We start from the raw sequence: 115,343 nt of genomic DNA, 5'->3' as shown, positions 1-115,343 counted from the left end.
GGCTACCGGCTGCTGGTCAACCCGACCGGGCGTTTCGAGGTCGGCGGCCCGATGGGCGACGCCGGACTCACCGGCCGCAAGATCATCGTCGACACGTACGGCGGCTGGGCCCGGCACGGCGGCGGCGCGTTCTCCGGCAAGGACCCGTCCAAGGTGGACCGGTCCGCGGCGTACGCGATGCGCTGGGTCGCCAAGAACGTGGTGGCCGCCGGGCTGGCGGCCAGCTGCGAGGTGCAGGTGGCGTACGCGATCGGCGCGGCCCGCCCGGTGAGCCTGTCGGTGGAGACGTTCGGCACCGAGAACGTGCCGCCGGAACGGATCGAGAAGGCCGTCGGCGAGGTGTTCGACCTGCGCCCGGCCGCGATCTGCCGGGATCTCGGCCTGCGCCGCCCGATCTACGTCGGCACCGCCGCCTACGGCCACTTCGGGCGGGAGCTGCCCGAGTTCACCTGGGAGCGCACCGACCGGGCCGCGGATCTGAAGGCGGCCGCGGCCTGAGCCGGTAGCGTGCGAATCCGGATTCACTTATCGTCGGTTCATGACGACGCACGCGGATCTGCGGGTGCCCACCCGGTTCGGCGCCGACCGTGAGTGGTCCGAGCGGGCGGCCCGCCCGCTGCGGCTGGTCGCCGGCCCGGGAGCGAACCCCACGGGGGAGGAACTGGCCGCGCTCGGCGCCGGGCTGATACGCCGCGACGAGCTCGCCGCCGAGCTGGTCCGGGCGGTGCGGCCGAACGAGCTGCACCGGGCGCTCGCCGCCGGCCCGGGCGGTGACGTGCCGGAGCCGCTGCGGGCCTTCTACGACGCGGTCGGGCGGCGGCCGTCCTGGGTGGACGACACGTTGCTGGCCCGCGGCGCCGAGGCCTGCCGGACCTTCGGCATGGACGCCGGCCTGGTCCTGGCGTACGGGTCGCTGCTCGGCGGCTACCGCACCGCGGCCGCGCTGGAGCCGCTGGTGCGGACCGGGCGGCTGGCCGGTGGCGAGACGCTGCGCCGGATCCAGGAGACCTCGATCTGGTGGCGCGCGGTCACCGCGCCGGGCGGCCTCGAGCCGGGCGCCGCGGGCTACCGGCTCAGCCTGCACGTCCGGGTCATGCACGCGCTGGTCAACGCCCGCCTGGAGGCCGATCCGGCCTGGGACTGGGAGCTGCGCGGCGTGCCCGTCAACCAGTACGACCAGGCCAGCACACTCGGCGTCTTCAGCACCAGCTTCCTGCTGCACCTGCGGCTCCTGGGAGTCCGGGTGCCCCGCGCCGACGCCCACGCGGTGATGCACCTGTGGAGCTACATCGGCTGGCTGATGGGTGTCGACGAGGACTGGCTGCCGCACACCGAGCGGCGCGGCCGGCGGCTGCTCTACCACTTCCTGTCCCACGATCCGCCGCCGGACGGCAACAGCGTCGCCCTGGCCCGCGCGCTCATCGACATGACCGACGACGTGACGACCGGCTGGCGGCGCCGCTACGAGCGGGAGCGGGCCCTGTCGGTGAGCTGCTGGCTGCTCGGCCGGGCCGCCCTGCGCGACCTCGGCCTGCCCTACCGCCCGCCGTGGTACGGCCTCGCCCGGATAGGCGCGAACCTGCTGGTCAGCCAGGGCCTCGGGCGGCTGCCCGGAGGCCGCGCACGGCTGCTGGCCCGGTCCGAACGGCAGGCGCGGGCCCAGTTCCGCCGCTGGGGCGCCACCCTCCCGCCGGACCTCCCGCCCGGCCTCCCGCCGGGCTGACAGAAACGTGCCAGAAAACCGGCAGACGCCCGTGACAGCCTGACCACGTCGCCGGGACGAGACACGGCTTCGGATGGGGTGTGACCGCGGGTGTGGCCGATCGACGAGTCTGCTCGTGACGGGGGCGACCGAATCGCCCGCCTGCTCAGCGCGTACCCGCTGATCGACGGGCACAACGATCTGCCGGACGCGCTGCGCACCCTGGCCGGAGGCCCGGTCTCCCCGGCCGAGCTGGAGAAGTTCGCCCTGGACCAACCGCATCCACGGACCCGCACCGATCTGCCGCGGCTCACCGCGGGACGGGTCGGCGCCCAGTTCTGGTCGGTCTACGTGCCCGGCGACCTGCCACCGGCCGCCGCCGTGGTGCGCACCCTCCAGCAGATCGACCTCGTCCACGAGATGACCCGGCTGCACTCCGGCCGGCTGGCGCCGGCGCGGACCGCGGACCAGGTGGAGGCGGCCTTCCGGGCCGGGCGCATCGCCGGGCTGATCGGGGCCGAGGGCGGCCACAGCATCTGCGACTCGCTCGCCGTCCTGCGCATGCTGGCCCAACTGGGCGTACGGTATCTGACCCTCACCCACAACCAGAACGTCGCCTGGGCGGACAGTGCCACCGACGTACCCCGGCTCGGTGGCCTGAGCGACTTCGGCCGTGAGGTGATCGCCGAGATGAACCGGATCGGCATGCTGGTCGATCTGTCGCACGTCGCCGACACCACGATGCACGACGCCCTGGACGTCAGCTCCGCGCCGGTGATCTTCAGCCACTCGTCGGCGCGGGCGCTCTGCGGCCATCCCCGCAACGTGCCCGACGACGTGCTGACCCGGCTGCCCGGCAACGGCGGCGTGTGCATGGTGACGTTCGTCCCGGCGTTCCTGACCGCCGACCGGTGGGCCTGGGAGCGGCAGCCGGACGGCCCGCCCCCGCCGGTGACGGTGGAGCAGGTGGCCGACCACGTCGAGCACGTCCGTGCGGTCGCCGGGATCGAGCACGTCGGCATCGGCGGCGACTTCGACGGCTGCGGCGACATGCCGGCCGGGCTCGACGACGTGTCCGGCTATCCCCGGTTGTTCGGGGAACTGGCGGCCCGCCGCTGGTCCGACGCGGACCTGGCGGCACTGGCCGGCGGCAACGTGCTGCGGGTGATGCGGGCCGCCGAGACGGTCTCCGGCGGGCAGTGACAGCCGAACCGGGCACGCCACCCGGTCAGCTCGGTGCGTTCCCGGACGCCCAGCTCCTGAAAGACCTCCCCGGCCGCCGCCCAGTCCCGGTGCGCGGCATCGTGATCACCGGCCGCGCGGCGGGCGGCGCCCAGATCCCGCAGCGTCCGCGCCCGCCCCAGCTCCATCCCGATGGCCCGCCACTGCTCGGCGGCCGACTCCAGCAGCCCGATCGCCTCGGCCGGCCGCCCGGCCGCCAGATGCAGCTCACCGAGGGTACGGGTGACCAGCGCCGTCCCGTACCCGTCGCGCCGCCCGGTGGTGGTGGCCAGCGCGGTCCGCAGCGGATCCCGGCCCCGCTCCGGATCGCCCTGCCGGATCCACACCTTGGCCAGCGCCTGCGCCGTGTAGGCGGCCAGGTGCGGATCGCCGATCCCGGTGGCGATGGCATGCGCCGAGGCACAGTGCTCGGCGGCCTCGGCCAGCTCGCCCCGGGCCCGGTGCACCAGGCCGATGCCGCGGATCGAGATCAGCTCGCCGCGCCGGTGGCCGATCCGCCGGTACCGCTCCAGTGCGGACGCGAAGTGGCCCAGCGCGACCCCGTCGTGGCCCAGCTCCCGGTGCGCGAAACCGAGGCTGTAGTGGGCGTGCGCCACCCCTGCGTCGTCACCCAGCCGGTCCAGCATCTCCCGGGCCCGGTTGATCTGCGGCAGCGCGACGGTGTGCTCGCCCAGCTCCCGGCCCACGGTGCCGAGGCCGTTCAGCGCCACCGCCTGGCCGTGGTCGTGCCCGGCCGCCTCGAACAGCCCGGCCGCCCGGGAGAAGTGCTCCCGCGACTCCGGAAACCGGTCCTGGGCGTAGCGCAGCTGGCCGATGCCGCACTCCATGGCCGCCTCGGCGAGACGGTTCCCGGCCCGGCGGGCGGCCACGCTGACGGCGGTGTGCGTGCGCTCCCAGCCGTCGAAGTTGTTCCGGGCCGCGAACGACGCGAACACCAGCGCGTCGGCCAGCCCGCACGCCGGCTCGACCAGATCCAGCGCGGCGGCCCGCTCCACCGCGGCGATCAGGGCCGGCTCCTCATGGGTGAACCAGCAGTGCAGGTCGACCCGGTCGATGGTGGTGGCCCAGTGCGCGGGCGGCTCCGGCAGGCCCGCCGGATGGTAGAGCCGCGGGGTGGCCACCGGAAGCTGCTCGGCCAAGCGCTCCACCAGGCGCAGCAGCGCGGCGAGCGCCCCGGTCACGGTCGCCCGGGCGGCCTCCGGTTCGGCCCGGCTCAGCTCGCCGGCGTACAGGCGGACCAGATCGTGCATGCGGTAGCGGATGCACGACCCGTCCGTGCCGATGACGTCCAGCAGCCGCGCGTCGGTGATCTCCTCGACCAGGTCGCCCGCCTCGTCCAGACCGGTGCCGAGCAGCGCCGCCACGGTGAGCGCGGTCAGCGACGGCGGATCCAGGCTGCCCAGCGCACGGAAGGCGACCTGGGCCCGCGGGCTCAGCCCGCGGTAGCCGACGGCCAGCCCGGCCCGCACCTCCATGTCGTCGACGGCCAGCTCGTCCAGCCGGCGGCGCTCGTCGTCGAGCCGGTCGGCGAGCTGGGCGACCGCCCAGTGCGGCCGGGCCACCAGCCGGGCGCCGGCCACCCGGACGGCCAGCGGCAGCCGCGCGCACAACCCGATGAGGCGGGCGGTCTGCTCCGGATCGGCGTCCGTCCGGGCCGCGCCGATCACCCGGGTGAGCAGCGCCCACGCCTCGCCCAGCGACATCATGCCCAGCTCGACCCGGCCGGTGGCGGGCACCGTGGCGAGCCGGAACCGGCTGGTCACCAGCAGCGCCGAACCGGCGTCCCCGGGCAGGAACGGATGAACCTGCCGGGCCCGGACCGCGTCGTCGACGACCACCAGCACCCGGCGGCCGGCCAGCTCGGCCCGGTAGCGCGCCTCACGCTCGCGGAGATCCGGATTTCCCTGCGCGTCCGCGTCGGTGACGCCGAGCATGCGCAGCAGCCGGCTCAGCGCCTCGGCCGGCTCCAGCGGGTCGGCGCCGCCGACGTCCAGGAATAGCAACCCGTCCGGGTAGTGGTCCCGGACCGCGTGCGCCACATGCACCGCGAACGCCGTCTTCCCGGCGCCGCCCGGCCCGGAGACCACCACCACCGGGCTGGCCCGGTGCGCCCGCAACGCCGCCACGGTCTCGGCCACCCGCTCCCCGAAACCGGTGTAGTCGGGCAGGTCCGGGGGGAGCAGGAACGGCTTCCCGGCCGCCTTCGGGAGCGCGGGCCCGGCACGCTCCGGCACGGACGCGGCGGGTGTGCGCAGGATGGCGGTGTGCGCTTCGCGCAACAGCCGCCCGGGCTCCGTCCCCAGCTCATCGACGATCCGGTTGCGCGACCGGGCAAACAGATCAAGAGCCTCGACGGTACGCCCGGAGGCGTGCAACGCACGCATCATGGCCGCGATCAGCGGCTCACACAGTGGATCCCGGGTCAGCGCCGCGGCCAGCCGGTCGACCGCCTCGACGGGCCGGCCCCCCTCCACGGCGGCCGCCGCCCAGTCGGCCAGCGTCGCGAGCCGCTGCTGCTCCAGGCTCTCCCGGGTCAGCCGGGCCCACTCGCCGGGCAGCCCGGCCAGCGCCTCGCCACGCCACAGCCCGAGCGCCTCGTCCAGTGCGGCGAGCCGGTCGCCGGGCCGGGCGGACCGGGCCGACTCGAGCAGCTCACGGAACCGGAACAGGTCCACCGCGCCCTCCGGGACCTGCAACGTGTAGCCGCCGGACCAGCGGACCAGGGTGACCCCGGTGCTGTCCTTGACCACCCGGCGCAGCCGGGCCACATAGCCGTAGAGAGCGCCGCGGGCGTCGGCCGGCGGCCCGTCGCCCCAGAGCCGGTCGATCAGCGTCTCGAAGGTGACCGGATGCCCGCCGTCGAACAGCAGCGCGGCCAGCAGGTGACGCTGTTTGAGCGCGCCGAGCGCGACGATGCGTGCCCCCTCGGATGCATCCACCGGACCCAGCAGCCGGAAACGCACCACACCTCCTCGGACACGGACCTCGCGCCGGCCAAGCCTAGGGCTGGGAATCGTCAGCGTCTATGTCGTTTCCGATCCCGCGCCACCGGGGTGTGCCAGGATCGGGTGATGGCTGACCTCTTCCAGGTACGCGTCGCGGTCCGTGGCTACGAGCTGGATCTCCAGGGCCACGTCAATCAGGCGGTCTATCTCCAGTACGGCGAGCACGCCCGCTGGCAGTGCTTCCTCGCCGCCGGGGTCGGGCCCGACGTGCTGGTCCGTGCCGGTGTCGGGCCGGTGGTGCTGGAGACCACGATCCGCTACCTGAAAGAGCTGCGGGCCGGCGACGAGGTGGACGTGACCTGCCGCTTCGTCTGGGGCGACGGCAAGACGTTCCGGGTCGAGCAGGACTACACCCGGGCCGACGGGGTGCCGGTGGCCAGGGTGACCGGGGTGGCCGGGCTGATGGACCGGACGACCCGGCGGCTGGTCGCCGACCCGGCTGGGCGGCTGCGGGAGCTGGCCACCGACCCGTCCTGGCTCGGCGTCTGACAGGGCGGCGGGGCTCGCCCACCGCCGCACCGTCGATCGGGTCCCGGTTCCTGCCCGGAGCCCTGCTGGCCGCCGCCCGTCTCGCCGGAGCCCTGGCGGGGTGCCTTGGGTGCCGCCCGTCCCGCCGGCCGACGGCGCGACGTGCTCGACCGGCTGGACCTCGACCGCCTGGGTCTCTACCGGTTGAGCCTCGACCGCCTGGGTCTCTACCGGCTTGGCCTCGATCGATGGGGCCTTACCGGCTGGGCCCCGACCGGCTTGATGTCCACCGCGGTGGGTGGCTCGTCCGGGGTGGCCTGCGGCGCGGCGGGCGGGGCCCACGGGCCGACGGCCTCGGTGGCCGGCTCGGCATCCGGGTTGATCTGGTCTTTCGATGTCATCTTGTGCTTCTCGGCTGGCCGCTCCCGGAGGCCATCGTGCGAAGCCCGTTCGTGCGGAGTCTGTGCCGCGATTGAGGGGATGACTGTCGGACCGCTACGTGACCCGGGTCGGCGCCGATCCGGCGGGATGACTCATGGCCCTCCGGGACGGCCGTCCGCTCACCGGCATCCGGCTGAGGTGCCACTGCCGATCGGTCCGGCCCGCTCCGACGAGTGACCGGTATTGCGGTGAACCCGGACGTGCGAGATTGTCGCGCGTGTTCGAGGAGGCCCCCATGGAAGAAGCGTTCGAGGCGTACACCGCCGGTCACGCCGACGGCTCGGCCGGATTGCGCGACCGGCAGCGCGCCGTCCATCCGGATACCGGCGACGACTACCGGATCGGCGTCGTCGATGGCAGCGTCGCGGCGTTCCAGGCGGAGCTGGTCGCCGAGGTCCGGCGGCTGCTCGGCGAGAACCGCTGACCGGCGCCACGCAGAGAAAACCGGGGGCCGCTTTGGCATCTCCCCGGTGGCTCGGCTAAGGTTCATCCGTCGCCAGGGAAACCGGCGCGGCACGCGGAAGTGGCGCAGTGGTAGCGCATCACCTTGCCAAGGTGAGGGTCGCGGGTTCGAATCCCGTCTTCCGCTCGGAGAAGGCTGTTGCTGATCGTGTGCATCGGCCGCCACGGTGGAGTGGCCGAGAGGCGAGGCAACGGCCTGCAAAGCCGTGTACACGGGTTCAAATCCCGTCTCCACCTCGCATCACCAGGGCGATTGGCGCAGCGGGAGCGCGCTTCCTTGACACGGAAGAGGTCACTGGTTCGATCCCAGTATCGCCCACCAGTAGTGCTATTGAACCGGACACCCGTTATGGGTGTCCGGTTCTTGCTGTTCCAGGTCCTTCGGACCCGCGGCGAACTGGATACCGTCACACTCTCGACCCGGCGCGCCCACGTCTCCGTCATCCCGGAATCGAAATTGACAACGATCATTGTCGACTGTGATGATCTGGGGCCTAAGCAGGACAATTCACCCGGGGGAATCGGTGCGCAAGCATGTTCGTTGGTCTGCATCCCGCTGGCTCACCAGCGCGATCATGGTCCTGGTCACCACCGCGGCCGGCCTGGTCCTGACTTCTTCGCCGGCCTCCGCCTCCGTCTACCACTCGACGTTGCAGCTCTGCACGCCTGGTGACGACAGGGTCGTCATCCCGATGGGCAAGATCTGGAGCTTCAGCCCGGTGCACGCCACGAGCGATTTCACGGTCGACGCCAACGACTACTCGTTCCGGACCTGTAGTTGGACCGGCACCAACCACACCTACGAGTACAAGTGCGGCCGTGAAGACGCCAACGGCTGGACGATCAACCTTGTTGCGCGCTGGAGCGGCTCGGAACATGACCGGGTCGTTCACCAGGTCGTCTGCGACCGCCAGGTTCACCGGATCAGCTGGAACAGGACGCACCGGAGCAGCGCTGCCGTGCACTTCCATCTGTGGGCGCCCAGCGGCAGCGGCTGTGATTCCAGCTGCAACAGCTACCTGTACGAGTGGTGGGCGAAGGTCAGCTGACGAACTCGGTGACCGACAGCGCGTGACCGGAGCGGGAGATCCTGCTTCGGTCACGCGCGTTCGAGCGGACATTCTGGGAAGAGGGCCGCCCGCGGCGTAACCAGCAGGGAAAACGCTTCACGCGCCGCCGTGTCGTGGGAGCCTGGCGACATGTCCACGCCCGCGCCGGCGCTGCGCAAACGAATCGCCGCTGAATTCCTCGGCACCTTCTGGCTGGTCTTCGCCGGCTGTGGGTCGGCTGTTCTCGCCGCCGCGTTCCTCAGCCCCGCCGACGTGCAGCTCGGTATCGGTTTTCTCGGAGTGGCGCTGGCGTTCGGATTGTCCGTGATGACGATGGCGTACGCCGTCGGGCACATCTCGGGCGGTCATTTCAACCCGGCGGTGACCGTCGGTCTCGCCGCGGCCGGCCAGTTCCGCTGGCGGGACACACCGGCCTACATCGTGACCCAGGTCGTCGCGGCGATCGCCGGCGCCGGTGTGCTGTACGTCATCGCGTCCGGCAGGCCGGGGTTCGACGCCGTCGAATCGGGCTTCGCGACGAACGGGTACGGCGACCGCTCACCCGGTGGCTACTCGCTGCTCGCCGCACTGGTCACGGAGGTCCTGCTGACCGCCGTGTTCCTGTTCGTCATCCTGGGCGCGACGGACACCCGGGCGCCGCGCGGCTTCGCTCCGATCGCGATCGGTCTCGGCCTCACGTTGATCCACCTGGTCAGCATCCCGGTGACGAACACCTCCGTGAACCCGGCACGATCGATCGGCCCGGCGCTGTTCGCGGGCGGTGACGCCCTCGGCCAACTGTGGCTGTTCATCGTCGCGCCGCTCGCCGGCGGCCTCATCTCGGGGGCCGTCTACGGGCTGCTGCTCGGGCAGAACGAGCCGTCCGCCTCTCTCGAAAGCGCCACCCTCGCCTGACCGGCGGGCTCTCGGAGCCTCACGAGTGTCGCGTCATGCCGGCCAGGGCGTGCGCGCCTTCCTCAAGTGCAGCCGTCCCCGCTTCCGGTCGCTCGCGTCCTGCTTTCGGTTGCCCTTGGTGGGTGGTCGCGGTTCCGCGAGGGTGAGTGGGTGCACACGGTGGCGGTGTCGTGGTCGCCTACGTGGCAGATAGCCGTGGTGGCCGCGCACGTGGCGCCTTCCGCGTGCGGCCACCACGGGCGCCCGGGGTTCAGCCGAGCAGGGCCTCGGCGGCCTCGATGTCGGCGGACTCGACCGCGGCGGTCGAGCCGAAGATGACCACGGCCTCGTAGTAGGTCCAGGCCAGGCTGTTGCAGGCGGGGCGGACGGCGGCGGAGTAGGTGCCGCACTTGCGCTTGAGGTCGGCGTAGAAGGCGTCGTCGAGGCGGGACTTGTTGGCGGAGAAGGCGCCCACCGCCTCGTAGTTGCCGTACCCGAAGTCGTGCCGCTGGCAGGCGAGGGTGAAGTCGAAGCCGAGCGGCTTGTCGGGGCTGGCCGTGCAGTAGTTGGTCTCCCAGTCGAACCCGTAGGCGGCCCAGGCGGCCTGGTTCTGCCGGGCGGCGTTCCAGCTGTTGTAGGAGTCCGCGCTGTTCTGGGTGAAGGAGGCGAGGACCTGGAGCTTCTCGGCGGGGGTGACGGCGTACGCCGGGGTCGTCACGCCGAGCAGGACGGTCACGGAGGCGACGGTGGCGAGCAGCGCGCGGAGGGGGTGTACGCGGGTCATCGAATGCTCCTTCGGGTGGGCAGGGCTACCGATCGGTAACGCCAGATCAGTAAGGCTCGATGCGGCGCCTGCCGGGAACCCCAGAAGCCGATGACCGGGGGCTCAGGGGGGGCGTCTAACGGGTGAACAGGGAGACCCGTTACACAGAAGTGGATGTTTTACCAGGTCAGAGCCCTGCATGAGGGTACCCTAAGTCCGCTTTGCCTGGTTTGTCGAGGGAGGCGGCATTGATCTCAACCTAGGTTGAGGTTTTACAGTCGCTTCGGCCAGCCGTCGATCTTGGCTGACGGAATCGAAGCGCGAGTTAGGAAGCGACCATGAACCGCCCCCTGCGAGTTGCCGTCATCGGAGCCGGCCCGGCCGGTATCTACGCCGCCGACCATCTGATCAAGGCATCGGAGACGGTCACCGTCGACATCTTCGACAAGCTGCCGACCCCCTACGGTCTCATCCGGTACGGCGTGGCCCCGGACCACCCACGGATCAAGGAGATCGTCAACGCGCTCTTCCGGGTCCTGGACAACCCCCGGATCCGGTTCGTCGGCAACGTCTCGTACGGCGTCGACGTCAAGCCGGAGGAGCTGAACCGCTTCTACGACGCCACGATCATCTCCACCGGCGCGGAGAAGGACCGGTCCCTCGACATCCCGGGCATCGACCTCCAGGGCAGCTTCGGCGGCGCGGACTTCGCCTCCTGGTTCAACGGGCACCCGGACGTGCCGCGCGACTGGCCCCTGGAGGCCCGGGAGGTCGCCGTCATCGGCGCCGGCAACGTGGCCATCGACGTCGCCCGGATCCTCGCCAAGACCGCCGACGAGCTGCTGGTCACCGAGATCCCGGACAACGTCTACCAGGCGCTCAGGTCCAGCCCGGTCACCGACGTGCACCTGTTCTCCCGCCGTGGCCCGGGCCAGGTCAAGTTCACCCCGCAGGAGCTGCGCGAGCTGGACCACTCGCCGAACGTCGAGGTGATCGTCCACCCCGAGGGCATCGAGTTCGACGAGGCCAGCCTCGAGGCGATGCGCCAGACCCGGCACATCAAGATGTGCGTGGACATCCTCCAGAACTGGGCCGTCCGCGACCCGCGGGACCGTCCGCGCCGCCTGCACCTGTACTTCCTCCAGGCCCCGGTCGAGGTGCTCGGTGAGGACGGCAAGGTCGTCGGCCTGCGTACCGAGACCCAGGAGCTGACCGGCGACGGCTGGGTGCGCGGCACCGGCGAGTTCACCGACTGGGACGTGCAGGCCGTCTACCGTGCGGTCGGCTACCTCAGCTCCGCGCTGCCGGACCTGCCGTTCGACACCCGCACCGGCACCATCCCGCACGCCGCCGGCCGGGTCATCGACCTCGACGGCGAGCACGTCCCCGGCACCTACGTGGCCGGCTGGATCAAGCGCGGGCCGGTCGGCCTGATCGGCCACACCAAGGGCTGCTCCGGCGAGACGGTCGCCAGCCTCCTGGAGGACCAGGAGCAGGGCCGGCTGCCGCTCGCCCCGGAGGGCGACCCGGACGCCCCGGTCGCCTACCTGGAGCAGCGTGGCCTGCCGATCACGACCTGGGCCGGCTGGCAGCTCCTGGACGCCTACGAGATCGCGCTCGGCGAGCCGCACGGCCGCAAGCGGATCAAGGTCGTCGACCGCGACGAGATGACCGCCATCTCGCGCGGCTGAGCCGCTAGCCGGACGGGGGCGGGACCCGGCGGCGGACGTCCTCGGCGGTGCTGGCGCCGGGTTCCCACGCCGCCACCCAGGGCTTGTCCGCCGGCGGGTGGATCACCCCCTCCTCCAGGAACGCGTACCGGCCGCCGAGCACCCGCTCGGCGGCCTTCGCGTCGAGGGCGTCGGTGTTGTCCCACAGGGCGGCCAGGTGCGCCTCGGCCCGCAGTCGCGCCTGCCGGCAGAACAGGTCGGCCAGCTCCCGGCCGGCGGGACGGTCGCCGCGCTCGGCGTGTGCCCGGGAGACCACCGCGGCCATCGCGAACAGCTCGGCGCCGATGTCCACGATCCGGCCCAGGAACGCCTGTTTGCGCTCCATCCGGCCCTGCCAGCGGGACATCGCGTAGAAGGTGGACCGGGCCAGCCGCCGCGAGGTGCGTTCCACCCACCGCAGATGGCGCGCCAGGGGACCGAATTCCCCGTACGCCGAAGGGTTCTGACCTGAACCGACCGTGAGCGTGGGCAGCCAGCGTGCGTAGAACGCCCCGGCTCGCGCCCCGGCGCGGGCCTTGCGGGCGAGATCGGCGTCCGGATCGATGATGTCGCCGGCCACCGACAGGTGTGCGTCGACCGCCTCCCGGGCGATGAGCAGATGCATGATCTCGGTCGAGCCCTCGAAGATCCGGTTGATCCGCAGGTCGCGCAGGATCTGCTCGGCCTCGGCGGCCCGCTCGCCGCGGGCGTCCAGCGACTCGGCCGTCTCGTAGCCGCGGCCGCCGCGGATCTGGATCAGCTCGTCGGCCACCAGCCACGCCATCTCGCTGGCGAACAGCTTGACCAGGGCGGCCTCGATCCGGATGTCGTTGCGGTGGTCGTCGGCGATCCGGCAGCAGAGGTCCAGCATGGACTCCATGGCGTACGTCGTGGCGGCGATGAAGGCGATCTTCTTGGCCACCGCCTCGTGGTCACCGACCGGGCGGCCCCACTGGACGCGGTCGGCCGACCACTCCCGGGCGATCGCCAGCGCCCGCTTGCCGGCGCCGACGCACATCGCCGGCAGCGACAGCCGGCCGGTGTTCAGCGTGGTCAGCGCGATCCGCAGACCCTTGCCGAGGCCGCCGATCACGTTCTCCGCCGGCACGAACACGTCGTGGAAGCGGGTCACGCTGTTCTCCAGGCCGCGCAGCCCGAGGAACGCGTTGCGCCGCTCGACCGTGATGCCCGGCGCGTCGCCCTCCACCACGAACGCGGTGATCCCCTTCTCCGGGACCCGGGCCATCACCACGAGCAGGGTGGCGACCGTGCCGTTGGTGGCCCACAGCTTCACCCCGTTGAGCCGGAAGCCGCCCTCCACCGGCTCGGCCACCGTGCCCAGCCGGGCCGGATCGGAGCCGACGTCCGGTTCGGTGAGCAGGAACGCGGACACCTCGCCGGCCGCCAGCCGGGGCAGGAACGCCCGCTTCTGCGCCTCGGTGCCGAACAGCTTGAGCGGCTGCGGCACACCGATCGACTGGTGCGCGGAGAGCAGCGCGGCCACCGAGGCGCTCACCGAGCCGGTCATGGTCAGCGCCTTGCAGTAGTGCAGATTGGACAGACCGAGGCCGCCGAACTCCTCGTCGATCTTCATGCCGAAGGCGCCCAGCCGGGCGAGGCCCTGGAAGACCTCGTCGGGGATCCGCGCCTCCCGCTCGATCAGGGCGCCGTCCACTCCGGACCGCAGGAACTCCTCCAGCCGGTCCAGGAACTCGGGCCGGGGCGGCGCCGCCGGCGGTGGGTCGATCAGGTCGAGCCGGAACCGGCCGAGGAACAGCTCCTTGCCGAAGCTGGGGCGGGCCCACTCGGACTCGCGGGCGGCCTCCGCGGTCTGGCGGGCCTGCTTCTCGGAGACGTCGGTGGTTTTGCGCTGAGTCGTGCTCATGGCATTCCCCCTCGGCGGAACACGTTACTCGCGGGTCACCCTGATAGGGAACTCCCGGCAACGTCCGCTTCGTCAGCTTATGGGTGATGTCGCGTACCGGAAACCATGAGCACTCTCTTGGCAAATTCTTAGGAATGGCTTCTAGGGTCAAATAATGCTGAGTGTGGCGGTCGTGCCGTGATGACGGTGCTCCGCCCGGAGGGCGCCGAGACACCGGAACCCCCTCCGGAGGAGCGGAAGAGCCGATGGAACACCGCTGCTCTGCGTCGCCGGGTGCTCATCGGGGCGATCGTGGTGTGGGCGGTGGCGATCACGGTGCTCGTGGCCGTACGCGATGGGGGTGATGACGGCACGCCCACCGGGACCGCCCCGTCGGCCGCGCCGTCCGCCTCGGACGCGCCCCTCACCGTGGCACAGATCCACCAGGCACTCACCCCGTCGGTGGTGGTCATCGAGACCACCGGGCACGACTCGCGGGCCCGTGCCGAGGCGGGCAGCGGCACCGGCGTGATCGCCAACGCCGACGGCACCGTCCTGACCGCACTGCACGTGGTCGACGGCGCCGAGACGATCGAGCTCACGTACGCCGACGGCACCAGGGCCGCGGCCAAGCTACGGAGCGAGGACCCGTCACGGGACATCGCCATGCTCACCCCGGAGAAGCTGCCGGAGACGCTGGTCCCGGCGGTGCTCGGCGGCGGCGCCGCGGTCGGCGACGACGTGGTGGCGATCGGCAACCCGCTGGGGCTGGTCTTCAGCGCCACCAGCGGCGTCGTCTCCGGGCTGAACCGCAGGCTGAACGGCGACGATGGAGGGCAGGGCATCGAGGGCCTCATCCAGTTCGACGCGGCGGTCAACCCCGGCAACTCGGGCGGACCGTTGATCAACGACCGCGGGCAGGTGATCGGGATCGTGATCGCGCTGGCCAACCCGAGCGGCGCCGGCACCTTCATCGGCATCGGGTTCGCGGTGCCGATCGGGGCGGCTCTCGGCGGCACCGGCGAGGGCGACGGACAGTCGCCTCCCCTCTGAGTATGGAAAGCGATGGACGCATGAGCTGGACCGACGCCCCGCCCGCCTCCGCCGGCCCGATCGAGAGGGTGCTGTACGAGGTCAAGAAGACCATCGTCGGCCAGGACAACCTGCTGGAACGGCTGATCGTGGCGCTGCTGGCCCGGGGGCACATCCTGGTCGAGGGCGTGCCCGGCCTGGCCAAGACGCTCGCCGTGAAGTCCCTGGCCGAGGCGATCGGCGGCGACTTCCACCGGGTGCAGTTCACCCCCGACCTGGTGCCCGCCGACATCATCGGCACCCGGATCTACAACCAGCGGACCGGCGAGTTCCAGGTCCAGCTCGGTCCGGTCTTCACCAACCTGCTGCTGGCCGACGAGATCAACCGGGCGCCCGCCAAGGTGCAGAGCGCGCTGCTGGAGACCATGCAGGAACGGCAGGTCACCATCGGCCGGGAGACCCACAAGCTGCCCAGCCCGTTCCTGGTGATGGCCACCCAGAACCCGATCGAGAACGAGGGCGTCTATCCGCTGCCCGAGGCCCAGGTCGACCGGTTCATGATGAAGGTGGTCGTCGGCTACCCGAGCGTGACCGAGGAGTTCGTGGTGGTCGAGCGGGCCCTGGCCCGGGCCGCCGCGATCCAGGCGATCATCGATCCGGAGATCCTCACCGGGCTCCAGGAGGAGGTCGACCGGGTCTACGTCGACCCGTCGCTGATCGAGTTCGCGGTCAACCTGTCGCACGCCACCCGTGACCCGGCCCGGGTGGGGCTCACCGACCTGGCCCGGTACGTCACCTTCGGCGCCAGCCCGCGGTCCTCGATCAGCCTGGTGCTGGCCTCCCGGGCGCTGGCCTACATCCGCGGCCGCGAGTACGTGGTGCCCGAGGACCTCAGCGACCTGGCCCTGGACGTGCTGCGGCACCGGCTGGTGCTCTCCTACGAGGCGCTCTCCGACGAGGTCACCGCGGATCTGGTCATCGCCAAGATCCTGGCGAACATGACGTTCCCGGAGCCGGCGGGCCGGACTCGATGACGACGGCCCCCGATCGGTTGCTGCGGCGCCTGGAGTGGAAGCTCGGGCGCCGCCTCGACGGGCGCCTGCAGGGTTCCTACCGGACCGTGTGGCACGGGGCCGGGCTCGACTTCACCGATCTGCGGGCCTACACCCCCGAGGACGACGTCCGGCACATCGACTGGAACGTGACGGCGCGGGTGGACGAGCCGTTCGTGCGGTTGTACACCGAGGACCGCGAGATGACGGCCTGGCTGGTGATCGACCGGTCGGCGTCGATGCGCTTCGGTGGGGGTGGGGGCAAGGACTCGACCGCGGCCGATCTTGCGATCAGTATCGGGCGGTTGATCTCCCAGGGTGGCAACCGGGTCGGGGCGATCCTCTTCGACAATCAGAGTCACAAGATCATTCCGCCGCGTACGGGGCGGGATCAAGTGTTGCGGCTCGCGCGCGATCTGACCACAAATGTCGCGAAAAAGTCGGATAAAACGACGGACCTGGCGGCCATGCTCAACCTGGCCGCCGCGACGACATCGAAAAGGCGCAGCCTCGTCCTCGTGATGTCCGACTTCATCGGCGACCCCGGCTGGGACCGCCCGCTCGCCCGGCTCGCCCACCGCCACGAGGTCGTCGTCATCCGCGTCGTCGACCCCGCCGAGCTGGAGCTGCCCGACCTCGGCCTGATCCTCGTCGAGGACGCCGAGACCGGCGAACAGTTGCTCGTCGACACCAGCGACCCGCTGCTGCGCGCCCGCCTCACCGAACAGGTCGGCACCCGCGAGCGGGAGGTCGCCGAGGCCATGCGCCGGGCCGGCGTCGACCCCCACCGGATCACCACCGACCAGGACATGCTCGCCACCCTGGTCGACATGGTCCGCCGTTCCGGACGGAGGCCCCGGTGACCTTCCTCTACCCGGCTGTCATCGCCGTCGCCGTCCTCCTGAGCGTCGCGGCGGTGGCCGGATATGTCGCGCTCGCCAAGAGGCGTTCGGCGGCCCTCGAAGCGGCCGGCTTCAAAGGTCTGGGGAAGCGGCGGCACCTGCCGTACGCGCTGATCCTCGCCGCCCTCCCGGTCATGCTGATCGGCCTGGCCCGCCCGCAGGCCGAGGTCGCCGTGCCCCGGGTCGCCGGCACCGTCCTGCTCGCCTTCGACATCTCCAACAGCATGTCGGCCGGCGACGTCGCCCCGAGCCGCCTGGCCGCCGCCCAGCAGGCCGCGAAAGGCTTCGTCGAGGACCAGCCGGACACCGTCGACGTCGGCGTACTGGTCTTCGGCAGCGAGGCCCTGCTCACCCAGGCGCCCACCGACGACCACGCGGCCGCCGTCGCCGCCATCGAACGGGTCTCGCCCAGCGGCGGCACCTCCCTCGGCAAGGCCATCCTGGTCGCGCTCGGCGCCATCACCGGCAAACCGGTCAGTCTGCCCGAGCAGAACAGTGCCGCGCCCGACCTCGGCTACTGGCCGTCGGCCACCATCGTGGTCTTCTCCGACGGTGAGGAGACCGGCGGTCCCGACGTACAGGCCGCCGCCGAACTCGCCGCGGCCGCCGGCGTGCGGATCCAGACCGTCGGCGTCGGCACCGCCAAGGGCGGCACCGTCGAGGTGGACGGCTTCCAGCTGGCCACCGCCCTCGACGAAACCCTCCTGACCGCGGTCGCCCAGGTCACCGGCGGCACCTACCACGCGGCCGGCGACGCGGGCGCGCTCGCCGCCAGCACCGGCTCGATCGACCTGCGGCTCACCACCGAGAAGGAGCCGATCGAGCTGACCGCGCCGTTCGCCGCGGCGGCCCTGCTGCTCCTCACCCTCGGCGGGCTGCTGGGCGTCCGCCGGCACGGAAGGATCATCTGATGTCGCTGAGCTGGCCGTGGGCGCTGCTGGCGGTGCTGGCCGTGCCGCTCCTGCTGACCGCCCGCTGGTGGCTGAACCGGCGCCGCAAGCGGACCGCGGTCACCGTCTCCAGCATCGCGCTGATCCGCGCCGCACTGCCCGGCCGCACCGCCTGGCGCCGCCGGATCCCCGTCTACCTGTTCCTGGCCGGACTGTTCGCCCTGGCCGGCGGCGTGGCCCGGCCGCAGGCGTCGGTCACGGTGCCGTCCAACGACACCACCATCCTGCTCGCCATCGACGTCTCCGGCTCGATGTGCAACACCGACATCGCCCCGAACCGGCTGGCCGTCGCCGTCGACGCGGCCCGCGAATTCGTCGAGGCCCAGGAGGGCGACACCCGGATCGGCCTGGTCGCCTTCTCCGGCATCGCCGGCCTGCTGGTCGCGCCGACCGCCGACAAGGCCCCGCTGCTGGAGGCCATCGAGAACCTCAAGACCGGCCGCGGCACCGCCATCGGCCAGGCCATCCTCACCTCGATCGACGCGATCGCCGAGATCAACCCCGAGGTGGCCGGCACCGGTGTCGAACTGCCCGAGACCCCGGACGGCACGCCGATCGACTACCAGCCGGACACCATCGTCGTCCTCACCGACGGCTCCAACACCACCGGCGTCGACCCGGTCACCGCCGCCCAGCAGGCCGCCGCCCGCCGGCTGCGCGTCTACACGATCGGCTTCGGCACCACCGACCCGCAGCAGATGGTCTGCACCCCCGACCAGATCAGCGGCGACTCGGCCTTCGCCGGCGGAAGCTTCGGCGGAGGCGGCTTCGGCGGCGGCGGCCGGGGCGGCGGCAACCGCGAGATCGACGAGGAAGCCCTCACCCGGGTGGCCGACCTGAGCGGCGGCCGCTACTTCAAGGCCGAGGACGCCGAACAGCTCACCGACGTCCTCGCCGACCTGCCCCGCGAGTTCGGCCTCACCAAGCGGGACGTCGAGATCAGCGCCTGGTTCCTCCTCCTGGGCACCCTCCTGGTCACCGCGGGCGTCACCCTCTCCCTCTGGTGGAACCGCGGCCCAGCGATCCGTCGCCCTTGACCCCTTCCATGTAGCCCAGGGACGTACCTCCGCCCCGCGCGTCGCGCGTCGCGTGCCGCGTGCCGCGTGCCGCCGGCTTCCTGCGCGGATCTTGGACGTTTTCCCACCGGATTCGGTGGTCGACCGTCCAAGGTCGCTGGATGTGGGTGCCTGGGCAACCACATCGGCAGGATCTTGGACGTCTTGCTACCGAATCCGGTGAGAAAACGTCCAAGATCGTCGGCTGCGGGCGGGGCGGGGCGGGGCGCGGGCGCGGGGCGGGTGATGGGCCGCGCCCGGGTGGCGAGATCTTGGACGTTTTGCCACCGCATCCGGTGGGAGAACGTCCAAGATCGCTGGCTGCGGGGCGCCAGGCTGGCGCGGTGGCGCGGTGCGGGGTGGCGCGGTGGCGCGGTGGCGCGGTGGCGCGGTGCGGGGTGGTGCGGTGCGGGGTGGCGCGGTGCGGGGTGGTGCGGTGCGGGGTGGTGCGGGGTGGTGGGTGGAGGGCTAAGGGGTGGTGGTTAGGCGGCGGTGGCGCTGGGCGGCCATGCGTACCGGGGCGTTGGGTTCGCCGAAGCGGTCGTAGCCGGCGCGGCGTTCGGTGATCTCGAAGAAGACGCGGCCGCCGAAGACCGGGGTGTAGAGGTGGAGCAGTTCGCCGCCGGAGAGGTCGCGGTCGTAGAGGATGCCGTGTTCGCGGAGGGTGGCCACGAAGTCGTCGGTGAGGCCGAAGCGGGCGGCCAGGTCGGCGTAGTAGTTGGCCGGGACCGGTAGCGGCGGCAGGCTCAGGGCGCGGGCGGTGGCGATCAGGTCGGCGGTCGTGAAGGCCACGTGCTGCGGGTCGGAGACGGCGGGCGCCCATTCGCCGCGGCGGAGCAGGGCCACGGTAAGGGCGACGCGGACCGTCCTCTGCGGATCGGCTACGGCGCGGGAGCGCATCAGGCCGTACGGTGCCGCGTACTCCTCGGTGGGAAGGTGATCGAGGCCGAGCACCGAGTGGTAGAAGAGCCCGGCCTCGTCGAAGTGGTCGAACGGCTGGGTGAGGCCGAGATGGTCGACGGTGAGCAGCCCGGCGCCGGGGCCGGCCGCCGTGCCGGTGGGCAGGAAGTCGGAGCGCCAGTCGTCGCCGGGGTGGGTGACGAAGACGCTGGTGCCGTCCGGGGCGGTGATCGCGGCGAGTTCGGCCTCGCCGGGCTCGCGCACGTTGGGGTGGGCGGGGGCGGACAGCGCTTCGGCCCGGGCCAGGGAGAGCGGCGGGTTCTCCGAGGTGACGGCGAAGGCGCTGATCGCGGCGGGGCCGGGGTGGGTGACCGCGCTGTTCAGGACGATCCGGCAGGCGCCCTGTTCCCAGAGTTCGACCGGTTTGGTGCGGTGCTGGCCGGTGTGTGCGAAGCCGAGACCGCGCAGCGCGGATCGTAGTTCAGGTCCCGAGTGCCCGTCGATGGCGAACTCGGTGAAGGCGTGCCCGGTCAGCCGTGGAGCGGGAGGAAGACGTCGAACGCCGGACCGGTCCGCGAGCGGAACGGCGGGGGAGACGAGGGGTGCGGCGAGGGCGGGGGAGACGAGGGGTGCGGCGAGGGCGGGGGAGACGAGGGGCGCGGTGGGGGCGGGGGAGGGGAGGGGTGCGGTGGGGAGGGCGGCGAGGCGGTCCTCGAGGAGGGTGAGGGAGCGCATCGCGTCGACGGCGGTGCGGGCCGGATCCGACTGGCGGAAGACGTCGTTGAAGACCTCCAGCGACAGTGGTCCGTCGTAGCCGGCGGACAGCACCAGGCCGAGGAAGCGGGGCAGGTCGAAGGCGCCCTGGCCGGGGAAGAGGCGGTGGTGTCGGCTCCACTGGAGCACGTCCATCCGCAGGTGCGGGGCGTCGGCCAACTGCAGGAAGAAGATCTTGCCGGGGGTGATGCCGGCGATGCCGTCCGGGGGGACCTCGCGGGACAGTACGTGGAACGAGTCGAGGCAGAGCCCGAGCGCGGGATGGCCGGCCCGCTGGACGATCCGCCACGAGTGGTCCCACGTGGACACGTGACGGCCCCAGGCCAGGGCCTCGTAGGCGATCCGGATCCCGTGTGCCGCCGCCCGGTCGGCCAGCAGTGACAGGTGCGCGGCCGCCAGGTCGTCGTCGTCGACCGCGGCCGGGGACACCGACGAGCACACCAGGACGGTGTCGGTCCCGAGTTCGGCCATCACCCCGAATTTGCGCTCGGCCCGCGCGAGGTTGGCCTTGAGCAGCTCGTCCGGCACCGCCTCGAAGTCGCGGAACGGCTGGTACAGGTCGATGGTGAGGCCCAGGTCGGCGCAGCGCCGCCGGATCTCAGCCGGTGACCACGGGGACACCACGAGGTCGTTCTCGAACAGCTCGATGCCGTCGAAACCGGCCGCGGCCGCCGCCGTCAGCTTGTCGTCAAGGGTGCCGGAAACACAAACCGTAGCGATCGACCGGCGCATCGGATCTCACTTTCTCAGATAGCCGGTCACCAGGTCGCCGAGCATGGTGCGGTAGTGCCCGCGGCGGGACTCGTCGAGCAGGTCCCGGTCGAAGAGCGCGCCCCAGGTGTGGCGGTTGGCGACGCGGAAGAAACAGAACGAACTGATCATCATGTGTACGTCGAGGGCGTCGACGTCGTCACGGAACGTGCCCTCCGCGCGGCCCCGGTCGAGGACGCCGCGGAGCAGGTCGACGGCCGAGCTGTTCAGGTCGACCAGCCGGGCCACGTGGTTCATGTGCTTGGCGTGCTGCGCGTTCTCGACGCCGACCAGTTTGATGAAGGCCGGGTGTGCCTCGTGGTGGTCGAAGGTGACCTCGGCGAGGCGGCGGACCGCGGCGACCGGGTCCAGGTGGTCGACGTCGACGGTGCGTTCGGCGGCTCTGATCTCGGCGTACGCCCGCTCGAGAACCGCCAGGTAGAGCTGCTCCTTGCCGCCGAAGTAGTAGTAGATCATCCGTTTGGTGGTGCGGGTGCGGGCGGCGATCTCGTCGACCCGGGCGCCGCTGTAGCCGTTCTCGGCGAACTCCTCGGTGGCCACGTCGAGGAGTTCGGTGCGGGTCCGTCCCGCGTCGCGCTGTCTCTCCACCACGGCCTTCTCCTGTGTCATGAAAAGTAAGTCTGCCGTGAGCCTTGACAGTGTCCGCCGTCACACCCGATAACTAACGTACCAGTTCGTACATTAGAAGCGGAGATCAATATGGCGGCAAGCCGGTGCGGGTTGATCGGAGCCGGAATCGGCACGTCGCTGTCACCGGCGCTGCACGAGGCCGAGGGGCGCCACCACCACCTCGGGCTCACCTACACGCTGTTCGACACCGGGGAGACCGCGGATCTCGAACGGCTGCTCGACGAGGCCGACCGCGCCGGTTTCGCCGGGCTCAACATCACCCACCCGTTCAAGCAGCAGGTCATCAAGCACCTCGACGACCTCTCGCCGCAGGCCCGCGACATCGGTGCGGTCAACACCGTGGTCTTCCGGGACGGCCGGCGGCAGGGACACAACACCGACGCGTACGGCTTCGCCCAGTCCTTCCGTTCCCAACTGCCCGGCGTGACGACCCGTCACGTCGTGCAACTGGGCGCGGGCGGCGCCGGGGCGGCCTGTGCCCATGCGTTGCGTGAACTGGGCGCCGAGCGACTGACGATCGTGGACCCGGACGGGGCCCGCGGTGCGGAGCTTGCCGGCCGGATCGGCGCACGCCACGAGAAGACGGCCACGCCGGAGCTGCTCGCCGACGCCGACGGGCTGGTCAACGCCAGCCCGATCGGCATGCACCACCACCCGGGAACCCCGCTGCCCGCAGAGTCGCTCCACCGTGGCCTGTGGGTCGCCGACATCGTCTACATGCCGTTGGAGACGGAGCTGCTGCGTGCCGCCCGTGCCCGCGGTCTGCGGACGATCGGCGGCACGGCGATGTGCGCCTACCAGGCCGCCGCGGCGTTCGAGCTGTTCACCGGGCGTACCCCCGATATCGCGCGGATGTTGCTTCACCTCTCCCAGATCCTGGAGCGGCAATGCTGACCGAGACCACCACTCGTGAACTCCCCGAACCCCTCTCGCTACGCCGGATGGTCGGCCCCGGCATCGTCGCCGTCGGCATCGGCATGGCGGCCGGCGAGATCATCCTCTGGCCGTACCTGACCGCGATCGGCGGCCTGGGCCTGCTCTGGCTGGCGTTCACCACGCTGGCCGTGCAGTTCGTCATCAACATGGAGATCGAGCGTTACACCCTGGCCACCGGGCAGACCGTGGTCGCCGGCTTCTCCCGCTGGTGGAAGGGCTGGGGCGTCATCATCTGCCTGGCCGGCGCCTTCCAGTACGTCTGGCCCGGCTGGGCGACCAGCGGCTCGACCGTCTTCACGTACCTGATCGGGGGTGGCGACCCGGTCTGGATCACGGTGGCCACCCTGGTGATCATCGGCGTGCTGCTGTCACTGTCCAAGGTGGTCTACAAGACCGTCGAACGGGTCGAGGTCGTCAAGGTCGCCCTGACGCTGTTCTTCCTGGCCGTTGTGGTCGTCTTCGTGATCTCGCTGACCACCTGGGGCGACGGCGCGAAGGCCACGGTCACCGAGTTCGGGCAGATCCCGGACGGCATCACCTTCACCATGCTGCTCAGCGCGATCGGCGCGGCCGGCGCCGGTGGCGTGCACAACCTGGTGCTGAGCAACTGGATCCGGGACAAGCGGTACGGCATGGGCGCCCACGTCCCCCGGCTGATCTCCCCGATCACCGGGCAGGAGGAGGCGGCCGGCGGCGACCGGTACACGTTCCCGCTCGACGAGACGTCGATGGGCCGCTGGAAGGTGTGGTGGAAGCGGGCCAACATCGAGCACCTGGTCACGTTCGTGGCGGTCTGCTTCGTGACCATCGGCGTGATGAGCCTGCTCGCGTACGAGACGCTGTTCGGCCGGGGCGACCTCAAGTCGGACCCGTCGTTCCTGCGGATCCAGGGCGAGATCTTCGCGGACGAGGTCGGCCCGTGGCTGAAGCTGCTGTTCCTGGCGGTGGCCGCGGTCTCGCTGTGGGCCGCCGCGATGGGCCTGCTCGACATCATCGGCCGGGTGGCGTCGGACTTCCTGCGCCGCAACTACCTCGCCGATTCCGCGCGCTGGACCGAGCCGCGGATCTACCTGACCGTGGTGTGGGCGGAGATCGTGCTCGGCTCGGCCATCCTGCTGGCCGGCTTCACCCAGCCGCTCGGCCTGCTGATCGTCTCCACCTGCGCGGCCTCGGTGGTGACGCTGCTCTACTCGATCCTGCTGGTGAAGCTGAACACCCGGGACCTGCCGGCGCCGGTGCGGATGCGTGGCTGGCGGCTCGGCGGCATGATCGTGGCGATCGGCTTCTACGGCTTCTTCGCCATCGCGATGGTCGTCACCCAGCTCGACAAGCTGTAACGGGAAAGGGGGGCCGAGCGGCCCCCCTTTCATCGGATCAGGCCCGGCGGCGCCGGGTCCAGGAGAACCCGATCAGGCCGGTGATCGCGGCGATCACGCCACCGGCGGCCGTCCACACCCAGCGGGACGAGAAGTCCGGCAGCCAGTCCAGCGAGATGTCGTCATCGTCAGCCTCGGCCGTCGGCGACGGAGCGGCGGTCAGCACCTCGCCCGGGCGATTGTCCGGAACCAGGGGCGCCGCAAGCGATCCCTGGTCCGCGCTGGTGTCACCACTTACCGAAGTGAGGTTCAGGGCCACGTCGATCGGCAGGCCCAGGTCCTTCTCCGGCAGGTCGGTGCTGGAGAGCCGTACGTAGTAGGTGCCCGGCAGCGGGTCACCGTCCCACGGCTCGGCCCACGACCGGACCTGCCGCAGCCGGCAGCCGAGGGCCAGCTCGGTGTCGGAGACCGCGGCGACCGGGCTCTGCTCGCCGCCCACGCACGCCTGCCTCCGCCGCAGCCCGTCGAACACCTCGACGGTCCAGGACTGGGCGCCGGAACGGTCGGCGGCCTTCGACAGGTCCACGGTGACCGCGAGCTCCGGGCGCTGCCCGGCCTCGGCGGGGAACGACCAGTAGAGGTAGTCACCGGTGACCGCGGCGACCTTAACCGGCTGACCGGCGCCGATCGTCACCGCGGTCAGGAAGGAGGTGCCCGCCGAGCTGATCCCGGCGGCCGGCTTCGGCCCCTCCGAGGGGTCGGCGAGCGCGGGAGAGGGCAGCATGACGAAACCGAGGGCGATCAAAGCCGGCAGACTGCGCATCAGTTCACTCCCCACTTGGCGACCCACCAGCGGGTCAGCCATCCGGCCAGCACGCCGGCCACCAGTCCGGCGATCGCCAGCACGAACAGCAGCAGCAGGCCACGGCCCAGACCCGGCGCGTCCGGCGCCTCGGAGGCCGGGGCCAGGCCGATGCTCAGCTCGACCGGCATGCCGGGGGCGCCGGCCGCGGTGGCCGAGGCGAACGAGTTGCTGACCTCCAGGCAGATGTCCGAGGTCGCGGAGAGATCCGGTTCCTCGTCGCCGGACCAGCGCAGGCCCGCCGAGATCACGTCGGCGCGGCCGCTGCTCGCGTCCACCCCGCGGACCAGCTCCCGGCCGTCCATCGTGGCCGCCTTGATCAGTACGCCGTAGTCGCGGTTCAGCGGCCGGTCCAGCGCCACGCTCACCGAGGCGCGCAGCTCGTCACCGGAGTCGACGGCGACCCGGTAGTAGCGGTGCTCGCCGATCAGCTCCCGGTCGGTGTAGACGCCGGCAGCCAGGAGCGGCGCCTTGGCACAGTCCTTCGCGCCGGTCACCGCGGCCGGGGTCACCGGCGGCGGCAGCGCGGCCCGGTCGACCAGCTGCTTGATCCGGTCGGTCAGCTCGTCCTCGCTCTGCGCCGCGGCGTACGTGCCACCGGTCGCCTGCGAGATGCAGACCAGCTGCTTGCGGGTCTTCTCGTCGGGCGCCAGGCCGAGCGTGTCGATGACCAGCTCGGTGCCCTGCGCGGCCAGTTCCCGGGCGACGTCGCACGGGTCGGGCGGCGTGCAGGTGTCCTCGCCGTCGGTGATCAGCACGATCCGGCGTACCGATCCGGTGTCGCCCAGGTCCGCCGCCGCCTCGCGCAGGGCCAGGCCGATCGGGGTGAAGCCGGTCGGTTTCAGGGTGGCGATGGCGTTCTTGGCGGCGACCGGGTTGACCGTGCCGACCTTGACGATCTGCTGGGTGTCCTGGCAGCCGAGCCGCTTGTTCTTGCCGGCGTAGGTGGCGCCCAGCACCCGGATCCCGAGTTGGGTGGTCTCCGGCAGCGAGTCGACGACCTCGTTGAAGGCCTGCTTGGCGACGGCCATCCGGGTCGTACCGCCCTCGACGTCGGCGGCCTTCATCGATCCGCTCACGTCGAGCACCAGCTCGACCACGGGCGGTTCGGTCTCGGTCTCGTCGGCGAGCGCGGGGGTGGCGCCCAGGAACGCGGAGGCCGCGATCAATCCTATTGCTGCCACTAAGGACAGTTTCCTATGGATCACGCGGCAAGATCATAAACATGCGGCACGGGTACGGCGTACGCCGCCCCCGGACCACCGATCTACGCCCGGCGGCGCCTCGCGGGCGGGACCCGGCAGTGAGATCGGTCGGCGCCGCGGAGCGGGCGGAACGCGGTTGGGGACGGCGCACGCCGTACCGGAGAAAGGGTTTTATCGGTAGGCGGCGTGGCCGGTGAGCGTCTGGCCGATGACCAGCGTGTGGATCTCCGAGGTGCCCTCGTAGGTGACCACCGACTCGAGGTTGTTGGCGTGGCGCAGCGGGGAGTACTCCAGGGTGATGCCGCTGCCGCCCAGGATGCCGCGGCACTCGCGGGCGATGGCCAGCGCCCGGCGCACGTTGTTGAGCTTGCCGACGCTGATCTGGTGCGGCTTGAGCCGGCCGGCGTCCTTGAGCCGGCCCAGATGCATCGCGAGCAGGGCGGACGTGCCGAGGTCGACCGCCATGTCCGCCAGCTTGGCCTGGGTGAGCTGGAAGGCGGCGATCGGCCTGCCGAACTGGACGCGGTTGTTCGCGTAGCCGATCGTGGTGCGCAGCGAGTCGAGGGCCGCGCCGACCGAGCCGAACACGATGCCGAACCGGGCCTCGCTCAGGCAGCTCAGCGGGGCGCCCAGGCCGGCCGCCCCGGGCAGCATGGCCGAGGCGGGCAACCGGACGTCGTCGAAGGCCAGCTCACCGGTGATCGAGGCGCGCAGCGACAGCTTCCGCTTGATGGTCCGCGAGGTGAAGCCGGGGGTGTCCTTCGGTACGAGGAAGCCGCGGATGCCGTCCTCGGTCTGCGCCCAGACGGTGGCAACGTCGGCGATGCTGCCGTTGGTGATCCACATCTTGGAGCCGTTCAGGATCCAGTCGCCGCCGTCACGGACCGCGCGGGTACGCATGTTGGCCGGGTCGCTGCCGAAGTCCGGCTCGGTCAGGCCGAAGCAGCCGATCGCCTCGCCGGCCGCCATCCGGGGCAGCCACTCCTGGCGCTGTTCCTCGGAGCCGTACTTCCAGATCGAGAACATCGCGAGCGAGCCCTGCACCGAGACGAAACTGCGCAGCCCGGAGTCGCCGGCCTCCAGCTCCAGGCAGGCCAGGCCGTACGCCACGGCGCTGGTGCCGGCGCAGCCGTACCCCTCCAGGTGCATCCCGAGCACGCCCAGTTTGCCCAGCTCGGGGGCGAGTTCGCGGGGGAAGGTGCCGGCCTCGAACCAGTCCGCCACATGCGGGCGGACGTGGTCGGTCACGAACCGGGCCACCGTCTCCCGGATCTGCCGCTCCTCGTCGCTGAGCAGGCTGTCGATGTCGAGCAGGTCGAACGGATCAGTGACGGTCATCCGTCGATTCTGCACCGAGGGCCTGATCAGCGTGCTCTCAGCCGGGTGATCTAGCCTCTTGATCATGGCGGCCGCGATACCGGGACTCAGTGACCTCGTCGATCCGTCCGTCCGGGACGCCGTCTCGGGCTTCCTGGCGGATGTGGAGACCGGGCTGTACGCCGCCGTGGCCAGCCCCGACCCGCTGATCGCCGAGGTCGCGGCGCATCTGGTGCGGGCCGGCGGCAAGCGGTTCCGCCCGATGGTGGTGGCGCTGTGCGCCCGGTTCGGCGAGCCGAACCGCCCCGAACTGCTGCCGTCGGCGGTGCTCATGGAGCTGACCCACCTGGCCACCCTCTACCACGACGACGTGATGGACGAGGCGTCCCTGCGGCGCGGCGCGGCCAGCGCGAACTCGCGGTGGAGCAACCGGCTGGCCGTGTACGTCGGTGACTTCCTGCTGGCCCGGGCCGCGTCGATGGCCGCCGGCCTGGGCGACGAGGCGGTCCGCCTCCAGGCCGCCACCCTGTCGCAGCTGGTCCGCGGCCAGCTCGCCGAGACCGTCGGCCCGCGCGGCGGCGACCCGATCCGGCACCACCTGCGCGCCGTCGAGGACAAGACGGCCTCGCTGATCGCCACCTCGGCCCGGTTCGGTGGCCTGTACTCCGGGCTGTCCCCGGCGCACGTGGAGACGCTCGCCGCGTTCGGCACCGCCATCGGGATCGCCTTCCAGCTCTCCGACGACCTGCTCGACATCGCCTCCGAGTCGGCCCAGTCCGGCAAGACGCCCGGCACCGACCTGCGCGAGGGCGTGCCCACCCTGCCGGTGCTCTACGCCCTGTCCGACCCCTCCGCCGGCAGCCCCCGTCTGCGGGAACTGCTCAGCAAGGGCCCGCTCACCGACGATGGTGAGCATGCCGAGGCGCTGGCCCTGCTGCGTGAGTCGGCCGCGCTGAAGCAGGCCCGGGAGACCGTGCACGGCTACGCCGAGGCGGCTCGCCGCAGTGTCGGCACGCTGCCCGCCGGGGCCGCCCGGCAGACGCTGGAGCAGTTCTGCCACTACATCGCGGATCGCACCGGCTGAGTTTCCTCCACTCCGCCGTCGGGCTGCCGATGAGGCCCTGTGAATTCTCCGGAATGACACGGCAGGGAGTGCGATGCGCGGCGAACCGGTCCGATCCTCGGACGAGGGCTCCAGCCTTCTCGAGGTGCTCGTGTCGTTGGCTGTGATCAGCATCGCGATGGCCGGACTGGGCTCCTTCTTCATCACCGGCAACCTCGCCGTCGCGCACTCGCGTGACGTGCGCCAGGCGGTTCAGGTGGCCGCCGGTGGGCTCGAGGAGGTACGCGCGCTGGAGGGCAGCTCACTGCTGTCCGGGCGCGGGCCGGTCAAGGTCAAGGATCAGTGGGACGCCGCGCTGACCGGCCCGAGCCGCAAGAAGCTGAAGCCGTACCTGAGCAGCATGAAGATGGCCTCCGACCCGGAGATCAAGGACAGCGCCTCGACGGCGGGAGACGAGGCGCCCCTGTCGACCGCGACGCGGACGCTGACGGTGGGCAGCGCCACCTACGAGCGCACGATCTACGTCGGCAAGTGCGAGGTCTATTACCTGCGTAGCGACGACTGCGTCAACCCCGACGACTACACGGCGCCACCGAACAAGGCCGAGATCCTGCGGTACTTCCGGGTGGTCGTGCTGGTCACCTGGCCGGGGAAGAACTGCGCCGACGCCACGTGCAGCCACATCGCCTCGACGCTGGTCTCGGAGGCCGCCGAACCGACGTTCGACTCCAACCCGGGCGTTCCGAAGGTGGTGACCAGCGAGCTGACGTTCTACGTGGGCAGGGAGAAGGGCTACCAGCTCGACGTCGACGCCGGCAAGCCGCTCTACACCTGGACCATCGCATCCCGGCCGTCCTGGCTCACGGCGCCCACGGCGGTGGGCTACGTCACCGGCACACCCACCGCGGTGGGCGTGACGACCACGACGCTGCGGGTGACCGACAGCAACGGCATCTGGGACGAGCGACCGCTCAAGCTGACCGTGGTGCGGCCGCCGAGCCTCGCCGCGCTGCCCCCGTCGAAGAGCCTGGTCGGCGCGGACGTGTCGCTGACCCTCGCGGTGACCGGTGGCGTCCCGAAGTACACGTTCACCTCGACGAACCTGCCCGATGAGCTGAGTCTCGACCCCGCGAGCGGCGTGATCACCGGCCGGATCAGCAAGGCCGGCGCCTACCCGATCACGGTCCGGGTCGTGGACGCCAACGGCATGCCGTCCGACCCGATGACGTTCACGCACACCGTCTACCAACCGGTGACCCTGGCGGCGCTACCCGCGCAGTCGGTGAACCTGGGATCGGCGTTCTCCGCCACCGCGGTGGCGGCGGACGGTGCCGGGGCGTACACCTACACCCTCAGCGGCGCCCCGCTGGGTGTGACGATCGACGCGACCACCGGTGTCGTCTCCGGCACGCCGACGGTCCCCGGGCGGTACCTGCTGAAAGCCACCGTCACCGACGGTCTCGGCGGCACGGACAGCCAGACCTTCGAGCTGGTGGTGGCGACGACGACCAGGTTGACCTTCACCACGCCGAACCCGGTCGGTGCCGACCGGACATCGGTGGCGGGTACGGCGACCAGCCTGGTCCTCGCGACGAACGGGCCGAGCCTGTCGCTGGGGAACATCTCGTACACGGTGACCGGACTGCCGCCGGGGCTCACCTTCAACCATGGGCAGAAAACGATCACCGGTACGCCGACGACCAAGGGCACCTACCTGGTCACGATCACCGCGACCAGTACGCCACCGACGCCGCAGACCGCCGTCCTGAATCTCGTCTGGACCATCACGTGAGAAAGGGGAACCGGATGCGGCAGCACACCGACGACCAGGGTTTCTCCCTCGTCGAACTCATGGTGACGGTGGCGATCATGTCGGTCGTGACGCTGGTGATCGTCGGCGCCACGGTCCAGATCTACTCCGGCACGAAGTCGATCGACAACACCGCCGAGGTTCGCGACCAACTGGACAACAGCTTCCGCCGGCTGGACCGGGAACTGCGCTACGCGAACTGGATCTCCCCGCAGGGAAAGGTCGGCAACCGGTGGTTCATGGAGTACGAGACCAAGACCGGATGCCGGCAGCTGAAGATCGAGAACGGCGTGCTGTCCCTGGCGGAATGGGCGTCGGGCACGACGCCGGGCACGGCCGCGGCGGTGGCCAGCGGAATCACCCTGATCAGCGGCGTCGACCCCTTCAACCTCCTCCTCGCCGGGGCGAAGCCGTATGCCTCGGCCAGTCCTGGAACCGGTATGGGCGCCAATTACGAGACCGAGTTCCAGCAGGTCAGGATGCACTTCATGGTGAAGGCCGGAACGGTCACACTGCCTTTCGAGTCGGTTTTCACCGCGCAGAACCTCAGCCGTAGCGCCGCCGGTAAGACCTCCACCAAAGAATGCGACAAGGGCAGGCCGACCTCATGATGCGTATCCGTGGCACGGACGACCGTGGCTCGCTGCCGATGGCGATGCTGGTCATCACCATCGGGCTGTCCCTGTCGGCGGCGCTGCTCCCGCTGGTCGTCCGGCAGGTCAAGTCGACGACCGGTTTCGCCGACCGCACCGCCGCTCTGAACGGGGCGCAGGTCGGGCTGGACGTCGTGATGGCCCGGGTCCGGGCGGCCTCCGACAGCCTCAAGAACGGCAAGCTGGAGGACATGCCGCAGTGTCACATCACCGGTGACGCCGGGGTGGACGGGACCGGCGAGAAACTGCTCTACGACGTCACCATCGCCTATCTCAAACGGGACGGCAGCCCGATCGCCTGCCCGCTCGCCGAGATCCCGGCCAGGGCCACGGTGACCTCGGTGGGCACCAGCAGCAGCAGCCGGACGCTGACCGCCACCTACACGTTCTCCACCACCAACAACAACATCGACGGCGGCGCGATCCGGATCGACTCGCCGTCCGCCAAGACCCTGTGCATGGACGCCGGATCACGGACGCCGGTGAGCGGCGCCGGACTGACCATGCAATGGTGCAACGGGAGCAGCACCCAGCAGTTCGGTTACACCAAGGAGCTGTACCTCAAGCTGATCAACTCGGAGTCGGCGGCCGCGCCGCGCGGGTCCTGCCTGCACTCGGGCGCGTCCCACAGCAAGAACAACCCCGTCGTCCTGCGGCCGTGCCCGGATCCCGGCTCCCCGGAAGGCCTGTTCCAGTTCAGCCTGGACGGCAACAGCCAGTTCCACTCGGTCACCGCCGGGAACGTCACGGAGAACAGTCTCTGCGTCAACGTGAAGAACGCGAACACCGCCGGAAGCATCGTCGTCCTCGGCGACTGCAACTCCAGCAGCACCCAGACCATCTGGCGGTCCGAGACCACGGTCGGCGCCGGCATGGCCGGTGACAGCACCAACCAGCTCGTCAACTACGCCCAGTTCAGCCGATGCCTGGACCTCACCAACAAGGAACCGAAGTCCACGTACATGATCGCCTGGTTCTGCAAGCAGGATCCGCAGGGCAGGGTCGACTGGAACCAGCAGTTCGTGCACCCGGTGCCGGTGAGCCCGGCGTTCAGCGCCGAGGGCAACATCGTGGTGACGAAGGACGGCGTGGAGTACTGCCTCAAGTCGCCGCTGAGCACCGCGTCGGACGTCTACGCGACGGTGGTCAACTGCGACAACGTCACCGCCGCCAACCCGCGTAAGGACAAGAACCTGTGGTGGAAGGTGGTGCACGACACCGGGGTGTACGCCACCAGCTACCGGATCATCGACAGTGACGGGAACTGCCTGGCGCCCACCGATCTGAAGGCCACGCCCAAGGACACCCACTCCGACGGCACCAGCAAGGTCAAGGTCTACCAGTGCAGCAGTTCGGAGCTCCAGAAATGGAACGCGCCGGCGAACATCAGCCGGACCACGCCGATCTCCGACGTCGTGGAGAAGTAGGAGCGCGGGAGCCGGAAACCGGCCGGCCCGTGGCAGCATGGCGACATCATGACTGAGCCGTCAGCCGCCGCCCGCGCGCTGGTCGCCGGGGCCTACGACACACATGTGCACGTGGCCCCGGACGTGATGGACCGGCGCATCGACGATCTGGATCTGGCCAGGCGCTGCCGTGAGGTGGGCCTGGCTGGTTTCGTCCTGAAATCGCACTATGTCACGACAGCGGAACGCGCCGCCGTCGTCCGTAGAGCCGTCCCCGGCGTCGACGTGCTCGGCGCCATCACCCTGAACGGCTCGATGGGCGGCATGAACCCGGCCGCCGTCGAGATCGCCGGCCGCCTCGGCGCCCGCATCGTCTGGATGCCCACGGTCGACTCGCGCAACCAGCGCACCAGCACCGCCGGCGACCTGCCCGGCGCGAAACCGGCCATGTGGGGCGCGCTCCAGGCCGACCTGCACGCCCAGGGCATCGTCCCGGACATCGTCGAGGTGCTCTCCCCGGACGGCATGGTCCTCGAACCGGTCCGCCGGGTGCTCCGGGTGATCGCCCGGCACGACATGGTGCTGGCCACCGGGCACCTCGCCGCCGCCGAGATCATCGCCGTGGTGCTGGCCGCCCGCGCGGAGGGCGTCCGGCGCATCGTCGTCACCCACCCCGAGTTCACCTCGCAGCGCCTCCCGGTGGCCGACCAGATCCGGCTGGCCGCGCTCGGCGTCCTCCTGGAGCGCTGCTTCACCACCCCGCACACCGGCAAGGTCTCCTGGGACGACCTGATCGCCGCCATCCGCGCCGTCGGGCCCGAGTACTCGCTGCTCTCCAGCGACCTGGGTCAGCCCTTCAACCCGCCGGTCGAGGACGGGCTCGCCCTCTTCGCCGACCGCCTGCTCGGCGCGGGCTTCACCTCGGCCGAGATCCACACCATGGCCGTCGTCAACTCACGCTTCATCGCTCTATGAACCCATTTCCGGTACGGGCTTCGCCGCCCTCGACCGCACCGGGCCCGCTCCGCGGCTCCCCGCGACCCGCTGCCGGGTCGAGCCTCTGCCGCGACCGCCGGGCTGACTCGGTGGTCCAGCCTGACCGGGCGGCTGGCGCCGCGCGGTCCGGCCCGGGCGGCTGCCTGCCGCGCGGGCCATCGGGATCCGGTCACCGTCGGCCGTTCGAGTCATCCGCAAGCATCGATGTAGATCTTGAGTGCTCGTCGTCGAGCGGCGTGATCTTGGGCGATCGTGGCCATCCGGATGCATCCGATCGCCCAAGGTCTTCCAGGGGAAATGGATCATGGGTGATGATCTGCTGCCGGATGGCAACCAGGAATCAAGATCGGCCCGAAAGCTACTGTCGCCCAAGATCGCCGGCGAGTCGGGGTGACGCCGCAGCCATCCGAATGCGCGACCTGACATCGCGGCCGCCCACAACCGAGAAACAGGCTCTCCGGCTACCTCGATCTTCCACAAGGCCGCTGGACCGCGACCACCCGCCCAGCGTGACCGCAAGCGGCGGCGGCCGTCACCGGCGGCAGACGGGGTGGCGGCGAACAGGCCGGCCCGCCCGGGCACCGATCTGCGCCCGGCGGGCGCGGCACAGGCCGGAGTAGGCAGCAAGCACGCGCCGACCGGACGGGACGGCCCTGATGAGGCGGGGCGAGGACACGCGTACCGGAAAAGGGGCTGGAAGCGAAACGAGGACCTACGGAAGATCTCTAGGAGAAGTCGCCGTTGACCTTCAAAGGGCCGGAGGTGGCCTCGTAGGTGTCGCCGCCCGCGTCGCGGCCGCCGGACGGGTGGGCGTATTTCGCCGTGAACGTGTAGGTGCCCGGGGCCAGCGTGTCCGCCGAGGCCAGGGTGAAGCGGTAGAGGAAGGCGCCCGGCTCCTCGGTCACCGTGGTCGTCACCGACGCGCCCGGGGTCGACTTGGTGCCGCCCCGGGAGGTGAGGCCGTCGGTGCGGGCCACCCGGATCACCACCTCGAGCGTCCTCAGCTCCGCGGTGGTTCTTAGGGTGACCACCGACGCTCCCGAGGTGTCGCCGCTGTCCGGATCGACGGAGCCGTCCGACCAGAGCGGGCCCTGTTCGACCCGGGTGCCGCCGGGCTGCGCCTTGGTGGGCGCCGGCGGCGTGGGCGTCGGCTTCCGGGTGGGCGTGGTCCGGCTGGGGGTGGGCTTCGTGGTGGCCGGGGCGATGCTCACCGGCGCGGTCGGCTCCGGCGAGGGCACGGTCGGCGCCGGGGTGGCCTCGTCCCGGTCGATCGAGTTGGCCAGGGCCCACGTGCCGATGCCGCCGCCACCGAAGAGGACCACCACGGCGGCGACCACGGTGGCCATCCGCACCCGGGGGCCGCGGCGTGGCGTGCGGCGGCGGCCGGAGTCCTGCATGGCGGCCGTGCTGATCCGGTCCAGCATCGCCTCGCGGTCGGGCTGGTGGGCGGCCGCCTCGGACCGCAGGGCGGCGCGCAGACCATCGTCGGAGAGCCTCATCGGGCCGCCTCCCAGCCGTCGGTTCGGACATGGTCACCCAGTAGTTCGGCAAGTTGCCGCGCGCCCCGGGAGGTGGCGCTCTTCACCGCGCCGACGGAGATGTCGAGAATCGCGGCCACTTCACGTTCCGGCAGGTCGAAGGCGTACCGCAGGACCACGCAGGCCCGCCGCCGGTGGGGCAGCCGGCGCAGCGCTCCGCGCACGTCGAGGACGGCCGGCACGTCGGTGTCCCGGCCGCGGCGCAGCGACCCGAACGACAGCAGCCGTTCCCGGCCGCGCCGGCGCACCCACTGGCGGGACAGGTTCATCACGATGCCGTGGCCGTACGCCACCGGGTCGTCGGCCGCGTCCACCCGGTCCCAGTGCCGCCACACCTCGGTCAGCGCGTCGGCGGCCAGATCGTCGGCCACCTGGGACTCGCCGGTCATCAGGTACGCCAGACGTGACAGCGAGGCGTGATGCCGCTCGAAATACGCGCGGAACGCGTCGTCGCGCACTGGTGAGCACCCCCTGTTCCGGACCGGCGACATCAGAGATCTTGGCAGGTTACCGGCTCGGCGGCGGGCACGCCGAAGGGGTACGAGGGGTGCTCACCCCTCGTACCCCTTCGGATGTGCCTGCTCAGTCCTCCTTCGGGACCGGGACCGGGGCGACCCGCCAGATGCGGGCCGCGTAGTCGGAGACCGTGCGGTCGGAGCTGAAGAAGCCGCTGTGCGCCGTGTTGAGTACCGACATGCGCGCCCACCGCTGCGGGTCGCGCCAGGCCTGGTCGACCTCGTCCTGACTCTCCACGTAGGAGCGGAAGTCGGCGAGCGTGAGGTACTCGTCGCGGCCCAGGAGGGAGCCGGCGACCCGCTGGCCCGCCTCGCCGAACGTGCCGGCGCGCAGGGTGTCGAGGGCGGCCCGCAGCTCACCGTCGCCCTCGTAGTAGGCCCACGGGCTGTACCCCTGCTGGTGGGCGTTGGCGGCCTGGTACGCGTCCATGCCGAAGAGGAAGAAGTTCTCCGCGCCGACCCGCGCCCGGATCTCGATGTTGGCGCCGTCCAGCGTGCCGATGGTGATCGCGCCGTTGAGGGCCAGTTTCATGTTTCCGGTGCCGGACGCCTCCTTGCCGGCCAGCGAGATCTGCTCGCTCAGGTCGGCGGCCGGGATGATGCGCTCGGCCAGGGTGACGTTGTAGTTCTCCGGGAACACCACCTTGAGGTGGGGGGAGACGACCGGGTCCGCGGCGATCCGGGCCGCGATTTTGGCGATCAGCCGGATGATCTCCTTGGCCGCGTGGTAGGCGGGCGCCGCCTTCCCGGCGAACAGCACGGTACGCGGCACCCAGTCGGCGCTGGGATCGGCGCGGATCCGGTGGTACATGGCGATCACGTGCAGCAGCTTGAGCTGTTGCCGCTTGTACTCGTGGAACCGCTTGATCATCACGTCGGTGAGCGAGTCCGGGTCGCCGGCGGCCAGGTCGACCTTGTTGGCCCGCTTGATCGCCCGCCAGCGCTCCAGGAACGACGCGTCGCCGGCGAGCGCCTCCAGCCCGGCGAGCCGTTCCAGGTCGCCGAGCCAGCCGTCGCCGCCGAGCCCTTCGGTGATCAGGTCGGAGAGCCGCGGGTTGGCGATCTTGACGAACCGGCGGGGTGAGACGCCGTTCGTGACGTTCTGGAACTTGGCCGGCCACAGCTCGGCGAAGTCGTTGAGCACGGTCTCGCGCAGCAGCTTGGAGTGCAGTTCGGCCACGCCGTTGACGGCCTCGGTGCCGACCACCGCGAGGTGTGCCATCCGGACCCGGCGCTCCGGCTCCTCGCCGATGATCGACATGCGGCGCACCCGGTCGTGGTCACCCGGGAACCGGGCCTCGACCTCCTTCAGGAACAGCATGTTGATCAGGTAGATGATCTCCAGGTGCCGGGGGAGCAGCCGCTCGAACATGTGCACCGGCCACGTCTCCAGCGCCTCCGGCAGCAGGGTGTGACAGGTGTACGCGAACGTCCGCCGGGTGATCGACCAGGCCTCTTCCCACTCCACCTCGTACTCGTCGACGAGCAGCCGCATCAGCTCGGCGATGGCAATCGTCGGGTGGGTGTCGTTGAGCTGGATGACGGTCTTGTCGGCGAACTCGGCCCAGCCCTCGTTGCGCAGCCGGAACCGCCGGATGATGTCCCGCAGCGAGCAGGAGACCAGGAAGTACTGCTGCTTGAGGCGCAGCTCCCGGCCCAGCTCGGTGCTGTCGTCGGGATAGAGGACCTTGCTGATGTTCTCGGCGCGCACCGCCTCCTGGACGGCCTCGGCGTACTGGCCGGCGGAGAAGCGGCTCAGGTCGAAGGACGCCTCACTGCCCCGGGCCCGCCACAGCCGGACGATGTTGACCGTCTCGGTGCCGTAGCCGGGGACCAGCATGTGGCTGGGCTCGCCGAGCACGATCTCGCCGGGCACCCAGCGCTTGCGGGTCTGCTCGCCGGGGATCGGCTCGGTGTGCCCGTAGAAGCCGACGGTCTGCCGGTCGTCGGGGGCCGGGAACTCCCACGGGTTGCCGTGGAAGGCCCAGTCGTCGGGGCGCTCGGTCTGCCCCTCCTCGGTGATGATCTGGTGGAAGATGCCGAAGTCGTAGCGGATGCCGTAGCCGACCGCCGGGATGTCCCGGGTGGCCATCGAGTCGACCAGGCAGGCGGCGAGGCGGCCCAGGCCGCCGTTGCCGAGGCCCGGTTCGATGTCCAGATCCTCCAGGTCCTCCAGGCTGAAGCCGAGGGTCTTGACCGCCTCGGCGGCCAGGTCGCCGGTGCCGGAGTAGAGCAGGTTCTGCTCCAGTTGAGCGCCGAGAAGGTACTCCGCGGAGAGGTAGTAGACCCATCTGGGGTTGGTGGCGAAGTGCGCGGCCGCGGTGCGGGACCGCCGCTCGGCGAGCCGGTCCCGCACGGTGAGGGAGAGCGTCTCGTACGCGTCGCGCGCGCTCGCCGACTCGACCGTCGTGCCACGCCGGTAGAAGAGGTTGCTCAACAGGTCCTGCTGGAACTCATCGGCGGTCTTGCCCGGTCGGCGCGGACCGATGCCCTGTCGAAGATCCATGCCGCCATTGTGCCCGCCGAAGGTTTCGGATGGCCGCCCTTCCTGGTAACTCCCGGATGGCCCGATTCGTTGATCTATGCCGGATATAACCGATGAAGCGGATGACGACCCGGGGTGGGACACTCCCGTTCGTGCTCGAGATCCTCCTCCCCTCGCCGGTGGTCACCGCCGTGGCGTACACCGACCGCGAGGACGAGCCGTGCTTCGCGGGTGAGGAGGACATGATCGCCACGGCGGTCGCCGGCCGCCGCCGCGAGTTCGTCACCGCCCGCCGCTGCGCCCGCGAGGCGCTGGCGGGCATCGGCGTGCCGGCCGTCCCGATCCGCAGCGGCCCCCGCCGGGAACCGCTCTGGCCGTCCGATGTGGTCGGCAGTCTCACCCACTGCGCCGGATTCCGTGGCGCGGCCGTGGCCCGGTCCGGCGACCTGGCGGGCATCGGCGTCGACGCCGAACCGCACGCCCCGCTGCCGCCCCGGGTGATCGGCGCGGTCACCGCACCCGGTGATGTCGAGCACCTCGCCGATCTGTCCGGAAAGGACCCGTCGGTGCACTGGGACCGGCTGCTGTTCAGCGCCAAGGAGTCGGTCTACAAGGCGTGGTTCCCGCTGACCGGGCGGTGGCTCGGCTTCGAGGAGGCGGCCCTGACCGTCGACCCGGCCGGGAACGCCTTCACGGCCCGGCTGCTGGTGGACGCCCCGTTCCCGGCCCTGCACGGCCGCTACCTGATCGGGAACGGGCTGGTCGTGACCGCGGTGACCGTCGCGCACCCCTGATCAGTCGTAGTGCTGGAGGCGGGGCCAGACCGTCGACCACGGCTCGTTGCGGCGGCAGAGGTAGACGCGGGCGCCGACCTCCTCGTTCTCCACGCCGAGCGTGTTGCTCAGGGTGGCCTTGGGCACGCAGCCGCCGATCAGCTCGTTCGCCCGCTCCGGCGGGGCCTGCAACACGGCCAGGATGATCGTCTTCGACTCCGGCGGCGGACCGAACTCGTACAGCGCGTTGTGCCCGCTGTAGACCTCGGGCAGGCCGAGCGGTGGCCCGAACCGGTCGAGCGCCCCGGCCTCGCCGTAGTTGCCGGTGAACAGCACCGTCTTGCGCTGCTCCACCGGATCCAGGTCGGCGTGGACGGTGGCGACCTGCCACACGTACTGTCGCCAGCCGATCTGGTCCGGGATGGTCGAGTTGGCGGCGGCCGGGAACGAGCCGGCCACATCCTTCGCGGGGATCACCGGCAGCGACATCGTCACGCCGGCCACCGAGGAGACGATCACCCCGCCGGCGAGCAGCGCCTGCCGCCCGCCCCGCCCGGCCACCCACCGCTCGGTCGGCACGGCGCCCAGCGCGAACAGGCCGAGGAGCAGGCCGAGCGGATAGTACGGCTGCCCGGCGGTGACCAGCACCACCACGAGCATCAGCGGATAGGCGACGGCGATGGACCTCAGGCGCCGCAGCCGGGGGTCGCGGACCAGCGTGACCACCCCGGCGATCCACACCGGAGGCAGGGTGAGCAGGACGATCTGCATCGGCAGCAGCAGGATCCGCGACTCGGTCCCCTTGTTCTCGGCGATCGCGGCCGCCATCTCCGCTTGCGGGAACCCGTTGAGCACCTGGTAGATCAGGTTCGGCAGGCCGATCAGCACGGCCAGCGCGACGCCGCCCCACAGGTGCCGGGAGCGCAGCACCGACCGTGGCCCGGCGATCAGCAGCCCGGCGCCCAGGCAGACCAGCAGCAGGATCACCAGGTGCTTGTTGTAGAGGCCGAGCCCGGCCACCACACCCGCGCCGAGCCAGGCCCGTGGCCGTTCCCAGAGCAGGGCGCGCACCACGAAGAGCAGCACGCCGAGCCAGATCAGCAGGTCGGTGGCCGCGGTCGCGGCGACGTGCGCGGCGGTGAGCGGGAAGGTGCCGAAGATCCCGGTGGCGGCGAGCGACTGGGCGATCGGGCCGCCGCCGGCCTCCCGGGCGATCCCGGCGGCCACGACGGCGGTGAGCCCGAGCAGTACGGCCGGGAGCACCCGGATCGCCCACAGGTCGTCGCCGAACAGCTCGATCCCGAACCGGACCAGCAGCGGCGTGAACGGCGGCTGGTCGGTGTAGCCCCACTGTGGATGCTCGCCGAGCATGCGGAAGTAGAGTTCGTCCCGGTGGTAGCCGTACCCGTCGGCGGTGTAGAGCAGCAGCAGCGCGGCACCCGCCGCGATCAGGCCGACCGGCCACCACGCGATCGGCCTGCGACCGATCTCCATGCGCTTCGTAATCGTGATGTCACTGAGAGCATCGACCACGGTTCCACCGTACGGGGACCATGCCACCTCCCGTCAATGTCACTTGTCCGACCAGTGCGCTCCCAGCAGGCAGGAGCCACATCCACGGCAGGCGCCGTCACCCGTGACGGTGCCGTCGGTCCGCACCAGGTACGGGCACGGCTCCCCGGTCGGCGTCGAGTAGGTCCTGGCGGGCTTCTCAGGTGCCTGGGCGGTGGTGGTCATGCCTCCATTGGGCCACGCCGGGCCGATCCCGTGACCGGCCGAAGGTCCCGCCCGTACGGGCAGGGTTGCCCACTGGCCCGCCGGTGCCATCATGGGACTGCGAAAAGCGTCGATGTCCACGGAGGTTTCCGTGACCGAGCTCGAACCCACCGGGGAACCCGCCGCCGAGCGGGCCCGCGCCGGGGTGCGCGCCTGGGTCCGGGACGCCGGCCGCCGCACCCGGGCCCGGCTGCGCGCCGCCAGCCCGTACGCGATCCTCGCCTTTCTGACCGCCTCGACGGTGGCTCCGGTGGCCGGGGCGCACCTGGGAGCCACCGGGGCGTACGCCGCGGCGCTCGACCAGATCGGTGGGCTGGGCAGCAACTTCCTGGCCGAGGCCATGGCCGGCGCCGCGAAGCGCCTGCGCGACACCGGCCCGGACGCCGGCGGCTGGAGCCAGGAGCAGTGGCGGGACGCCATCGCGGCCGACCTGCTCCCGCTGCTCGCCGCCGCCGACGAGCGCGGCACGGCGCTGCACGAGGAGATCTCCCGGGTGCTGCGTGAGGTGGACGCGGTCGGCGCGGCGATGGCCGAGGCCGCGGTCACCGACGACGAGCTGCGGCACCTGCTGGAGGCCGCGTTCCGGGAGCTCGGGCTCGGGGTCGGCGAGCTGGGCTGGATGATCGCCGAGGTGCGGCAGAGCGTCGACGGTCTGCGGCAGGAGTTCGCGAACCAGACCGTCGTGCTCACCCGGCAGCTCGACGAGGTGCGCCGCCGGCTGATCACGGTCACCCGGGAGCAGTTGCCCGACGGCGACGAGGTGCCGGCCGACGTGCCCGGGGGCGCGGTCCCGCCGTACCCCGGGCTGGTCAGTTTCCAGCCGGAGGACGCGCCCCGCTTCCGCGGCCGGGAGACGACCGTCGCGCAGCTGCTGAGCCGCCTCGCCGAGCAGGCGGTGGGCGGGCCTCCACTGGTCGTCACCGGGGTGTCCGGCGTGGGCAAGTCGTCGCTGCTGCGCGCCGGTCTGCTCCCGGCTCTCGGCGTGGGCGCGCTGGGCGCGGAGGCGGCGGCCTGGCGGTGGGTTCTGACCAACCCGGGGGTACGCCCACTCGACGATCTCGTGGCGCGCCTGCACGGGCTGGCCGTTCCGGACGGGGGCCCGGAGCCGGAGGCGGCCTCGGACGTCGCCGGTGAGCTGCTCCGGCAGGTCCGGGCGGAACCGGCCCGCCTCGGTGAGCTGGCGGCGAAGGCGGCCGCGGCCGGGCACCGCCCGGTGATCGTGGTGGACCAGTTCGAGGAGCTGTTCACCCAGTGCCCCGACCCGGCCGCCCGGCTGGCCTACGTGACCGCCCTGACCAGCGCGGCCCCGGCCCTCGTGGTGATCGCCGTCCGGTCCGACTTCTACCCGGCCTGCGTGGCGCTGCCGCCGCTGGCGAAGGTGCTGGGCGCCGGCCATCTGGTGCTCGGGCCGCTGGACAGTGACGCGGTCCGCCGGGCCGTGGTGGAGCCGGCCGAGCACGCCGGCCTCACCGTCGAGCCGGGCCTGCCCGACCTGCTGCTGCACGATCTGGGCGCGGACGGGCGGGACGGTTACGAGCCGGGCGCGCTGCCGCTGCTGGCGCACGCCCTGCGGGCCACCTGGGACCGGCGGGAGGGGATCCGGCTGACGGTGGCGGCGTACCGGGCCACCGGCGGGATCCGGCACGCGATCGCCGAGACCGCCGAGCGGATCTACCTGGACCTGCCGCCGGACGACCGGGACCGGCTGCGCGACGCCCTGCTCGCCCTGGTCACGGTCACCGGCGACGGGACCGCGGTGCGCCGTCGTGGCGAGCGGGCGGCCAGCGACTCCCGGGTGCTGCGCCGCCTGGTGAAGGCCCGCCTCGTCACGGTCGGCGCGGACACCGTGGAGATCAGCCACGAGGCGCTGCTGACCAGCTGGCCGCGGCTGGCCGGCTGGGTCGGCGAGGCCCGCGAGGACCTGCTGCTGCGCCGGTCGGTCACCGAGGCGGCCCGGGACTGGGACCGGTCCGGCCGCGACCCGGACCTGCTGCCCCGCGGCTCCCGCCTGCTCGCCGCCCGGGAGCGGGTGCCGGCCGGCGACGGTGTGCCCCCGGTGGTGGGGGAGTTCCTCGCGGCCGGTGGCGCCGCCGCCGACCGGGAGCAGGCGGAGCAGCGGAAGGCCACCCGTCGCCTGCGGCGGCTCGCGGCCGGGCTGGCGGCGGCCCTGCTGCTCGCGGTCGGCGGCGGCCTGGTGGTGCTGGACCAGGCGAGGGACGCCGAGGCCCGCTCCCGGGAGTCCCGCTCCCGGCAGTACGCGTCCGAGGCGCTGCGGGCCCTGGAACAGGACGAGACCCAGGCCGTCGGCAAGGCCCTCGACGCCTGGCACGAGGCGCCCACCACGGAGGCCCGGAGCGCGCTGCTGTCCACCCAGATGGTCCGGTTCCGGGGGCGGCTGGGCAGTGAGCCGGGCGGGTCCGTGGTGGCGGTCGGCCCGGACGGTTCCCGGATCGCGGTCGGCGACACCACCGGCGCGGTCCGGCTGTGGGACACCGCCACCCTGTCCCCGGTCGGGGAGCCGCTGCGCTTCCCGAAGGCGGACGCGGTGGCCGGGCTGGCCTTCTCACCGGACGGCCGGTTCCTGGCCGGCGGCTCGTACCAGTGGGACGGTCTGCGGATCTGGGAGGCGGCCACCGGCCGGCTGGTGCACGCGCTCGACGGCTGGGGCGCGGTGGCCTGGCTGCCCGGCACCGGCACCGTGCTGGCCAGCCGGCGGGAGATCGTCGACGGCCGGTTCTCGCTGGGCCGGTGGGACGCGGAGACCGGCACGGCCACCGGCACCCTCCCGGCCGGCGATGTCACCGTCTTCGACCTGTCGGTGAGCCCGGACGGCCGGTACGTGGCGGAGAGCGACACCGACCGGAAGGCCGAGATCCGGCGACTGTCCGACGGCAAGCTGATGGCCACCCTGACCGGCGGCATCGCCTACGTCGCGTTCGCCCCGGACGGCACGCTGGTGACCACCAGCGAGCAGGGCGACGTGATCCAGTGGGCGGTGCCGTCCGGGAAACGGCTGCGCGACCTCACCGCCGAGGCCGGCACGACCCCCGGGCCCGGCCGGGTCACCGTGGCCCCGGACGGCACGGTGATCAGCACCGGCCTACGGCGTACCGCGAGCCTGTACTCGCTGACCGGCGACGGGACCGGCGAGCTGGACACCGGCATCGGCTCCTTCGGCGGGGCCGCGACCTCGGCGAACGGCCAGATCGCGGTGGTCACCGGCCGGGACGCGCCGACCGTCGTGTTCCGCCGCCAGTCGAGCTGGCTGAACACCGACGGCGGAGTCCTCGACCTGGCCTTCTCCCCGGACGGCGCCCGGCTCGCGGCGGGCAGCGACAACGGCGAGGTCCGCGTCTGGGACACCGCCACTCGCGAGCTGATCACCGAGTTCCGGACCGCCGGGGAGCCGCGCGGCGTCGTGTACGGGGCCGGCGGCGTGCTCGCGGTGGCCACCACCACCGGTACGAGCTGGGGCCTGGAACTGTGGGACGGCACCGGGAAACGGGAGCGAACCGTGCCGCTGAGCCGGGAGCCCAAGGACCTGGCCGCCACCGCGGACGGCAACCTGCTGGCGGTCGCGGTGGGCGCCGCCCTCGCCGATCCTGTCGACTCCCAATACGGCGCGGTGCACCTCTACGACCTGGGCCAGCGCCGGGACCGGGGAGTCGTCGATCTGAGCAAGCAGAAGCAGACGGCGTACGCGGTCGCCTTCTCCGCCGACGGCACGGTCCTGCACACCGCCGGGGTGGCCTCCGACATCGGCATGGCCACGGGGCAGCGGTTGTGGTCGGTCCTGCGGTCCTGGCGGATGGACGGGCTGCGCGAGATCGGCGGGCAGCTCCTGGGCGACTATCAGCCGCTGGACCTCGCGGTCGCCCCGGACGGGACCTCGATGGTGGTCACCGGGACCAACCGGGTGCTCGACGTGCGCTCCGGCGACGGCAGCCGGTCACTGTGGACCTCGAAACCGCAGCTGGACCAGATCGACCGGATCCTGTTCGCGCCGGACGGGCGGACCCTCGCGGTCAACGGGGCGAACGGCGACGTCCAGCTGTGGGACACCCGGGACTGGTCGGTGCTGCGGTTGCAGGGACACGGGGCCGGGGTGGTCGGGCTGGCGTACACACCGGACGGACGGGTGCTGGCCAGTGGCGGGGCGGATTCGCTGGTGGGCGTCTGGTCACTGGAGCCGGCGGTGGCCGTACGAAATCTGTGCATGATCGACGGTCCGCTGCGCCGCGCCGAAGGTGCGGAGGTCTCCCCGCTCTGCGCATGAAGAGTGACGTGATCCCCCCTCCTCGCTCTCGAGCGTCAATGCTAGGTTAGCCTTACCTAACCTAAGGAGCGGTGCCGTCATGCCCCTGGACAGGGAAAACGTGCCCGGCCTCGCCGGGAAGACCGCCCTGGTCACCGGCGCAGGTCAGGGGATCGGCCGGGCCGTCGCGGTCGCGCTGGCCGGCGAGGGCGCCCGGGTCGCCGCCGCCGACCGCTCCGAGGCGGGCGTCAAACTCCTCGCCGACGAGTACCCGGGCATCCTGCCGCAGGTCGCCGACGTCACCTCGGCCGAGCAGGTGGAGGCCGTCGTGGACGCCGCCGAGCGCTTCCTCGGCCCGATCGACCTGCTGGTCAACGTGGCCGGCGTGCTGCACATGGGCGACGTCGTCGACCTCACCGACGACGCCTGGGCGCAGACCTTCGCGGTCAACACCACCGGTGTCTTCCACGTCAGCCGGGCCGTCGCCCGGCGGATGGTCCCGCGCCGCTCCGGCGCCATCGTCACGGTCTCCTCGAACGCGGCCGGCGTGCCCCGCACCGGCATGTCCGCCTACGCCGCGTCGAAGGCCGCCAGCACCATGTTCACCAAGTGTCTCGGCCTCGAGCTGGCGCCGTACGGGATCCGCTGCAACGTGGTCGCCCCCGGTTCCACCGACACGCCGATGCAACGGCAGCTCTGGACCGACGGCGTACCCGCACCGGTCCTCGACGGCGACCCGGCCACCTTCCGGGTCGGCATCCCGCTCGGGCGCATCGCCACCCCGGAGGACGTCGCCGACGCCGTGCTGTTCCTCGCCTCCGACCGGGCGCGGCACATCACCATGCACGACCTGTACGTCGACGGCGGCGCCACCCTCCGAGCCTGATCACCGACCGGCCACCCCAGCCGGTGAAGGGAGAATCATCCGTGTCCGCCGCAGTCTCCACCCTCGACGGAGCCGACCTGCTCGACGCCTACCAGGCCGGGCAGTCGTCGGTGTTCGTGTCGCCGCGCGGCACCCTCCTCGCCGAGGGCGTGCACTCGGAGGTGAACACGTCCGGCCTCGCCGATCTGCCGGAGCAGGTCGCGGCCGTCCTCGGCACGCACCCGGTGCGTACCGTGGTCGGGGCCGTCCCGTTCGCGCCCGACGCGCCGGCCCGCCTCGTCGTGCCCCGGCGTCTGCGGCGCGCGCCCGTCCTCGGCGCCGCGCCCGCCGTACCGGCCGCCTCGGCCGCACGGGAGAGCCTGCCGCCGATCCCCGACCCCGGGTACATCGCCGCGGTGGCCCGGGCGGTCGAGGAGATCCAGGCCGGCGCGTACACCAAGGTCGTGCTGGCCCGCGCGCTGCGGCTGGCGGCGCCCGGCTTCGACCCGGCCCCGGTGGTGCGCGCCCTCGCGTACGGCGGCGCCGGCACGTACACCTTCGGCATCGACCTCGGCGGCGGGCGCACCCTCCTGGGCGCCAGCCCCGAACTGCTGGTGGCACGGCGCGGCCGGACCGTCTCGGCGAACCCGCTCGCCGGGTCCATCCCGCGCAGCACCGACCCGGCCGAGGACGCCCGCCGGGCCGCCGGGCTGCTGGAGTCCGCCAAGGACCTGCACGAGCACACGTTCGCCAGCGAGGCGGTGGCCGAGGGGCTGCGGCCGTACTGCCGGAACCTGCGGGTGCCGTCCGAGCCGACGCTGACCGCCACCCCGACCATGTGGCACCTGGGCTCCCGGATCACCGGCGAGATCATCGACCCGGACGTGTCCTCGCTGGCCCTGGCCGCCGCCCTGCACCCGACCCCGGCCGTCTGCGGCACCCCGCCCGCCGCGGCCCGCCGGGCGATCGCCGAGCTGGAGCCGTTCGACCGCGGCTTCTTCGCCGGCATGGTCGGCTGGGCCGACGCCGACGGCGACGGCGAATGGGCGGTCACCATCCGGTGCGCCACCGCCGGGCCGGAGGGCCTCGACGTGTACGCCGGAGCCGGCATCGTGGCCGCCTCCGACCCGCACGCCGAACTCGCCGAGACGACCGCCAAACTCGGCACCATGCTGACCGCCCTGGGAGTGTTCAATGTGGCCTGACGACTTCGCCGAGCGGTACCGCAAACTTGGCCACTGGACCGGCCAGACCCTGTTCGACCTGCTCAGCACAGCCGCCGAAAGGTTCGGCGACCGCGACGCGGTCATCGACGGAGACGTCCGGGTCAGCTACCGGTCGCTCCACGAGCGCGCCTCACGCTTCGCGGCGGGCCTGCACGATTTCGGGGTACGCCGGGGCGATCGGGTCGTGGTGCAACTGCCGAACACGGCCGCCTACTTCGACGTGATCTTCGCGCTGTTCCGCCTCGGGGCGCTGCCCGTCTTCGCACTGCCCGCCCATCGCGGCGCCGAGATCGGCTACTTCTGCTCGCACACGTCCGCGGTCGCGCTGATCACCACCGACGTGTACGACGGCTTCGACCACCGCACGCTCGCCTCGGTGGCCGGCGCCGCCAAGCTCATCGTCGCCGGCGACCCGGGCTCGCACACCGCCCTCGGATCTCTTTATCTGGATGGGGAACTGCCTGACGGCCCGGCTCCCTCCGACCTGGCGTTCCTCCAGCTCTCCGGAGGCAGCACCGGCCTGCCGAAACTGATCCCGCGGACCCACGACGACTACCTCTACAGCGTCCGGGCCAGCGCCGAGATCTGCGAACTCACCCCGGACAGCTCCTACCTCGTGGTGCTGCCGGTGGCACACAACTTCCCGATGTCGTCGCCCGGCGTCCTCGGCGTCTTCCACGCCGGCGGCAAAGTGGTCCTCTCCACCACGCCCGACCCGGCCCGGGTGTTCCCGCTGATCGAACGGGAACGGGTCACCATCGCGGCCCTCGTACCGCCGCTCGCCCTGATCTGGCTCGACGCCGCGGCCAACCTCGGCGCCGGCCTGCCCAGCCTGGAGGTCCTCCAGGTGGGCGGGGCGAAACTGCTCGACTCCGTCGCCGCCCGGGTCGAGCCGGTGCTCGGCTGCAAACTCCAGCAGGTGTTCGGCATGGCCGAGGGCCTGGTCAACTACACCCGCCTCGACGACGGCGACGACATCGTCCTGCACACCCAGGGCCGGCCGATCTCCCCGGACGACGAGGTGCTGGTAGTCGACGACGAGGACGTCCCGGTGCCGGACGGCACGGTCGGGCACCTGCTGACCCGCGGGCCGTACACGATCCGCGGCTACTGGCGGGCCGACGAGCACAACCGGACCGCGTTCACCGACGACGGCTTCTACCGCACCGGCGACCTGGTCCGGCGGCTCGACGGCGGCTACCTGGTCGTCGAGGGCCGGGCCAAGGACCAGATCAACCGCGGCGGCGAGAAGATCGCCGCCGAGGAGGTCGAGGACCACCTGCTCACCCACCCAGCCGTGCACGACGCCGCCGTGGTCTCGGTGCCGGACACCTACCTGGGCGAGCGCAGCTGCGCGTTCGTCGTGGTCAAGGACGGGATGACCGCCCCGAGACTGCGTGACATCCGCGAGCACCTGCGGGACCGCGGCCTGGCCACCTTCAAGATCCCCGACCGGCTCCGGGTGGTGGACGGCTTCCCGGTCACCGGCGTCGGCAAGACCAGCCGCCGCGAGCTGCGCGCCCTCCTCCGCGAACTCGCCGCATCGAAAGGAACAGCCTGATGCTTCCCCGCATCACCCCGTACCGCGTCCCCGGTGGCTTCAACCGGGCCGGCGGCAAAGTCGACTGGCGGGTCGACCCGTCCCGGGCCGCGCTGCTCGTACACGACATGCAGAACTACTTCCTGGCCCCGTTCGGCACCGCCGACAACGCGCTGCTGTCCAAGGTGGTCGGCAACATCGCCACACTGCGGGAGCACGCCGCCCGTACCGGGATCCCGGTGTTCTTCTCCGCCCAGCCCGGCGGCCAGTCCCGCGAGGAACGCGGCCTGCTCCAGGACTTCTGGGGCGACGGCCCGCCCGCCGACCCGCAGGCCCTGGCCATCACCGAGGCGCTGTGCCCGGCGCCCGGCGACGTGGTCCTGACCAAGCGCCGCTACAGCGCCTTCGTCGGCACCGACCTGGCCGACCGGCTCGGCTCCCGCGACCAGTTGATCGTCACCGGCGTGTACGCCCACATCGGCGTCCTGGCCACCGCACTGGACGCGTTCATGCGCGGCATCAAGCCGTTCGTGGTCACCGACGCGGTCGCCGACTTCAGCCCGGCCCACCACGCCGACGCCCTCCGGCACATCCAGACCCGGTGCGGCGTGGTCGCCCCCACCGCCGAACTCACCGCCGACCTGCTAGCCCCCACCGCCTGACTGACCGCCGACCTGCTAGCCCCCACCGCCTGACTGACCGCCGACCTGCTAGCCCCCACCGCCTGACTGACCGCCGACCTGCTAGCCCTCACCGCCTGACTGACCGCCGACCTGCCAGTCCCCACCGCCTGACCTTCCGGGCGGCCTTGCTCAGGCCCGGTGCGCCGGCACTTCCTCGGTCTCGGCGCACCGGGCTGACCACCAGGTGGGTGGCAAAACGTCCAAGATCGCGTAGCGCGTGTCGGCGAGCGCGGGCGGTGGGCGATCTTGGGCGATTGGCTACCGGATGAGGTGGGGAAGCGTCCAAGATCGACCCGGGCGGGAGGGCGGCGGGAGGGGCTAGATCTGGCGGTTTTGGCCGGCGAAATAGCCGGCCGTGAGCTGGGGGATCATCAGGACGATCATCAGGGCCAGGGGGAGCCGCCAGCCGTGGGAGACCTCGTGCAGGAGGCCGACCACGATCGGGCCGGGGATGGCGAAGAGGTAGCCGACGCTCTGGGCGAAGGCGGACAGCCGCACCACGGTGGCGGGCGTGCGGCCGCGCAGGGCGATCATGGTGAGGGCCAGCGGGAAGGCGGCGTTCACGACGCCGAGGAGGGTGGCCCACAGCCACGGGGCGGCGCCCGGCGACAACCACAGGCCGGTCCAGCCGGCGATGCCGAACAGGCCCAGTGCAACCGCGATGCCGCTCTGTGAGCGGAGACGGCCCGCGTACGCCGACAGCAGGAACGACAGTGGCACGCCGAGTAGGGACGTCACCGCGAACAGGACGCCGGCCAGCGAGGCGGACAGGCCGGCGTCGCGGTAGATCTGCGGCAACCAGCCGATGATCACGTACGCCGAGGTGGACTGCATGCCGAAGTACACGGCCAGCGCCCACGCCACCGGGTGCCGGCTCACCCGTACCGGCGACGGATCTTGATCTTGATCTTGTGGGGTCGCGGACCGGGAGCGGGCCAGCAGGAGCCACGGCGGCAGGGCGATCACCGCGGCGAGCGCCCAGCAGGCCAGACCGAGCCGCCAGTCGCCGAACGCGCTGGTGAGCGGCACGGTGGCCGCCGCGGCCGTGGTGGCGCCGATGTTGAGCGCCACCGAGTAGAGGCCGGTGACCGTGCCCACCCGGTCCGGGAAGCGGTCCTTGACGATCGACGGCAGCAGCACGTTGACCAGCGCGATCCCGGCCAGCGCCACGGCGCTGAAGAGCAGGAACGGGGCGGGCGCGCCGGTGTACGGCCGCACCGCCAGGCCCACGGTGAGCAGGACGAGCCCACTGAGGATCACCCGCGCGGCACCGAAACGCCGGGCCAGGCGGGGCGACGCCAGCCCGATCAGGGCGAAACAGACCACCGGTACGGACGTGAGCAGCCCCGCGGTCGTGGCGCTCATGCCCAGCCCGGCCCGGATCTCGGTGAGCACCGGCCCGATGCTGGTGACCGCGAGCCGCAGGTTGACCGCGGCCAGAACGAGCCCGACGAGCGCCCCGATGTGGGTCTTCTGCTTGATCAGCACCAGCACCATGGTATTGAGTGCTGGGCGTCACACTCCTTACACGGTGGCGGTCGCGGGCTCCTGCTCGCGCTCGATCTGCGCATTCCACTCGGCCTTGCTGGACTGCCAGCCGTCCTCGTTCATGCCGCGGCGCCAGTAACCCGAGACGGAGAGCCGGCTCATCGGCAACCCGAGCTCGACCCGCAGCAGCCGGCGCAGGTCACGCACGAAGGTGGCCTCGCCGTGCACGAACGCCTGCACCTGTCCGGCCGGGAACTCCAGCCCGCGCACCGCGGCGACCAGCGGTTCGCCGACCGGCCGCCCGCCCCGGTGCAGCCAGGTGATCTCGGCGTCGCCCGGGCAGTCGAACCTCTGCTCCTCCTCCGGCCCGGCGACCTCGATGAACGCCCGGATCGGCGCACCCTCTGGCATCCGCTCCAGGGTGGCGCCGATGGCCGGGATCGCGCTCTCGTCACCGGCGATCAGGTGCCAGTCGGCCGACGCGTCCGGCGCGTAGCCGCCGCCCGGCCCCATGAACCGGAACGGATCGCCCGGCCGGGCCCGCGCCGCCCACGGCCCGGCGATGCCCTGGTCTCCGTGCACCACGAAGTCGACCCACATCTCGCCGGCCTCGGGCGCCCATCGGCGGACCGTGTAGGTGCGCACCATGGGCCACGTGTCACGCGGCATCGTCTCGCGGATCAGGCCCATGTCGAACGGCGCCGGATAGTCCACGCCGGCCTGGGGGAAGAGCACCTTGATGTAGTGGTCGGTGAACTGCCCGGCCTGGATCCGAGTCAGGGCGTCACCGCCGACCACCACCCGCACCATGTGCGGAGTCAGCTGCTCCACCCGGGTGACCACGGCCTCGTGGCACGGTCGCGCGGGTCTGTTCGCCATGACTGCACCTCACTGCCGGTGGGACTGATCTCGGCAGGTAAGGCTACCCTTATTCGCGGCGATCTACCGCCCGGCCTCCGGTTTCCCGGAACTTTCTCACCCGGAAGCGAACTCGGACACCGATCGGCGGACACTCCCCGTGTCGGTCGCCGCCGCTCAGCGGCTCCCGGTCGCGATCATGAAAGGCCGCGCGGTGATCCTTGTCACTCGCACATGAGGGAGGGGCGGGACCCGGCCGGGTCCCGCCCCTCCCTACGTTGCTCCGCGCCGGTCAGTTCCAGGAACGGGGCCGGGTCCGCATGAAGGCCGCGATGACCAGACCGACCAGGACCAGGACCGCGCCGCCGCCGATCCACGCCAGGTTGTTGCTGACCAGGGCGATCGGGCCGCTCTGCTGGGCCGGCGGTTCGGCCACCGTGTCGGCGGTGCTCTCCGGCTCGTCGGGCGCGCCGTCACCGGGGTCGCCGGCGAGCGCCGGGCCGTCGGTCTCGGTCGCCTCGGGCTCCGGGTCGAACTCCGGCTGGGCCGTCGCCTTCTTGGTCGGCTTCTTGGTCGGCGCCGTCGTCTCGTCGCTGCCGGAGTTCTCGTTCTCGTTGCCGGAGCCGCCGGTCGTACCGGTGGTGGTCTCGTCCTTCGGCTCCGAGGTGGCGGTGCCGCCGTTGTTGCCGGAGGTGCCCGCGGTCTCGTTGCCGCCGCCGGTCGTGGTGGTCGTCGAGTTGGTGCGCGGCGTCGCGGTCACCGTGGTGCGGTTCGGTGTCGCGGTGGCCGTCTTCGTGGTCGACGGCTTGGTCGGCCTGGTGGTCGCCTTGGTGGTCGGCACCGCGCTGGTCGGGGGCGTGGTCGGGGTGACGCCACCGTTGTTGGTGTCGTTCCCGCCGTTGTTGTTGCCGCCGCCGTTGTTCTGACCGCCGCCGCCGTTGTTGCCGCCGCCGCCGTTGTTCTGACCGCCGCCGTTGTTGTTGTTGCCGCCGCCGTTGTTCTGACCGCCGCCGTTGTTGCCGCCGTTGTTGTTGCCGCCGCCGTTCTGGCCACCGTTGTCGGCCCGGACGGTGATCCGGACCGAGTCGAGGGCGGGCGTCTGGTTGGCGCGCTCCATCATCGGGATCCGGTGCGAGCCGTCACCGGCCCAGGACGAGCACTGTGCGATGCCCTCCTGCGGCAGGCCAGGCACCTGGATGGTGACGGTGTCCGGGTCGGCGCCGCCGCGACGGTCCTCGGTGGCGACGAAGAACGCCGGCACCGGCGCGGACTCGGGCGCCTCGTCGGTGCTGGTCAGCATCCGGCAGGCGGTGTGGAAGTGACCGCGGACCAGGCCGTTCTGGAGAACGCTGCTCTCCACGTAGTAGCCGCCCTGGCCGGCCGCGAGGAAGCGGTCCCGGATCAGGTTGCGGGTGCTGACCTGGAGGGTGAACGGGGTGCCGACGGTGACGTCGTCGGGTGCCCGGGTGATGAGCAGGGTGGGGTTGTTGGCGGCCGCGCCGACCTCGCCGAACTCGGTGGACACGCATCGTTCGCCGCGCTGGAAGCCGTCGTGTGCCGGCAAGTCGCTGTCCACACAGGTGTCGGTGAGGATGGTCAGGTTGTTGCCGACCACCTTCCCGGCCCCACTCTCGCCGGCCTTGGTGCTGTTCTCATCGGCCGAGGCGAGCTGGGTGAAACCGATGACGCCGCCGATCGCGGTGAGTACGGCACCGGCGGCCAACAGCCGGGTGCGTCGTTGACCCGAGCTTCGCATGACGAGACCTTCTTTTCCCCAAGTTCCCGGACGCCGCAGACGTTAGGGACGTGTTTCACAGAAAGCAATTCCGCGCCGAGATTTGAGGAATTCTTACGGTGAACTTAAAGAAAAAATATGGGAACCGTCTTGAACTCCCAGCATCATCCGTTCGGATGATGTCGTGGGTTCATGCGATCTTGGACAGATGCCGCTGAACTGGGAGGTTAGCGGAACAGTCTGTGAGCGGCCAACTCCTCAGCCGGACCAGGAACCGCGCGCCGCATAGACGTCGCGAAGTACCTCGATGCGGTCCGTCATGATTCCGTCCACGCCCATATCGAGCAGCCGGTTCATTTCTTCCGGATCGTCGATCGTCCATACGTGCAGGTGCAGCCCGAGCCGGTGCAGGTAGCCCACGAAGCGCGGCGTGACCAGGGTGATCCGGCCGTGCCGGACCGGGATCTGGGCGGCGGCCACCGACTCCGGCGGGCGGAGCCGGACTCCGGCGGTCGCGGCGATCCGGAGCCGCGCCACACCGCGCATGCCCAGCGATGTGGCGATCTTCGGCCCGCCGAGCGCCCGGACCCGGGCCAGCCGGGCGTCGCTGAACGAGGCGAGCAGCACCCGGTCCTCGGCGCCGGCCGCCCGGACCGCGGCGACGGCCGGCTCGACCACCGGGTCGGACTTGACGTCGATGTTGAACCGGATCCGCGGCCAGGCGTGCAGCACATCGTCGAGGCGAGGCACCGCGGCGGCGCCGCCCACCCGTACGGTGGCGAGGTCGGCCCAGGTCAGATCGGCGACCCGGGCGGCCCGGCCGGCGACCCGGTCGAGTTCGGCGTCGTGGATGACGACCGGGATCCCGTCGGCCGTGGCGTGCACGTCGGTCTCCACGTACCGGTAGCCCATGGCGACCGCCCGCTCGAAGGCCTCCGCGGTGTTCTCGTCACCGGCCGCGGCCCCGCCGCGATGGGCGAAGGCGAGCGGGCCGGGGCCGTCGAGGAACGGATGACGCACCCGGGCAGTATGCCGGGCTTGTTGCACAGATGTAAAAGACGGATCGGCCCATTGACCTCGGCCCCGGACGTGAAGATCCTTGTCCCACAGTGTGGCCGCGGCCTCGCATGGGTGGAGGGAAGAACGGTGATTTCGACGATGGCGCTCCATCAACCGGTGCGGCCGCGAGCCCAGAAGATCCGGTTGGTGACCCGCCGGTTCGGTGCCCGGCGGCACGCCCGGCTGCGATCGATTCCCCGTCATCCCCACCTGCGCTGGACGGCGCCGCTGAGCCCGGCGGGCTGACCGTTGCCCGGCCCGGCGGTGGTGATCATCGGCGCGGGCGTCACCGGCTGTGCCATGGCCGACGAGCTGACCGCGCGGGGCTGGACCGATGTCACCGTGCTGGAGCAGGGGCCGCTCTTCGAGACCGGCGGGTCGAGTTCGCACACTCCCGGGCTGGTCTCCCAGATCGCGCCGTCCCGGACCATGACCAGGCTGGCCCGCTACACCGCGGAGAAGTACGCACGGCTCGGCTGCTACTCGCCGGTCGGCGGACTGGAACTGGCCACCACCCCGGAGCGGCTCGCCGATCTGCACCGGCGGCACGGGTTCGGGGAGGCGTGGGGGGTCCACTCCACGGTCGTCGACCCGGCCGGCTGTCTCGCCCTCTTCCCGCTGCTGGAGAAGTCGCTGGTCCTGGGCGGTCTGCACGTCCCGTCGGACGGTCTGGTGGCGGCGGTCCGGGCCGCCGAGACCCAGGCCGCGAACGCCACGGCACGCGGCGCGCGGTTTATCGGAAATAGGCGTGTCACCGATCTGCAAACCGACAAAGGCCGGATCACCGGGGTGCACACGGCCGAGGACGAGGTCTTCCCGGCCGACCTGGTGGTGAGCTGCACCGGATTCTGGGGCGCCACCGCCCGGCCGATCGTCCCGATGGTCCAGCAGTACGTGCGAACCACCGCGGCCGGCGCCGGCGACTCCCTGCCGATCGTCCGGCACCCCGACCGTGGCCTCTACCTGCGTGCCCACGGCGACCGGCTGGGCATCGGCTCGGTCCGGCCCGATCCGCGCCCGGTCCGGCTCGGCGACCTGCCCGGCGACGCGCACCCGGCGCTGCTGCCGTTCACCCCGGACACCTTCCGGCAGTCCTGGACAGCGGCCACCGACCTGATCCCGGCGCTGCGCGGGACCGCCCTCGACGAGGCGTACAACGGGGTGCTCGGGGTGACCGCGGACGGGTTCCCGCTGCTCGGCGAGGCCCGGGAGCCGCGCGGTCTGTGGGTCGCCGAAGCCGTGCCGGTGGCGCACTCGGCCGGCGTGGCGAAGGCTCTCACCGAGTGGATCATCGACGGCCGTCCGGTGATCGACCTGCACGAGTGCGATCTCAACCGGTTCGACCCGGGCCGGCTCGCCCCGGAGTACGTACGGCGCCGCGCGGTCCGCCGGCTCGCCGACGAGCAACGGCCGGCCCATCCGGCCGACCCGCCCGGGGTCCGCGATCTGCGGATCGGGCCGTTCCACTCCCGGCAGGCCGAGCTGGGCGCGGTGTTCGGCGAGGACGGTGGCTGGGAGATCCCGCTGTGGTACGCGTCCAACCCCGCCCCCGACCCGCCGGTCACCCGTGACGAGTGGTCGGGCCGGCACTGGTCACCGATCGCCGAGACCGAGGCCCGGCTGACGCGCCGCCGGGTCGGGCTGTTCGACCTGACGCCGCTCACCCGGATCGAGGTGACCGGCCCGTTCGCCGCCGGCGCCGACATCCCGGTCGGGACGATCCGGCCACGGGGCGGCGTCACCGTGACGCGGCTCGCCGGGTCCCGGTTCCTGATCGGCGCCAACGGCCCGCTCGACCTGGACCGGCTGCTGCGCGCCGTCCCGCCCGGCGTCACGGTGCGCGACGTCTCGGCCGGCACCTGCGCGCTCGCGGTGTGGGGTCCGGCCGCCCGGGAGCTGCTCGCCCCGCTAACCACGGTCGACCTCGCCTCCTTCGGCCACCTCCAGGCGCGGGAGGGGCACCTCGGCATGGCGCCGGTCACCCTGCTGCGCGTCTCCGCCGCCGGCGAGCTGGGCTGGGAGATCTGGGCCGAGGCCGGGTACGGGCCCCGGCTGTGGGACACCCTCTGGGAGACGGGCCGGGAGCTCGGCCTGGTCGCCGCCGGCCGGCTGGCCCGGGACTGCCTGCGGATGGAGAAGGGCCACCGGCTCCGGTGGACCGACACCACCGACGAGGACGAGGCCGACCCGGAGCGGAGCAGTGCCTGTCTGGTGCTGGCGGAGACCGGGGACGTCCCGGTGGGTGGTGAGCCGGTGTACGCGGGCGGGTTCGTGGTGGGCCATGTGACGAGTGCGGCGTACGGATGTTCGGTGGGGGCGCCCATCGCGTACGCCTGGTTGCCCTCCGTCCTGGCGGTCCCCGGCACGCAGGTGGAGATCGGATACTTCGACCGGAGGCTGCTCGCCACGGTGACGGCCGAGCCCCTGTTCGATCCGAAGCGCGAGCGCCTGCTCCGCTAAGGCTGTTACTCGCCGGTACCCAGCCGGAAAACTGCCCATTAATGCCTACTATCGGCGATGGGTCACATACGCACGGTTCCCTCGGCGGTGAAACCATCCGGGGGTAATAACGGAGACTCGCTAACGCGGCTTCGCGGACTGTCCTAGCTTTGGCCAAGTCTAAGTCGGGCAAATCCGCTGAAACGGAGCATGTCGTGCGTTTTTCTCGTTCATCCCGAGTGGCGCGGGGCGCTCTCTGGGCCTCCGTCCTGTTCTCCATGGCCGCCGTGGCGCAATCCGGAGGAGCGTTCGCGGTCGACGGCAAGCCGCGGCCGGACCGGGAGCTGTCGCTCAGCGGGACGGCCGAGCTGGTCAACCGCGAGGGTGACAGCAAGCCCATCATCCGGCTCACGAACGACGGCTTCAAGCAGATGGGATCGGCTTGGCTGGTGAAGCCGGTGGACCTGACCCGCTCGTTCGAGGTCGAGTTCACGGCGCGCCTGCGCGGCGTCGGCCGGACCGGCGCCGACGGCATCGCCTTCGTGGCGCAAAGTATCGGCCCGCGGGTGCTCGGCGGCTGGGGCGGCGGAATCGGCTACCGGGGCATCAGGCGCAGCGTGGCGGTGGAGTTCGACACCTACCAGAACTCGCCCGACCCCAGCAGCAACCACCTCGCGGTGACGCTCGGCGGCAACCCCGACCAGCACGTCGCCGCCGCCGAGCCCTCGATCCCGCTGCTCGGCAAGCCGTTCCAGGCCCGGATCCGCTACGACGCCGACGCCAAACGGATCACCGCCCACGTCCGTGCCCTCGCGGACGGCGCCACCGAAGAGCTCGTGCTCGACGAGAGCGTGGACGTCGCCCAGACCACCGGTGAGAACCAAGGGTGGATCGGGTTCACCGGAGCCACCGGCGACGTGACCTCCCGCCAGGACGTCTACGACTGGGCCGTCACCACTCCGCAGGCCTGACACGCCTTCTCTTCCTGCCGGGGCGCACGCGCCCCGGCCCCTAACCATGCCCCCGGCCCGGACCGGGCCGACTCCCACCATGCCCCGATCGGAGACAGCCATGCCCACGGCCAACCGTGTGCTCCCCGACGAGACCGGCGACGTCATGTCCCTGACCGCCACCGACATCGAGATCAAGATTCCGGCGACCCCGCCCGAGGGCGATGCCGAGCCACGGCCCCGGGTCAGCGTCATCGTCCCCGCGCTGAACGAGGCCCGGAACCTGCCGCACGTCTTCGCGCGGCTTCCGGAGGTGGACGAGATCGTCCTGGTCGACGGTGGATCCACCGACGACACCGTGGCGGTGGCCCGGCGGCTGCGGCCCGACATCCACGTCGTACGGCAGAACCGCAAGGGCAAGGGCAACGCCCTGGCCTGCGGATTCGCCCAGGCCACCGGCGACATCATCGTCATGATCGACGCCGATGGGTCCACCGACCCGTTGGAGATCCCCAGCTTCGTCCAGGCGCTGCGCGACGGCGCCGACTTCGCCAAGGGCTCCCGCTTCCAGGGCGCGGGCGGCAGCGCCGACATCACCCGGCTGCGCCGGGCCGGCAACAAGTGCCTCAGCACGCTGGTCAACGTCCTGTTCGGAACCCGGTACAGCGACCTCTGCTACGGCTACAACGCGTTCTGGGCGCACTGCCTGGACGTCTTCGACCTGGACAGCACCTCCCCGGCCCCGAACAACACGGACGGCCGGCTGTGGGGCGACGGCTTCGAGATCGAGACCCTGCTGAACCTGCGTGCGGCCCGCGCCGACCTGGCCATCGTCGAGGTCGCCAGCTTCGAGCACTCCCGGATCCACGGCGTCAGCAACCTCAACGCCTTCACCGACGGGATGCGGGTGCTGCGCACCATCGCCCGGGAGTGGCGGCCCAAGCGCTCCAAGGCCGGACGCCGGGCCAAGGAACTGGCGCAATGAGCGAGCTTGCGAGCGAATCATCAGGCTCAGTCCAGTTCTCGTCGCGACACCGGAGCGCAGCGGAGGTGTCGCGATGAGGATTGGAGTCGTCTCGAACGCCTACCACCCCGACATCGGCGGGGTGGAGACCCATGTCAAGCGGCTCTGCGCGGGGCTGATCGCCGCCGGCGACGACGTCGAGGTGATCACCCAGCACGCCACCCGCTCGGTGGAGACCGTGGACGGCGTCGTGGTACGCCGTTTCCCGCTCACCGTCCCGGCCGGCAACTACCGGCTCTCCGTCCCGCTGTGGCGCTGGCTGCGTGCCCACGCCGCCGAGTACGACGTCCTGCACGCACACAGCTACCACGCCCTCGCCGCGCTCTGCGCCGCCCTGGGCAACCGCACTCCGCTGGTGTTCACACCGCACTACCACGGCACCGGGCACACCCGCTTCCGGGCCGCTCTGCATCCGCTCTACCGGCCGCTCGGCCGTGCCGTCATGCACCGGGCCTCGGCCGTCGTCTGCGTCACCTCCGCCGAACGCGAGCTGGTGCTGCGGGACTTCCCGGCGGTCGCCACCCGGATCGTGGTCATCCCGAACGGCACCGATCCGCGGCCGGCCCCCAGCGCACGGCCGCCCCGAACCCGGCGCATCGTCTGCGTCGGGCGGCTGGAGCAGTACAAGCGGGTGGACCGGGTGATCCGGGCGATGACCCGGCTCGGCCCGGAGCACCGCCTCGACGTGGTCGGCACCGGCCCGGCCGGCGACCGGCTGCGGCAGCTCGCCGCCGACCTCGGGCTGGCCGGGCGGGTGGTCTTCCACGGGCGGCTCGACGACGCGGCCTTCGACACCTGCCTGTCCCAGGCATCGGCGGCGGTGTCCGCCTCCGCGTACGAGGCGTTCGGCATGGGGGTGGCCGACGCGCTCGCCGCCGGTCTGCCCACCGTCGCCACCCCGATCCCGGCGCACCGGGAGGTCGCGCAGCTGGCCGGGGACAGCGCGTGGCTGCGGTTCGCCGACCCGGACGACGAGACCGCGCTGGCGGCCGCCCTCGCCGCCGCCGCGGCCGCCGGCCGTACCCGTCCCGCGATTCTGCCGACCTGGCCGGACGTGGTGGGTGCGACCCGGGACGTCTACGCCGCGGTGACCCACCGCACGGCACCCGCGGCAGGTGCCGTCACCCCATGAGTGAACTGGCGAGCGCATCGGCCACGGTCGGCCGTACCACCGACCGGCGGGACGACCGGCCGCCCGAGCCGTCCCGGCGCGCCTGGGCCGGGCCGGCCGTCGCCGGGACCAGTCTCACGATCGCCGCGGCGGTCGGGGCCGCTGCGCTCGTCATCGCGTACCGGCGGGCCGAATGGGGACAGGAGGGCGCGTTCACCTGGTTCTGGGGCGGGATGCTGGTCTTCACGCTGCCGGCGGCGTACTGGGGGATCCGCCGCGGCTCGGACCACCGGCTCCGGCTCGCCGTCCTGATCGGCTACGCCTGCTTCACCTACCTGCCGAAGCTGCTGCGCAACCCCACCGGACCGCTGTTCCACGACGAGTACGCCCACTGGGGACAGAGCCGGGACATCCTCCTCGACGGCGTGCTGTTCCAGCAGAACCCGATCGTCCGGGTGATCGGCGACTATCCCGGCCTGCACGCCACCGTCGCCTCGCTGGCCTCGCTCACCGGCCTCACCGTCTGGCACGCCGCCCTGTGCGTGCTGATGCTGGCCCACGTACTGGTGGTGCTCGGTGTCGTGGTCCTGGCCGGACAGCTCTGGCCGGACCCGCGGATCGCCGCCGCGGCCGCGATCATCTACAGCCTCAACAGCTCGTTCCTCTACTTCGACACCCAGTTGGGCTACGAGTCACTGGCGATCGCCGTGATGATCTGGGCCCTGGTGGCCGGGCTGCGCGCCGTCCGCGCCCACGGCCGGGCGGCCCGCGCCCGCTGGTTCGCGCTGACGCTGGTGCTGTCCGTGGCGATCGCCGCCACCCACCATCTCACCGCGATCTGGCTGACCGGCATGTTCGGACTGGTCGCGTTCTGCTGCACGGTCGCCGCCTGGCGCGATCGTGTGCTGTCCGGCCCGGCCCGCACCGGGTGGCTGCTCACGATCGCCACGGGCGCGACCGTGGCGATCTGGATGGGCGTCGTCTCGCCGCGTACCGGCCGCTACCTCCAGCCGTACCTGGGCCGGGCGCTCGACCAGTTCGGCGGCATGGCGGGCGGCGGCTCCGGCGGCCGCACCCTGTTCAGCCAGTCGATCGCACCCTGGTGGGAGCAGCAGGCCGCGTTCGCCGCCCCGGGGTTCGCCCTGCTCGCCGCGGTCGGCGCCGCGCTGCTCTGGTGGCGCCGCCGCGGTCGCGCCGAACCGCTCACCCGGGCTCTCTCGGCCGCCATGCTGCTGCTCGGCGCCCTCTACTTCCCGGCCACCCTGCTGATCCTCACGCCTTCGGGGGCGGAGGGCGCACGGCGGTCCTGGGCGTTCAGCTACCTCGGCATCGCCCTGGCCGTCGCCCCGTTGATCATCGCGCTGCTGGACCGGGCGCGCCGGCCGATCGGCCGTTCGCGCCTGACCGCATCCGGCCCGGTCGGCGCCCTGCTGCTGACCGGGTGCGCCCTGGTGATGATCGGTAACACGGCCTCCGGCATGAACCCCGCCTACCGCATGCCCGGCCCGCCGGTCTTCGGCTCGGACACCCGGGCCGCCACCCCCGAGGTGATGGCCGCCGCCCGCTGGCTGCTGGAGACCCGGGGCCGCGGCGCGCGGCTGGTCGCCGACCGCTACTCCGGGCTGATCTTCGGATCGTACGGCGAGCAGGAGCCGACCACCGGCTCGGAGAGCTTCCGCGCCTACGACCTGTACATCGCCCAGCCCGGTAGGCCGATGCCCGCCGCCATCCTGGAGCAGCTCCGGACCTGGCGCTTCGAATACCTGGTGGTGGACCGCCGGATGGCCGAACAGGTGCCGGACATCAAGATCTACTTCGAGAACAACGAGCCGATCCCGCACAACGGGAAACCCGGCTTCACCCGGTCCCAGCTGACCAAATTCGACACCCTGCCCTGGCTGATCAAGATCTACGACGGGCCGCACGTGGCGATCTACCGCTTCGACTTCGACAGCCTGGGCCAGCGCGTCCGCAGGGGGGCATGATGATTCGGCCGCTGCTGTTCGCGTACGCCGGCCTCGGCGGCGCCCTCACCGCCGCCGGCCGGCCCTGGCTCGCCGTCCCGCTCTGCCTCGTGGCGCTCCACGCCATCGGCGAGCTCTGGATCCGCGCCCTGCCCGGCCGCCCGGCGGAGACCGCGCTGCCGGCCGTCCGGGCCGGTCTGTCCGCCGTCAGCGGCCTGATCACCCTGCCGTTGGTGGCGCTGCTGCTGCACCTCGCCGGGCACCAGGTCAGGCCGGTCCCGCTGACCGTGGGCGCCGCCACCACCGCGACACTCCTCGCGGGGGCCGCTCTGCTGCGGGAACGCCTGACCACCCGCCGTGCGGTCGCTCCGGCCGTCCTGCCGTCCCAGCGCAGCCACGCGGCCCCAGGCACGGGGGAGGAAGCCACAGGTCTCGCCGGTCACCCTTCTGCCGGGGCCGCGGCCCCGGCGGATGGTCAGAACCACGAGCCGGGGTACGCCCGGACGGCCGCGATCGTCGGCGTCCCGGTGCTGCTGGCGGTGGCCGTCGGGGCGGTGGCCGTCCGCGGGTATCTGAAAGCGCCGCGCCCCGCCGAGCCCGGCTACCTGAGCGTCGCGCTGAGTGGCTGGGCGGCCGCCATCAATCGCCCGGTCACCGTTCCGGCCCGTGGCCTGTCCGTCCCGGTCCGGGTGGCCAGCGCCGGCCTGGCCGACACCACCATCCGGCTCAGGCTGCGGGTCGGCGGCCAGGTCGTCGCAAGCGACCCGCTGACGGTGGCCGCCGACACGGTCCGCTCGCTGATCGTCCACATCCCGGCCCTTCCCCCGGACGGCTGCCTCCGCGCGATCGACATCAGCGTCGGCGCGATCAGCACCGGCTTCTACGCCCGCGGTCTGCCCGCCCTCACCCGCTCCACCTCCTGCCGGGGCCGGCACACTTCCACCGCCGCCTCCGGCACCACGCACGGCGACTCCGGTCGTCCCGGCTCGGTCCCGGCCGATGCCGCGGTCGCCGACCGGGTGGGCGCCCAGTCCCGCGACGGCGCTGCTCACACCCGCCCGGACGCCGGCGATACAACGGCTCCCGGCGGTCATCGGCGAGGCACCCGTGACGACGCCGGTCACGCCCGTGCGGATGCCGCTGTTCCCGGTGGCCACCGGCCGGGGGCCCGTGACCGTGCCGCCGACACCCGCCCGGATGCCGGTCGGCACCGGCCCAGGACCCGCGACGGCGCCGGTCAAGCGGGCGCGGGCGCCGACGGCGGAACTCGCCCCGTGCCGGGAGCGACGGCCGCCGTTCCCGGCACCGATCACCCGGGCACCGGAGGTACGGCGGTCATCCCTGATCAGAAACAGCCGGCTGTCAAGGACACCGCCGCCGTTCCCGGGGACGCGACCGCCGGGGACGCCACGGCCGGCGTGAACCGCCCGGGCTTCCGGGGCCGCTTCACCGGCCCGCGTCCCACCGACGACGCGAACCGCGCACCCGCCGGCGAGAGGTCCTTCGGCCCGATCCCCGTCCTGGAGAAGACGGAGTGGACCACGTGCTGATCGCCACTGCCCGGCGGCTGTCCGGGGACTCACTGGCCTGGAACAGCCTGCTGATCATGGCGACCACGGTGGGCAACGGTGGTCTCGGCTATCTCTACTGGATGCTGGCGGCGCGGACCGTCCCGCCGAACCAGGTCGGCCCGGCGACCGCCCTCATCTCGGCCGCCACCGCGGTCAGCATGATCGCCAACCTGGGCGCCGGGCACATGTTCATCCAGCGCCTGCCCGGCATCGACACCGGAACCTGGTCCCGCGTCGTCGGCGCCGGCCTGTTCGCCGGTTCGGTGGCCACCGCGGCCACGGCCGCCGTGACCGCGGTGGTGGTTCCGGCGCTGTCCGGGAACTTCGCGTTCCTGGCCGGGGCGGGCGCGACGGCGGCGCTGATCGCCACCGCCGTCGCCGTCACGCTGACCACCCTGCTGGACAACCTCTACGTCGCCCACCGGGCCGGGCACGGCATGCTGCTGCGCAACCTGGCCGTGGCCGGCGGCAAGATCGCCGCCCTGGCCGGGGTGCTCGCCGCCGGCTTCCACGGCGCGGTGGCGGTGCTGCTCTCCTGGACCCTGCCGGCGCTGGTGATCAGCCTGATCACGATCGTCGCCGCGCTGGGCCGGCTCCGCCCGGGCGCCCGGGCGCGGCTCACCGGCCTGCGCTCCGAACTGCCCCATCTGCGGGCCGCCCTCACCGGCCATCATCTGATCAACCTGACCCAGGCCGGTCCGGCGGCGCTCCTGCCGGTGCTGGTCACGGCCCGGCTGGGCGCCGATGCGAACGCCCACTTCTACCTGGCCTGGATGACCGCCTCGATGCTCTTCATGGTGTCCCCGGCGGTCGCCTCGGCCCTGTACGCGGAACGGACCAACGCCGCCCAGGTCACCGTCACCCGCGCCGCCGTCGTGGTGGCGGCCGTGGTCGGCGGCCCCGCGGTCGCCCTGCTGGCCGGGGGCGATCTGGTGCTCGGCCTGTGCAGCACGGCCTACGCCACCGAGGGCGGAACGCTGTTGCGGATCCTGGTGCTGGCCGCTCTCCCGGACGCGGTGGCCAACCTGGCGGTGGCGCACTGGCGGTCCCGTGGCGAGTTCCGGCTCTGCCGCCGCCTCAACCTGATCCGTGCCGTGACCTGCCTGGTCCTGGCCTGGCTGCTGCTGCCCACCCACGGCGTGACCGGCGCCGGCCTGGCCTGGCTGGCCGGCCAGACCGCGGCCGCCCTCCTGGTCGCGGCCGTGGCCCTCCTCCACCGCCCCACCCTCCGTGAACCGGCCCGCACACCGGCCGCCGGTGAGCCGGCCGGCCCGGAGGCGGTGGTGCGGCGGGCGCCGTCCGGGTGGGCCGAGCGCGACCGGAAAGCGGCGACCACGAGAGCGATGGCGAAGGAATGAGCGCTCACGGCGTACCCCGTGGGTTTGAGAAGCGGCAGCAAGCCGGCGGCGAGCCCCCGACCCGGAGAAGACCGATGAGGATTCTGCACCTGTCCAATCTCTATGCGCCGGTGATCGGCGGCCTGGAGCGCAGCATCGCCACCAGCGGCGAGGAGATGGTGCGCCGCGGGCACGAGATCACCGTCCTCACGCTGGCGACGCCGAAGGCGCCGCACGACGAGATGATCAACGGGGTACGCGTGATCCGCGTCCGCAGCGTCGCCAACACCCTGCTGCCCGGGATGAACCGGGATCCTCGGAAACCGTTCCATCCGACCGTCGCCGACCCGCTGACCACCGCGGAGATCGCGCGGGTGCTGCGTGAGAACGAGTTCGACCTGGTGCACAGTCACGACTGGCTGATGTACAGCTACCTGCCGCTGCGCTCCGGGACGAACGGGCTGCCGCACGTGCACACCGCCCACGACTTCGGGCTGACGTGCGTGCGCAAGACGTTCGCGCGGGAGGGCCGCCGCTGCGACGGGCCGGCCCTGGGCCGATGTGTGCGGTGTGCCGCAGAACAGTACGGCACAGCGAGGTCCGCCCTGCTCACCGCCGGTCTGCGAGCCCAGCGGCACCGGGGCATCGACGTCCTCACCGCGATCTCGTCGTCGGTGGCGTCCGCGCTGAACCTGGCCCGGCTGCCCGGCGAACTGCCGGTACGGGTGATCTCCAGCCTGGTCCCGGACGGCCTGGACGCGCTGGCCCGGGACACCCCGCGGCCGGAGTGGCTGCCGGACCGGCCCTACCTGCTGTTCGTCGGCCAGCTCGGCCCGCACAAGGGCATCGACGTGCTGTTCGACGCGTACCAGAAACTCTGCGCCGACTGGCAGGGCCCGGACGAGCCGCCCGAACTGGTCTGCCTCGGTACTCAGCGTGACGACACCCCGCCCGTCCCGGACGGCGTCCACCTGCGTACCGATGTGCCGCATCCCAGCGTGATGGCCGCCTGGCGGGGCGCCGCCGCCGGAGTGGTGCCGTCGCTGATGGAGGGGATGGGCCAGGTGGCGGTCGAGGCGATGCTGGCCGGCGCCCCGCTCGTCGCGTCCGCCGCGGGCGGCCTGCTCGACGTGGTCGAGGACGGCGTGAGCGGCCTGCTCGTCCCGCCCGGCGACCCGGGCGCCCTGCACACCGCGCTGCGGCGCGTGCTCACCGACCGTGACCTGGCCGCCCGGTTGAGGGCCGCCGGTCAGCAGCGTGGCCTCGAATTCACCGCGGCCCGCGTCGTACCGAAGATCGAGGAGGTCTACCGTGCCTGCATCGCGGCCCACCCCCGTTGACCGTCCGGACCGCATCCTGGTGGTCGGCTCCGGCTGGCGGTTCCTCTCCGGGATCAGCTACTACACCTGCCGGCTCAGCAACGCGCTGGCGGAACGCTACGAGGTCGGCACGATCCTGATGCGCCGGCTGCTGCCGGCCCGGCTCTACCCCGGACGTGAGCGCGTCGGTCACACTCTCGCCGACCTGCGCTACTCCGAGGACGTACGGGTCTTCGACGGCATCGACTGGTACGCCGTCCCGAGCCTGTTCCGGGCACTGGCGTTCCTGCGCCGGTTCCGCCCGGACGTGCTGGTGCTCCAGTGGTGGACCGGTACGGTCCTGCACTCCTACCTGGCCCTCACCCTGGCGGCCCGGGCCCTCGGCATCCGGGTGATCGTGGAGTTCCACGAGGTGCAGGACACCGGGGAGGCCCGGCACCGGTGGGCGGCCCGGTACGTGCGCCGCTGCATCCGCCCGATGCTGAGCCGCACCGACGGGGTGGTCGTCCACTCCCGGTACGACGAGGAGGCGCTCGACGAGGCGTACCGGCTGGACGGAGTGCCGTGCGAGGTGGCGCTGCACGGCCCGTTCGACCACCACGTGCCGGACCGGGCGGCACGCGAACCCGGCGACGACGTCTGCCGCCTGCTGTTCTTCGGGACGATCCGGCCGTACAAGGGTCTCGAGGATCTGATCGAGGCGTTCGCGTCGCTGGGCCCGCGGTACCACCTGACCGTGGTGGGGGAGACGTGGGAGGGCTGGACCCGGCCCGGCGAGATGATCGCCGGCTCGCCGGTGCGGGACCGGATCTCGTTCGTCAACCGGTACGTGGCCGACGCCGAGGTCAACGAGTACTTCGCGAACGCCGACGTGGTGGTGCTGCCGTACCGGCGCAGCTCGGCCAGCGGGCCGCTGCACATCGCGATGAGCCACGGCCTGCCGGTGGTGGTGACCGCGGTCGGCGGGCTGGTCGAGGCGGCGGAGGCGTACAGCGGCGCGGTCCTGGTGCCGGCTGCCGACCCGGACGAGCTACGGCAGGCGATCGTCCGGGCCGCCGGGCTGGCCGGGCAGCGGCACACCGATCCGTCCTCCTGGGGGCGCACTGTCGACGCGTACGCCCGCCTGTTGTCCCGGATCGGCGCCGATCAGGAGATCGAGACGTCGTCGAACCAGACCGTGCCGCGGTTGTCACCCGACTTGAGGTGAAGCTGGACGCTCGTCGCACCGGCCGGGGCGACCGCGTCGACGGTCAGCTTCGTCCAGCCGCTGGTGCCCTTCGCGACCTGCTTCGAACTGGTCTGGCCCAGCCAGCGGTCGTTGATGTCGAACCAGCTCAGCGCGATCTCGTTGGTGCCGGTCACGTCGACGCCGCGGGCCCACGCCTCGGCGTGCCACTTGCCGCCGGCCGTCACCGGGGCGATCGGGGAGACGCGGATCGACGGCATGTTGGTGCCGTTCCGGCCGGTCTGCGCGAACCGGGCCGAGAAGGAACCGGTCCGGCCCTCGCCCTTCGCCCGCACGGCGGTGCCGACCTCGGACAGGTACGGCCGCCACGGCGAGGCGGGCTCGGTCGACTCGAAACCGAGGTCCAGGACCTTGTTGTCCAGCTTCTTCCCGGCCCAGGCGGCGCGCACCACCGCGGCGGCGGGCTTGGCCGTGCCGTCCGCGCGGTACAGGCCGAACTTGTACTGCGCCGGAATCCGGGAGACCTGCGAGTTGGACGGGATCGCGCCCTGGCCGAAGTCGTACAGCGTCCACGGCGCCACCGACTTCACCCCGGCCGTCCGGGCCGCCTCGAACACCCGGGCCAGGTACGCGGCCTGGCCGCCCTCGCTGTTGCCGGCCGTGCTCAGCCCGGTCTCGCCGATCACCAGCGGGGACGGGCTGACCGCGGCCTGGGCGCGCCGGATCTCCGCGTGGGCACGCTCCGAGCTGCCGTAGAAGTGGTAGTCGTAGAAGTCCAGCGGGGCCGACGTCAGCGACCCCTTGATCCGGGCCAGACCGGCCGCGCCCGCGCCACCGTCCACCGACAGGGTCAACGGCATGTTCGGTACGGCGGTGCGAACCGCCGGGATCAGCTTGCGAACCCAGGCCACGGCGGCCGTGTCGGTGGCGTCGAACTCGTTCTTCAGCTCGACGGACAGCACCCGGGGGTCGTTCGCGTACGGCGCCAGCACCGCCTTGGCCCAGGCGGCGCTGCCGGCCGCGTCCTGGTAGCCGGCCCACCAGTCGAACAGGGTGAACTTGACCGTCATGTCGTGGGAGTCGGCCATGCTGACGAACTTGCGGAGCCGGTCGGCGTACACGGCCTTGGGCTGGGGGAAGCCGAAGGACTGCGGGAAGATGATCACGCGGACGTTGTCGGCGCCCAGCTCGGCGGCCTTCGCCAGGTCGGCGTCGACGCGGGCGGCATCGAAGTTGGTCCACATCGCCGACCACCCGGCGTTCGACGGGTAGTAGTTCATGCTCTTGGCGGAGAACACCGCGGCGAGCCGGGACTTCCGGGTGACCGACTGCACCGCGGCCGACTTGGCCGGCGGCTTGGGGGCGACCTTCTTGACGGTGACCTTCTTGGCGGTGACCTTCTTGGCGGTGACCTTCTTGGCCTTCTTGGTGGTGACCTTCTTGGCCTTCTTGGTGCTGGCCTTCTTGGTCGCGGCCTTCTTGGTGGTCGCCTTCTTGGCCTTCTTGGTCGTGGCCTTCTTGGCGGTGGCCTTTGACGACGCGGCGACCTTGGACGAGGGCGGCGCCGCGAAGGCGTGGGAAGCCGGCACGGCGAGGGCGAGCAACAGCGAGGAAAGCAGAATCGCAGCGTGCTTGCGAGCAGTACTCACTGGTGGGTCAGCCCCTAGGCTCGTAGTTTGTTCACCGACCCCCTCTTATTCGGTCTCCCCCATGTCAGGTGGAGAACTGCGCCGCTGCAACGTGGTTGCAGCCCGGTAGCGGACCCTCACCCACCCCTCACCACGGCGGCGCTGGCCGACGGCCGCCGTCCGGGGCGCGTTTCAAAACGGGTGCTGCCGACCGATCCGCAACCGGCCTCAGGCCGGATAGTGCCTCGGCGTGAAGACGGCCGTGGTGCCGTCGCCGCGGGTGACCGCACGGGTCTGCGACGAGCCGATGATCAGCAGGCAGCGCATGTCGACGGTGGCCGGATCGAGCGCGGCCAGGGTGGTGATCCGCACCGACTCGGCCGGCCCGCCCACATCCCGGCCCACCACCACCGGCGTCCCCGGGCGGCGGTGGCCGCGCAACAGCTCCAGCGCCCGGACCAGCTGCGCCCGGCGGCTCTTCGAGGCCGGGTTGTAGACGGCGATCACCAGGTCGGCGGCGGCCGCCGCCTCCAGCCGGGACTCGATCACCGACCACGGCTTGAGCCGGTCCGACAGCGACAGGATGCAGAAATCGTGCCCGAGCGGCGCCCCGGCCCGGCTCGCCACCGCCTGCGCGGCGGTCAGACCCGGGATGATCCGGATCGGCACGTCCTGCCACCGCGGGTCCTCGGCCACCTCCAGGACGGCCGCGGCCATCGCGAAGACCCCCGGGTCACCGGACGACACGACCGCCACCCGGCGCCCACCCTTCGCCAGGTCCAGTGCGAACGCGGCGCGCTCCGCCTCGACCCGGTTGTCGGAGGAGTGCCGGCGCTGCCGCGGGTTCGGCGGCACCCGGTCGACGTAGGGGCCGTAGCCGACCAGGTCGTCGGCGGCGGCCAGCGCCTCCTGCGCCTCCGGGGTCAGCCAGTGCCGGGCGCCAGGCCCCAGCCCGACCACCGTCACCCCACCGGTGCCGCGGTCGTCGCCGCTCGCGAACCGGGTCAGCGCGGCGGCGTTCGCGTCCTCCAGGCTGACCAGGCCGCCGTGCGGCTCGGCCGGCGCCGCGGCCGTGCCGTTGAACGTGGTGTCCACCGGGGCCTCGGCGAACCCGGCCGATGCCGCGGCGCCGGACCCGAACGCGGTCGCGGCCGGGCTCGGCAGCAGGGCCAGCGAGAAGTACGGAACGGTGGCCGGATCGACGTCCCGCAACGGGCCGGAACGCTCCCGGCCGGTGGTGGCGCGCTCCACATACCAGGCGTCGTCGAGCCGGCCCGCCTCGGTGAGCGCCTCCCGGACACCCTCGAAGGTGCGGCCCAGCTTCATCACTGCCGCCGAGTCGGTGGCGGCCAGGCGCTCCGCCAGATCCTTCGGCTCCAGCGTGCCGGGCAGCACGGTGAGCACCTCGTCGCGCTCCATCAGCGGCCGGCCGAGCACCGCCGACGCGGCGCTGACCGACGTGACACCGGGGACGACGGTGGTGTCGTACCGGCCGGCCAGGCGCTTGTGCATGTGCATGTAGGAGCCGTAGAAGAACGGGTCGCCCTCGGCCAGCACCACCACGTCCCGGCCGGCGTCCAGGTGCGCGGCGAGCCGGGCCGCCGACTCGGCGTAGAAGTCGTCGATGGCGCCCTGGTAGCCGCCCGGATGGTCGGTCGTCCCGGTGGTCACCGGGTAGATGAGGGCTTCCTCGATCTGGCCCTCCCTCAGGTAGCCGGCCGCGATGGCGCGCGCGTTGCTGCGCCCGTGCCGGGCCGCGTGATAGGCCACCACGTCCGCGGCGGCGATCAGCCGGGCCGCCTTCACGGTGACCAGCTCCGGGTCGCCGGGGCCCAGCCCGACCCCGTAGAGGCGGCCGGTCTTCCCTACTGGCTGGTTCGTCATAGCACCCTGAGGGCGGAAACCCGGTCCTTCAGGGCCGGGAGGAAGCCCGGTACGGCCCGGAGGTTTCGTGTCAGGCATGGGTTGGTGCTCCTTCGGGTTGGCGGGTGTAGGCCCAGCCGTCGGCGCGTTGCAGGAGCCGGATGTGCCGGTGGTGGATCCCTTGGACCAGGCTGGCTCCGGTACGGATGTTGAATCTGCCGGTGCTGCGTACGGCGACCCGGCCGGTGTGCGTGCCCCGTTCGACACCGGTTGGGACGACTGCGTGGACGAGGTCACCGGTGGCGAAGCCGTGCACCTGTTTCGTCCTCGGTAGGCGCAGGCGGGGGAAGCCGTACCGGTCGCTGCGGGTACGGGCGTGGCTGCCCCGGCCCGTCGACGTCGCGACCAGCGCCGTGTCCGGCCACCGGGTGACGGTGTCGAGTGCGCCGGTGTGCAGCGCGTCCAGGGTGTGGGTTTTCGGTGCGCCGGTACGGTGCCGGTTCCATTTCGTGCGGCCGCCGGTAGCGACCGCCACTGGTAGGCCGGTGCCGGTCAGGGCCCGCCACAACGCCCACCGGGTCGAACTCGCCGCGGCGGCGTCGCGCAGCGGTGTCTTCGCTTGGCGCAGGATCCCGGCGAGCAGCCCGGTCCGGACGTCGGCCTGGGCGATGAACACGCCGACGCCGGTCGCCTTCGACCCCGGGTCCACCCCGACCTCGACCCCCAAAATCTCGGACTCGCCCACGGTGCGGTCCTTGAGCCGGATGACGAATGGGGTGTGCCGGTGTACGACCGCGGGGCTGGCGGCGAGCAGTTTGCGGGCGCGGGCGGGTGTGCACGGTTGTAGTGGCCGGCCGCGTTTGTCGAGGACGAGCACGACCGGATGGGTTGGTGGGGTCTTACGGCCCCGGTCTCCGGACGGTTGCCCGTCCGGGTGACGCCACTGCCCTGGAATCGGGGCAGTGGTCTCCCCTCGCCCATGTCGCACACCAGATACCGCAACAGGGTCGCGGTGTCCGTGTCCCGTTTCGTGCGCTCTCGTCGGCTTGTCTGCTGACACGGATTCCAGAGTCCGGCGCTGAGGAAGCACACCGGAGTGGGTCGACTGTCTTGTATGCAACGTAGTCACCTCCTTCAAGGCGTCTCGGGCTGGTCAGCCGTCCCCTCCACACCGAACTCAGTGACGCAAGCTCGGTCCTTCAGGGCCGAGAAGCTGACCTCTTCCGTTCCCGACCTATTCCGCTTCGGAGGCGAGGGCGTTCACCGCGGCGGCGGTGATGGCGCTGCCACCCCGGCGGCCACGCACGATCAAGTACTCCAGGCCGGACTCGGCGAGAGCCTCCTTGGACTCGGCCGCGCCGATGAAACCGACCGGGATGCCGAGCACCGCGGCCGGCCGTGGCGCGCCCGCCGCGACCATCTCCAGCAGCCGGAACAGTGCGGTCGGCGCGTTGCCGACCGCCACCACGGCGCCACCCAGCCGGTCACCCCACAGGTCGAGTGCGGCCGCGCTACGGGTGTTGCCGATCGCCGCGGCCAGCCCCGGCACCGCCGGGTCCCGCAGCGTGCAGATCACCTCGTTGGCCGCCGGCAGCCGCGACCGGGTCACCCCGGACGCCACCATCTCCGCGTCACAGAGGATCGGCGCGCCGTCGAGCAGCGCCTTCCGCGCCGCGGTGACCACACCCGGACTGAACCGGACATCCTCCACCAGATCCACCATCCCGCAGGCGTGGATCATCCGGACCACCACCCGCGACACGTCCTCCGGCAGTCCTGAGAGGTCCGCCTCGGCCCGGATGGTGGCGAACGAGCGCCGGTAGATCTCCGCGCCGTCACGCACATACTTCATCAGGGCCTCCTAGCCACAGCCACGATCTCCCCCAACCCGGTCACGGCCGTGCCGATCCCGCTGATCCTCGGCGATCCCGCCCCGGCAGTCGATGGGCCGACCAGTCCGGATCCGTCTCCCTTCGCGCCGGAATTCCCCGGTGGGCCGCCGAGTCCGGATCGGTTGCTTTCCGGTGGGTGGGCTGGGCCGGATCGGTCACCGTCCGTGCGGGCGACCAGGTAGCCGTCGGCGGTGGCCTCGACGCGGACGTGCGGGCCGGACGGGCTGCCGCACGCGCGGGCGCAACCCACCCAGTGGACCGGCAGGCCGTCGACGAAACGGGCCGTGACCGTGGCGTCGGCGCGCACGTCGGCCAGCGACTTCGCGCAACCTGGCCGCCCGGCGCAGGCGGTCACCCCGGACCAGGGCGAATCCGCGGCCACCGCGAGCCCGGCCGCGGCCAGACGGCCCGCCCACCCCGGCGCCGCCGACGGCGTCAGATCGGCCACGATCACCCCACGCCAGGGGGTCACCACCAGCTGATCGGCCTCCTCCAGAACCCTGAGGGTTACGCCGGCCAAGCGCCCCAACGGCACCAGTGCCCCCACCGCGGCCAGCCCGTCCGCCTGAGCCACCACGCCGACCAGATCGGTGGCATCGGTGGCCTCGACCGGCACCGCCGCCGCCACGGCGACGGGCGTCAGCCCGAGGACGCCGGCCACCCGGGCCGACACACGGGCCGGGCCGTCGGTCAGCTCCCGCAACCGCCACGCGGCCGGGCCGTCACCCCGCTGCTCCTCCCGCTCGGCGAGGAACGCGTGCGCCGCCGCGATCAGCGCCGGCACCACCCGGTCGGCCTCCACCCGGAGCCCGGTGTCGTGCCCGGCGAAGCGGATCGCGAACAGCCCGGCACCCGTGTGCTCCCGATCCCCCGACCCGGCGAAACCCGCGTGGACGGTGGGCACCGTTGGTGTGGGGTTGGTGGCGGCCGGGTGCGTGGTGGCCGCCATTGGTGTGGGCCTGGTGGTGACGGCCGCGTGGACGGTGGGCGCCGGTGTGGGGTTGGTGAGGGCCGGGACGGCGGCGACGTCGGGGGACAGGGTGACGTGGCCGAGCGCGAACAGGAACTTGCCGGGGAGGCCGGCCAGGGCGGGATCGTCCAGGACGGCGCGGTCCAAGGCCGGTATCAGAGCGCGGATCGTCGATCCCGGCAGCGGCGGCGACGCGATGTTCCGAACATTGTCGTGGGTCTGTGAGGGCAGCAGCCCGGCGGCGCGCAAGCGGGTCGCCAGGGCCGGGGCATCGATGGCCGACAGGCCTCTGAGCTGGAGATTGGCCCGCGAGGTCAGCTCCAGGGCGCCGTCGCCGAACTCCTCGGCCAGCTCGCGCAGCGCGCGCAACCGGGCCCCGGTCAGCAGCCCGCCGGGCAGCCGCACCCGGGCCAGCAACCCGTCGGCGGCGGCGTGCAGCCGCAGCGCGCCGGGGCAGGCGTCGGTGTCGGAAGTCCGGACGGGAGACATGGCCCGGATACTACGGCCGACCCCCGGCAGGAATTCACCTTCGCCTCTCGGTGGGTCGGCAGCGTCACAGCGGCCGTTCCGCCTTGACGCGGGACACCGGGGTTCGGAAAAGTTATGGCTCACGAGCGGCGACGCCGCGGAGGAAGCCGGTGTGACTCCGGCGCGGTCCCGCCACTGTCACCAGGGAGTTCGAGCCCTGGGAGCCAGGAACTCCGGTCGCCGTGACATCCGACTACCCGGGGCGCGGACCCCGAGGGGAGCGCGCGCGTGTTTCTGCTGCTGTCGACGTCCGACACCGACCTGCTCAGCGCCCGGGCCAGTGGATCGGCCTGGCGCCCGGCCAACCCGGCCCGCACCTCGGTCGCCGATCTGCCCGCCCTGCTCGACGGGGCCGACCTCGTCGTGGTGCGCATCCTGGGCGGCCGCCGGGCCTGGGAGGAGGGGTTGGACACACTGCTCGCGGGCGACGTGCCGGTCGTGGTCCTGGGCGGCGAGCAGGCGCCGGACGCCGAGTTGATGAAGCTGTCCACGGTGCCCGCCGGGGTGGCCGCCGAGGCGCACACCTATCTGGCGCACGGTGGCGCGGACAATCTGGTCTCGCTGCACGACTTCCTTTCCGACACGGTGCTGCTGACCGGCAACGGGTTCGCGCCGGCCGTGGAGAGTCCGCAGTGGGGCTTCCTGCCGCGCCCGGAGTCGACCGGCGAGGCGACCGTGGCGGTGCTTTATTACCGGGCGCATCACATGGCCGGCAACACGGCGTTCGTCGAGACGCTCTGCCGGGCGATCGAGGCCAAGGGCGCGCGGGCCATGCCGATCTTCACGGCCTCGCTGCGGACCGCCCCGCCGGAGCTGCTGGCCGAGTTGCGTAGGGCGGACGCGCTGGTGGTGACCGTGCTGGCGGCCGGCGGCACCCGCCCGGCGACCGCGAGCGCGGGTGGTGACGACGAGGCGTGGGATGTCGGGGTGCTCGCCGACCTGGACGTGCCGATCCTCCAGGGGCTGTGCCTGACCAGCTCGCGGGCCGCCTGGGAGGCCAGTGACGACGGCCTGACCCCGCTGGACGCGGCGACGCAGGTGGCGATCCCGGAGTTCGACGGCCGGATCATCACGGTGCCGTTCTCGTTCAAGGAGATCGACGAGGACGGGCTGTCGGTCTACGCGGCCGACGAGGAGCGGGCGTCGCGGGTGGCCGGGATCGCGGTGGCGCACGCCCGGCTGCGGCACGTGCCGCCCGCCGACCGCCGGATCGTGCTGATGCTGTCGGCCTATCCGACCAAGCACTCCCGGATCGGCAACGCGGTCGGTCTGGACACGCCGGCCTCGACGGTCGCCCTGCTGGCGGCTCTCGCCGACCGGGGTTACCGGATCGGTGACTTCGGGTCCTACGACGGCGACGGGCTCATCCACACGTTGATCGCGGCCGGTGGGCAGGACCCGGACTGGCTGACCGACGAGCAGTTGTCCGGCAATCCGGTGCGAATTCCGGCATCTCGGTATCAAACCTGGTTCGACCAGCTCCCGGGGGACTTCCGGGAGCGTGTCGAGCGGCATTGGGGCCAGGCGCCCGGTGAGCTCTATGTGGACGACGGCGACATCGTGCTGGCCGCACTCCGCGACGAGAACATCGTGGTGATGGTCCAGCCTCCGCGCGGGTTCGGGGCCAACCCGGTCGCCATCTACCACGACCCGGACCTGCCTCCGAGCCATCACTACCTGGCCGCCTACCGGTGGGTGGCCGATGAGTTCGGCGCGCACGCGGTGGTGCACGTCGGCAAGCATGGCAACCTGGAGTGGCTGCCCGGCAAGAACGTCGGCATGTCCGCGTCGGACGGCACCGACGCGGCCCTCGGCGACCTGCCGCTGATCTACCCGTTCCTGGTCAACGACCCCGGCGAGGGGACACAGGCCAAGCGCCGGGCGCACGCCACGCTGGTCGACCACCTGATTCCGCCGATGGCCCGCGCCGAGTCCTATGGGGACATCGCCCGACTGGAGCAGCTGCTCGACGAGCACGCGACCATCGCCGCCCTCGACCCGGCCAAGCTCCCGGCGATCCGGGCTCAGATCTGGACCCTGATCCAGGCCGCGAAGATGGACCATGACCTCGGCCAGGGGCGCCGGCCGGAGGACGAGGAGTTCGACGACTTCATCCTGCACATCGACGGATGGCTGTGTGAGGTCAAGGATGTGCAGATCCGCGACGGGCTGCACGTGCTGGGGGCGGCGCCGGCCGGGGAGGCGCGGATCAACCTGGTGCTCGCCATGCTGCGGGCGCGGCAGATGTGGGCCGGTCAGGTGGCGGCGCTGCCGGGTCTGCGGGAGGCGCTGGGCCTCGCGGAGGACGCGTCCACCGCGGAGACCGACGCGATCGAGGTGCTGGCGCGGGCACTGGTCACGGCCATGGAGGAGCGCGGCTGGCCGACGGTGATCCCGGCCGACCTGGTCGCCTCCAGCGTTCCCGAGGCTGCTTCCGCCCCGGGAGCCGCTCCCGCCGGGCTTTCGGCGACGCTCCCCGACGTACCAGATATTTCGGATTTGTCGGTTTTGCCGGATGTGGTGCGGGTGCTGGAGTTCGCGGCCACCGAGGTCGTGCCGCGGCTCGCCCGCACCACCGACGAGCTGACCAACGTGCTGCACGCGCTCGACGGCGGTTACGTCCCGGCCGGCCCCAGCGGCTCCCCGCTGCGCGGCCTGATCAACGTGCTGCCGACCGGCCGCAACTTCTACTCCGTCGACCCGAAGGCCATCCCGAGCCGGCTCGCCTGGGAGACCGGGCAGGCGATGGCCGACTCGCTGCTGACCCGCTACCGGGCCGACCACGGCGAGTGGCCCCGCTCGGTCGGGCTGTCCGCCTGGGGCACCAGCGCCATGCGGACCGCCGGCGACGACATCGCCGAGATCCTCGCGCTGATCGGCGTCCGCCCGGTCTGGGATCCGGCGTCCCGGCGGGTCACCGGCCTGGAGCCGATTCCGGCCGAGGAACTGGGCCGCCCCCGCATCGACGTGACGGTCCGAGTCTCGGGCTTCTTCCGTGACGCGTTCCCGCACGTGGTGGCGCTGCTCGACGACGCGTTCACCCTGATCGCCGGGCTGGACGAGCCGGACAACTTCGTCCGCGAGCACGCCCTGCGTGACCAGGGCGAGCACGGCGACTGGCGGCGGGCCACCATGCGGATCTTCGGGTCGCGGCCGGGAGCGTACGGCGCCGGCATCCTGCCGCTCATCGACAGCCGGAACTGGCGGGACGACGCCGATCTGGCCGAGGTGTACGCGGTGTGGGGCGGCTTCGCGTACGGGCGGGACCTGGACGGGGCGCCGGCTCGTGGGGACATGGAGAACGCGTACCGCCGGATCGACGTGGCCGCCAAGAACATCGACACCCGCGAGCACGACATCGCCGACTCCGACGACTACTTCCAGTACCACGGCGGCATGATCGCCACGGTGCGGGCGCTCACCGGTCGCGCGCCGGCGGCGTACATCGGCGACTCCACCAACCCGGACCAGGCACGGACCCGCAGCCTGACCGAGGAGACCGCGCGGATCTTCCGGGCCCGAGTGGTGAACCCGCGCTGGATCGCCGCGATGCGGCGGCACGGCTACAAGGGCGCCTTCGAGCTGGCGGCGACCGTGGACTACCTTTTCGGGTACGACGCGACCGCCGGCGTGGTGACCGACTGGATGTATGAGCAGCTCGCCGCGTCCTACGCGCTCGACGACGAGAATCAGAAGTTCATGCGGCAGTCGAACCCGTGGGCCCTGCACGGCATCACCGAGCGGCTGCTGGAGGCCGCCGACCGCAAGCTGTGGGAGTCGCCCGAACCGGAGACCCTGGCCGCGCTGCGTGAGCTTTATCTGGAGACCGAGGGTTCCCTGGAGGACCGGTGATCATTCGACGTGAGACCGCCGCCGATGTCGGCGCCATCCGGGCGGTGACGGCCGCGGCGTTCGCCCGGCCGCACTTCCGCGAGCCGCTGCCGGACGGGGTCGAGCCCGACGAGGCGCCGCTGGTGGGCAAGCTGCGCGCCGACGAGGGCTGGTTGCCGGCACTGTCGCTGGTGGCGGTGGTGGACGGCGCTGTCGTGGGGCATGTGGTGTGCACCCGCGGCCGGGTCGGTGCTGCCCCCGCTCTCGGGCTGGGGCCGGTCAGCGTGCACCCGGATCATCAGCGCCGCGGGGTCGGTTCGGCGCTGATGCACGCGGTGCTGGGTGCCGCCGAGGCGCTCGACGAGCCGCTGGTGGTGCTGCTCGGCGACCCGGCCTACTACTCCCGCTTCGGGTTCCGGCCGGCCGCCGACCACGGCATCGAGCCGCCGGTGGCGGAGTGGGCGCCGCACTTCCAGGCCCGCCCGCTGACCGCCCACGATCCGGCGGTGCGTGGCGTCTTCACGTACGCCGCGCCCTTCAACGAGCTGTAGATCGACTTCGGCCGGCTCTTAGTGCGGTCTCAACGCCCGTGAGACAGCTCTGAGAGCCGGCTGGGTTCTACTCCGGGTCCGGGCGGCGGAGCAGATAGGTGTCCATGATCCAGCCGTGGCGCTCGCGGGCCTCGGTGCGGGTCTCGACGATCCGCTCCGCCACCTCGGACACCCGGCCGGCATCGAGCAGCTCGTCCGCGGTGCTGACGTAGGCGCCCCAGTAGATGTCGGCGTCCGGGTGCGCGGTGAACGCCTGCTGGGCGTCGAGCATCACGACCACGTCGTCGACGCCCTCCGGCCAGCCCTCGGCGAGCCGCCTGCCGGTGGTGATCTGCACCGGGCGGCCCACCCGGTTCAGGCCGATCCGGTGCTTGGCGGCCAGGGCCGAGACGCTGCTGATGCCGGGGATCACCTCGTACTCGAACTCGACCGCCCCGCGCTCCAGGATCTCCTCCAGGATGGCGATGGTCGAGTCGTACAGCGAGGGGTCGCCCCAGACCAGGATCGAGCCGATCTCGTCGTCCTTGAGATGCTCGGTGATCAGCTCCTCGAGGACCAGCGAGCGGCGGTGCCGCCAGTCCGCGACCGTGCCGGTGTAGTCGGCCGGGGTGCGATCGCGGTCCGGGTCGCGGCCCTCCACGATCCGCTTGCGCGGGTGCCCGTAGTGCCGGATCAGGCCTTCCCGCAGTTCGATCAGGCTCGCCTTGGCCTCGCCCTTGTCGAGCAGGAAGAACACATGGGTACGGCCGATGGCCTTCGCCGCCTGGAGGGTCAGATGGTCCGGGTCGCCAGCGCCGATTCCGACTACACAGATCTTCCGCACGCCATGCAGTCTGCCTCAGTCGGAAAGCAGGGGGACGGACGGGTGCAGCTCCCGGCCCACCATCGCGGCCCGTTGCAGGGCGGCCGAGCCGAACCGGTCGCGCACCCGGTCCACCGCGGCGTCCAGACCGTCGTCACGCGGCGCCTCGAACGGCAGCTCCAGTTGCACGGCGCCCTCGGAGTCGAGGTTGCTCACCGCGACCCCGACCAGGGTCAGGCCGCGCTCGGCGATCAGCGGCGCCGCCTCGTGCAGCAGCTCCCCGGCCACCCGAAGGATCTCGCCGGTTCGGGTGGTGGCCTTGAGCAGGCTGCGGGACCGGGTGGCCCGGGTGAAGTCGCCGAACCGCAGCCGCAGCGTGATCGTGCGCCCGGCGCGGTGGGCCCGCCGCATCCGGTGGGTGACCCGGTCGACCAGCGCCCCCAGCGTGGCCTCGACCTCGGTGAACGACAGCGACGGGGAGAGCGCGGACTGCGCCCCGATGGAGCCGCGCCGCCGCCCGGTCTCGACCCGGCGCGGATCGCGGTTGTGGGCGAGCGCGTGCAGGTGGCGGCCCGCGCCGCCGCCGAGCATGGCGACGAGGGCGGCCTCGCCGATCCGGGCGACGTGCCCCACCGTGTGGATCTGCCGCTCGCGCAGCCTGGCCGCGGTGACCGGGCCGACGCCCCACAGCTTCTCCACCGGCAGCGGATGCAGGAACGCCAGCTCCCCGCCGGGCGGCACGACCAGCAACCCGTCCGGCTTGCCCACGCCGCTGGCCACCTTGGCCAGGAACTTGGTGCGCGCCACGCCCACGGTGATCGGCAGCCCGGTGCGGGCGCGCACGTCGGCCCGCAACTGCCGGGCGATCTCCTCCGCCGTGCCGCGGATCCGGCGGAGGCCGTCGACGTCGAGGAAGGCCTCGTCGATGGAGATCGGCTCGACGATCGGGGTGGTGTCCCGGAAGACCTCGAACACCGCCCTGCTGGCCGCCGAGTAGGCGCTCATCCTTGGTGGGACGACGACGGCCCACGGGCAGAGCGCCCGGGCCCGGCCGAGACTCATCGGGGTCCGGACGCCGTGGGCCTTCGCCTCGTACGACGCGGCGAGCACCACCCCGCCACCGACCAGGACGGGCCGGCCGCGCAGCGCGGGATCGTCGCGCTGCTCGACCGACGCGTAGAACGAGTCCAGATCGGCGTGCAGGATCACGCCACCAGGTTAGTACAGATGTTCGATCAGTGGTCGAACCGCAGCCAGTTCAGATTCACGAACTCGCCGCCGTCGTCCGAGGTGAACGTCAGGAAGACGGTGTGCGTCCCGGTCACCGGCTTGAGCACGGCGGTGTCGGTACGCCAGCTCTGCCAGCCGCCGGTGTTGCTGACCGACAGCTCACCGACCGGGTCGTTGGCCCGGCTGTCCAGCCGGATCTGCACCCGCCCGGTGATCCCGGATCCGGACGACACCCGGATCCGGGCCGACGTCGCCGGCACCGCGCCGAAGTCGAAGTTGTCGAACCGCAGATAGTCGTCGCGGTTGACCCAGCCGACGTTCTCCCCGCCGCCCTCGTCACCGGTGGACTCGGTCTCCACGCCGGCCAGCTCGGTCGCCGCCTCGGCCTGGAGCACCGGGTAGTTCACCGGGGCCGGCTCGACGGAGGCGGGGGTGGCCGACGGGGGAGCCGGTGGCGGGGCCGACGCGCCGGCGGCGCCCGGGGTGACGGCGGTCTGCCCGGTGATCACCGGGTCGGCCGGCGTGTCCTGCCAGCGCCCGAGCAGATAGCCCACCAGGACCAGAACGGCGCCGCCGAGCGCGAGGAGCGCCCGGCGGCGGTTCTGCCACGACCTGGTGCGATAGACGGTCGGGGATCGATTTTCCACTCGACCAGGGTAGTCAGACCGTCTCGGCCACGATCGACTCGGTCGGCGGCGCGGCGAAGTGGCACGCGGTGTGCAGCTTCTCCGTGTGCTCCAGCAGCGCCGGGTCCTGCGTGGCGCAGATGTCCTCGGCCTTCCAGCAGCGGGTGCGGAAGCGGCAGCCGGACGGCGGGTCGACCGGGCTGGGCACGTCGCCCACCAGACGGATCCGGTTCTTCGGCGGGACGCCGCGGACCACCCCGATGTCCGGCACGGCGGAGAGCAGCGCCTGGGTGTACGGGTGGTTCGGCTTCTCGTACAGCTCGTCGCGCGGACCCTCCTCGACCACCCGGCCCAGGTACATGACCGCGACCCGGTCGCAGAAGTGCCGCACCACGCCGAGGTCGTGCGCGATGAAGACGAAGGCGATGCCCAGCTCTTTGCGCAGGTTCTCCAGCAGGTTCATGACCTGCGCCTGGATGGACACGTCCAGGGCGGAGACCGGCTCGTCGGCCACGATCACCTTGGGCCGGGCCGCCAGCGCACGGGCGATGCCGATGCGCTGCCGCTGGCCGCCGGAGAACTCGTGCGGGTAGCGGTTGTAGTGCTCCGGGTTCAGGCCGACCATCTCCAGGAGCTCCTGGACCCGCTTGAGCTCGCCGCTCTTCGGCACCATGTCGTGGGTGCGCAGCGCGGTGCCGACGATGGTGCCGACGGTGTGCCGCGGGTTCAGCGACGAGTACGGGTCCTGGAAGATCAGCTGGATCTCGCGGCGGTACGGCCGCAGCTGGCGTTCGTTCATGTGGGCGATGTCCACGCCCTGGAACTTGATCTGCCCGCCGGTGGGCTCGAGCAGCCGGGTGATCAGGCGGGCCGTGGTGGATTTGCCACAGCCGGACTCGCCGACCAGGCCCAGCGTCTCGCCGGGCTGCAGGGTCAGGCTGACCCCGTCGACGGCCTGGACCCATTTGTTGCCCAGGGCGAGGATGCCCTCACCCTTGATCCGGAAGTGCATCTTGACGTCGTCGAGTTCGAGCAGCGGTGCGCCCTCGACCTTGCGAACGCCCGATTTGGCAGCGGTGGCAGCGGTCATCGTCGTGTTCCTTACGGCAGCCGGGGCAGGACTTCGGCCTCGAACACCCGGTCGGGGTCGTGGAGGTGGCAACGGGAGGCACGGCCGGTGTCGGCGGTGCGCGCGATCAGATCCGGCCGCAGCGTCCGGCACAGATCGTCCTTCACCCGCTCGCGGAACTCGCACCGCGGGTTGAAGGAGCAGCCGCTCGGCATGTCGAGCAGGCTGGGCGGCGAGCCGGGGATCGGGTGCAGCGGGCCGGGCGTGCCGGAGACCGCCGGGATGCTTTCCAGAAGACCCCAGGTGTACGGGTGCAGCGGCGAACCGAGAATCTTGTCGACCGGGCCGTGCTCGACCGCGTTGCCGGCGTACATCACCAGGATGTCGTCGGCGATCTCGGCCACCACGCCGAGGTCGTGGGTGATGAAGACGACCGCCGAGCCGAAGTCCCGCTGGAGGTCGGCGATCAGGTCCAGGATCTGCGCCTGCACGGTCACGTCGAGGGCCGTGGTCGGCTCGTCGGCGATCAGCAGCTTCGGGTCGTTGACCAGCGCCATGGCGATCATCGCGCGCTGCCGCATGCCGCCGGAGAACTCGTGCGGGTACTGGTCCACGCGGCGCTTCGGGTTCGGGATGCCGACCCGGTCGAGCATCTCGATGGCCCGCTCCTTGGCGGCCTTCTTGGAGGTCCGGTTGTGCGACCGGTACGACTCCATGATCTGGTCGCCGATGGTGAAGTACGGGTGCAGCGAGGACTGCGGGTCCTGGAAGATCATCGCGGCGTCGGCGCCACGGAAGGACATCATCGCCCGCTCCGACATGCCGACGATCTCCTTGCCGCCGACCTTGATCGACCCGGTGATCTTGGTCGACTTGCGGTCGTGCAGGCCCATCACCGCCATGCTCGAGACACTCTTGCCCGAGCCGGATTCGCCGACGATCGCCAGCGTGCGGCCCAGCGGCAGGGAGTAGCTCAGGCCCTGCACGGCCTTCACGATGCCGTCCTGGGTGGGGAAGTGCACGTGGAGGTCGGAGACCTCGAGGTAGGCCTGCTCGTCCGCCGATCGGGTCCGGGGTGTCCGGGTCACCGTGTGCGGGGCCCGGACCGTCTGGTCGCTCATGCCTGTGCCGCCTTTGTGCTGCGAGCCGTGGTGGGGTAGGGGTGGACGGCCGGGATCATCCGAGCCGGACCCGCGGGTCGAGGAAGGTGTAGACGATGTCGACGACGAGGTTCATCAGCACCAGCACGACCGAGCCGAGGAGCACGGTTCCCATCAGCACCGGAAGGTCGTACTGGTAGAAGGCCCGGATGCTGAGCAGGCCCAGACCGGGAAGACCGAAGATGCTCTCGGTGAAGATCGCGTTGGTGAGCTGGAACGCCACGTCCAGACCCAGGATGGTGACCACCGGGGTCAGACCGGCCCGGACGCCGTGCCGGTAGACGACCCGCCGCTCGCTGATGCCCTTGGACCGCGCGGTGCGGATGTAGTCCTGGCCCAGCGTCTCGATCATCGAGGCTCGCGAGTAGCGGGTGTAGGAGGCGGCGTTCGTCAGGCCCAGGGTCACCCAGGCGGCGAGCAGGCCGCTCGCCCACGCCCAGGGATTGGTCAGGAGCGGGGTGTACTGCGCCGGTGGGAACACGGTCGCGTACAGGGCGACGAGCAGGGCGACCACGAAGTACGGCACCGAGTTGACGAGCAGGCTGGTGCCGACGGTCACCTTGTCGAGCGTTGAGCCCCGGCTCTTGGCGGCCAGGGTCCCGGCTGCCACGCCGACGCCGAAGTAGATGATGGCGCCACCGAGCACGATCGACAGGGTCACCGGCAGCGCGTCCGCCAGCATCTTGGTGACCGGCTGGCCGAGCGTGTAGGAGTAGCCGAGGCAGGGCGCCGGGCACTCGGTCACCACACCACCGGCGGTGGTGTAGGTGCGGCCGACGACGATGCCCTTCATGTAGAGGCCGATCTGGGTGATCGCCGGCTCGTCCAGGCCGAGGCTGTCGTTGATCGCCTCGATGCGTTCCGGAGTACAGCGGTTACCACAGATCACGCCCGCCGGGTCGGTCGGCGCCAGGAAGAAGAGCGCGAAACTGGCGATCAGGGTGACGATCACGACCGAGATCGCGCTCGCCAGCCGACGCAGGATGTAGAACAGCACCGCGGGTTCCTCCGGATGACACAGACGCGGGTTCAGGGGCGCCGCGCGGGGTCGCCGGCGGCGGGGAAAAGAACGTTGGTGAGCCGCCACGGTGGCCCGGCCCATGTTGGGGACCGGGCCACCGCGGTTACCTACTAGTGGATCAGCTCTTCAGGAAGATATTGGTGAAGAGCGGCATACCCATGGTGGGGTCGGCCTCGACGCCACCGACGTTGGTGCCGATCACGACACCGAACTTGGTGTAGTAGAACGGGATCGCGGCGTACATCTTCATGACCTCCTCGTCGAGGGCGGCCCACTTGGTGGTGGACTCCTCGACCGGGAGGTTCGCGACCTCGTCGATCTTGGCGTCGAGCGCCGGGTCCTTCAGCTCGCCCATGCTGGTGCCGGCGGCGATGCTCTCGGTCTTGAAGAGGACCGGGAGCCAGCTACCACCGGACGGCCAGTCGGAGCACCAACCACGCGGGCCCTGGGCGATGTTGACCGGGGCGTCGTAGTCGTTGATCTTGCTGCGGAGCTCGGCGGTCGGGACACCGATCGCCTTGACCGCGAACCCGGCCTCCTTCAGCGCGGCCTCGCGGACCGCGGAGACCTGCTGCGGGATCGGCTTGGTGTTGTCGTAGAACCAGCTGACCTCGAAGCCGACCTTGCCGGCCGCCTCCAGCAGCTTCTTCGCGGCGGCCGGGTCACCGGTGCCCTCGCCGTCCAGGTCCTCGACCGGGGTGTACTTCTGGTAGCCGGGGACGCTCGGCGGCATGAAGGTGGTGGCCGGCTGACCGATGTAGTCGTTGATGCCGGCGGCCTTCCAGGTCTGGTCGTACGGCCAGGCCTTGGCGATCGCCTTACGGACCTCGAGCGGCACCTGGGTGGTGTCGATCTGCCAGGTGTAGGTGCAGGGCGACTCACCCTGGACGAACTGCGCCTTCTTGTCGCTGGTCAGCTGCGGGATGAGCGAAGCGTCGACGTCGGTGTAGTTCAGGGCGCTGGCGTCGGGGCCGTTGCTGTTCAGGACCTGCTGCTGGGTCTTGACGTCGTCGCCACCCCACTTGAAGGTCCAGCCGTCGACGTACTGGTGCTTGACCGGGTCGGTCGAGGCGTTCCAGTTGTCGTTCTTGACCAGCTTGAGCTCGCTGCCCGGGGTGTAGGAAGCGATCTTGTACGGGCCGCTGGCGATCGGCTTGTTCTTGTAGTCGGCCTTGGTGTCCTTCGCCTCGGGGATCGGCGAGAACATCGGGAACGACATGTAGAACGGCAGGTCCGGGAACGGCTTCGCCAGGTTGATCTTCAGGGTGTCGGCACCCGAGACCTCGACACCGGAGTAGTCGGTGCCGCTGGTGTACGGGCCCTTGTACTTGTCGCCGTCCTTGAAGTAGGACAGCTGGTACGCCGGGCCGTTGGCGAAGACGTCGTGGGCGAACGAGCGCTTGATCGCGTACGCCAGGTCCTCGATCTTGATCTCGGAGCCGTCCTCGTACTTCTCGCCGGTCTTGAACTTGAAGGTCCAGGACAGCTTGTCAGCGGAGACGGTGCCGACGTCGGTCAGGTCCGGCACGAGGACCGGCTTCCCGTCGCGGATGGCGAACTGGGTGGAGGTACGGAAGAGCAGCTTGCCGATCTCGTTCGAGTCGACGTAGTAGATGTCCGTCGGGTCGATCGTGTTCGGCGTGGACTGCGAGTAGATCGTGATCTCGCCGCCCTTGCGGGCACCGGGAACCTCGGGCGCGGGGCCCTTGGCGTCGGGGTCGATCGCCGCGGTCTGGGTCGAGATCTTGCCGGTGTCGTCCGACTTGTTGTCGTCGTTGTTGGACGACGGGCTGCCACAGCCCGCCAGGCCCAGAGTCAGGGCGGCGGCCGTAGCCGCGGCCATTCTCAAACGCCTCGCCATTTCTCCTCTTTCCATTGCCGGCAACGTGCGCCGGTTCACCGTCGGGTACGGGGGTCGAAGGCATCCCGGATGGCGTCGCCGAGCAGGCTGAGCGCCAGGACCAGGATGGTGATGCCGATCACCGGAACCCACAGGAAGATCGGGTGGGCCCGGTAGAACGTCACCGCGGTGGAGATGGTCAACCCCCAGGAGGGGGTGGGCTCGACCAGTCCGACACCGAGGAACGTGAGACCGGCTTCGGTGACGATGTACGTCGGAAGTGCGATCGAGGACGAGACGATGATCGGCCCGACCAGGTTCGGCAGCAGCTCCTTGAAGAGCACCTTGTGGGTGGGCACGCCGAGCACCCGGGCGGCCTGGATGAACTCCCGTTCCCGCAGGGAGAGCACCTCGCCGCGGATCAGCCGTGCGAGGCTCGCCCACCCGAAGATCGAGAGCACCAGGATCAGGCTGAAGAAGCGGACCTGGGCGACCTGTTGCGCGTCCGCGTTCTCCGCGGTGCCGACGAAGATGGAGAGCAGTACCGCCGGAACGGCGATGGCGAAGAGCAGGTAGGGCAGGCTCAGGACGAAGTCGATGATCCAGGAGAGGACCCGGTCGACCCAGCCGCCGGCGAATCCCGCGATCAGGCCGACGGCCACACCGATGATCGTCGTGATGACGGTGACCAGGCCGGCCACGATGAGTGACGGGCGGGCCCCGTAGACCCAGCGGGCGAAGAGGTCGCGACCGAGACGCGGCTCGATGCCGAACCAGTGATCGCCGGTGATCCCGATGAGCGGGTATCCGTTCCGGTCGATCAGGTCGATGTTCAGCGTGGTCGGGTCCTGGCCCTCGAGTTTGGCCAGCAGGGGCGCGAAGATCGCGATGAACACGAAGAGTAGGAACACGCCCAGGCTGACCATGGCCACCTTGTCGCGGCGTAGCCGGGACAAGGCGATGCGGGTCGGTGACTTGCCCTTCGCGGTGTTCGGGGAAGTCTTCGACGGAGTCGCCGGCTCGGATGAGAGCGGCGTTCCCGTCAGCGCGGGGTCATCGATCAACGGTTCCACGCTTGTAGTTCACCTCCATGGACGGACACACCTCACATGCGCCGTGCGTGAGAGGTATTCGGATGCTGCGGTTGGCAAACGTAGTCGGGAATCGGGCCGTAGGAAATGAGTTGACGCATCGAATGAATAACAGAGAGCGGGCCCGAGCATATGGATTAGGTCATACCATCGACCACGGAAGTACTCCTCAAAACCCCAAATTTACCACCATACCGGCATGTAGTGGGTTGGTTCTGTGGGCGTTTTGTCGGCTATGGAGATTCGGCGGGCAATCGTACGGTTGCGCAGAGTCATCGAAGTGGCGGGCGTGGAATGTCGCATCACCGTTTCTTCATCGTTTCAAGATCATGTCCTCGTCGACTGTTCACTCCGTGGGTCCTGCGGCCGGTCGGGGCCATCGCCGGAAGATTTACGGTCGGTGACCGTCTCTGCCGTATATAGATGGGTCCGCCGGCCGTCCGCCTGGCCCGAACGGGACGCGCTCTCCGGCCGGCCGGGCGACAATTCGGCAACCATTCCGGCCATCGAAAGCCGCCATTGATGGCCGATCGGGCACGACGCGAGCACCGGACCGGCCTAATGGCAGCGGTCCGGAACGGTCAGCCGTTGGGCGCGAGCGCGGCGAGGATCTCGGCTCCGAGATCCGCGGCCGCGCGCGGGTCGGCCTCCGGTCCGCCGATCCGCGGGTCCCAGTTGGGCTCGTAGAACAGCTCCGTGGCGCCGGCCTCAGCGTACCTCTCCGCTCCCGCGCGGATCTGGTCCCAGGTCCCGGACAGCGGAATCGCCTCGTCGCGCCGTCCGGCCTGGACGACGCCACGTACGACGATACGCACCGAATCCGGGTCCCGTCCTGCGGCCTCCGCCGCTTCGCGGACGATCCGCACGCCACGCTCGATCTCCGGCAGGCTGGTCCGGCTGCTGCTCACCCAGCCGGCCGCGATCCGCCCGGCCCGCCGCAGCGCCACGTCGGCGGTCCCGCCGAGCAGCACCGGCGGGCCACCCGCCTGCGCCGGCGCAGGCGCCATCCGGCTCGGAGGCACCCGGTAGAAGCGGCCCGCGTACTCGGCCTCACCCCCGCTGAACAACACCTTCAGCACCTCCAGATACTCCTCGGTGCGTGGCCCGCGCGGTTTCGGATCGGACCCGGTGGCCACGAACTCCGGCTCCGACCACCCGGTTCCCAGTCCCAGGTCGAACCGTCCCCCGGACAGCCGGTCCAGGGAGCCGGCCTGCTTGGCCAGATAGGTGGGCGACACGTACGGCAGGTTGATCACCGAAACCCCTAGCCGGATCCGGGACGTGGCTGCGGCGGCCCAGGTCAGCGCGACCATGGGATCGAGCACACTGTGATAGATCGGCGCGAGATCCTGGTCCCGCCCGACGAGCAGTCGCTGAAACGCCCAGAGCCCGTGATAGCCGAGCTCCTCGGCCCGCTGGGCGATCGTGGTCAGCGTCTCCGGTTGCGCCCAGGCGCCAGAAACCGGACATCCGAAACTGATGAGCATGCACGTCAACCTAAACCTGTGCCGCGTCTCGGCCGCGGGATCTGCCGGGTCCCTCTGAAGGACCTTCTTCGGTACGCCTGGATCAGGCGGGTGTGTGAGCTCCCTCCAGGAAGAGACGGCCGGCCTCGTCGGCCGGGACCGGGCGGGAGAAGTAGTAGCCCTGGGCGAAACCGCAACCCATCTCACGGAGGGCCGCGAGCTGGCCGAACTCCTCGATGCCCTCGGCGACGGTGGCCATGCCGAGGCTGCGGCCCAGGCGGACGATGGTGTCGGTGAGGGCGGTGTCGTCGGCGATGACGCCGAGGCGTTCGACGAACGAGCGGTCGATCTTGAGGGTGTCGACCGGGAAGCGGCGCAGGTAGGCCAGGGACGAGTAGCCGGTGCCGAAGTCGTCGATGGCCAGGGTGAGGCCGAGCGCCTTGAGACGGACCAGCTGTTCCAGGTTGGCCTCGGTGTCCGTCATCAGGACGCTCTCGGTCATCTCCAGGCAGAGGCGGTCGGCGGGCATGCCGGTCTCGGCGAGCACGGCGGCGACGGTCTCGGCCAGGTCGGCCCGGTCGAACTGGCGGACCGAGACGTTGACCGACATCTTGAGCGGGCGGCCGCCGGAGGCTGCCGACCATTCGACGGCCTGACGGCACGCCTCATGCAGGACCCAGCGGCCCAGCGGCACGATCAGACCGGTGGCCTCGGCGATCGGGATGAAGTCCAGCGGGTTGATCATGCCGCGGGCCGGATGCGGCCAGCGGATCAGCGCCTCGAAGCCGACCACCCGGCTGGTCTCCAGGTCGACGGTGGGCTGGTAGTGCAGGCGCAGCTCACCGTTCTCCAGGGCGGCACGCAGGTCGGACTCGAGTTCCAGGCGCTCGACCAGGCCGTCGCGCATCCGTGGGCGGTAGGTCGCGAAGACGCCGCCGCCGACCGCCTTGGCGTGGTGCATGGCCAGGTCGGCGTTGCGCATCAGCTGCTCGGCCCGGTCACCGTGCGTGTCGGCGCACTCCTCCAGCAGTTCGGTGCCGGCCAGGCCGATGCTGGCCCGTACGTGGATCTGCCGCGCACCCAGCATGACCGGCGCGTCCAGGTCGTCGAGGATCCGCCGGGCCACCTCCTCGGCGCCGTCGTCGCCGGTCAGCAGCACCCCGAACTCGTCGGCGCCGAACCGGGCCATCAGGTCGTCCGCACGGAGGCAGCCGCGCAGCCGGTCGGCGATCCGGACCAGCAACTGGTCGCCCGCCAGGTGCCCGAGACTGTCGTTGACCCGCTTGAAGCCGTCCATGTCGAGGTGCAGCACGGTGGCGGTGGCGCCGCTCTCCAGCGTGGCGGCGGTCCGCTCACGGAACAGGGCACGGTTGGCGAGCTGGGTGAGCGAGTCGTGGTACGCCTCGTGCACCAGCTGCTCCTGGAGCTCCATCCGATCGCTGATGTCCCGGGTGTTCAGCACGAAGCCGGCCACGTGCGGGTCGTCCACCAGGTTCGTGATGATCGCCTCGGAGGGCCGCTTGCGCCCGTCCTGGTGGGTGTGCACGACCTCGAGGGTGACGCTGGCGAACGGGCGGGCGGCGACCTGCCGCATCGCCTGGGCCAGCCGCATCGCCACCTCCGCGTCGACCAGGTCGGTGTAGCGGCGGCCGACGAACACCGCCGCCGGGTAGCCGAACACGCGCTGCATCGACTCGGACTGGTAGCGGATCACCCCGGAGCTGTCGATCACCGTGATCACGTCCGAGCTGTGCCGTATGAGGGCGTGGAAGTGCTGCTCACGGGCGTACAGCTCGGCGGTGCGGTCGGCGACCCGGGTCTCCAGGCCGCGGGTCAGCGCCCGGTTCTCCAGCTGGATGAGCAGCTGCCGGATGACCATCAGCAGGATCAGGAAGGACCGGGTGAAGGCCGTGAACTGGTGGAGGTGGCCGGTCAGCAGATGGAACATGACGCTGGAGCCCAAGGCGGCCAGCACCGCGACGTACGGCAGCATGACAGCGGTGGTCCACAAACCCTGCGGCAGGTCCGGCGGGGCGTCGGTGGCCGCCCGGGGCCGCAGCGCGCCCATCGTGATCAGCGCATAGCCCGCCAGCCAGCCCAGGTGCACGACCGGCCCGGCGCCGAAGCCGGGGACCAGGTTCAGGTAGACGTGCCCGGCGTCGGCGACCGCGAAGGCGAGCATGCCGGCGCAGACGAACGCCAGATCGGTGCCGGAGCCGTGCCGGTTGCGCTGCAGCGGCAGCATGTAGGCGACCATGGTGGCGATCACGACGTCGGCCAGCGGGAACAAAAGCGTCAGGTAGAAGCGCCACCCGTGTGTGTTGGCCGCGACGTGGTCGTCCATGACGAAGACCCAGGCGACCAGGATGAGCGACGACGCGATCAGCAGGCCGTCGAGGACGCTGCGGATCCGGTTCACCAGGGGCTGTGCGGCGCTCGGCATGGTCAGCAGCGCGGCCGGGATCAACAGGCCGAGCCCGACCAGGCCGACGTCGTCCGCACCCCGCTGCGCCAGGACCTCTGCCACGCCCGGCACCCACCTGTGGGCGAGCCACGTGAACTGGGCGACACCCCAGGTCAGCAGCCCGACGGCGAGCAGCGCCCAGCCCCAGCGAGCCCGGCCGGTGAAGCCGAGGGACCGCCACACGCAGGCGCCGGCCGCGATCACGGCTCCGGCCAGCAGCGTCCAGGTGCCGAACGCACCGGCCGCGGCCGTGCCGCCGGCCCTGCTCGTCACCAGCACGGCGACGACCAGGAACAGGGCTCCGACCGCGACACAGCGGCGGGTCCAGCGACGCGATGCGCCCGGATCCATGGCCGTACGGTCGACCGCCATCCGCTCACCCCTTCCGGTCCATCCACCATGCGGTGGTGGTAACCGGGTCATCGGGCTGCGGCAGCCGGTCTTGAGAAGATCCCGTGGGTCAGTTCCCGACCAGGCCGTCCTGGAACGCCACGATCACCAGCTGCACCCGGTCGCGGACGCCCAGCTTGGCGATCGCCCGGGTGACGTGGGTCTTCGCGGTCAGCGGGCTGATCACCAGCTCGCGGGCGATGTCGTCGTTGGAGAGGCCGGTGGCGACCAGCCGGACCACCTCCCGCTCCCGCTCGGTGAGCACCGCCAGCCGGTCGCCACCGGGGGACGCGGCCGCCGCGACCGGGCGGTGGGCGAACTCACCGACCACCCGGCGGGTGACGCTGGGGGAGAGCAGGGCGTCCCCGGCGGCCACCACCCGGACCGCGTTGCGCAGCCCGTCCGGGTCGATCTCCTTGGTGAGGAAGCCGCTGGCCCCGGCCGCGAGCGCGGCGAACACGTACTCGTCGGTCTCGAAGGTGGTCAGGATGATGATCTTCGCGGGGTGGAAGCCGAGGATCTGCCTCGTGGCCGTGATGCCGTCCATCCCGGGCATCCGGATGTCCATCAGGATCACGTCGGGGCGCAGGGTACGGGCGGCGCGCACCGCCTCGTCACCGGTGGACGCCTCGCCCACCACCGTGATGTCCCGCCCGCGCCGCAGCAGACTGCGGAAACCGGCGCGGACCAGGTGCTGGTCGTCGGCGAGGAGCACCGAGATGGTCATCTTCACTCCATGATCGGGATGGTCGCCCGTACCGTGAAACCGTCCTTGACCGGACCGGCGGTGAGCGCGCCGCCGAGCGCGGCCACCCGCTCCCGCATGCCGGAGATGCCGTGCCCGTCGGCCGTCGGCCCGGCCGCGGTGCCGTCGTCGTGCACGTCGACCAGGACGCTGCCGGGCGCGTAGCGCAGGGTGACCCGGACGCGGGTGGCGCCCGCGTGCCGGACGGTGTTGGTCAGCGACTCCTGCACCACCCGGTGGACGGCGGTGGCCACCGGCGCCGGCACCTCGACCGGGTCGCCCACCTCGTCGAACGACACGTCCAGCCCGGCGTCGCGGACCCGGCCGATCAGCCGCTCCAGGCCCTCCAAAGCCGGCAGCTCACCCTCGCGCAGCACGCCGACCAGCGCCTTCAGGTCGGTCATGGCCCGGCCGCGGACCTCCTGGGCCAGCCTCAGCGAGGCCTTCGCCTCCTCCGGCTCGTCGTCGAAGGAGTCCAGCGCCACGTTCAGGTGCACGCCGACCACGGCCAGCGTGTGCGAGACCACGTCGTGCAGGTCACGGGCGATCTCCACACGCTCCTCGGCCCGCCTCCGGCCCGCCTCGAGCCGCCGTCGCTGCTCGTCCTGGGTGATCCGGTGCGCCATCTCGGCACGCCAGCGGAGCGTGTTCCGGTACGCGGACGCGCCGGCGAGCGCGGCAGCCACCCACAGCGTCTCCCCGCCGAGGTGGGCGAGCACCCAGTCGGGCGAGTGCGGATGGACGAAGGTGTCCCAGGTGAGACCCCAGAACAGCATGAGCACCGAGGCGATGATCGCGGTCCGCGGCCGCCCGGCCAGGACCAGCGCCACCAGGGCGGCGGTCGCGGGCCACAGCCAGCCGGCCGTGATGAGCTCGGCCACCCGCCAGGCGGCGACGGTGCAGAAGGAGATGAGGAGTACGCCGAGCGGCCACCGGCGGGCGGCCAGGGCCAGTCCGGCCAGGCCCACGGCGAGCGTGCCGACCAGGACGGTCTCGCCGAGCCCGCCGGTCAGGGCGAGCCCGGTCGGCACGCCCACCAGCGTCAGGACGGCGGCGGTGCGGGTGAGGTTCGTCGTCATGCCGGGGACGCTAGGTTCGGCGGGCGGGGCGGCGCGTCCTACCGCCGCTGTCAACCGCATCGACGCCTCCCGCGTACCGGCCTACACCGATCGGTGTAGACCCTAGCCCTCGCCGGCCGCCTCCCGGCGTGCCCGGGCGCGGCGCTTCCCCTCGTGCATGGCCTGCACCCGGGCCACCGGGATGGTGTGCCCCTCGGCGACCAGCCCGGGATCGAGCGTCTGCGGGGCGGGCATGCCGGCCGCCCACGGGTCGCGGTCGCCGAGCAGGCCGGGCACGGTGTGCAGGGTGAAGTCGGCGGGCGTGACCCGGTCCAGGTCGTCCCAGCCGACCGGGAACGAGACCGGCACGCCGGGCCGGGCCCGCGGGCTGTAGGCCGCCGCCACGGTCGCCCCGCCCGCCCGGGTGGCGTCGAGGAACACCCGGCCGTGCCGGTCCTCGCGGATGAACGCGGTGGTGGCCAGCTCCGGGTCGAGACGCTCGGCCCGGGCGGCGACCGCGCGCTGGGCGGCCGCCACGTCCTCCACGGCGGCGCCCTCGGCGAGGGGGACGAAGACGTGCACGCCCTTGGCCCCGCTGGTCTTGACCGCCCCGGACATCCCGATGTCGGCGAGCGCCTGCCGGACCAGCCGGGCGCCGGCCACGGCCAGGCCGAAGCCGCCGTCCTCCGGCGGGTCCAGATCCATGATCAGGTGGGTCGGGTGGGTGGATCCGGCGGTCATCAGCGCCGGGTGGTACTCGACGGCCCGCTGGTTGCCCAGCCAGTAGAGCGTGCGGCGGTCGTTGGCCAGCGGGTAGGTCACCTCGCGGTGCGACGATTCGGCCCAGACCGTGGCCCGGGGCACCCAGTCCGGCGTGTACTTCGGCAGATTCTTCTGCATGAACCGGTCCTGGCCGCGGAGCACGCGGATGACCGAGAGCGGCCGGTCCCGCAGCACCGGCAGGAACCGCCCGGCCATCGCGTCCAGGTAGTCGACCAGATCCCGCTTGGTGGCCCCGGCCCCTCCGAACAGCTCCTGATCCAGGTTGGTCAGCGGTACGCCGTCACGTTCCTCACCCATGCACCCCATCGTGCCCCGTTACGGCTGCCTGATGAACTGTTCGGCGGCCGCGGCGAGGGCGCTCTGCAACGCGGTGGCGTCACCCGAGGTGGAGAAGGCGCCGAGTGCCGCGTTGGCCGCGTTCTGCCAGGGCTGCGAGCAGGCCGAGCCGTGCGCGCAGGACGGGACCGGGGTGCCCGACCGCCAGTCCGCGACCGCCTCGAGCTGGTAGTCGCTGAAGCCGTCGGTCGGCGCGTCGGTCCGGGCCGGGATGGAGCCCTTGCGCACGCTGAACGCCTGCTGTCCCCGCGGCGAGGCGACGGTCTCCAGCCAGCAGCGGGCGCCCTCCGGGTTGGCCGCGTCGGTGGTCAGCACGAACGAGTCGGCCAGCCACTGGAAGGCCTTGCCGTTGCCGGGGAAGGTGAAGCTGTCGTACCCGCTGAAGGTGTTCGCCGCCATCTCGGCGGTGACCCAGTCGCCCATCAGCTGGTAGCCGGCCTTGCCGTCGATGAGCAGGCGGGTGGCCTCCGGCCAGTCGCGCGAGTCGCGGTCGGTGTTGCTGAACTCGACGATCCGGGCGAAGTCGTCGATCGCCAGCCGGACCGCCCCGCTTTCCCACTTGGTCGCGCCGGTGAACAGGCCGCTGAACCGCTCCGGGCCGAGATCGCTGATCAGCACCGACTCCAGCAGCATGAGCTGGGTCCAGTCACGGCCGAGCGCGAGCGGGGACTCGACCCCGGAGCGGCGCAGCCGCTCCAGGTTGCCGATGAGCTCCTTCAGGGTCTTCGGGGCGACCAGGATGCCGGCGTCGGCGAGCACCTGGTCGTTGGTCCAGACCACGTTGGCCCGGTGCACGCCGGCCGGAACCGAGTAGATCCGGTCGTTGACGGTGAGGTCGGCGACCAGGCCGGCCGGCAGCGCGTCGCGCAGACCCCAGGTCCGGTACTCCGCGCTGAGGTCCCGCACCTGGTCCGCGTCGATGTGGTCGAGCAGCTCCGCGCCGGCGTGCACCTGGAACGTGTCCGGGGCGTCGTTGTGCTGGAGGCGGGCGGCGAGCACCCGCTTGGCGTCCACTCCGGCCCCGCCGGGGACCACACCGCTCTCGAACCGCTGCCCGGGGCAGGACTCCGTGAACAGGCCGGCCAGCGCGTCCAGGCCCGCCTTCTCGCCGCCGCCGGCCCACCAGGTGAAGACCTCGACCGTCGAAGCGGCGGTGTCGTCCTCGCCGGGCCCGCAGGCGGACGTCACCAGCAGTGCGGTGGCGCCGACGACGGCCGCCAGGGCACGACGGGTGGTGCGCATGGACTTCCCCCATCATCCAGAGCCGCTTCATTGCACAGTGCGACCATTAACCTAATTCCAACGGGGTACGTCAAACGGGCCATAGCTGACGGTCTATCCGATTCGTCACAATCGCAGAATGAGCGCACCGGGCGACACCCTTCTCCTCGTCGGTTTGGCCGCCGCCGCCATGGCCTGTGCCGGATACGTCGCGGGCCGGATCCACCAGCGCCGGCAGAGCGGGGCGGAACTGCGGGAGGCGTACCGGCACGGCTACGAGACGGCCACCCGCAGCGTGTTCAGCATGGCCGCGCGCGCCGCCGGTCAGCGGCCGGTCGCGCCGCAGGTCGTGCCGCTCGCCCCGGACGTGCCGGAGCAGCGGGAGGGGCGGCACACGGTGCCCGAGGGGCTGGTCCGGTCCGCCACCTACAAGCTGCCGCCGGACCGGGTCGCCCGCGCCAAGGTCACCGGCCGGAGGGTCCCGAGGCCGCGCGGTTGACGCCCCCCGCCGCCTCGACCGCCTCGCGCAGTCCCCGGGCGGCGAGGCGGTCGGCCCGTTCGTTCTCCGGGTGGCCGGCGTGACCCTTCACCCAGTGCCAGGTCACCTCGTGCCGCCGCACCGCCTCGTCCAGCCGTTTCCACAGGTCGACGTTCTTCACCGGCTGCCGGGCCGCGGTCTGCCAGCCGTTGCGCTTCCAGTTGTGCATGTACTGCGTGATGCCGTTGCGCACGTAGACGCTGTCGGTGTAGATCTCCACCGTGAGCGGAGCCCGGTTCAGGGCCTCCAGCGCGCGGATCGGGGCCATCAGCTCCATCCGGTTGTTGGTGGTCGAATCGGCCTCGCCGCCGCACAGATCCTTCTCGGCCGTGCCCCAGCGCAGCACCGCGCCCCAGCCGCCCGGTCCGGGATTGGGGGCACACGCCCCGTCGGTGTAGATCTGTACGACGCTCATACCCGGAGACGATAAGGCCCGACCTGGGTAGGAGGTCTCCACCGCCGCCGTGGGGCAGTGTGGGACAGACCATCGGGGTGCACCGCGGGCCGGAGGCCTCAGCGGCTCACCGTATGGTGGCCGTGGCGGACGAATCCGGATGGGCGGGATCATGGTTGGTGGCGACGCGGCCGCGGTCGAGGTGACGGATGTCGTGGTGCGCTACGGCGACACGACGGCCGTCGACGGGGTGTCCCTGTGCCTGCCGCGCGGGCGGGTGCTGGCCCTGCTCGGGCACAACGGCGCCGGCAAGACCAGCCTGCTCCAGGTCTGTGAGGGCTTCCGCCGGCCGGACGACGGCCGGGCCCGGGTGCTCGGGCTGGACCCGGTCGGCGATCACGACGCGCTGATGCCGCGGCTCGGCATCATGCTCCAGTCCGGCGGGGTCTACCCATGGGCCACGGCCGGCGAGATCCTGCGGCTGTTCGCCTCGTTCGCGGCCAACCCGCTGGACACCGACATGCTGCTGGACCGGCTCGGCCTGCGCCGCTTCGAGCGCACCCGGTTCCGCCGTCTCTCCGGCGGCGAGCAGCAGCGGCTCAGCCTCGCGGTGGCCCTGGTCGGCCGTCCCGAACTGGTCTTCCTCGACGAGCCGACGGCCGGCATGGACACCGAGGCCCGGCACACCACCTGGCAGCTGATCGAGGAGCTGCGCGCCGACGGCGTCTCGGTGCTGCTCACCACCCACCTGCTGGACGAGGCGGAGCGGCTCGCCGACGACGTGGTGATCATGCGGTCCGGCCGGGTCGCGGCCACCGGCACCCCGGCCGAGCTGACCTCGGCCGCGGCCGTCGACGTCCTGGAGGTCCGCGCCGAGCCGGGGCTGGACGTGGCCGGGCTGCGCGGCCGGTGGAGCGTCGCCGAGCCGTCCCCGGGGCAGTACACGATCTCCGGCGCCCTCGACACCGCCGGCCTGGCCGAGGTGCTGACCTGGTTCGCGTCGGCGGGCGCCGACGTGACCGCGGTGAACACCCGCCGTCGCACCCTCGAGGACGTCTACCTCTCCCTGACCACGCAGACCCCGGTGGGAGCCGCCCAGTGAGCACCTTCGCCCCCGCGCCCGGGCGCGCCCCGATGCGGACCATCCTGGCCACCCAGATCCGCATGGAGCTGCTGCTGACCGCCCGCCGCGGCGAGGCCGTGGTGCTCGCCATGGGCGTCCCGCTGCTGGTGCTGCTCGGCGCCGGCCTGTTCGACGTCACCAACCTGCCCACCGAGGACCGGCTCGGCTACGTCGTCCCCGGCGTCCTGGCCCTCACCGTGATGTCCACGGCGTTCACCGGCCAGGCCATCACCACCGGCTACGAGCGCAGTTACGGCGTACTGAAAAGGCTCGGAGCGTCTCCGCTCACCCGGCCCGGACTGCTGCTCGCCAAGACCGCCGCCGTGCTGGTCCAGATCGTGGCGCAGGTGCTGGTGCTGGCCCTGGTCGGCCTGGCCGTCGGCTGGCGGCCGGAGGCCGGCGCCCTGCTCCCCGCGCTCGGGGTGACCGTGCTGGCCGCCGCGGGGTACAGCGGCCTCGCCCTGCTGCTCGCCAGCGTGCTCAAGCCGGAGACCACCACCGGCGCGGCGACCCTGATCTACGTGGTGATGCTCTCCGTCGGCGGCATCATGTTCGGCGCCCCCGACCTGGGCGCGGCCGGCTGGTTCCTGCTGCCGCTCGCGGCGCACGCCGAGGCGCTGCGCGAGACGCTCATGCACGGCGGTTCGGTGCCGGCCGGCATCTGGCTGGCCCTGGTCGCCTGGGCGGTGCTCTGGCCGGCCGTGGCGGCCCGCAAGTTCCGCTGGGAGTGATCGGTGTCCACCGATCGGTGGACAACCGGTGACCGCCGCGCGGTCGTCCCGTCCGGGCCACCCGCGACGGCACGATTCAACCCATGGAAGCCATCGAGGTAACCGGACTTCGCAAGACCTACGGCGACCGGGACGCGGTCGCCGGAATCGACCTGGTCGTGGCCCGCGGCGAGATCTTCTCGCTGCTCGGCCCGAACGGCGCGGGCAAGACCACCACCGTCGAGATCCTCGAAGGACACCGCCGCCGCACCGCCGGTGACGTGCGGGTGCTCGGCGAGGACCCGGGGCGGGCGGGCTCGGCCTGGCGGTCCCGGATCGGGATCGTCCTCCAGGACGCCGACGACGCCGCCGACCTCACCGTGCACGAGATGGTCCGGCACGTGGCCGGCTTCTACCCGGACCCGCGCCGGCCCGACGAGGTGATCGAACTGGTCGGCCTCCAGGACAAGCGGAACAGCCGGATCCGTACGCTCTCCGGCGGTCAGCGCCGGCGCGTCGACGTGGCGCTCGGCATCGTCGGCGGCCCCGAACTGCTCTTCCTCGACGAGCCCACCACCGGCTTCGACCCGGAGGCGCGGCGCCAGTTCTGGGACCTGATCCGCACCCTGGCCGGCGACGGCACCACCATTGTGCTCACCACCCACTACCTCGACGAGGCGGAGGCGCTCGCCGACCGGCTCGCCGTGGTGTCGGCCGGCCGGATCGTCGCCGAGGGCACCCCGGCCACCCTCGGCGGGCGGGCCGCCGCCCAGGCCCGGGTCAGCTGGCTGGAGGACGGCACGGCCCGTACCGAGCAGGTCGCCGACCCGAGCGACCTGATCCGCCACCTGGTCGCGAGCGGCGCCGACCTGAGCACGCTGACCATCACCCGGCCCACCCTCGAAGACACCTACCTGAGCCTGATCGGAGCCACCCGATGATCGCCGTAGCCCTGAGCCGGGGTCACATCGAGATCCTCCAGTTCCTGCGGGACCGGACCGCGGTGGTCTTCACCTTCTTCTTCCCGGCGCTGCTCCTGCTGCTGTTCGGCACCATCTTCGGCAGCGAGTCCAGTGAGGCCGGAGTGGCGGCCAGCCGGATCTTCACGGCCAGCATGATCGCGTACGGCGTGCTCAACACCGCGTTCGTGACGATGGGCTCCGGCCTCGCACTGGACCGGGAGGACGGCACTCTCAAACGGCTGCGCGGCACACCGATGCCGGCGTGGGCGTACCTGATCGGGAAGGCCCTTCTGGTTTTGATCTTGAGCGTGGCCGAGGCGGCCGTGCTTATCGGGGTGGGTGTCCTGGTCTTCGACATGCCGCTGCCGCCGGCCGATCACTGGGTGACCTTCACCTGGATCTTCCTGCTCTCGGTGATCTCCTGCTCGCTGCTCGGCGTCGCGGTGAGCGCCCTGGTCAGGAACGCCCGCAGCGCCGGCGCCATCCTGAACGTGCCGGTGGTGGCGTTGCAGTTCATCTCCGGCGTCTTCATCCACCCGATGAGTCAGTTGCCGGACTGGCTGGAGAAGGTGGCGTCGCTGTTCCCGGTCCGCTGGATGGCCCAGGGTTTCCGCTACGTCTTCCTGCCGCCGGAGGCCGAGGCCCAGGAGATCGGCGGCAGCTGGGATCTGGGCATGGTGGCCATGGTGCTCGGTGTCTGGTGTGTGATCGGATTGGTCCTGTGCCTGTGGACGTTCCGGTGGAGCAGCCGGGAGAAGTGAGCTCCCCGCCGTCCATCCGGCTCTGGGAGCTGTACTTCCTGGTGGTCGCGGTCGCCATCGCGGCCGCGGTCCTCCTGGCCGACGGCTACTCGGTGACCGAGCGGGCGGCCGCCGTCGGCTCGGTCGCCGCGATGGCGGTGCTCTACCCGACCGTGGCCCGCCCGCTGATCCTGGTCGACGACCACGGCAAGCGGTCGATGCTGGTGAGTGTCGCGTACCTCCTGCTCTTCGCCGTGGCCGTGGCCGGCGTGCCGGTGGCCACCTGGCTGATGTTCATGATCATCCCGCTGTTCTTCATGCTGGTCCCGCTGCGGCGGGCGGTGGTCCTGGTCCTTTGTGCCAACCTGATCCCGGTCGTGCTGGAACTTCGCGCCGACCCCGGCGGGATCCTGATCGACCTGGTGATCGCGGCCATCTCCACGGCCGCCGGCCTCTGCATCGGCGTCTGGATCACCAGGATGGCCGAGCAGAGCGAACAGCGGGCCCAGCTCATCGCCGAACTCGAGGCCAACCGCGCCGAGGTGGCCCGGCTCTCCCACGAGGCCGGGGCGGCGGCCGAGCGGGCCCGCCTGGCCGGCGAGATCCACGACACCCTCGCCCAGGGCTTCACCAGTATCATCACCCTGCTCCAGGCGGTCGACCCGGACCTGAGGGACGAGCGCCTCGCGCTCGCCGTGCGTACCGCACGGGAGAATCTCGCGGAATCGCGGGCCATGGTCGCGGCTCTCGCACCCACGGCGCTGGCTTCCGCTTCACTTCCCGAGGCGGTACGCCGTAGCGCCGCCCGTTTCACCGAAGAGGCCGGGGTGCCCGCCGCCGTCCGGATCACCGGCACCGAGCGCGGCCTGCCGACCCGGGCCGAAGTGGTGCTGCTGCGGGCCGCCCAGGAGTCCCTGACCAACGTCCGCCGGCATGCCGGGGCGCGTGAGGTCGCCGTGCTGCTGGCGTACTCAGCGGACACGGTGCGCCTGGTGGTCCGGGACGACGGCCGCGGCTTCGACCCCGGCATCTCCGGGAACTTCGGCCTCTCCGGGATGCGCTCGCGAGCCGCCGACATCGACGGCACCCTGACCATCCGCAGCGACGCCGACACCGGCACCACCGTCGAACTGGAGATCCCCGCGTGATCCGCATCCTCCTCGTCGACGACCATCCCGTGGTGCGGATGGGCCTGCGGGGCATGCTGGACGCCGAACCCGGCCTGACCGTCGTCGGTGAGGCCTCGTCCGGTGTCGAGGGAGTGGCGCTCGCGCTTGCCGAACGCCCGGACATCGTGCTGATGGACCTGCGCATGCCGGGCGGCGACGGGGTCGAGGCGACCGAGCGGATCCTGGCCGCCACCAGCGGTGTTCGCGTGATGGTGCTGACCACCTACGAGTCCGACCGGGACATTCTGCGCGCCATCGAGGCCGGCGCCGCAGGCTACCTGCTGAAGGACGCCTCGCCGAAGGAACTGGCCGATGCCGTCCGGGCCGCCGCTCGCGGGGAGACGGTGCTGGCGCCGAGTGTGGCGTCCACGCTGGTCCGGCAGGTGCGCAACCCGGCGCCGCCGGCGCTGTCGGCGCGCGAGGCCGAGGTGCTGCGCCTGGTGGCGGCCGGTCTCACCAATGCCGAGATCGGCAAGCGGCTGTTCATCAGTGAGGCCACGGTGAAGACGCATCTGCTCCGGGCCTTCAACAAGCTCGACGTGGCCGATCGCACGGCCGCCGTCACGACCGCGATGCGGCACGGTCTGCTCTGAGCACTGTCCGTGACGGACGTTGAGTTACTTGAGGACGATTCGTCTTAATAGCCCGTTCTGACGGTAAGGCGTCGATACGCCGGTTAGATTACGGAAGGCATCGCCCCACACGGGATCCGTATCCCGGTGCTTGCGCTGCTGAGGGCCGGTTTTCCGGTGCCCCTAGACCGCCCAAGGTGCGGTACCGAACAGGCAAACCCGCTGCGAAGCGGGGACGCAAAGCCAGGGGCCTCCCAGGACGGAGGTAGCCCAGCCGCCGAAGGAGAAAGAACAGACATGCGCTACCGACAAGCCCATGCGGCCAAGAGCGGCTCGGTTCCGTTCGTGCTGCGTGGCCCGAAATCCCTGCGAGGGGCCCTGTTGGCCGCCGTCGCGACCGCCATCGGCTTCGTGGGGGCAGCGCCGGCCTCGGCCGACGCCCTGCCGACCCTGTCGATCGGGCCCGCGAACGTGTCAGTGGCAGAGGGCAGCAACGCCACATTCACGGTGACGGCGAGTGGTGCCGCCTCTGCGGTGCCGATCACGGTCAAGTGGAACGTCGTCGACGTGACCCCGGCGGCCGGTCATGCCGCGGCCACCCAGGCCGGCACGAACGCCGACCTCACCGCGCCCTTGTCAGGTACGGCGATCATCGCCGCCAATACGACATCGATAACTATCGATGTAGCGACCGCGACTGACACGCTCTTCGAGGATCCCGAGGACTTCGCCGTCGAGATCTCCGAGCCGACGAACGCGACCCTGGGAACGCCGACCAAGGCCACCGCCACCATCACCGACGACGAGACCGCGCCGACGGTGGCCATCACGCCGACCGCGGTCACCGAGGGGAATTCCGGCACCCGGCAGCAGACGTTCACCGCCACGCTGAGCGGCGCGGCCGGCAAGACGGTCAAGGCCGACTGGAGTACCGTGTCCGGCGGCGCCGGCACGCCCGGAATCGGTGACGCCGTTCTGGGGAGGGACTTCGTCGGGGCGAACGGGACACTGACGTTCCCGGCCGGCACGACCACTCAGACCTTCACGGTCGACATCATCGGCGACACCATCGACGAGGGCCCGGCCCCGCGTGTCGATGCCACGGACGGGGAGGTCTTCGAGATCGTCGTCGCGCCGGTCGCCGGCGAGAACCCGGCCTCGGTGGTCGGCGGCTCGACCACGATCACCATCACCGATGACGACGCCCTGCCGACGGTCGCCTTCGACAACCTGGCGGTGCCCGAGGGTAGTGACGCCGCAGCGGTCCTGCTGCCGATCAAGCTCAGCAACGGCAGCGACCACCCGATCCAGTTCACCCTCGCCCCGGACGCCGGTGCGACGAACGCCTCGGACACCGCTGCCGGGGTGATCGGCGACAACGACTTCGCCCACCTCGGCACGGCGGCGACGATCGGGCCGGAGATGACCAGCGGTTACGCTGCCGTCCTGGTCAACGGCGACGGGGTGAACGAGCCCGACGAGACCGTGGGCCTGACGGTGACCCCGGACGCGGGTGACGATGGTGCGACCTGGCTCGCGGCGGCGGCGGCCGGGGCGGACCCGGCCACGCTGACGCTCAAGAACGATGACAAGGCACCCGACCTGAAGATCCAGAACGCCAGCGGTGCGGAGGGCGAGACCGTCGACGTGCTCGGCACGATCTCTGGTATCTCGCAGACGCCCGCCAGCCTGACCCTCACCTTCACGGGTGCCGCGCGCGACAACAACCGCGGGGCCAGCGCCTCGGACTTCACGGCCCCGAGCAGCACGGCGGTCACCATCCCGGCGGGCACCCTGCCCGGCACCGAACTGCCGGTGCCGCCGCTCCAGCTCAAGCTCTACGACGACACCGAAGCGGAGCCGGGCGAGACCATCGTCGTCTCCGGCACCGGCACCGGCGCCACGGTGACCGATGGTGTGATCACCATCAAGGCCAACGACGGTTACCAGCCGGCGAAGCCGACCATCGCCGCGTCGTCGACGAAGATCGACGGCCCGGGACCGGTCAAGATCAGCGGCAAGGTCGGCGCGAACGAGACCGTCCAGCTCTGGGGCGCGCCGGTGGCGGCCACCAAGCAGCCGCTGAAGCAACTCGCCACGGCCACGGCGGACAGCACCGGCGCCTACACCTTCAGCCGGACGATCAGCACGGGTCAACGCTTCCAGACGAAGTCGCAGGAGGGGGTGACCTCCAACGAGGTCACCGTCAGGGTCATGCAGGACCCGGCCTTCACCGCGACCTCCGGTGCCAAGGGCAAGGTGAGCCTGAAGGTCACCGCTGACCCCAAGCTCTCCGGCAGCAGTGTGGTCGTCGAGAAGTACAGCGGCGGCAAGTGGGCGAGCACCAACTGGAAGGGCAGCACGAACGCCAGCGGTGTCTGGTCGTCCACCGTGTCGGCGAAGGCCGGCTCCAAGTGGACCCTGCGCGCCCGGGTCGGCGGCAACGCGGCGGTCGGTGTGGACGCCGGTTACAGCGCCACCAAGAAGGTCACCGTCAAGAAGTGACGATCGACCGGTAGACGAGACGGGGGCGGCCGGCCGGCCGCCCCCGTTCCGTCTGTTCCGTGAAGGTCAGTCCACCTCGGCCACGGCCTGGGCGAACTGGGCCGAGTAGAGGCGGGCGTACGCCCCGTCGGCCGCGAGCAGGGACTCGTGGTCGCCCTGTTCGACGATCGTGCCGTTCTCCATCACCAGGATCACGTCGGCGTCGCGGATGGTGGAGAGGCGGTGCGCGATGACGAAGCTGGTCCGGCCGGTACGCAGCGTCGCCATCGCCCGCTGGATCAGCACCTCGGTGCGCGTGTCCACCGAACTGGTCGCCTCGTCGAGGATCAGGATGCTCGGCTCGGCGAGGAACGCCCGCGCGATGGTGACCAGCTGCTTCTGGCCGGCGCTGACGTTCGACCCCTCCTCGTCGATCTTCGTGTCGTAGCCCTCGGGCAGCATCCGCACGAATCCGTCGACGTGGGCGGCCTCGGCGGCCTGGTGGACGGCGGCCATGTCGAAGTCAGCGGCGCCGTACCCGATGTTGTCGGCGATGCTGCCGCCGAACAGCCAGGTGTCCTGGAGGACCATCCCGATCTGCGACCGCAACTGCTCGCGGGGCATGGTGGCGATGTCCACCCCGTCCAGCGTGATCCGCCCACCGGTCACGTCGTAGAACCGCATCAGCAGGTTGACCAGTGTGGTCTTGCCGGCGCCGGTGGGCCCGACGATCGCCACGGTCTGCCCGGGCTCGACGCTCAACGACAGGTTCTCGATGAGCGGCTTCTCCGGCAGGTAGCGGAACGACACGTTCTCGAACGTGATCCGCCCCTGCACGGGTGGAATATCCGAAAACGCCGGCTCCGGGGACTGCTCCGCGGCGTCGAGCAGGGCGAACACCCGCTCGGCCGAGGCCACCCCGGACTGTACGAGGTTCGCCATGCTGGCCACCTGGGTGAGCGGCTGGCTGAACTGGCGGCTGTACTGGATGAACGCCTGCACCTCGCCGAGGGTCAGGGTGCCGGACGCCACCCGCAGACCACCGACGACCGCCACCAGCACGTAGTTGACGTTGCTGATGAACATCATGGCGGGCTGGATCAGGCCGGAGATGAACTGGGCGCGGAAGCTCGACGCGTACAGATGATCGTTGTGGGTCTTGAAGGTCGCCGCCGCCTCGTCCTGCCGGCCGAAGACCTTGACCAGCGTGTGCCCGGTGAACATCTCCTCGATGTGCCCGTTGAGCCGGCCGGTGGTCTTCCACTGGGCGACGAACTGGGGCTGCGACCGCTTGCCGATCACGGTGGTCAGCCAGATCGACACCGGCACCGTGACCAGGGCGATCAGCGCCAGCAGAGGCGAGATCCAGAACATCATCCCGAGTACGCCGACGATCGTCAGCAGTGCCGTGACCAGCTGGGCGAACGTCTGCTGGAGGGTCTGCGCGATGTTGTCGGTGTCGTTGGTGGCGCGGCTCAGCACCTCACCGCGCGGCTGCTTGTCGAAATAGGACAGCGGCAGCCGGCCCAGTTTCTCCTCCACCTGCTGGCGTAGGTCGTAGACGGCGGCCTGTACGGCACGGGTGGTGAGCCGGCCCTGCAGCACGCCGAAGACCCAGGCGAAGACGTAGATGATCGCCACCCACATCAACACCTCGGCCAGCCGGTCGAAGTCGATGCCCTTGCCGGGTATCGCGTCGACGCCGGAGAGCAGGTCGGCCTGTGCGTTCTGCCCGGTGGCGCGCAGCTGCTCGATGGCCTGCTCCCGGGTGACGCCGGGCGGCAGGTTCTGGCCGAGCGTCTTGCCGATCACGCCTTCGAAGATCACGTCGGTGGCGTGCCCGAGCAGGTAGGGGCCGAGCACCGACAGGAAGACGCCGACCGCGCCGAACGCCAGTGCGCCGGCCACGACCACGCGTTGTGGCTTGAGCAGGCGGAGCAGGCGTTTGGTGGACCCCTTGAAGTCCTCCAACTTCTCGGGCGGCCCACCGGCCATCATCATCCGAGCAGCCGGCGGGCCACCCGGAATAGGGCCGCGACGCTGGGGAGCCTCGCTCATCGGGTGCTCGCCTCCTCCACGGTCAACTGCGAAAGAACGATTTCGCGGTACGTCGGACTCGTGTCCATGAGTTCCTCGTGGGTTCCGGTGCCGACCACCTGGCCGTCGTCGAGCACGATGATCCGGTCGGCGTCGCGGATCGTGCTGACCCGCTGCGCCACGATGATCACGGTGGCGTCCGTGATGTGCTCGGTGAGCGCCGCCCGCAGGGCCGCGTCGGTGGCGTAGTCGAGTGCCGAGAAGGAGTCGTCGAACAGGTAGATCTCCGGGCGGTGCACCAGGGTGCGGGCGATCGCGAGCCGCTGCCGCTGCCCGCCGGAGACGTTGGTGCCGCCCTGTGCGATCGGGGCGTCGAGCTGCCCTTCCATCGACTCCACGAACGGGCGGGCCTGGGCGATCTCGAGGGCCTCCCAGAGCTGTTCGTCGGTGGCGTCCGGGTTGCCGTAGCGCAGGTTGGACGCGATCGTGCCGGTGAACAGGTACGGCCGTTGCGGGACCAGGCCGATCACCGACGACAGCAGCGCCGGGTCGATCTCCCGGACGTCCACGCCGTCGACCAGGACCTGGCCCTCGGTGGCGTCGAAGAGCCGGGGGACCAGGTTGAGCAGGGTGGTCTTGCCGCTGCCGGTGCTGCCGATGATCGCGGTCACCTCGCCGGGGTGCGCGCTCAGGCGGACCCCGGAGAGGACACCCGCCTCGGCGCCCGGATAGCGGAAGCCGACGTCCCGGAGCTCGAGCTCGCCGTGCCGCGACAGCGTGGTGACCGGCGCCGTGGGCGCCGCCACGCTGGACGCGGTGCTCAGCACCTCGTCGATCCGCTCCGCGCAGACCTCGGCACGCGGCACCATCATGAACATGAAGGTGGCCATCATGATCGAGAAGAGGATCTGCATGAGGTAGCTGATGAACGCGGTGAGCTCGCCGACCTCCATGCCGCCCGAGTCGATCCGGTGACCGCCGTACCAGAGCACCGCGACGCTGGACAGGTTCACGATCAGCAGGACGGTCGGGAACATCAGCGCCATGATCCGGCCGACCCGCAGCGACACGTCGGTGAGGTCGGCGTTGGCGAGGCCGTAGCGCTCCCGCTCGTGGTCGTCCCGGACGAACGCGCGGATCACCCGGATGCCGGTGATCTGCTCGCGCATCACCTGGTTGACCCGGTCGAGGCGCTCCTGCATGGACCGGAAGAGCGGCCGCATCCGCATGATGATCAGGCCGATCACGATGATCAGCAGCGGCACGATGGCCAGCAGCAGCGAGGAGAGCGGCACGTCCAACCGCAGCGCCAGCACGATGCCGCCGACGCACATGATCGGCGCCGAGACCATCAGCGTGAAGGTGAGCAGGACCAGCATCTGGATCTGCTGGACGTCGTTGGTGATCCGGGTGATCAGCGAGGGCGCGCCGAACTGGCCCACCTCCCGTGCCGAGAAGCCCTGCACCCGGTCGAAGATCGAGGCGCGCAGGTCACGGCCGACGGCCATCGCCGTCCGGGCGCCGAAGAACACCGCCACGCCCTGAGCGGCGATCTGCAGCAGGGTGATGCCGATCATTCCGGCGCCGACCCGCATGACGTAGCCGGTGTCGCCCTTGATCACGCCGTTGTCGATGATGTCCGCGTTGAGCGCGGGCAGGTAGAGCGTCGCGATCGTCTGGAGGAACTGGAAGAGCACCACCAGGGTGATGTCTCTCCGGTACGGCGCTAAATGTACTTTCAGTATCTTGATCAGCACTTCTCGTGCTCCGTTTCCCTCAACTGGATGCCGTCGAGCAGGAGGGACGCCAGGTCGGCGCCGCTGAATTCGCCCGGCTCGCCGAAGGGGCCGAAGGCGTTGGCCCCGCAGTGCAGCAGGAGCAGCCGGGCCGCCCGCTCGGGGGTGACCCGCAACCGTGCCGCGTCGGGGGTGAAGACGCCGACGACCGCGTCGTGCAACTGTTGCCGCGACGCGGCCATCCGGGCCTGCGCCTCCGGGTCCGGCGCGTTCGTGAAGATGAGCTTCCGGGCCTCGTTCATCAACTGCGCGTTCTCGGTGAACCGGCTGTGCACCAGCTCGGCCGCGGCGGCGACCCGGCCCCGCAGCGGGGTTGCCGGGTCGACCGCGGCGAGCGCGTCGAGGGTCGGCTGCGGGTCCAGCGCCTTGACCACCGAGCAGATCACGAGCTGGCTCTTGCTCTCGAAGACGCCGAAGATGGTGCCCTCGGCCACCCCGGCGGCATGGGCGATCTGCCGGGTGCTCACCTCCAGGCCGTGCTCGTGCAGCAGCGGGATGGTCGCCTCGATGAGGGCGGCCCGCCGTTCCTCCGGCGCCATGGCCGGGACGCGTCTTCGCCGGGAATCCATGGCGGCCAGAGTAATGAGCGAGCGCTCACTCATCCAGTGATTTAACCCGCGTCGAACCGGACCCGGGGGCCTGGCGTATGAAGAGAACGTGAGCCCAACGAAGCCGTACCGGCGGATCATCCGGCACCTGACCACGGGATTCGCCGCCGTGCTGGTGTTCCTGGCGCTGATCGTGCCGGACCAGATCTTCCGGCTGCCGCCCGGCAACTCGGTCTTCACCGCGCTCCTGCGAGTTCCGGTCGAGGCGCTGATCGCCGGGGCACTCCTGCTCCTGCTTCCGGATCGGGGGCGCCTCGGCCGGGCCCGCCGCCCGCTCGCCGCCGGGCTCGGCGTCACCCTCGGGCTGCTGACCGTGGTCAAGATGATCGACATCGGCTTCTTCGCGGTGCTGGCCCGCCGCTTCGACCCGGCCCTCGACTGGATCCTGTTCGACGACGGCTACACCGTGCTGGCCGACTCGATCGGCCGGGGCGCCACCATCGCCGTCGCGATCGGCCTGGTGCTCCTCTCGATCGGGCTGGTGGCCACCATGACCTGGGCGGTGCTGCGGCTGAGCGGCATCCTCCAGAACCACCGCGCCTGGGCCTGGCGGGGCCTGGGCGCGGTGGGCGCCGCCTGGATCACCCTGACCGCGATGAGCTTCCAGCTGATCGGCGGCATCCCGGTCGCCTCGCACACCGCCGCCGACCTGGCCGCGCACACCGCGCTCGCGCTGCCCAACGACCTGGCCGACCGGAAACGGTTCGCCGGGGAGGTGAAGGTGGACGCCTACGCGGACCGGCCGGCCGACAGCATGCTGACCGCCCTGCGCGACAAGGACGTGATCCTCTCGTTCGTGGAGAGCTACGGCCGCAACGCGCTGGAGGACCCCCGCTACAACACGGCCGTGCTGAACAGCCTCGCGGCCAACAGCGAGAAGCTGGCGGCGGCCGGATTCGCCGCACGCACCGGCTGGCTCACCTCGTCCACCGCGGGCGGCGGCAGCTGGCTGGCCCACTCCACCTTCCAGTCCGGGCTGTGGATCGACAACGAGCGCCGCTACCGCAGCCTGGTCGCCACCGACCGGCTCACCCTCACCCGGGCCTTCCGCGACGCCGGGCACCGGACCGTCGGCATCGAGCCCGGGCACACCTTCGCCTGGCCGGAGGGCGACTTCTACGGATACCAGCAGCTCTACGACTCACGGAACGTCGGCTATCAGGGCCCCTCGTTCAGCTGGTCCCGGATGCCCGACCAGTACGTGCTCTCCGCCTTCAACCGGCTGGAGTACTCCCGTACCGACCGGGGCCGGATGTTCGCCGAGATCACCCTGACCTCCAGCCACACCCCGTGGACGCCGGTGCCCGGCATGCTCGACTGGGACGCGATCGGCGACGGCACCGTCTACGGCCCGTCGGCGGCCGCCGCGCCGAGCCCGGAGAGCCTGTGGAAGGACGAGAGCCGGGTCCGTACCGAGTACGCCCGCTCGATCGCCTACTCGATCGACACCCTGCTCGGCTTCCTCACCGAGTACGCCGACGACGACACCGTCATGATCTTCCTGGGTGACCATCCGCCGGCCCCGCTCGTCGCCGGGACCAGCGGCAACCGCGACGTCCCGGTCACCATCGTCGCCAAGGACCCGAAGGTTCTCGACCGGATCGCCTCCTGGGGCTGGGAGGACGGCATCAAACCCGGCCCGGCCGCCCCGATCTGGCGGATGGACACCTTCCGGGACCGTTTCCTGGCCGCCTTCGGACCCGAGGGCGACCCCCACTGACCACTCCTCCCGCCCTGAACCGGCCGGTTCCCCCTCGGGGGAGCCGGCCGGTTCGCTCAGCCTGACCGGGCGGCTGGCGCCGCACGGTCCGACCCGGGCGGCTGGCGCCGCACGGGTCACTGGGTCAGGCTGAGTCTGACCCGGCGGCTAGCGCCGCCCGGTCAGGCTCAGCCGGGCACGATGTCGATGATCTGGCCGGCCGGCAGCCGGGGCGTCCTCGGGGGTGCCGAATGCGCCGGGTCCAGGGTCCCCAGCCGCATCGCGAGGTAGGGGAAACCGGCGTCGCCGAGCATCCGGCGCAGCGTCCGCCGGGTGTACGCGATCTCCACCGGGCCGCTCAACGGCAGCAGGCTGACCGCCTGTTCGGTCGCGGCCAGCCACAGCGCGCTCAGTGCCTCCCCGGCGCGCAGCCAGTCCTCCGGGGCGTCGCCGTCGCCGTACAGCACCGCGTACGTCGCCGCCCGGTCGCGCCCGTCACCGGCCGCCAGGGTGCCCCTCGTCCCGAAGTCACGCTCGGCGACCGTGGTGAGCGGCACCTCCTCGGGCAGCGCCGAGGCCGGGATCCCGGTCCCCTCGGCGCGTTCGCCGCCCACCCAGGCCGCGGTCTCCGCCACCAGCCGGCCGTCGGCGGACTCCGCGTGCTGCGCCCGGTCCACCGCCACGGCCAGCGCGATCACCTGGTCGCGGCCGAGCACGTGCAGCCGGCTCCCGGCCTCCTCGGTGACCTTCACGAGGTGGCGCAGCGTGTCCTCGGGCACCCGCTCGTCGGTCACCGTCCGCCGGTCGGTCCGCCGGACCTGGAGCATCTGGAAGTGCCGGGTCGCCTCCGGTCGCGCCGGCACCTGCCGGACCGGCCGGATGACCGCCAGCGGCTCGTCGGCCGCATACTCCACGTCGTGGCTCCAGCCCTCGGCGTCCAGCGCCACCCGGGCGTGATGCAGCGCTGTTCCGCAGCTCAGCAGCAGCATCCGGCCGGAGGGGTCCTGTTCGTGCAACTGGCGCTCGGCCACTCCGTAGAGTTCCAGGGCGCCGTCCCGGACCACCCAGCGCCAGGGCTGCGTGTTGTGGATCGACGGGGCGAACCGGGCGGCGTCCGCCGCCTGCACCAGCGCCCGCTTGACCTCGTCGGCGTGTCTCATACCTCCATCGTGATTGCCCCGGTCGGCCGCCGGTACGGGCTTTGGGCCTACGCTGCCCCCGTGTTCTCGATCGAACTCACCGAAGACGCCGAACTGCGCCCCCTCGAACCCTGGCAGGCCGCCGAGTTCCTCGCCCACATGGACCGGGCCCGGGCCACGGTCGACCCGTGGATTCCGTGGGCCAGCGTCAGCACCGACCTGGCCAGCGCGACCGCCACCCTCCAGCGGTACGCCGACAACACCGCCCGCGACACCCAGCGGCTGTACGGCATCTGGCTCGACGGGACGCTGGTCGGCGGCACCATGTTCGTGGCCTTCGACGCCAGGAGCGGCAACTGCGAGGTCGGCTGCTGGCTGGAACCGGCCGCCACCGGGCGCGGGCTGATCACCCGGGCGGTCCGCGTGCTGATCGACTGGGCCATCAAGACCCGCGGCATGCACCGGGTCGAGTGGCACTGCAACCCGGCCAACACCGACAGCTCCAACGTGGCCCGCCGTCTCGGGATGACACGGGAGGCGCTGCTACGGCAGTCGTACCCCTGGCAGGGCGTCCGCAACGACACCGAGATCTGGGCGGTCCTCGCCACCGAGTGGGCATAGGGTGGAGAGGATGTTCGCGGAACCGTCCCTCACCCATCGCCAGGAGGACGGCCTGGACGTGCCGATGCTGCTCTGGCGCTTCCCGCAGCCGGTGCTCGCCGCCTCCAGCGCGGTCCTCGGCGGCGGCACCGGGCCGCGTGAGTGGTTGATCAACGCGTCCGTCGCGATGTCCTACGCCCGGCCCGACCCGGACGTGCACCTGGCCGGTCTGGCCGCCGGCCTCGGGCTCACCGGACCCGGCATCGGCCTGCTCACCGGCGTCGACGTGACCGACGTGGTGGCCGCTGACGACGACGGCGTGCAGGTCCACGCGACCGTCGGCCTGGGCGCCCCGATCCAGGCGGCCGACCCCGAGGCGACCGGCTTCGGCCACCGGCCCGGCACGATCAACATCGTCGTCTGGGTGCCGCAGCGGCTCGCCGACGGCGCCCTGATCAACGCGGTCGCCACGGCCACCGAGGCGAAGGTTCAGGCGCTCGCCGAACTCGGGCTGGCCGCCACCGGCACGTCCACCGACGCGGTCTGCGTGCTCTGCCCGCTGGACGGGCCGCCGGCCGCCTATGGTGGCCCGCGTTCCCGGTGGGGCGCGCCACTGGCCCGCGCCGTGCACCGCGCGGTCCTCGACGGCGGCGCCACCAATCTCGCCACCGGCCGCTCCTGGTCGGGCCGGGTCGAGTCACGGACGTAGGACGCCGCTGTCGATCAGGATCCGCCGGCCCTCGCCGTCGCGGAGGAACTCCACGAACGCGGCGGCCTCCGCGCCGGCCCCGTCCACGAGCACGACCCGTAGCTGCCCGATGGTCTCGACCTCGCCGACGGTCACGGCGACCGGCTCGTCGGTCACCACGACCTCGGCCGATTCGTCCTCGCCCGGCGCCACCAGCACCTCGATGCCCGGATTCCGTTCCTCGAAGCCCTGCTCGACCGCCGGAAAGTCCTCCGCCAGCGACTTCGCCACGGCCACCCGCAGTTCGACCAGGCCGGCCTGCGGCCCGCTGCCCGGATCCACCGGCCCGGCCGGCCCCGACCCGTCGTTCGACCCGGATCCGACCCCCGCGCAGCCACTCGCGGCCAGTAGCACGGCGACCAGCGCGCCCATCAGTATTCGCATGCGGTGTTTGACTGCCGGAAATGCGGGGACGTTCCGTACGGCGACATAGTGCGATGACAAACTGTCACAAAAAGTACAGCCGTTCTGCCGTTGCATCCGTCACACCGGCACCGGCATGCTGAGGAGCGTGCCGGAACGCATCGCCGAAGTCACCGCCCTGCTCGCCGAGGTGCTGGCGCCGCGTGCCCCGCTCACCGTGATCGTCGACGGCGGCGATCCCGGCGCCGCGGCCGCGTTCGCCGCCCGCCTGGCCGCCGCCTTCCCGTCCACCGCCCGCGCCTGGAACGTCGACGCCGTCCTCGGCCTGACCGGCCCCGGCCGCGGCATGTTCGACTCCGCGCTCAACGTCCTCGAACCGGCCACCGACCAGGTCCTGGTCTTCCTCCGCGGCGGCCCCCGCCACCGGTTCGCCGAGGGCGACGGCGAGCGCCGCGCCCAGGTGGTGATCGACCACCGCGACCCGGACTGGCCGGTGATCCGCCACCTGCACCCCGACCTGGCCGACCCCGACCGGTGGTACCTGTCGGAGAGCCAGGCCTTCTTCGCCGCCCGCGCCGCCGGCTGGGACGCCAAGTTCGGCGACGACATGCCCCGCTACGCCGAGGCCGTCCGCCTGGCCGGCGTCCGCCCCGGCCACGTCGTGCTGGACGTGGGCTGCGGCACCGGCCGGGCGTTGCCGGCGCTGTCCGCGGCCGCCGGGCCCACCGGCCGGGTGCTGGGCCTCGACTTCACCGCCGGCATGCTGGAGGCCGCCCGTAGGGCCGGCCGCGACGACGACGCCACCCTGGTCCTGGCCGACGCCCGCCGCCTGCCGGTCGCGGCCGCCTCCACCGACGTGATCTTCGCGGCCGGCCTGGTCCACCACCTCCCGGACCCGCTGGCCGGCCTGGCCGAGCTGGCCCGCGTCACCCGCCCCGGCGGCGTCCTGACGATCTTCCATCCCACCGGCCGCGCCCAGCTGGCCGCCCGCCACGGCCGCACCCTCCGCCCCGGCGAACCCATGAGCGAGGAGTGCCTCGGCCCCCTGCTCTCCGGTTCCGGCTGGCGCCTGCGCAGCTACGAGGACGTCCCGGACCGCTTCCTGGCCCTGGCCGACCGCCTCTGACCCGGCCGGACCACCGATCTACGCCCGGCGGGCGCGGCACAGGCTTGACCCGGCAGGGACTCGCGGGGCTCGGCGGAACTGCCGGGATTCGGCGGGGGCGGCGCAGCCCGTACCGGAAATGGGGTGAGGCGAAGCCTGGCGTTGGGTTAGCTTCGCGGGCATGTTGGCACTCGGGGAGAGGGAGATTCGCAGCTCCTTCGTGAATTGCAGCAAGGGCGAGGCGAGCCGGATCAAGATGCCGCCGGGGTTGTCGGACGGCAGCATCCCCTGGAACGACCTGGACTTTCTCGGCTGGACCGATCCGGGGGCGCCGATGCGTGCGCTGCTCGTGGTGCCGGGGCAGGACGGGCCGACCGGGATCGTGCTGCGCCGGCCGGAGGCGATGCGGGCCAGTGCGACGCGGTCGAGCATGTGCCGGGTCTGTCTGACCGATCACGCCGCGTCGGGTGTGTCGCTGTTCGTGGCGCCGCTGGCCGGGGCGGCGGGGCGCAACGGCAACAGCGTGGGGGAGTACCTCTGTTCGGATCTGGCCTGTTCGCTTTATCTGCGAGGTAGGCGGCAGCCGAGGATGCGGCTGATCCGCCGGGAGGAGACGCTCACGCTGAGCGAGCGGATCGACCGGGCGATGGCCAACCTGGCCGCCTTCACCACGCGGGTGGCCGCCGGCTGACGGTCACCTGAGTACCGCCGGGCATGGAAGGCTGTTGGGAGCCGCTGAACACGAGAGCTGAGGACCACACATGGGCCAAGCCGCGATCCTCACGGTCGACGACGACCCGTCGGTGTCCCGCGCCATCGCGCGCGACCTGCGCCGCCGCTACGGCGACCGGTACCGGATCGTCCGCGCGTCGTCCGGCGCCGAGGCGCTCGAGGTGCTGCGTGAGCTGAAGCTGCGCGGCGGCCGGGTGGCGGTGATGCTGGCCGACTACCGGATGCCGCAGATGAACGGCATCGAGTTCCTCGAGGAGGCGATGGACCTCTTCCCGTTCGCCCGGCGGGCACTGCTCACGGCGTACGCGGACACCGACGCCGCGATCCAGGCGA

General features: G+C 71.5%; 92 protein-coding genes, 3 tRNA genes, 2 pseudogenes and 2 riboswitches (2 of these 99 cut by a window edge). Of the genes and pseudogenes, 54 read left to right on the top strand and 43 right to left on the bottom strand.

Translation table 11 applies throughout. The features are described 5' to 3' along the window. The 3 genes from metK to KZ829_RS43160 all read left to right on the top strand — a co-directional run. Positions 1-498: the end of a methionine adenosyltransferase gene (metK, locus tag KZ829_RS20355; RefSeq protein WP_220145516.1), read on the top strand. The gene continues 693 nt to the left of window position 1, outside the view; only the last 498 of its 1,191 coding nucleotides appear in the window; the start codon falls outside the window, past its left edge; the stop codon is at positions 496-498. A 40-nt stretch (positions 499-538) separates the two neighbouring features. Further along, entirely contained in the window at positions 539-1,723 is a 1,185-nt protein-coding gene (locus KZ829_RS20350; RefSeq protein WP_220145515.1) for an oxygenase MpaB family protein, read from the top strand. Between the two features lie 90 nt (positions 1,724-1,813). Next, complete coding sequence (locus tag KZ829_RS43160) at positions 1,814-2,905, top strand: dipeptidase (RefSeq protein ID WP_308285592.1); 1,092 nt, start codon at positions 1,814-1,816, stop codon at positions 2,903-2,905. A gap of 101 nt (positions 2,906-3,006) precedes the next feature. Here the strand turns inward: KZ829_RS43160 and KZ829_RS20345 are convergent. Further along, positions 3,007-5,619: pseudogene (locus KZ829_RS20345) on the bottom strand (ATP-binding protein); the annotation flags it as partial. Between the two features lie 396 nt (positions 5,620-6,015). On the opposite strand from KZ829_RS20345, the gene KZ829_RS20340 reads away from it, so the two are divergent. Next, positions 6,016-6,438, top strand: coding sequence for an acyl-CoA thioesterase (locus KZ829_RS20340; RefSeq protein WP_220145513.1), 423 nt, complete (start codon positions 6,016-6,018; stop codon positions 6,436-6,438). A 206-nt stretch (positions 6,439-6,644) separates the two neighbouring features. On the opposite strand, the gene KZ829_RS20335 is transcribed toward KZ829_RS20340, so the two are convergent. After that, positions 6,645-6,818, bottom strand: coding sequence for a hypothetical protein (locus tag KZ829_RS20335; RefSeq protein ID WP_220145512.1), 174 nt, complete (start codon positions 6,816-6,818; stop codon positions 6,645-6,647). A gap of 275 nt (positions 6,819-7,093) precedes the next feature. Here KZ829_RS20335 and KZ829_RS20330 point away from each other — a divergent pair, with 275 nt between their 5' ends. The 6 genes from KZ829_RS20330 to aqpZ all read left to right on the top strand — a co-directional run bounded on the left by KZ829_RS20330 (position 7,094) and on the right by aqpZ (position 9,284). Beyond that, on the top strand, positions 7,094-7,282 hold the full coding sequence (locus KZ829_RS20330; protein ID WP_220145511.1) for a hypothetical protein: 189 nt from the start codon (positions 7,094-7,096) through the stop codon (positions 7,280-7,282). A gap of 93 nt (positions 7,283-7,375) precedes the next feature. Beyond that, positions 7,376-7,447, top strand: a tRNA-Gly gene (locus KZ829_RS20325). 39 nt (positions 7,448-7,486) lie between these two features. Then, a tRNA-Cys gene (locus KZ829_RS20320) sits at positions 7,487-7,557 on the top strand. Between the two features lie 10 nt (positions 7,558-7,567). After that, a tRNA-Val gene (locus KZ829_RS20315) sits at positions 7,568-7,642 on the top strand. A 202-nt stretch (positions 7,643-7,844) separates the two neighbouring features. After that, positions 7,845-8,369, top strand: a complete 525-nt coding sequence (locus tag KZ829_RS20310) for a hypothetical protein (RefSeq protein ID WP_220145510.1) — start codon at positions 7,845-7,847, stop codon at positions 8,367-8,369. Between the two features lie 150 nt (positions 8,370-8,519). Further along, positions 8,520-9,284 (top strand): aquaporin Z, encoded by a 765-nt coding sequence (aqpZ, locus tag KZ829_RS20305; protein WP_220145509.1) that lies wholly within the window; start codon positions 8,520-8,522, stop codon positions 9,282-9,284. A gap of 250 nt (positions 9,285-9,534) precedes the next feature. On the opposite strand, the gene KZ829_RS20300 is transcribed toward aqpZ, so the two are convergent. Further along, a complete protein-coding gene (locus KZ829_RS20300; RefSeq protein WP_183215992.1) occupies positions 9,535-10,047 on the bottom strand; it encodes a phospholipase in 513 nt (170 codons plus the stop codon). 317 nt (positions 10,048-10,364) lie between these two features. Here KZ829_RS20300 and KZ829_RS20295 point away from each other — a divergent pair, with 317 nt between their 5' ends. After that, positions 10,365-11,717, top strand: coding sequence for an FAD-dependent oxidoreductase (locus tag KZ829_RS20295; protein ID WP_220145508.1), 1,353 nt, complete (start codon positions 10,365-10,367; stop codon positions 11,715-11,717). Positions 11,718-11,721: 4 nt separating this feature from the next. On the opposite strand, the gene KZ829_RS20290 is transcribed toward KZ829_RS20295, so the two are convergent. Continuing rightward, a complete protein-coding gene (locus KZ829_RS20290) occupies positions 11,722-13,620 on the bottom strand; it encodes an acyl-CoA dehydrogenase family protein (RefSeq protein WP_220145507.1) in 1,899 nt (632 codons plus the stop codon). 180 nt (positions 13,621-13,800) lie between these two features. On the opposite strand from KZ829_RS20290, the gene KZ829_RS20285 reads away from it, so the two are divergent. Genes KZ829_RS20285 through KZ829_RS20265 form a run of 5 tightly spaced genes read left to right on the top strand, consistent with a single transcriptional unit; the run spans position 13,801 to position 18,572 of the window. Then, positions 13,801-14,652, top strand: a complete 852-nt coding sequence (locus tag KZ829_RS20285; RefSeq protein ID WP_220145506.1) for a S1C family serine protease — start codon at positions 13,801-13,803, stop codon at positions 14,650-14,652. 20 nt (positions 14,653-14,672) lie between these two features. Then, the gene (locus tag KZ829_RS20280) at positions 14,673-15,665 is read left to right on the top strand and encodes an AAA family ATPase (RefSeq protein WP_220145505.1); all 993 of its coding nucleotides are present in this window, start codon (positions 14,673-14,675) and stop codon (positions 15,663-15,665) included. Then, positions 15,662-16,546 carry a DUF58 domain-containing protein gene (locus KZ829_RS20275; RefSeq protein ID WP_220145504.1) on the top strand — a complete coding sequence of 295 codons (885 nt, stop codon included), beginning with the start codon at positions 15,662-15,664 and terminating at the stop codon, positions 16,544-16,546. Before KZ829_RS20280 ends, KZ829_RS20275 begins: the two co-directional genes overlap by 4 nt. Then, complete coding sequence (locus KZ829_RS20270) at positions 16,543-17,496, top strand: VWA domain-containing protein (protein ID WP_220145503.1); 954 nt, start codon at positions 16,543-16,545, stop codon at positions 17,494-17,496. Before KZ829_RS20275 ends, KZ829_RS20270 begins: the two co-directional genes overlap by 4 nt. After that, positions 17,496-18,572: a VWA domain-containing protein gene (locus KZ829_RS20265; RefSeq protein ID WP_220145502.1), complete on the top strand. Its 1,077-nt coding sequence runs from the start codon at positions 17,496-17,498 to the stop codon at positions 18,570-18,572. Before KZ829_RS20270 ends, KZ829_RS20265 begins: the two co-directional genes overlap by 1 nt. A 486-nt stretch (positions 18,573-19,058) precedes the next feature. Here KZ829_RS20265 and KZ829_RS44070 read toward each other — a convergent pair whose 3' ends face one another. Together KZ829_RS44070 and KZ829_RS20255 are read right to left on the bottom strand one after the other, a co-directional pair. After that, positions 19,059-20,996, bottom strand: a complete 1,938-nt coding sequence (locus KZ829_RS44070) for a bifunctional sugar phosphate isomerase/epimerase/4-hydroxyphenylpyruvate dioxygenase family protein (protein ID WP_281428186.1) — start codon at positions 20,994-20,996, stop codon at positions 19,059-19,061. Positions 20,997-21,002: 6 nt separating this feature from the next. Further along, on the bottom strand, positions 21,003-21,644 hold the full coding sequence (locus KZ829_RS20255; protein ID WP_220145501.1) for a TetR/AcrR family transcriptional regulator: 642 nt from the start codon (positions 21,642-21,644) through the stop codon (positions 21,003-21,005). A gap of 90 nt (positions 21,645-21,734) precedes the next feature. Between KZ829_RS20255 and KZ829_RS20250 the strand changes: the two genes are divergently transcribed. Then, positions 21,735-22,559, top strand: a complete 825-nt coding sequence (locus KZ829_RS20250; protein WP_220145500.1) for a shikimate dehydrogenase — start codon at positions 21,735-21,737, stop codon at positions 22,557-22,559. Beyond that, on the top strand, positions 22,553-23,938 hold the full coding sequence (locus KZ829_RS20245; RefSeq protein ID WP_220145499.1) for an Nramp family divalent metal transporter: 1,386 nt from the start codon (positions 22,553-22,555) through the stop codon (positions 23,936-23,938). Before KZ829_RS20250 ends, KZ829_RS20245 begins: the two co-directional genes overlap by 7 nt. A gap of 37 nt (positions 23,939-23,975) precedes the next feature. Here the strand turns inward: KZ829_RS20245 and KZ829_RS20240 are convergent, their stop codons facing one another. The 3 genes from KZ829_RS20240 to KZ829_RS20230 all read right to left on the bottom strand — a co-directional run bounded on the left by KZ829_RS20240 (position 23,976) and on the right by KZ829_RS20230 (position 27,322). After that, entirely contained in the window at positions 23,976-24,740 is a 765-nt protein-coding gene (locus KZ829_RS20240) for a peptidase (protein WP_220145498.1), read from the bottom strand. Then, the gene (locus KZ829_RS20235; RefSeq protein WP_220145497.1) at positions 24,740-25,987 is read right to left on the bottom strand and encodes a VWA domain-containing protein; all 1,248 of its coding nucleotides are present in this window, start codon (positions 25,985-25,987) and stop codon (positions 24,740-24,742) included. Before KZ829_RS20235 ends, KZ829_RS20240 begins: the two co-directional genes overlap by 1 nt. A gap of 168 nt (positions 25,988-26,155) precedes the next feature. Next, positions 26,156-27,322: an acyl-CoA dehydrogenase family protein gene (locus KZ829_RS20230; RefSeq protein WP_220145496.1), complete on the bottom strand. Its 1,167-nt coding sequence runs from the start codon at positions 27,320-27,322 to the stop codon at positions 26,156-26,158. A 64-nt stretch (positions 27,323-27,386) separates the two neighbouring features. On the opposite strand from KZ829_RS20230, the gene KZ829_RS20225 reads away from it, so the two are divergent. The 5 genes from KZ829_RS20225 to KZ829_RS20205 all read left to right on the top strand — a co-directional run bounded on the left by KZ829_RS20225 (position 27,387) and on the right by KZ829_RS20205 (position 33,208). After that, a complete protein-coding gene (locus tag KZ829_RS20225; protein ID WP_220145495.1) occupies positions 27,387-28,385 on the top strand; it encodes a polyprenyl synthetase family protein in 999 nt (332 codons plus the stop codon). 73 nt (positions 28,386-28,458) lie between these two features. Further along, on the top strand, positions 28,459-30,156 hold the full coding sequence (locus KZ829_RS20220; RefSeq protein ID WP_220145494.1) for an Ig domain-containing protein: 1,698 nt from the start codon (positions 28,459-28,461) through the stop codon (positions 30,154-30,156). Between the two features lie 14 nt (positions 30,157-30,170). Further along, positions 30,171-30,785: a PilW family protein gene (locus tag KZ829_RS20215; protein WP_220145493.1), complete on the top strand. Its 615-nt coding sequence runs from the start codon at positions 30,171-30,173 to the stop codon at positions 30,783-30,785. Further along, complete coding sequence (locus KZ829_RS20210; RefSeq protein ID WP_220145492.1) at positions 30,782-32,254, top strand: RICIN domain-containing protein; 1,473 nt, start codon at positions 30,782-30,784, stop codon at positions 32,252-32,254. Before KZ829_RS20215 ends, KZ829_RS20210 begins: the two co-directional genes overlap by 4 nt. Before the next feature lie 48 nt (positions 32,255-32,302). After that, on the top strand, positions 32,303-33,208 hold the full coding sequence (locus KZ829_RS20205; protein ID WP_220145491.1) for a DUF6282 family protein: 906 nt from the start codon (positions 32,303-32,305) through the stop codon (positions 33,206-33,208). A 746-nt stretch (positions 33,209-33,954) separates the two neighbouring features. Here KZ829_RS20205 and KZ829_RS44065 read toward each other — a convergent pair. From KZ829_RS44065 to KZ829_RS20190, 3 genes are all read right to left on the bottom strand, one after another. Beyond that, complete coding sequence (locus KZ829_RS44065) at positions 33,955-34,728, bottom strand: hypothetical protein (protein ID WP_220145490.1); 774 nt, start codon at positions 34,726-34,728, stop codon at positions 33,955-33,957. Further along, positions 34,725-35,225 carry a SigE family RNA polymerase sigma factor gene (locus KZ829_RS20195; protein WP_308285591.1) on the bottom strand — a complete coding sequence of 167 codons (501 nt, stop codon included), beginning with the start codon at positions 35,223-35,225 and terminating at the stop codon, positions 34,725-34,727. Before KZ829_RS20195 ends, KZ829_RS44065 begins: the two co-directional genes overlap by 4 nt. A 124-nt stretch (positions 35,226-35,349) precedes the next feature. After that, a complete protein-coding gene (locus tag KZ829_RS20190) occupies positions 35,350-37,788 on the bottom strand; it encodes a glycogen/starch/alpha-glucan phosphorylase (RefSeq protein ID WP_220145488.1) in 2,439 nt (812 codons plus the stop codon). 131 nt (positions 37,789-37,919) lie between these two features. On the opposite strand from KZ829_RS20190, the gene KZ829_RS20185 reads away from it, so the two are divergent. Further along, positions 37,920-38,561: a 4'-phosphopantetheinyl transferase family protein gene (locus KZ829_RS20185; protein ID WP_220145487.1), complete on the top strand. Its 642-nt coding sequence runs from the start codon at positions 37,920-37,922 to the stop codon at positions 38,559-38,561. Here KZ829_RS20185 and KZ829_RS20180 read toward each other — a convergent pair whose 3' ends face one another. Both KZ829_RS20180 and KZ829_RS20175 read right to left on the bottom strand, forming a co-directional pair. Next, the gene (locus KZ829_RS20180; protein ID WP_220145486.1) at positions 38,562-40,034 is read right to left on the bottom strand and encodes a glycosyltransferase family 39 protein; all 1,473 of its coding nucleotides are present in this window, start codon (positions 40,032-40,034) and stop codon (positions 38,562-38,564) included. A gap of 78 nt (positions 40,035-40,112) precedes the next feature. Continuing rightward, on the bottom strand, positions 40,113-40,277 hold the full coding sequence (locus KZ829_RS20175; RefSeq protein ID WP_183215941.1) for a hypothetical protein: 165 nt from the start codon (positions 40,275-40,277) through the stop codon (positions 40,113-40,115). A gap of 130 nt (positions 40,278-40,407) precedes the next feature. On the opposite strand from KZ829_RS20175, the gene KZ829_RS44580 reads away from it, so the two are divergent. From KZ829_RS44580 to KZ829_RS20150, 5 genes are all read left to right on the top strand, one after another. Next, positions 40,408-44,592, top strand: a complete 4,185-nt coding sequence (locus KZ829_RS44580) for an AAA family ATPase (RefSeq protein WP_220145485.1) — start codon at positions 40,408-40,410, stop codon at positions 44,590-44,592. Positions 44,593-44,671: 79 nt separating this feature from the next. Further along, positions 44,672-45,457 (top strand): 2,3-dihydro-2,3-dihydroxybenzoate dehydrogenase, encoded by a 786-nt coding sequence (locus tag KZ829_RS20165; RefSeq protein ID WP_220145484.1) that lies wholly within the window; start codon positions 44,672-44,674, stop codon positions 45,455-45,457. Between the two features lie 41 nt (positions 45,458-45,498). Then, complete coding sequence (locus tag KZ829_RS20160; protein WP_220145483.1) at positions 45,499-46,641, top strand: isochorismate synthase; 1,143 nt, start codon at positions 45,499-45,501, stop codon at positions 46,639-46,641. Further along, entirely contained in the window at positions 46,631-48,223 is a 1,593-nt protein-coding gene (locus KZ829_RS20155) for a (2,3-dihydroxybenzoyl)adenylate synthase (protein WP_220145482.1), read from the top strand. The genes KZ829_RS20160 and KZ829_RS20155 overlap by 11 nt, the downstream gene beginning before the upstream one ends. Continuing rightward, positions 48,223-48,864, top strand: a complete 642-nt coding sequence (locus KZ829_RS20150) for an isochorismatase family protein (RefSeq protein ID WP_220145481.1) — start codon at positions 48,223-48,225, stop codon at positions 48,862-48,864. Before KZ829_RS20155 ends, KZ829_RS20150 begins: the two co-directional genes overlap by 1 nt. A gap of 339 nt (positions 48,865-49,203) precedes the next feature. Here KZ829_RS20150 and KZ829_RS20145 read toward each other — a convergent pair whose 3' ends face one another. The 4 genes and pseudogenes from KZ829_RS20145 to KZ829_RS20130 all read right to left on the bottom strand — a co-directional run bounded on the left by KZ829_RS20145 (position 49,204) and on the right by KZ829_RS20130 (position 53,986). Beyond that, positions 49,204-50,373: a CynX/NimT family MFS transporter gene (locus tag KZ829_RS20145; protein WP_308285590.1), complete on the bottom strand. Its 1,170-nt coding sequence runs from the start codon at positions 50,371-50,373 to the stop codon at positions 49,204-49,206. Between the two features lie 36 nt (positions 50,374-50,409). Next, positions 50,410-51,252 carry a siderophore-interacting protein gene (locus KZ829_RS20140; RefSeq protein WP_220145479.1) on the bottom strand — a complete coding sequence of 281 codons (843 nt, stop codon included), beginning with the start codon at positions 51,250-51,252 and terminating at the stop codon, positions 50,410-50,412. Positions 51,253-52,294: 1,042 nt separating this feature from the next. Beyond that, positions 52,295-52,840 (bottom strand): annotated as a pseudogene (locus tag KZ829_RS43145) (Pecanex-like protein 1); the annotation flags it as partial. A 384-nt stretch (positions 52,841-53,224) separates the two neighbouring features. Beyond that, positions 53,225-53,986 (bottom strand): glycerophosphodiester phosphodiesterase family protein, encoded by a 762-nt coding sequence (locus tag KZ829_RS20130; RefSeq protein ID WP_308285589.1) that lies wholly within the window; start codon positions 53,984-53,986, stop codon positions 53,225-53,227. A 288-nt stretch (positions 53,987-54,274) separates the two neighbouring features. Between KZ829_RS20130 and KZ829_RS20125 the strand changes: the two genes are divergently transcribed. From KZ829_RS20125 to KZ829_RS20085, 9 genes are all read left to right on the top strand, one after another. Next, a complete protein-coding gene (locus tag KZ829_RS20125) occupies positions 54,275-56,485 on the top strand; it encodes an FAD-dependent oxidoreductase (RefSeq protein ID WP_220145477.1) in 2,211 nt (736 codons plus the stop codon). A 257-nt stretch (positions 56,486-56,742) separates the two neighbouring features. Next, complete coding sequence (locus KZ829_RS20120) at positions 56,743-57,435, top strand: L-type lectin-domain containing protein (protein ID WP_246635962.1); 693 nt, start codon at positions 56,743-56,745, stop codon at positions 57,433-57,435. 100 nt (positions 57,436-57,535) lie between these two features. After that, complete coding sequence (locus KZ829_RS20115; RefSeq protein ID WP_220145475.1) at positions 57,536-58,399, top strand: glycosyltransferase family 2 protein; 864 nt, start codon at positions 57,536-57,538, stop codon at positions 58,397-58,399. A 73-nt stretch (positions 58,400-58,472) separates the two neighbouring features. Next, positions 58,473-59,570, top strand: a complete 1,098-nt coding sequence (locus KZ829_RS20110) for a glycosyltransferase family 4 protein (RefSeq protein ID WP_220145474.1) — start codon at positions 58,473-58,475, stop codon at positions 59,568-59,570. After that, on the top strand, positions 59,567-61,534 hold the full coding sequence (locus KZ829_RS20105) for a hypothetical protein (protein WP_220145473.1): 1,968 nt from the start codon (positions 59,567-59,569) through the stop codon (positions 61,532-61,534). Before KZ829_RS20110 ends, KZ829_RS20105 begins: the two co-directional genes overlap by 4 nt. Next, complete coding sequence (locus KZ829_RS20100) at positions 61,531-63,063, top strand: hypothetical protein (RefSeq protein ID WP_220145472.1); 1,533 nt, start codon at positions 61,531-61,533, stop codon at positions 63,061-63,063. Before KZ829_RS20105 ends, KZ829_RS20100 begins: the two co-directional genes overlap by 4 nt. Further along, entirely contained in the window at positions 63,057-64,442 is a 1,386-nt protein-coding gene (locus KZ829_RS20095; protein ID WP_308285588.1) for a lipopolysaccharide biosynthesis protein, read from the top strand. The genes KZ829_RS20100 and KZ829_RS20095 overlap by 7 nt, the downstream gene beginning before the upstream one ends. 74 nt (positions 64,443-64,516) lie before the next feature. Continuing rightward, entirely contained in the window at positions 64,517-65,761 is a 1,245-nt protein-coding gene (locus KZ829_RS20090; RefSeq protein WP_220145471.1) for a glycosyltransferase family 4 protein, read from the top strand. Continuing rightward, positions 65,733-66,947: a glycosyltransferase gene (locus KZ829_RS20085; protein WP_308285587.1), complete on the top strand. Its 1,215-nt coding sequence runs from the start codon at positions 65,733-65,735 to the stop codon at positions 66,945-66,947. The genes KZ829_RS20090 and KZ829_RS20085 overlap by 29 nt, the downstream gene beginning before the upstream one ends. Here the strand turns inward: KZ829_RS20085 and KZ829_RS20080 are convergent. The 5 genes from KZ829_RS20080 to KZ829_RS44055 form a co-directional block, all read right to left on the bottom strand. Then, positions 66,887-68,575 (bottom strand): glycoside hydrolase 5 family protein, encoded by a 1,689-nt coding sequence (locus KZ829_RS20080; RefSeq protein ID WP_308285586.1) that lies wholly within the window; start codon positions 68,573-68,575, stop codon positions 66,887-66,889. The genes KZ829_RS20085 and KZ829_RS20080 overlap by 61 nt on opposite strands. 207 nt (positions 68,576-68,782) lie before the next feature. Further along, positions 68,783-70,438 carry a precorrin-2 C(20)-methyltransferase gene (locus tag KZ829_RS20075; protein ID WP_220145470.1) on the bottom strand — a complete coding sequence of 552 codons (1,656 nt, stop codon included), beginning with the start codon at positions 70,436-70,438 and terminating at the stop codon, positions 68,783-68,785. A gap of 70 nt (positions 70,439-70,508) precedes the next feature. Next, positions 70,509-71,294: an RRXRR domain-containing protein gene (locus KZ829_RS20070; RefSeq protein WP_220145469.1), complete on the bottom strand. Its 786-nt coding sequence runs from the start codon at positions 71,292-71,294 to the stop codon at positions 70,509-70,511. A gap of 357 nt (positions 71,295-71,651) precedes the next feature. Next, a complete protein-coding gene (locus tag KZ829_RS20065; protein WP_220145468.1) occupies positions 71,652-72,269 on the bottom strand; it encodes a precorrin-8X methylmutase in 618 nt (205 codons plus the stop codon). After that, a complete protein-coding gene (locus KZ829_RS44055) occupies positions 72,269-73,768 on the bottom strand; it encodes a ferredoxin-like domain-containing protein (protein WP_220145467.1) in 1,500 nt (499 codons plus the stop codon). Before KZ829_RS44055 ends, KZ829_RS20065 begins: the two co-directional genes overlap by 1 nt. A gap of 104 nt (positions 73,769-73,872) precedes the next feature. Further along, positions 73,873-74,000, top strand: a riboswitch (cobalamin riboswitch). Positions 74,001-74,035: 35 nt separating this feature from the next. Here KZ829_RS44055 and cobN point away from each other — a divergent pair. Continuing rightward, a complete protein-coding gene (cobN, locus tag KZ829_RS20055; protein ID WP_220145466.1) occupies positions 74,036-77,659 on the top strand; it encodes a cobaltochelatase subunit CobN in 3,624 nt (1,207 codons plus the stop codon). Beyond that, positions 77,656-78,189, top strand: coding sequence for a GNAT family N-acetyltransferase (locus tag KZ829_RS20050; protein ID WP_220145465.1), 534 nt, complete (start codon positions 77,656-77,658; stop codon positions 78,187-78,189). Before cobN ends, KZ829_RS20050 begins: the two co-directional genes overlap by 4 nt. A 67-nt stretch (positions 78,190-78,256) precedes the next feature. Here the strand turns inward: KZ829_RS20050 and cobF are convergent, their stop codons facing one another. The 14 genes from cobF to KZ829_RS19980 form a co-directional block, all read right to left on the bottom strand. Further along, the gene (gene cobF, locus KZ829_RS20045) at positions 78,257-79,012 is read right to left on the bottom strand and encodes a precorrin-6A synthase (deacetylating) (RefSeq protein WP_220145464.1); all 756 of its coding nucleotides are present in this window, start codon (positions 79,010-79,012) and stop codon (positions 78,257-78,259) included. Positions 79,013-79,027: 15 nt separating this feature from the next. Then, positions 79,028-80,200, bottom strand: a complete 1,173-nt coding sequence (dinB, locus tag KZ829_RS20040) for a DNA polymerase IV (RefSeq protein ID WP_220145463.1) — start codon at positions 80,198-80,200, stop codon at positions 79,028-79,030. 26 nt (positions 80,201-80,226) lie between these two features. Next, positions 80,227-80,868, bottom strand: coding sequence for a carbohydrate-binding protein (locus KZ829_RS43135; protein WP_220145462.1), 642 nt, complete (start codon positions 80,866-80,868; stop codon positions 80,227-80,229). Between the two features lie 13 nt (positions 80,869-80,881). Further along, positions 80,882-81,937 (bottom strand): ABC transporter ATP-binding protein, encoded by a 1,056-nt coding sequence (locus KZ829_RS20030; protein ID WP_220145461.1) that lies wholly within the window; start codon positions 81,935-81,937, stop codon positions 80,882-80,884. Positions 81,938-81,948: 11 nt separating this feature from the next. Next, positions 81,949-83,037 carry an ABC transporter ATP-binding protein gene (locus tag KZ829_RS20025; protein ID WP_220145460.1) on the bottom strand — a complete coding sequence of 363 codons (1,089 nt, stop codon included), beginning with the start codon at positions 83,035-83,037 and terminating at the stop codon, positions 81,949-81,951. Between the two features lie 55 nt (positions 83,038-83,092). Continuing rightward, entirely contained in the window at positions 83,093-84,073 is a 981-nt protein-coding gene (locus KZ829_RS20020; protein WP_308285585.1) for an ABC transporter permease, read from the bottom strand. Positions 84,074-84,215: 142 nt separating this feature from the next. Beyond that, the gene (locus KZ829_RS20015; protein WP_220145458.1) at positions 84,216-85,958 is read right to left on the bottom strand and encodes an ABC transporter substrate-binding protein; all 1,743 of its coding nucleotides are present in this window, start codon (positions 85,956-85,958) and stop codon (positions 84,216-84,218) included. A gap of 35 nt (positions 85,959-85,993) precedes the next feature. Continuing rightward, positions 85,994-87,010 carry an ABC transporter permease gene (locus KZ829_RS20010; protein ID WP_220145457.1) on the bottom strand — a complete coding sequence of 339 codons (1,017 nt, stop codon included), beginning with the start codon at positions 87,008-87,010 and terminating at the stop codon, positions 85,994-85,996. 599 nt (positions 87,011-87,609) lie between these two features. After that, positions 87,610-88,515: a TIGR03619 family F420-dependent LLM class oxidoreductase gene (locus tag KZ829_RS20005; protein ID WP_220145456.1), complete on the bottom strand. Its 906-nt coding sequence runs from the start codon at positions 88,513-88,515 to the stop codon at positions 87,610-87,612. A gap of 82 nt (positions 88,516-88,597) precedes the next feature. Further along, the gene (locus tag KZ829_RS20000; protein ID WP_246635959.1) at positions 88,598-91,330 is read right to left on the bottom strand and encodes a putative bifunctional diguanylate cyclase/phosphodiesterase; all 2,733 of its coding nucleotides are present in this window, start codon (positions 91,328-91,330) and stop codon (positions 88,598-88,600) included. Positions 91,331-91,418: 88 nt separating this feature from the next. Next, complete coding sequence (locus KZ829_RS19995; protein WP_183215875.1) at positions 91,419-92,075, bottom strand: response regulator transcription factor; 657 nt, start codon at positions 92,073-92,075, stop codon at positions 91,419-91,421. A gap of 2 nt (positions 92,076-92,077) precedes the next feature. Beyond that, positions 92,078-93,172, bottom strand: coding sequence for a sensor histidine kinase (locus tag KZ829_RS19990; protein WP_246635958.1), 1,095 nt, complete (start codon positions 93,170-93,172; stop codon positions 92,078-92,080). Between the two features lie 102 nt (positions 93,173-93,274). Next, on the bottom strand, positions 93,275-94,240 hold the full coding sequence (locus KZ829_RS19985) for a DNA polymerase domain-containing protein (protein WP_220145454.1): 966 nt from the start codon (positions 94,238-94,240) through the stop codon (positions 93,275-93,277). A gap of 9 nt (positions 94,241-94,249) precedes the next feature. Next, positions 94,250-95,512, bottom strand: a complete 1,263-nt coding sequence (locus KZ829_RS19980; protein ID WP_220145453.1) for an ABC transporter substrate-binding protein — start codon at positions 95,510-95,512, stop codon at positions 94,250-94,252. Positions 95,513-95,630: 118 nt separating this feature from the next. Here KZ829_RS19980 and KZ829_RS19975 point away from each other — a divergent pair, with 118 nt between their 5' ends. Then, positions 95,631-95,990, top strand: coding sequence for a hypothetical protein (locus KZ829_RS19975; protein WP_220145452.1), 360 nt, complete (start codon positions 95,631-95,633; stop codon positions 95,988-95,990). Here the strand turns inward: KZ829_RS19975 and rnhA are convergent. Next, positions 95,956-96,444, bottom strand: coding sequence for a ribonuclease HI (rnhA, locus tag KZ829_RS19970; RefSeq protein ID WP_220145451.1), 489 nt, complete (start codon positions 96,442-96,444; stop codon positions 95,956-95,958). The genes KZ829_RS19975 and rnhA overlap by 35 nt on opposite strands. Positions 96,445-96,583: 139 nt before the next feature. Between rnhA and KZ829_RS19965 the strand changes: the two genes are divergently transcribed. The 7 genes from KZ829_RS19965 (at position 96,584) to KZ829_RS19935 (ending at position 104,204) form a co-directional block, all read left to right on the top strand. Then, positions 96,584-97,525 carry an ABC transporter ATP-binding protein gene (locus KZ829_RS19965; RefSeq protein WP_246635957.1) on the top strand — a complete coding sequence of 314 codons (942 nt, stop codon included), beginning with the start codon at positions 96,584-96,586 and terminating at the stop codon, positions 97,523-97,525. Beyond that, the gene (locus KZ829_RS19960) at positions 97,522-98,277 is read left to right on the top strand and encodes an ABC transporter permease (protein ID WP_308285584.1); all 756 of its coding nucleotides are present in this window, start codon (positions 97,522-97,524) and stop codon (positions 98,275-98,277) included. The genes KZ829_RS19965 and KZ829_RS19960 overlap by 4 nt, the downstream gene beginning before the upstream one ends. Positions 98,278-98,360: 83 nt before the next feature. Continuing rightward, positions 98,361-99,197: an ABC transporter ATP-binding protein gene (locus tag KZ829_RS19955; protein WP_220145450.1), complete on the top strand. Its 837-nt coding sequence runs from the start codon at positions 98,361-98,363 to the stop codon at positions 99,195-99,197. Next, positions 99,194-99,979 carry an ABC transporter permease gene (locus tag KZ829_RS19950; RefSeq protein ID WP_220145449.1) on the top strand — a complete coding sequence of 262 codons (786 nt, stop codon included), beginning with the start codon at positions 99,194-99,196 and terminating at the stop codon, positions 99,977-99,979. Before KZ829_RS19955 ends, KZ829_RS19950 begins: the two co-directional genes overlap by 4 nt. Beyond that, entirely contained in the window at positions 99,976-101,106 is a 1,131-nt protein-coding gene (locus tag KZ829_RS19945; RefSeq protein WP_308285583.1) for a sensor histidine kinase, read from the top strand. Before KZ829_RS19950 ends, KZ829_RS19945 begins: the two co-directional genes overlap by 4 nt. After that, positions 101,103-101,720, top strand: a complete 618-nt coding sequence (locus tag KZ829_RS19940; protein WP_220145448.1) for a response regulator — start codon at positions 101,103-101,105, stop codon at positions 101,718-101,720. The genes KZ829_RS19945 and KZ829_RS19940 overlap by 4 nt, the downstream gene beginning before the upstream one ends. Positions 101,721-101,901: 181 nt before the next feature. Continuing rightward, positions 101,902-101,981, top strand: a riboswitch (cyclic di-GMP riboswitch). 15 nt (positions 101,982-101,996) lie between these two features. Then, on the top strand, positions 101,997-104,204 hold the full coding sequence (locus KZ829_RS19935) for a Calx-beta domain-containing protein (protein ID WP_220145447.1): 2,208 nt from the start codon (positions 101,997-101,999) through the stop codon (positions 104,202-104,204). Positions 104,205-104,270: 66 nt separating this feature from the next. Here KZ829_RS19935 and KZ829_RS19930 read toward each other — a convergent pair whose 3' ends face one another. Genes KZ829_RS19930 through KZ829_RS19920 form a run of 3 tightly spaced genes read right to left on the bottom strand, consistent with a single transcriptional unit; the run spans position 104,271 to position 108,585 of the window. Further along, positions 104,271-106,241: an ABC transporter ATP-binding protein gene (locus KZ829_RS19930; RefSeq protein WP_246635956.1), complete on the bottom strand. Its 1,971-nt coding sequence runs from the start codon at positions 106,239-106,241 to the stop codon at positions 104,271-104,273. After that, positions 106,238-107,977: an ABC transporter ATP-binding protein gene (locus KZ829_RS19925; RefSeq protein WP_220145446.1), complete on the bottom strand. Its 1,740-nt coding sequence runs from the start codon at positions 107,975-107,977 to the stop codon at positions 106,238-106,240. The genes KZ829_RS19930 and KZ829_RS19925 overlap by 4 nt, the downstream gene beginning before the upstream one ends. Next, the gene (locus KZ829_RS19920; protein WP_220145445.1) at positions 107,971-108,585 is read right to left on the bottom strand and encodes a TetR/AcrR family transcriptional regulator; all 615 of its coding nucleotides are present in this window, start codon (positions 108,583-108,585) and stop codon (positions 107,971-107,973) included. Before KZ829_RS19920 ends, KZ829_RS19925 begins: the two co-directional genes overlap by 7 nt. Before the next feature lie 88 nt (positions 108,586-108,673). On the opposite strand from KZ829_RS19920, the gene KZ829_RS19915 reads away from it, so the two are divergent. After that, positions 108,674-110,344, top strand: a complete 1,671-nt coding sequence (locus KZ829_RS19915; protein ID WP_220145444.1) for a sulfatase-like hydrolase/transferase — start codon at positions 108,674-108,676, stop codon at positions 110,342-110,344. 167 nt (positions 110,345-110,511) lie between these two features. On the opposite strand, the gene KZ829_RS19910 is transcribed toward KZ829_RS19915, so the two are convergent. Beyond that, complete coding sequence (locus KZ829_RS19910; protein WP_220145443.1) at positions 110,512-111,483, bottom strand: Acg family FMN-binding oxidoreductase; 972 nt, start codon at positions 111,481-111,483, stop codon at positions 110,512-110,514. 60 nt (positions 111,484-111,543) lie between these two features. Here KZ829_RS19910 and KZ829_RS19905 point away from each other — a divergent pair, with 60 nt between their 5' ends. Together KZ829_RS19905 and KZ829_RS19900 are read left to right on the top strand one after the other, a co-directional pair. Then, entirely contained in the window at positions 111,544-112,083 is a 540-nt protein-coding gene (locus KZ829_RS19905; protein WP_220145442.1) for a GNAT family N-acetyltransferase, read from the top strand. 10 nt (positions 112,084-112,093) lie between these two features. Next, positions 112,094-112,771 (top strand): adenosylcobinamide amidohydrolase, encoded by a 678-nt coding sequence (locus tag KZ829_RS19900; protein ID WP_220145441.1) that lies wholly within the window; start codon positions 112,094-112,096, stop codon positions 112,769-112,771. Here KZ829_RS19900 and KZ829_RS19895 read toward each other — a convergent pair. Next, complete coding sequence (locus tag KZ829_RS19895; protein ID WP_220145440.1) at positions 112,760-113,194, bottom strand: hypothetical protein; 435 nt, start codon at positions 113,192-113,194, stop codon at positions 112,760-112,762. The two genes, KZ829_RS19900 and KZ829_RS19895, sit on opposite strands and share 12 nt — an antisense overlap. A gap of 127 nt (positions 113,195-113,321) precedes the next feature. Here KZ829_RS19895 and KZ829_RS19890 point away from each other — a divergent pair, with 127 nt between their 5' ends. The 3 genes from KZ829_RS19890 to KZ829_RS19880 form a co-directional block, all read left to right on the top strand. After that, positions 113,322-114,299, top strand: a complete 978-nt coding sequence (locus KZ829_RS19890; RefSeq protein WP_220145439.1) for a class I SAM-dependent methyltransferase — start codon at positions 113,322-113,324, stop codon at positions 114,297-114,299. A gap of 160 nt (positions 114,300-114,459) precedes the next feature. Further along, positions 114,460-114,969 (top strand): FBP domain-containing protein, encoded by a 510-nt coding sequence (locus KZ829_RS19885; RefSeq protein ID WP_220145438.1) that lies wholly within the window; start codon positions 114,460-114,462, stop codon positions 114,967-114,969. Positions 114,970-115,039: 70 nt separating this feature from the next. After that, a protein-coding gene (locus KZ829_RS19880; protein ID WP_220145437.1) for an NAD(P)/FAD-dependent oxidoreductase crosses the window boundary here: on the top strand, positions 115,040-115,343 show its beginning. Its footprint extends 1,352 nt past the window's final position; 304 of the gene's 1,656 nt are visible here — the first part of the coding sequence; its start codon is at positions 115,040-115,042; the stop codon falls past the right edge of the window.

This window comes from Actinoplanes hulinensis, assembly GCF_019429605.1.
Taxonomy (GTDB): Bacteria; Actinomycetota; Actinomycetes; order Mycobacteriales; family Micromonosporaceae; genus Actinoplanes; species Actinoplanes campanulatus.
The sequence above is the reverse complement of the archived record's forward strand: the minus strand, read 5'-3'. Positions and strand labels throughout refer to the sequence as shown.

What these genes read in the sequence shown, in the direction of transcription:
- rnhA (WP_220145451.1), bottom strand. Translation starts at nt 96,444, where the DNA reads ATGAGCGTCGTACAGATCTACACCGACGGGGCGTGTGCCCCCAATCCC.
- KZ829_RS19975 (WP_220145452.1), top strand. Translation starts at nt 95,631, where the DNA reads ATGAGCGCACCGGGCGACACCCTTCTCCTCGTCGGTTTGGCCGCCGCC.
- KZ829_RS20285 (WP_220145506.1), top strand. Translation starts at nt 13,801, where the DNA reads ATGACGGTGCTCCGCCCGGAGGGCGCCGAGACACCGGAACCCCCTCCG.
- KZ829_RS19995 (WP_183215875.1), bottom strand. Translation starts at nt 92,075, where the DNA reads ATGACCATCTCGGTGCTCCTCGCCGACGACCAGCACCTGGTCCGCGCC.
- KZ829_RS19950 (WP_220145449.1), top strand. Translation starts at nt 99,194, where the DNA reads ATGATCGCCGTAGCCCTGAGCCGGGGTCACATCGAGATCCTCCAGTTC.
- KZ829_RS20210 (WP_220145492.1), top strand. Translation starts at nt 30,782, where the DNA reads ATGATGCGTATCCGTGGCACGGACGACCGTGGCTCGCTGCCGATGGCG.
- KZ829_RS20335 (WP_220145512.1), bottom strand. Translation starts at nt 6,818, where the DNA reads ATGACATCGAAAGACCAGATCAACCCGGATGCCGAGCCGGCCACCGAG.
- KZ829_RS20245 (WP_220145499.1), top strand. Translation starts at nt 22,553, where the DNA reads ATGCTGACCGAGACCACCACTCGTGAACTCCCCGAACCCCTCTCGCTA.
- KZ829_RS20220 (WP_220145494.1), top strand. Translation starts at nt 28,459, where the DNA reads ATGCGCGGCGAACCGGTCCGATCCTCGGACGAGGGCTCCAGCCTTCTC.
- KZ829_RS20165 (WP_220145484.1), top strand. Translation starts at nt 44,672, where the DNA reads ATGCCCCTGGACAGGGAAAACGTGCCCGGCCTCGCCGGGAAGACCGCC.
- KZ829_RS20290 (WP_220145507.1), bottom strand. Translation starts at nt 13,620, where the DNA reads ATGAGCACGACTCAGCGCAAAACCACCGACGTCTCCGAGAAGCAGGCC.
- KZ829_RS44065 (WP_220145490.1), bottom strand. Translation starts at nt 34,728, where the DNA reads ATGAGGCTCTCCGACGATGGTCTGCGCGCCGCCCTGCGGTCCGAGGCG.
- KZ829_RS44055 (WP_220145467.1), bottom strand. Translation starts at nt 73,768, where the DNA reads ATGTCTCCCGTCCGGACTTCCGACACCGACGCCTGCCCCGGCGCGCTG.
- KZ829_RS19965 (WP_246635957.1), top strand. Translation starts at nt 96,584, where the DNA reads ATGGGCGGGATCATGGTTGGTGGCGACGCGGCCGCGGTCGAGGTGACG.
- KZ829_RS20275 (WP_220145504.1), top strand. Translation starts at nt 15,662, where the DNA reads ATGACGACGGCCCCCGATCGGTTGCTGCGGCGCCTGGAGTGGAAGCTC.
- KZ829_RS19990 (WP_246635958.1), bottom strand. Translation starts at nt 93,172, where the DNA reads ATGACGACGAACCTCACCCGCACCGCCGCCGTCCTGACGCTGGTGGGC.
- KZ829_RS20280 (WP_220145505.1), top strand. Translation starts at nt 14,673, where the DNA reads ATGAGCTGGACCGACGCCCCGCCCGCCTCCGCCGGCCCGATCGAGAGG.
- KZ829_RS20155 (WP_220145482.1), top strand. Translation starts at nt 46,631, where the DNA reads ATGTGGCCTGACGACTTCGCCGAGCGGTACCGCAAACTTGGCCACTGG.
- KZ829_RS20240 (WP_220145498.1), bottom strand. Translation starts at nt 24,740, where the DNA reads ATGCGCAGTCTGCCGGCTTTGATCGCCCTCGGTTTCGTCATGCTGCCC.
- KZ829_RS20065 (WP_220145468.1), bottom strand. Translation starts at nt 72,269, where the DNA reads ATGAAGTATGTGCGTGACGGCGCGGAGATCTACCGGCGCTCGTTCGCC.
- KZ829_RS20205 (WP_220145491.1), top strand. Translation starts at nt 32,303, where the DNA reads ATGACTGAGCCGTCAGCCGCCGCCCGCGCGCTGGTCGCCGGGGCCTAC.
- KZ829_RS19930 (WP_246635956.1), bottom strand. Translation starts at nt 106,241, where the DNA reads ATGAGCGAGGCTCCCCAGCGTCGCGGCCCTATTCCGGGTGGCCCGCCG.
- KZ829_RS20090 (WP_220145471.1), top strand. Translation starts at nt 64,517, where the DNA reads ATGAGGATTCTGCACCTGTCCAATCTCTATGCGCCGGTGATCGGCGGC.
- KZ829_RS20105 (WP_220145473.1), top strand. Translation starts at nt 59,567, where the DNA reads ATGAGTGAACTGGCGAGCGCATCGGCCACGGTCGGCCGTACCACCGAC.
- KZ829_RS20175 (WP_183215941.1), bottom strand. Translation starts at nt 40,277, where the DNA reads ATGACCACCACCGCCCAGGCACCTGAGAAGCCCGCCAGGACCTACTCG.
- KZ829_RS20330 (WP_220145511.1), top strand. Translation starts at nt 7,094, where the DNA reads ATGGAAGAAGCGTTCGAGGCGTACACCGCCGGTCACGCCGACGGCTCG.
- KZ829_RS20265 (WP_220145502.1), top strand. Translation starts at nt 17,496, where the DNA reads ATGTCGCTGAGCTGGCCGTGGGCGCTGCTGGCGGTGCTGGCCGTGCCG.
- KZ829_RS19985 (WP_220145454.1), bottom strand. Translation starts at nt 94,240, where the DNA reads ATGGGGTGCATGGGTGAGGAACGTGACGGCGTACCGCTGACCAACCTG.
- KZ829_RS20215 (WP_220145493.1), top strand. Translation starts at nt 30,171, where the DNA reads ATGCGGCAGCACACCGACGACCAGGGTTTCTCCCTCGTCGAACTCATG.
- KZ829_RS20000 (WP_246635959.1), bottom strand. Translation starts at nt 91,330, where the DNA reads ATGGCGGTCGACCGTACGGCCATGGATCCGGGCGCATCGCGTCGCTGG.
- KZ829_RS20255 (WP_220145501.1), bottom strand. Translation starts at nt 21,644, where the DNA reads ATGACACAGGAGAAGGCCGTGGTGGAGAGACAGCGCGACGCGGGACGG.
- KZ829_RS20030 (WP_220145461.1), bottom strand. Translation starts at nt 81,937, where the DNA reads ATGACCGCTGCCACCGCTGCCAAATCGGGCGTTCGCAAGGTCGAGGGC.
- KZ829_RS44070 (WP_281428186.1), bottom strand. Translation starts at nt 20,996, where the DNA reads ATGCGCCGGTCGATCGCTACGGTTTGTGTTTCCGGCACCCTTGACGAC.
- KZ829_RS19980 (WP_220145453.1), bottom strand. Translation starts at nt 95,512, where the DNA reads ATGCGCACCACCCGTCGTGCCCTGGCGGCCGTCGTCGGCGCCACCGCA.
- KZ829_RS19895 (WP_220145440.1), bottom strand. Translation starts at nt 113,194, where the DNA reads ATGCGAATACTGATGGGCGCGCTGGTCGCCGTGCTACTGGCCGCGAGT.
- KZ829_RS19920 (WP_220145445.1), bottom strand. Translation starts at nt 108,585, where the DNA reads ATGGATTCCCGGCGAAGACGCGTCCCGGCCATGGCGCCGGAGGAACGG.
- KZ829_RS20115 (WP_220145475.1), top strand. Translation starts at nt 57,536, where the DNA reads ATGCCCACGGCCAACCGTGTGCTCCCCGACGAGACCGGCGACGTCATG.
- KZ829_RS20300 (WP_183215992.1), bottom strand. Translation starts at nt 10,047, where the DNA reads ATGACCCGCGTACACCCCCTCCGCGCGCTGCTCGCCACCGTCGCCTCC.
- KZ829_RS20190 (WP_220145488.1), bottom strand. Translation starts at nt 37,788, where the DNA reads ATGGATCTTCGACAGGGCATCGGTCCGCGCCGACCGGGCAAGACCGCC.
- KZ829_RS19955 (WP_220145450.1), top strand. Translation starts at nt 98,361, where the DNA reads ATGGAAGCCATCGAGGTAACCGGACTTCGCAAGACCTACGGCGACCGG.
- KZ829_RS20250 (WP_220145500.1), top strand. Translation starts at nt 21,735, where the DNA reads ATGGCGGCAAGCCGGTGCGGGTTGATCGGAGCCGGAATCGGCACGTCG.
- KZ829_RS20120 (WP_246635962.1), top strand. Translation starts at nt 56,743, where the DNA reads ATGGCCGCCGTGGCGCAATCCGGAGGAGCGTTCGCGGTCGACGGCAAG.
- KZ829_RS20150 (WP_220145481.1), top strand. Translation starts at nt 48,223, where the DNA reads ATGCTTCCCCGCATCACCCCGTACCGCGTCCCCGGTGGCTTCAACCGG.
- KZ829_RS19900 (WP_220145441.1), top strand. Translation starts at nt 112,094, where the DNA reads ATGTTCGCGGAACCGTCCCTCACCCATCGCCAGGAGGACGGCCTGGAC.
- KZ829_RS19935 (WP_220145447.1), top strand. Translation starts at nt 101,997, where the DNA reads ATGCGCTACCGACAAGCCCATGCGGCCAAGAGCGGCTCGGTTCCGTTC.
- KZ829_RS20110 (WP_220145474.1), top strand. Translation starts at nt 58,473, where the DNA reads ATGAGGATTGGAGTCGTCTCGAACGCCTACCACCCCGACATCGGCGGG.
- KZ829_RS20225 (WP_220145495.1), top strand. Translation starts at nt 27,387, where the DNA reads ATGGCGGCCGCGATACCGGGACTCAGTGACCTCGTCGATCCGTCCGTC.
- KZ829_RS20025 (WP_220145460.1), bottom strand. Translation starts at nt 83,037, where the DNA reads ATGAGCGACCAGACGGTCCGGGCCCCGCACACGGTGACCCGGACACCC.
- KZ829_RS20230 (WP_220145496.1), bottom strand. Translation starts at nt 27,322, where the DNA reads ATGACCGTCACTGATCCGTTCGACCTGCTCGACATCGACAGCCTGCTC.
- KZ829_RS20140 (WP_220145479.1), bottom strand. Translation starts at nt 51,252, where the DNA reads ATGGCGAACAGACCCGCGCGACCGTGCCACGAGGCCGTGGTCACCCGG.
- aqpZ (WP_220145509.1), top strand. Translation starts at nt 8,520, where the DNA reads ATGTCCACGCCCGCGCCGGCGCTGCGCAAACGAATCGCCGCTGAATTC.
- KZ829_RS20100 (WP_220145472.1), top strand. Translation starts at nt 61,531, where the DNA reads ATGATGATTCGGCCGCTGCTGTTCGCGTACGCCGGCCTCGGCGGCGCC.
- KZ829_RS20005 (WP_220145456.1), bottom strand. Translation starts at nt 88,515, where the DNA reads ATGCTCATCAGTTTCGGATGTCCGGTTTCTGGCGCCTGGGCGCAACCG.
- KZ829_RS19885 (WP_220145438.1), top strand. Translation starts at nt 114,460, where the DNA reads ATGTTGGCACTCGGGGAGAGGGAGATTCGCAGCTCCTTCGTGAATTGC.
- KZ829_RS20350 (WP_220145515.1), top strand. Translation starts at nt 539, where the DNA reads ATGACGACGCACGCGGATCTGCGGGTGCCCACCCGGTTCGGCGCCGAC.
- KZ829_RS20295 (WP_220145508.1), top strand. Translation starts at nt 10,365, where the DNA reads ATGAACCGCCCCCTGCGAGTTGCCGTCATCGGAGCCGGCCCGGCCGGT.
- KZ829_RS20180 (WP_220145486.1), bottom strand. Translation starts at nt 40,034, where the DNA reads ATGGAGATCGGTCGCAGGCCGATCGCGTGGTGGCCGGTCGGCCTGATC.
- KZ829_RS20340 (WP_220145513.1), top strand. Translation starts at nt 6,016, where the DNA reads ATGGCTGACCTCTTCCAGGTACGCGTCGCGGTCCGTGGCTACGAGCTG.
- KZ829_RS20075 (WP_220145470.1), bottom strand. Translation starts at nt 70,438, where the DNA reads ATGACGAACCAGCCAGTAGGGAAGACCGGCCGCCTCTACGGGGTCGGG.
- KZ829_RS19910 (WP_220145443.1), bottom strand. Translation starts at nt 111,483, where the DNA reads ATGAGACACGCCGACGAGGTCAAGCGGGCGCTGGTGCAGGCGGCGGAC.
- KZ829_RS20015 (WP_220145458.1), bottom strand. Translation starts at nt 85,958, where the DNA reads ATGGCGAGGCGTTTGAGAATGGCCGCGGCTACGGCCGCCGCCCTGACT.